General features: G+C 71.1%; 111 protein-coding genes and 1 tRNA gene (2 of these 112 cut by a window edge). 44 read left to right on the forward strand and 68 right to left on the reverse strand.

Translation table 11 applies throughout. The annotated features are described in order from the left end of the window. Both FHU35_RS29895 and FHU35_RS12705 read left to right on the forward strand, forming a co-directional pair. Window positions 1-167, forward strand: partial view of a hypothetical protein gene (locus tag FHU35_RS29895; RefSeq protein ID WP_246110269.1) — the 3' portion only. Its footprint begins 37 nt before the window's first position; only the last 167 of its 204 coding nucleotides appear in the window; its start codon lies off the left edge, out of view; it ends in the stop codon at window positions 165-167. Beyond that, window positions 140-1435, forward strand: a complete 1296-nt coding sequence (locus tag FHU35_RS12705; RefSeq protein WP_246110270.1) for an APC family permease — start codon at window positions 140-142, stop codon at window positions 1433-1435. Before FHU35_RS29895 ends, FHU35_RS12705 begins: the two co-directional genes overlap by 28 nt. A 52-nt stretch (window positions 1436-1487) precedes the next feature. Here the strand turns inward: FHU35_RS12705 and FHU35_RS12710 are convergent, their stop codons facing one another. Beyond that, the gene (locus FHU35_RS12710; RefSeq protein WP_145738868.1) at window positions 1488-1700 is read right to left on the reverse strand and encodes a hypothetical protein; all 213 of its coding nucleotides are present in this window, start codon (window positions 1698-1700) and stop codon (window positions 1488-1490) included. Between the two features lie 163 nt (window positions 1701-1863). Here FHU35_RS12710 and FHU35_RS12715 point away from each other — a divergent pair, with 163 nt between their 5' ends. Continuing rightward, window positions 1864-2895 carry a DUF3616 domain-containing protein gene (locus tag FHU35_RS12715; RefSeq protein WP_145738870.1) on the forward strand — a complete coding sequence of 344 codons (1032 nt, stop codon included), beginning with the start codon at window positions 1864-1866 and terminating at the stop codon, window positions 2893-2895. 9 nt (window positions 2896-2904) lie between these two features. On the opposite strand, the gene FHU35_RS12720 is transcribed toward FHU35_RS12715, so the two are convergent. From FHU35_RS12720 to FHU35_RS12780, 13 genes are all read right to left on the reverse strand, one after another. Further along, entirely contained in the window at window positions 2905-3540 is a 636-nt protein-coding gene (locus tag FHU35_RS12720; protein WP_145738872.1) for a LutC/YkgG family protein, read from the reverse strand. Beyond that, window positions 3537-4964: a LutB/LldF family L-lactate oxidation iron-sulfur protein gene (locus FHU35_RS12725; protein WP_145739988.1), complete on the reverse strand. Its 1428-nt coding sequence runs from the start codon at window positions 4962-4964 to the stop codon at window positions 3537-3539. Before FHU35_RS12725 ends, FHU35_RS12720 begins: the two co-directional genes overlap by 4 nt. Before the next feature lie 17 nt (window positions 4965-4981). Beyond that, entirely contained in the window at window positions 4982-5713 is a 732-nt protein-coding gene (locus tag FHU35_RS12730; RefSeq protein WP_145738874.1) for a (Fe-S)-binding protein, read from the reverse strand. A 174-nt stretch (window positions 5714-5887) separates the two neighbouring features. After that, the gene (locus FHU35_RS12735) at window positions 5888-6688 is read right to left on the reverse strand and encodes an IclR family transcriptional regulator (RefSeq protein ID WP_145738876.1); all 801 of its coding nucleotides are present in this window, start codon (window positions 6686-6688) and stop codon (window positions 5888-5890) included. Between the two features lie 126 nt (window positions 6689-6814). Further along, window positions 6815-7198, reverse strand: coding sequence for a 4-carboxymuconolactone decarboxylase (gene pcaC, locus FHU35_RS12740; protein ID WP_145738877.1), 384 nt, complete (start codon window positions 7196-7198; stop codon window positions 6815-6817). Further along, on the reverse strand, window positions 7195-7953 hold the full coding sequence (gene pcaD / locus FHU35_RS12745; RefSeq protein WP_145738879.1) for a 3-oxoadipate enol-lactonase: 759 nt from the start codon (window positions 7951-7953) through the stop codon (window positions 7195-7197). Before pcaD ends, pcaC begins: the two co-directional genes overlap by 4 nt. Continuing rightward, entirely contained in the window at window positions 7950-9266 is a 1317-nt protein-coding gene (pcaB, locus tag FHU35_RS12750; protein ID WP_145738881.1) for a 3-carboxy-cis,cis-muconate cycloisomerase, read from the reverse strand. The genes pcaD and pcaB overlap by 4 nt, the downstream gene beginning before the upstream one ends. A gap of 38 nt (window positions 9267-9304) precedes the next feature. Further along, the gene (gene pcaG, locus FHU35_RS12755; protein ID WP_145738883.1) at window positions 9305-9865 is read right to left on the reverse strand and encodes a protocatechuate 3,4-dioxygenase subunit alpha; all 561 of its coding nucleotides are present in this window, start codon (window positions 9863-9865) and stop codon (window positions 9305-9307) included. Further along, window positions 9865-10617: a protocatechuate 3,4-dioxygenase subunit beta gene (gene pcaH, locus FHU35_RS12760; protein WP_145738885.1), complete on the reverse strand. Its 753-nt coding sequence runs from the start codon at window positions 10615-10617 to the stop codon at window positions 9865-9867. The genes pcaG and pcaH overlap by 1 nt, the downstream gene beginning before the upstream one ends. Window positions 10618-10714: 97 nt before the next feature. Then, on the reverse strand, window positions 10715-11470 hold the full coding sequence (locus FHU35_RS12765; RefSeq protein ID WP_145738887.1) for a CoA-transferase subunit beta: 756 nt from the start codon (window positions 11468-11470) through the stop codon (window positions 10715-10717). Beyond that, entirely contained in the window at window positions 11467-12288 is an 822-nt protein-coding gene (locus FHU35_RS12770) for a CoA transferase subunit A (RefSeq protein ID WP_145738889.1), read from the reverse strand. Before FHU35_RS12770 ends, FHU35_RS12765 begins: the two co-directional genes overlap by 4 nt. A gap of 114 nt (window positions 12289-12402) precedes the next feature. Next, on the reverse strand, window positions 12403-12888 hold the full coding sequence (locus FHU35_RS12775) for an NUDIX domain-containing protein (RefSeq protein WP_145738891.1): 486 nt from the start codon (window positions 12886-12888) through the stop codon (window positions 12403-12405). A 253-nt stretch (window positions 12889-13141) separates the two neighbouring features. Further along, on the reverse strand, window positions 13142-14101 hold the full coding sequence (locus FHU35_RS12780; protein ID WP_145738893.1) for a DUF3048 domain-containing protein: 960 nt from the start codon (window positions 14099-14101) through the stop codon (window positions 13142-13144). A 119-nt stretch (window positions 14102-14220) separates the two neighbouring features. Here FHU35_RS12780 and FHU35_RS12785 point away from each other — a divergent pair, with 119 nt between their 5' ends. Beyond that, window positions 14221-14964 (forward strand): SDR family oxidoreductase, encoded by a 744-nt coding sequence (locus FHU35_RS12785; protein WP_145738895.1) that lies wholly within the window; start codon window positions 14221-14223, stop codon window positions 14962-14964. 12 nt (window positions 14965-14976) lie between these two features. Here FHU35_RS12785 and FHU35_RS12790 read toward each other — a convergent pair whose 3' ends face one another. From FHU35_RS12790 to FHU35_RS12820, 7 genes are all read right to left on the reverse strand, one after another. Then, on the reverse strand, window positions 14977-16101 hold the full coding sequence (locus FHU35_RS12790) for an MsnO8 family LLM class oxidoreductase (protein WP_145738897.1): 1125 nt from the start codon (window positions 16099-16101) through the stop codon (window positions 14977-14979). A 17-nt stretch (window positions 16102-16118) separates the two neighbouring features. Further along, complete coding sequence (locus FHU35_RS12795) at window positions 16119-17462, reverse strand: NtaA/DmoA family FMN-dependent monooxygenase (protein WP_145738900.1); 1344 nt, start codon at window positions 17460-17462, stop codon at window positions 16119-16121. Then, window positions 17459-18604 carry an LLM class flavin-dependent oxidoreductase gene (locus FHU35_RS12800; protein WP_145738903.1) on the reverse strand — a complete coding sequence of 382 codons (1146 nt, stop codon included), beginning with the start codon at window positions 18602-18604 and terminating at the stop codon, window positions 17459-17461. The genes FHU35_RS12795 and FHU35_RS12800 overlap by 4 nt, the downstream gene beginning before the upstream one ends. A 300-nt stretch (window positions 18605-18904) precedes the next feature. Continuing rightward, window positions 18905-19903, reverse strand: coding sequence for a selenide, water dikinase SelD (gene selD / locus FHU35_RS12805; RefSeq protein WP_145738905.1), 999 nt, complete (start codon window positions 19901-19903; stop codon window positions 18905-18907). Between the two features lie 30 nt (window positions 19904-19933). Further along, window positions 19934-20028: transfer RNA gene (locus tag FHU35_RS12810), tRNA-Sec, on the reverse strand. 37 nt (window positions 20029-20065) lie between these two features. Next, window positions 20066-21049, reverse strand: coding sequence for a sigma-70 family RNA polymerase sigma factor (locus tag FHU35_RS12815; protein WP_145738907.1), 984 nt, complete (start codon window positions 21047-21049; stop codon window positions 20066-20068). Between the two features lie 72 nt (window positions 21050-21121). Beyond that, complete coding sequence (locus FHU35_RS12820) at window positions 21122-22051, reverse strand: siderophore-interacting protein (protein ID WP_145738910.1); 930 nt, start codon at window positions 22049-22051, stop codon at window positions 21122-21124. 60 nt (window positions 22052-22111) lie between these two features. On the opposite strand from FHU35_RS12820, the gene FHU35_RS12825 reads away from it, so the two are divergent. Continuing rightward, the gene (locus FHU35_RS12825; protein WP_246110271.1) at window positions 22112-23119 is read left to right on the forward strand and encodes an ABC transporter substrate-binding protein; all 1008 of its coding nucleotides are present in this window, start codon (window positions 22112-22114) and stop codon (window positions 23117-23119) included. A gap of 130 nt (window positions 23120-23249) precedes the next feature. On the opposite strand, the gene FHU35_RS12830 is transcribed toward FHU35_RS12825, so the two are convergent. From FHU35_RS12830 to FHU35_RS12840, 3 genes are all read right to left on the reverse strand, one after another. Then, entirely contained in the window at window positions 23250-24236 is a 987-nt protein-coding gene (locus FHU35_RS12830; RefSeq protein ID WP_145738912.1) for an LLM class flavin-dependent oxidoreductase, read from the reverse strand. A gap of 118 nt (window positions 24237-24354) precedes the next feature. Continuing rightward, complete coding sequence (locus FHU35_RS12835; RefSeq protein ID WP_145738915.1) at window positions 24355-25371, reverse strand: LacI family DNA-binding transcriptional regulator; 1017 nt, start codon at window positions 25369-25371, stop codon at window positions 24355-24357. 59 nt (window positions 25372-25430) lie between these two features. Then, complete coding sequence (locus tag FHU35_RS12840; RefSeq protein WP_145738917.1) at window positions 25431-27743, reverse strand: beta-xylosidase/alpha-l-arabinosidase; 2313 nt, start codon at window positions 27741-27743, stop codon at window positions 25431-25433. A gap of 292 nt (window positions 27744-28035) precedes the next feature. On the opposite strand from FHU35_RS12840, the gene FHU35_RS12845 reads away from it, so the two are divergent. Genes FHU35_RS12845 through FHU35_RS12855 form a run of 3 tightly spaced genes read left to right on the forward strand, consistent with a single transcriptional unit; the run spans window position 28036 to window position 31081 of the window. Beyond that, the gene (locus tag FHU35_RS12845) at window positions 28036-29334 is read left to right on the forward strand and encodes an ABC transporter substrate-binding protein (protein ID WP_145738920.1); all 1299 of its coding nucleotides are present in this window, start codon (window positions 28036-28038) and stop codon (window positions 29332-29334) included. Then, the gene (locus tag FHU35_RS12850) at window positions 29331-30263 is read left to right on the forward strand and encodes a carbohydrate ABC transporter permease (protein ID WP_145738923.1); all 933 of its coding nucleotides are present in this window, start codon (window positions 29331-29333) and stop codon (window positions 30261-30263) included. The genes FHU35_RS12845 and FHU35_RS12850 overlap by 4 nt, the downstream gene beginning before the upstream one ends. Beyond that, window positions 30263-31081: a carbohydrate ABC transporter permease gene (locus tag FHU35_RS12855; protein ID WP_145738926.1), complete on the forward strand. Its 819-nt coding sequence runs from the start codon at window positions 30263-30265 to the stop codon at window positions 31079-31081. The genes FHU35_RS12850 and FHU35_RS12855 overlap by 1 nt, the downstream gene beginning before the upstream one ends. 7 nt (window positions 31082-31088) lie before the next feature. On the opposite strand, the gene FHU35_RS12860 is transcribed toward FHU35_RS12855, so the two are convergent. Together FHU35_RS12860 and FHU35_RS12865 are read right to left on the reverse strand one after the other, a co-directional pair. After that, window positions 31089-31745 (reverse strand): response regulator transcription factor, encoded by a 657-nt coding sequence (locus tag FHU35_RS12860; RefSeq protein ID WP_145738928.1) that lies wholly within the window; start codon window positions 31743-31745, stop codon window positions 31089-31091. Next, window positions 31733-32980 carry a sensor histidine kinase gene (locus FHU35_RS12865; RefSeq protein WP_145738930.1) on the reverse strand — a complete coding sequence of 416 codons (1248 nt, stop codon included), beginning with the start codon at window positions 32978-32980 and terminating at the stop codon, window positions 31733-31735. The genes FHU35_RS12860 and FHU35_RS12865 overlap by 13 nt, the downstream gene beginning before the upstream one ends. Window positions 32981-33127: 147 nt before the next feature. On the opposite strand from FHU35_RS12865, the gene FHU35_RS29270 reads away from it, so the two are divergent. Both FHU35_RS29270 and FHU35_RS12870 read left to right on the forward strand, forming a co-directional pair. After that, window positions 33128-33322 (forward strand): hypothetical protein, encoded by a 195-nt coding sequence (locus tag FHU35_RS29270; RefSeq protein WP_186459398.1) that lies wholly within the window; start codon window positions 33128-33130, stop codon window positions 33320-33322. Between the two features lie 26 nt (window positions 33323-33348). Next, entirely contained in the window at window positions 33349-34236 is an 888-nt protein-coding gene (locus FHU35_RS12870) for a CPBP family intramembrane glutamic endopeptidase (protein WP_145738932.1), read from the forward strand. Between the two features lie 102 nt (window positions 34237-34338). On the opposite strand, the gene FHU35_RS12875 is transcribed toward FHU35_RS12870, so the two are convergent. The 5 genes from FHU35_RS12875 to FHU35_RS12895 form a co-directional block, all read right to left on the reverse strand. Continuing rightward, window positions 34339-36273 (reverse strand): cellulase family glycosylhydrolase, encoded by a 1935-nt coding sequence (locus FHU35_RS12875; RefSeq protein WP_145738934.1) that lies wholly within the window; start codon window positions 36271-36273, stop codon window positions 34339-34341. A 95-nt stretch (window positions 36274-36368) separates the two neighbouring features. After that, a complete protein-coding gene (locus FHU35_RS12880; RefSeq protein ID WP_145738936.1) occupies window positions 36369-37208 on the reverse strand; it encodes a carbohydrate ABC transporter permease in 840 nt (279 codons plus the stop codon). Then, the gene (locus FHU35_RS12885; protein WP_145738938.1) at window positions 37201-38172 is read right to left on the reverse strand and encodes a carbohydrate ABC transporter permease; all 972 of its coding nucleotides are present in this window, start codon (window positions 38170-38172) and stop codon (window positions 37201-37203) included. The genes FHU35_RS12880 and FHU35_RS12885 overlap by 8 nt, the downstream gene beginning before the upstream one ends. Then, a complete protein-coding gene (locus FHU35_RS12890) occupies window positions 38169-39476 on the reverse strand; it encodes an ABC transporter substrate-binding protein (RefSeq protein ID WP_145738940.1) in 1308 nt (435 codons plus the stop codon). Before FHU35_RS12890 ends, FHU35_RS12885 begins: the two co-directional genes overlap by 4 nt. Before the next feature lie 146 nt (window positions 39477-39622). After that, complete coding sequence (locus tag FHU35_RS12895; protein ID WP_145738942.1) at window positions 39623-40639, reverse strand: LacI family DNA-binding transcriptional regulator; 1017 nt, start codon at window positions 40637-40639, stop codon at window positions 39623-39625. Between the two features lie 165 nt (window positions 40640-40804). Between FHU35_RS12895 and FHU35_RS29275 the strand changes: the two genes are divergently transcribed. The 3 genes from FHU35_RS29275 to FHU35_RS12905 are packed head-to-tail and all read left to right on the forward strand — an operon-like array spanning window position 40805 to window position 42710. Beyond that, a complete protein-coding gene (locus FHU35_RS29275) occupies window positions 40805-40966 on the forward strand; it encodes a hypothetical protein (protein WP_186459399.1) in 162 nt (53 codons plus the stop codon). Between the two features lie 38 nt (window positions 40967-41004). Beyond that, entirely contained in the window at window positions 41005-41757 is a 753-nt protein-coding gene (locus tag FHU35_RS12900; protein WP_222429359.1) for an SDR family NAD(P)-dependent oxidoreductase, read from the forward strand. Next, window positions 41754-42710, forward strand: coding sequence for an aldo/keto reductase (locus FHU35_RS12905; RefSeq protein WP_145738944.1), 957 nt, complete (start codon window positions 41754-41756; stop codon window positions 42708-42710). The genes FHU35_RS12900 and FHU35_RS12905 overlap by 4 nt, the downstream gene beginning before the upstream one ends. A gap of 4 nt (window positions 42711-42714) precedes the next feature. On the opposite strand, the gene FHU35_RS12910 is transcribed toward FHU35_RS12905, so the two are convergent. Further along, window positions 42715-43653: an NADP-dependent oxidoreductase gene (locus FHU35_RS12910; RefSeq protein ID WP_145738946.1), complete on the reverse strand. Its 939-nt coding sequence runs from the start codon at window positions 43651-43653 to the stop codon at window positions 42715-42717. Window positions 43654-43746: 93 nt separating this feature from the next. Here FHU35_RS12910 and FHU35_RS12915 point away from each other — a divergent pair, with 93 nt between their 5' ends. Together FHU35_RS12915 and FHU35_RS12920 are read left to right on the forward strand one after the other, a co-directional pair. Continuing rightward, the gene (locus FHU35_RS12915) at window positions 43747-44571 is read left to right on the forward strand and encodes a PhzF family phenazine biosynthesis protein (RefSeq protein WP_145738948.1); all 825 of its coding nucleotides are present in this window, start codon (window positions 43747-43749) and stop codon (window positions 44569-44571) included. Between the two features lie 208 nt (window positions 44572-44779). Further along, entirely contained in the window at window positions 44780-45385 is a 606-nt protein-coding gene (locus FHU35_RS12920) for a hypothetical protein (protein ID WP_145738950.1), read from the forward strand. Between the two features lie 83 nt (window positions 45386-45468). Here the strand turns inward: FHU35_RS12920 and FHU35_RS12925 are convergent, their stop codons facing one another. Beyond that, on the reverse strand, window positions 45469-46233 hold the full coding sequence (locus FHU35_RS12925; RefSeq protein ID WP_186459400.1) for a TetR/AcrR family transcriptional regulator C-terminal domain-containing protein: 765 nt from the start codon (window positions 46231-46233) through the stop codon (window positions 45469-45471). A 66-nt stretch (window positions 46234-46299) separates the two neighbouring features. Between FHU35_RS12925 and FHU35_RS12930 the strand changes: the two genes are divergently transcribed. After that, on the forward strand, window positions 46300-46677 hold the full coding sequence (locus FHU35_RS12930) for a VOC family protein (RefSeq protein ID WP_145738958.1): 378 nt from the start codon (window positions 46300-46302) through the stop codon (window positions 46675-46677). Between the two features lie 87 nt (window positions 46678-46764). Continuing rightward, the gene (locus FHU35_RS12935; protein ID WP_145738960.1) at window positions 46765-47559 is read left to right on the forward strand and encodes an SDR family NAD(P)-dependent oxidoreductase; all 795 of its coding nucleotides are present in this window, start codon (window positions 46765-46767) and stop codon (window positions 47557-47559) included. A gap of 15 nt (window positions 47560-47574) precedes the next feature. Here the strand turns inward: FHU35_RS12935 and FHU35_RS12940 are convergent, their stop codons facing one another. The 3 genes from FHU35_RS12940 to FHU35_RS12950 all read right to left on the reverse strand — a co-directional run bounded on the left by FHU35_RS12940 (window position 47575) and on the right by FHU35_RS12950 (window position 50194). Then, entirely contained in the window at window positions 47575-48342 is a 768-nt protein-coding gene (locus FHU35_RS12940; RefSeq protein ID WP_145738963.1) for an IclR family transcriptional regulator, read from the reverse strand. Next, a complete protein-coding gene (locus tag FHU35_RS12945; protein ID WP_145738965.1) occupies window positions 48342-49574 on the reverse strand; it encodes a D-arabinono-1,4-lactone oxidase in 1233 nt (410 codons plus the stop codon). Before FHU35_RS12945 ends, FHU35_RS12940 begins: the two co-directional genes overlap by 1 nt. Before the next feature lie 68 nt (window positions 49575-49642). After that, a complete protein-coding gene (locus tag FHU35_RS12950; protein WP_145738967.1) occupies window positions 49643-50194 on the reverse strand; it encodes an NADPH-dependent FMN reductase in 552 nt (183 codons plus the stop codon). Between the two features lie 117 nt (window positions 50195-50311). Between FHU35_RS12950 and FHU35_RS12955 the strand changes: the two genes are divergently transcribed. The 4 genes from FHU35_RS12955 (at window position 50312) to FHU35_RS12970 (ending at window position 53968) form a co-directional block, all read left to right on the forward strand. Then, window positions 50312-50971 (forward strand): TetR/AcrR family transcriptional regulator, encoded by a 660-nt coding sequence (locus FHU35_RS12955; protein ID WP_145738969.1) that lies wholly within the window; start codon window positions 50312-50314, stop codon window positions 50969-50971. A gap of 139 nt (window positions 50972-51110) precedes the next feature. Further along, window positions 51111-52118 (forward strand): TRAP transporter substrate-binding protein, encoded by a 1008-nt coding sequence (locus FHU35_RS12960; RefSeq protein WP_145738971.1) that lies wholly within the window; start codon window positions 51111-51113, stop codon window positions 52116-52118. A gap of 9 nt (window positions 52119-52127) precedes the next feature. Continuing rightward, window positions 52128-52661: a TRAP transporter small permease gene (locus FHU35_RS12965; protein ID WP_145738973.1), complete on the forward strand. Its 534-nt coding sequence runs from the start codon at window positions 52128-52130 to the stop codon at window positions 52659-52661. Further along, window positions 52658-53968 carry a TRAP transporter large permease gene (locus FHU35_RS12970; protein WP_222429360.1) on the forward strand — a complete coding sequence of 437 codons (1311 nt, stop codon included), beginning with the start codon at window positions 52658-52660 and terminating at the stop codon, window positions 53966-53968. Before FHU35_RS12965 ends, FHU35_RS12970 begins: the two co-directional genes overlap by 4 nt. Window positions 53969-54287: 319 nt before the next feature. On the opposite strand, the gene FHU35_RS12975 is transcribed toward FHU35_RS12970, so the two are convergent. Beyond that, window positions 54288-55754 carry a CoA transferase gene (locus tag FHU35_RS12975; protein ID WP_145738975.1) on the reverse strand — a complete coding sequence of 489 codons (1467 nt, stop codon included), beginning with the start codon at window positions 55752-55754 and terminating at the stop codon, window positions 54288-54290. Then, window positions 55751-56416 (reverse strand): TetR/AcrR family transcriptional regulator, encoded by a 666-nt coding sequence (locus FHU35_RS12980; RefSeq protein WP_145738977.1) that lies wholly within the window; start codon window positions 56414-56416, stop codon window positions 55751-55753. Before FHU35_RS12980 ends, FHU35_RS12975 begins: the two co-directional genes overlap by 4 nt. Before the next feature lie 94 nt (window positions 56417-56510). Here FHU35_RS12980 and FHU35_RS12985 point away from each other — a divergent pair, with 94 nt between their 5' ends. Next, on the forward strand, window positions 56511-57320 hold the full coding sequence (locus FHU35_RS12985; RefSeq protein WP_145738979.1) for an oxygenase MpaB family protein: 810 nt from the start codon (window positions 56511-56513) through the stop codon (window positions 57318-57320). 123 nt (window positions 57321-57443) lie between these two features. Then, window positions 57444-58802, forward strand: coding sequence for a serine hydrolase domain-containing protein (locus FHU35_RS12990; RefSeq protein WP_145738981.1), 1359 nt, complete (start codon window positions 57444-57446; stop codon window positions 58800-58802). 56 nt (window positions 58803-58858) lie between these two features. Here FHU35_RS12990 and FHU35_RS12995 read toward each other — a convergent pair whose 3' ends face one another. Further along, window positions 58859-59644, reverse strand: coding sequence for a DUF1932 domain-containing protein (locus FHU35_RS12995; protein ID WP_145738983.1), 786 nt, complete (start codon window positions 59642-59644; stop codon window positions 58859-58861). Between the two features lie 191 nt (window positions 59645-59835). Here FHU35_RS12995 and FHU35_RS13000 point away from each other — a divergent pair, with 191 nt between their 5' ends. Beyond that, window positions 59836-60135: a hypothetical protein gene (locus FHU35_RS13000; protein WP_145738986.1), complete on the forward strand. Its 300-nt coding sequence runs from the start codon at window positions 59836-59838 to the stop codon at window positions 60133-60135. Window positions 60136-60145: 10 nt separating this feature from the next. Here FHU35_RS13000 and FHU35_RS13005 read toward each other — a convergent pair whose 3' ends face one another. Next, a complete protein-coding gene (locus FHU35_RS13005) occupies window positions 60146-61399 on the reverse strand; it encodes an amidohydrolase (RefSeq protein ID WP_145738988.1) in 1254 nt (417 codons plus the stop codon). A 162-nt stretch (window positions 61400-61561) separates the two neighbouring features. Here FHU35_RS13005 and FHU35_RS13010 point away from each other — a divergent pair, with 162 nt between their 5' ends. Beyond that, window positions 61562-63481, forward strand: coding sequence for a primary-amine oxidase (locus FHU35_RS13010; protein WP_145738990.1), 1920 nt, complete (start codon window positions 61562-61564; stop codon window positions 63479-63481). Between the two features lies 1 nt (window position 63482). On the opposite strand, the gene FHU35_RS13015 is transcribed toward FHU35_RS13010, so the two are convergent. Continuing rightward, a complete protein-coding gene (locus FHU35_RS13015; RefSeq protein WP_145738992.1) occupies window positions 63483-63692 on the reverse strand; it encodes a DUF2277 domain-containing protein in 210 nt (69 codons plus the stop codon). Window positions 63693-63766: 74 nt separating this feature from the next. Here FHU35_RS13015 and FHU35_RS13020 point away from each other — a divergent pair, with 74 nt between their 5' ends. Beyond that, a complete protein-coding gene (locus tag FHU35_RS13020; protein WP_145738994.1) occupies window positions 63767-64555 on the forward strand; it encodes an MBL fold metallo-hydrolase in 789 nt (262 codons plus the stop codon). Window positions 64556-64564: 9 nt separating this feature from the next. Here FHU35_RS13020 and FHU35_RS13025 read toward each other — a convergent pair whose 3' ends face one another. The 7 genes from FHU35_RS13025 to FHU35_RS13055 all read right to left on the reverse strand — a co-directional run bounded on the left by FHU35_RS13025 (window position 64565) and on the right by FHU35_RS13055 (window position 72556). Next, window positions 64565-65656, reverse strand: coding sequence for a DUF418 domain-containing protein (locus FHU35_RS13025; protein ID WP_145738996.1), 1092 nt, complete (start codon window positions 65654-65656; stop codon window positions 64565-64567). Window positions 65657-65744: 88 nt separating this feature from the next. Further along, on the reverse strand, window positions 65745-66356 hold the full coding sequence (locus FHU35_RS13030; RefSeq protein ID WP_246110316.1) for a response regulator: 612 nt from the start codon (window positions 66354-66356) through the stop codon (window positions 65745-65747). A 62-nt stretch (window positions 66357-66418) separates the two neighbouring features. Next, window positions 66419-67621: a sensor histidine kinase gene (locus tag FHU35_RS13035; RefSeq protein WP_145739000.1), complete on the reverse strand. Its 1203-nt coding sequence runs from the start codon at window positions 67619-67621 to the stop codon at window positions 66419-66421. Window positions 67622-67725: 104 nt separating this feature from the next. Continuing rightward, entirely contained in the window at window positions 67726-69066 is a 1341-nt protein-coding gene (locus FHU35_RS13040) for an MFS transporter (RefSeq protein ID WP_145739002.1), read from the reverse strand. 29 nt (window positions 69067-69095) lie between these two features. After that, window positions 69096-70568, reverse strand: a complete 1473-nt coding sequence (locus FHU35_RS13045; protein ID WP_145739003.1) for a mannitol dehydrogenase family protein — start codon at window positions 70566-70568, stop codon at window positions 69096-69098. A gap of 23 nt (window positions 70569-70591) precedes the next feature. Beyond that, the gene (locus FHU35_RS13050; protein ID WP_145739006.1) at window positions 70592-71569 is read right to left on the reverse strand and encodes a LacI family DNA-binding transcriptional regulator; all 978 of its coding nucleotides are present in this window, start codon (window positions 71567-71569) and stop codon (window positions 70592-70594) included. A gap of 90 nt (window positions 71570-71659) precedes the next feature. Then, window positions 71660-72556 (reverse strand): alpha/beta hydrolase, encoded by an 897-nt coding sequence (locus FHU35_RS13055; protein ID WP_145739008.1) that lies wholly within the window; start codon window positions 72554-72556, stop codon window positions 71660-71662. A 94-nt stretch (window positions 72557-72650) separates the two neighbouring features. On the opposite strand from FHU35_RS13055, the gene FHU35_RS13060 reads away from it, so the two are divergent. Further along, window positions 72651-73685, forward strand: coding sequence for a helix-turn-helix domain-containing protein (locus FHU35_RS13060; RefSeq protein WP_145739010.1), 1035 nt, complete (start codon window positions 72651-72653; stop codon window positions 73683-73685). A gap of 26 nt (window positions 73686-73711) precedes the next feature. Here FHU35_RS13060 and FHU35_RS13065 read toward each other — a convergent pair whose 3' ends face one another. The 8 genes from FHU35_RS13065 to FHU35_RS13095 all read right to left on the reverse strand — a co-directional run bounded on the left by FHU35_RS13065 (window position 73712) and on the right by FHU35_RS13095 (window position 79770). Beyond that, window positions 73712-75007, reverse strand: a complete 1296-nt coding sequence (locus FHU35_RS13065) for a helix-turn-helix domain-containing protein (protein WP_145739012.1) — start codon at window positions 75005-75007, stop codon at window positions 73712-73714. A 77-nt stretch (window positions 75008-75084) separates the two neighbouring features. Continuing rightward, window positions 75085-75573 carry a winged helix-turn-helix domain-containing protein gene (locus FHU35_RS30175; protein WP_145739014.1) on the reverse strand — a complete coding sequence of 163 codons (489 nt, stop codon included), beginning with the start codon at window positions 75571-75573 and terminating at the stop codon, window positions 75085-75087. Window positions 75574-75623: 50 nt separating this feature from the next. Then, on the reverse strand, window positions 75624-75704 hold the full coding sequence (locus FHU35_RS30425) for a putative leader peptide (RefSeq protein WP_425474138.1): 81 nt from the start codon (window positions 75702-75704) through the stop codon (window positions 75624-75626). Between the two features lie 65 nt (window positions 75705-75769). Beyond that, on the reverse strand, window positions 75770-76252 hold the full coding sequence (locus tag FHU35_RS13075) for a DnaJ family domain-containing protein (protein ID WP_145739016.1): 483 nt from the start codon (window positions 76250-76252) through the stop codon (window positions 75770-75772). A 48-nt stretch (window positions 76253-76300) separates the two neighbouring features. After that, window positions 76301-76810: a mycothiol transferase gene (locus FHU35_RS13080; protein WP_145739018.1), complete on the reverse strand. Its 510-nt coding sequence runs from the start codon at window positions 76808-76810 to the stop codon at window positions 76301-76303. Window positions 76811-76907: 97 nt separating this feature from the next. After that, window positions 76908-77822 carry a ribonuclease Z gene (locus FHU35_RS13085; protein ID WP_145739020.1) on the reverse strand — a complete coding sequence of 305 codons (915 nt, stop codon included), beginning with the start codon at window positions 77820-77822 and terminating at the stop codon, window positions 76908-76910. A gap of 43 nt (window positions 77823-77865) precedes the next feature. Continuing rightward, on the reverse strand, window positions 77866-79503 hold the full coding sequence (qcrB, locus tag FHU35_RS13090) for a cytochrome bc1 complex cytochrome b subunit (protein WP_145739022.1): 1638 nt from the start codon (window positions 79501-79503) through the stop codon (window positions 77866-77868). Window positions 79504-79584: 81 nt separating this feature from the next. Then, window positions 79585-79770, reverse strand: coding sequence for a hypothetical protein (locus FHU35_RS13095; RefSeq protein ID WP_145739025.1), 186 nt, complete (start codon window positions 79768-79770; stop codon window positions 79585-79587). 207 nt (window positions 79771-79977) lie between these two features. Between FHU35_RS13095 and FHU35_RS13100 the strand changes: the two genes are divergently transcribed. From FHU35_RS13100 to FHU35_RS13120, 5 genes are all read left to right on the forward strand, one after another. Beyond that, window positions 79978-81087 (forward strand): VIT1/CCC1 transporter family protein, encoded by a 1110-nt coding sequence (locus tag FHU35_RS13100; protein ID WP_145739027.1) that lies wholly within the window; start codon window positions 79978-79980, stop codon window positions 81085-81087. 58 nt (window positions 81088-81145) lie between these two features. Then, complete coding sequence (locus FHU35_RS13105; protein ID WP_145739029.1) at window positions 81146-81931, forward strand: class I SAM-dependent methyltransferase; 786 nt, start codon at window positions 81146-81148, stop codon at window positions 81929-81931. Window positions 81932-82091: 160 nt separating this feature from the next. After that, on the forward strand, window positions 82092-84242 hold the full coding sequence (locus tag FHU35_RS13110) for an ATP-binding protein (RefSeq protein ID WP_145739032.1): 2151 nt from the start codon (window positions 82092-82094) through the stop codon (window positions 84240-84242). A gap of 59 nt (window positions 84243-84301) precedes the next feature. After that, window positions 84302-85087 (forward strand): class I SAM-dependent methyltransferase, encoded by a 786-nt coding sequence (locus FHU35_RS13115; RefSeq protein ID WP_145739034.1) that lies wholly within the window; start codon window positions 84302-84304, stop codon window positions 85085-85087. Window positions 85088-85184: 97 nt separating this feature from the next. Beyond that, a complete protein-coding gene (locus FHU35_RS13120; RefSeq protein ID WP_186459401.1) occupies window positions 85185-85967 on the forward strand; it encodes a methyltransferase domain-containing protein in 783 nt (260 codons plus the stop codon). Between the two features lie 37 nt (window positions 85968-86004). On the opposite strand, the gene FHU35_RS13125 is transcribed toward FHU35_RS13120, so the two are convergent. Both FHU35_RS13125 and FHU35_RS13130 read right to left on the reverse strand, forming a co-directional pair. Then, window positions 86005-86988: an aldo/keto reductase gene (locus FHU35_RS13125; RefSeq protein ID WP_425474128.1), complete on the reverse strand. Its 984-nt coding sequence runs from the start codon at window positions 86986-86988 to the stop codon at window positions 86005-86007. A 78-nt stretch (window positions 86989-87066) separates the two neighbouring features. Next, window positions 87067-87378, reverse strand: coding sequence for a GNAT family N-acetyltransferase (locus FHU35_RS13130; protein WP_145739040.1), 312 nt, complete (start codon window positions 87376-87378; stop codon window positions 87067-87069). A gap of 79 nt (window positions 87379-87457) precedes the next feature. Here FHU35_RS13130 and FHU35_RS13135 point away from each other — a divergent pair, with 79 nt between their 5' ends. Continuing rightward, window positions 87458-88450, forward strand: coding sequence for a pirin family protein (locus tag FHU35_RS13135; RefSeq protein WP_145739042.1), 993 nt, complete (start codon window positions 87458-87460; stop codon window positions 88448-88450). 73 nt (window positions 88451-88523) lie between these two features. Beyond that, window positions 88524-89528: an NADP-dependent oxidoreductase gene (locus tag FHU35_RS13140; protein ID WP_145739044.1), complete on the forward strand. Its 1005-nt coding sequence runs from the start codon at window positions 88524-88526 to the stop codon at window positions 89526-89528. Between the two features lie 6 nt (window positions 89529-89534). On the opposite strand, the gene FHU35_RS13145 is transcribed toward FHU35_RS13140, so the two are convergent. Both FHU35_RS13145 and FHU35_RS13150 read right to left on the reverse strand, forming a co-directional pair. Then, a complete protein-coding gene (locus FHU35_RS13145) occupies window positions 89535-90335 on the reverse strand; it encodes an SDR family oxidoreductase (RefSeq protein WP_145739046.1) in 801 nt (266 codons plus the stop codon). Between the two features lie 57 nt (window positions 90336-90392). Then, window positions 90393-90953, reverse strand: a complete 561-nt coding sequence (locus tag FHU35_RS13150; protein WP_145739048.1) for a hypothetical protein — start codon at window positions 90951-90953, stop codon at window positions 90393-90395. Window positions 90954-91253: 300 nt separating this feature from the next. Here FHU35_RS13150 and FHU35_RS13155 point away from each other — a divergent pair, with 300 nt between their 5' ends. After that, window positions 91254-92420 carry a fumarylacetoacetate hydrolase family protein gene (locus FHU35_RS13155; protein WP_145739051.1) on the forward strand — a complete coding sequence of 389 codons (1167 nt, stop codon included), beginning with the start codon at window positions 91254-91256 and terminating at the stop codon, window positions 92418-92420. Between the two features lie 48 nt (window positions 92421-92468). Here FHU35_RS13155 and FHU35_RS29280 read toward each other — a convergent pair whose 3' ends face one another. Beyond that, window positions 92469-92627, reverse strand: a complete 159-nt coding sequence (locus tag FHU35_RS29280) for a hypothetical protein (protein ID WP_186459403.1) — start codon at window positions 92625-92627, stop codon at window positions 92469-92471. Window positions 92628-92843: 216 nt separating this feature from the next. Between FHU35_RS29280 and FHU35_RS13160 the strand changes: the two genes are divergently transcribed. The 5 genes from FHU35_RS13160 to FHU35_RS13180 all read left to right on the forward strand — a co-directional run bounded on the left by FHU35_RS13160 (window position 92844) and on the right by FHU35_RS13180 (window position 98096). Beyond that, window positions 92844-93248, forward strand: a complete 405-nt coding sequence (locus FHU35_RS13160) for a DUF5313 family protein (protein ID WP_145739053.1) — start codon at window positions 92844-92846, stop codon at window positions 93246-93248. Window positions 93249-93388: 140 nt separating this feature from the next. Then, entirely contained in the window at window positions 93389-94231 is an 843-nt protein-coding gene (locus FHU35_RS13165) for a nitrilase-related carbon-nitrogen hydrolase (protein WP_145739055.1), read from the forward strand. Window positions 94232-94243: 12 nt separating this feature from the next. Then, the gene (gene hydA / locus FHU35_RS13170) at window positions 94244-95638 is read left to right on the forward strand and encodes a dihydropyrimidinase (protein ID WP_145739057.1); all 1395 of its coding nucleotides are present in this window, start codon (window positions 94244-94246) and stop codon (window positions 95636-95638) included. Between the two features lie 11 nt (window positions 95639-95649). Next, window positions 95650-96648, forward strand: coding sequence for a TIGR03842 family LLM class F420-dependent oxidoreductase (locus tag FHU35_RS13175; RefSeq protein WP_145739059.1), 999 nt, complete (start codon window positions 95650-95652; stop codon window positions 96646-96648). Window positions 96649-96755: 107 nt separating this feature from the next. Then, complete coding sequence (locus tag FHU35_RS13180; RefSeq protein WP_145739061.1) at window positions 96756-98096, forward strand: uracil-xanthine permease family protein; 1341 nt, start codon at window positions 96756-96758, stop codon at window positions 98094-98096. Between the two features lies 1 nt (window position 98097). On the opposite strand, the gene FHU35_RS13185 is transcribed toward FHU35_RS13180, so the two are convergent. Further along, the gene (locus tag FHU35_RS13185) at window positions 98098-98754 is read right to left on the reverse strand and encodes a TetR/AcrR family transcriptional regulator (protein WP_145739063.1); all 657 of its coding nucleotides are present in this window, start codon (window positions 98752-98754) and stop codon (window positions 98098-98100) included. A 335-nt stretch (window positions 98755-99089) separates the two neighbouring features. Here FHU35_RS13185 and FHU35_RS30180 point away from each other — a divergent pair, with 335 nt between their 5' ends. Together FHU35_RS30180 and FHU35_RS13190 are read left to right on the forward strand one after the other, a co-directional pair. Beyond that, window positions 99090-99224 carry a hypothetical protein gene (locus FHU35_RS30180; RefSeq protein ID WP_281290236.1) on the forward strand — a complete coding sequence of 45 codons (135 nt, stop codon included), beginning with the start codon at window positions 99090-99092 and terminating at the stop codon, window positions 99222-99224. A gap of 348 nt (window positions 99225-99572) precedes the next feature. Continuing rightward, the gene (locus tag FHU35_RS13190) at window positions 99573-100166 is read left to right on the forward strand and encodes a class I SAM-dependent methyltransferase (protein WP_246110272.1); all 594 of its coding nucleotides are present in this window, start codon (window positions 99573-99575) and stop codon (window positions 100164-100166) included. Window positions 100167-100192: 26 nt separating this feature from the next. On the opposite strand, the gene FHU35_RS13195 is transcribed toward FHU35_RS13190, so the two are convergent. Further along, the gene (locus tag FHU35_RS13195; RefSeq protein WP_186459404.1) at window positions 100193-100759 is read right to left on the reverse strand and encodes a TetR/AcrR family transcriptional regulator; all 567 of its coding nucleotides are present in this window, start codon (window positions 100757-100759) and stop codon (window positions 100193-100195) included. A 430-nt stretch (window positions 100760-101189) separates the two neighbouring features. Further along, entirely contained in the window at window positions 101190-104000 is a 2811-nt protein-coding gene (locus FHU35_RS13200; RefSeq protein WP_145739067.1) for an aconitate hydratase, read from the reverse strand. Window positions 104001-104337: 337 nt separating this feature from the next. Between FHU35_RS13200 and FHU35_RS13205 the strand changes: the two genes are divergently transcribed. Beyond that, entirely contained in the window at window positions 104338-105285 is a 948-nt protein-coding gene (locus FHU35_RS13205) for an EamA family transporter (RefSeq protein ID WP_246110273.1), read from the forward strand. A 160-nt stretch (window positions 105286-105445) separates the two neighbouring features. On the opposite strand, the gene FHU35_RS13210 is transcribed toward FHU35_RS13205, so the two are convergent. Further along, window positions 105446-109831 carry an HAD-IC family P-type ATPase gene (locus FHU35_RS13210; protein WP_145739069.1) on the reverse strand — a complete coding sequence of 1462 codons (4386 nt, stop codon included), beginning with the start codon at window positions 109829-109831 and terminating at the stop codon, window positions 105446-105448. Window positions 109832-109847: 16 nt separating this feature from the next. Next, window positions 109848-110105, reverse strand: coding sequence for a hypothetical protein (locus FHU35_RS13215; RefSeq protein ID WP_246110274.1), 258 nt, complete (start codon window positions 110103-110105; stop codon window positions 109848-109850). Window positions 110106-110142: 37 nt separating this feature from the next. Here FHU35_RS13215 and FHU35_RS13220 point away from each other — a divergent pair, with 37 nt between their 5' ends. Next, entirely contained in the window at window positions 110143-110385 is a 243-nt protein-coding gene (locus FHU35_RS13220; RefSeq protein ID WP_145739071.1) for a hypothetical protein, read from the forward strand. A 73-nt stretch (window positions 110386-110458) separates the two neighbouring features. On the opposite strand, the gene FHU35_RS13225 is transcribed toward FHU35_RS13220, so the two are convergent. Next, complete coding sequence (locus FHU35_RS13225) at window positions 110459-111148, reverse strand: sirohydrochlorin chelatase (RefSeq protein ID WP_145739073.1); 690 nt, start codon at window positions 111146-111148, stop codon at window positions 110459-110461. Next, window positions 111127-111755, reverse strand: the 3' portion of a protein-coding gene (locus FHU35_RS13230; protein WP_145739075.1) for a uroporphyrinogen-III synthase. Its footprint extends 514 nt past the window's final position; the window shows 629 of its 1143 coding nt (coding positions 515-1143); its start codon lies off the right edge, out of view — the gene reads right to left on this strand; its stop codon occupies window positions 111127-111129. Before FHU35_RS13230 ends, FHU35_RS13225 begins: the two co-directional genes overlap by 22 nt.

The following is a 111755-nucleotide window of genomic DNA, read 5'->3' on the forward strand; positions in this document are numbered from 1 at the left end:
CCAGGATGGGGGTGCTGTCGATCGTGTTCTTCACGGTGGCCGCCGGTGCCCCTGCCACGATCGTCGGTGGCGTGGCGGTGAGCGGGTTCGCGGTGGCCGCCACGGCCGGGGTGCCGCTCGGCTACGCCGGGCGCTGGTCGTGGGCGCGTTCTCGATCGGCTACCTGACCATGTCGCGGCACGTCGACAACGCCGGTGCCTTCTACGCCTACATCGCGAAAGGCCTCGGCGGCTCCGCCGGGACCGGCGCCGGAGCCGTGGCGGTCGTGTCCTACCTGCTGATCCTCAGCGGCCTGGTCGGTGGTTTCGGCGTCGGCGCAGCGGATTTCGCGGAGCGACTCATCGGTGCCGGCGTGGCCTGGTGGTGGTTCTCGGCCGCCGCGATCGTGCTCGTCGCGGTGCTCGGGCTGCAGCTCATCGACGTCAACGGCCGGGTCCTCGCGCTGCTCCTGCTGGCCGAGGTGAGCGTGCTGGTCGTCTACGACATCGCCTTCTTCGTGACACCGGCGCCGGGCGCGGGGGTCGGATCGCTGGATCCCGCCGTGCTGCTGACCGGCTCCTCCGGGGCGATCGTGCTGATCGCCTTCAGCGGCTTCATCGGCTTCGCCAACCTCACCGTGCTTGCCCAGCAGGCCCGCGATCTGCGCACCGTCCTGCACGCCGGGTACCTGTCGTTGCTGGTCCTGGGCGTGCTGTTCTCGGCATCCACCTGGGCGATCGTCGCGACGACCGGAACGGGCACCGTGGTGGCCGCTGCCGACCGGCACTCCACGAGGCTGCTGTTCGCACTAGCCGCGGAGAGGCTGCCGGTCGCCCTGGTGGACCTGGGCAACTGCCTCTACCTGACGTCGTTGTTCGCCGCGGCGCTCGCGTTCCACCACGTGTGCGCCCGGTACCTGTTCTCCCTCGGCCGCGAAGGGGTGGGCGCCTCCTGGTGGGCGCGAACCAGCACGCGCACCGCGGCGCCGGTTGCGGGCTCGCTGATGGCGACCGCGGTCGCGGCGATCGCCGTGCTGCTCACCGGAGGTCTGGAGCTGGACCCGGCCGTGCACCTGTTCTTCTGGAGCGTCATCACGGGTGCGCTGGGGGTCATGCTGCTGGTCCTGCTGACGTCGATCGCCGTGATCGGCTACTTCCGCGGCGTCGCGGGTCACGGGCACGGCGCGTGGCCGACCGCGGTCGCGCCCTCGGTCGCGGCGGTGCTGCTGGCGATCGCGCTGGTGCTGGCCGTCTCGTCCTACGGCTCCACGCTGGGCCTCCCGCCCGGGCACGTGCTGGGCTGGGTCGTGCCCTCGGGCCTGGCCGTGGTTTTCGCGACCGGGATGGCGTGGGGAGCGGTGCTCAAGCGGATCAGGCCGGAGGTCTACGCGCGCATCGGGATGGGCGCCCGGGCCACCGTCGTGCGCATGGGTCCGGAAGCGCTGGTCGGCCGTTGATCCAGGTCGCGGGAGGGCACCCGGCTCGGTGCCCTGCCGCGGCCACGAGGTGTCAGGTTTCGGCACCCACGTAGCGGAATACCCAGGTTCCATCACCGCTCTTGCCGGAGCGCTCGTAGATCAGCCGAGGGGGTACGGCTTCCGGGTTGCGAGCGCGTGCCGGCAGGGTGATGCGCGGGATCGGTTTGCCCGATGAGTCGGCCGAGACGGTCACTTCCTGACCGTCCTGCGGCCCTCCGCGGAGCCGGACCCGGATGTCTGGCACGGCGACCCCTTTCCTTCTCCCAAAGACGCGAGGACAACGACGTCGGCTAGGACCCGCGCGTCCTCCGCCCGGTTCCCGCGGTCACTTGATCGTGTGCGCGAGGAGATCATCACGTTCACCAGATCCAGCGGCTCACGCTGGAACATCCTGGTACAAACGACGGATGAACGTAGCACGAACGGTGCGATTGATCTTCACCGCCGGTGCGCTCGAATCCGGCACGCACACCAACCTCTCGGCGGTGCGCACCGACGGGGAGCACCTGTGGATCGCGGGCGACGAAACCGCCACGATCGAGCGTCTCACCTGCGACGACCCGGCCAAGCCCGCCGAGTACCGGGAGCACGTGACCTTCCCGCTGGCCGATGTGATCGACCTGCCCGGCGAAGCCGACGAGGAGGTCGACGTCGAGGGGATCTCCCGCAACGGACCGTTCCTGTGGGTGGTCGGATCGCACAGCGCCAAGCGCCGCAAGGTCAAGTCCCACCACTCCGACGCGAAGGCGGCCAAGCGGCTCGCCTCGGTGAGCGCCGAACCGAGCCGCCGCGTGCTCGCCCGCATCGCGCTCGCCGATGCCGTGCCCGCCGCGCGCACCGACGAAGGAGCGCCCAGCGCGGCGCTCGGCAGGGGAGGGCTGTTCGACCTCCTGGCCGACGACGAGCACCTGGCGCCGTTCCTGTCCATCCCGGGCAAGGACAACGGGCTCGACGTCGAAGGCATCGCCGTGCACGGCGAACCCGGTCACGAGCGCGTCTACCTCGGACTGCGCGGCCCGGTGCTGCGCGGCTGGGCGGTGGTGCTGCTGGTGGAACCCCGCGCGGACGACGGAGAGCTCGAGCTGCGCAAGCTCAACGGCCACCGCTACGCCAAGATCTTCCTCGACCTCGACGGGCTGGGCATCCGCGACATGTGCGTGCACGGAGACGACCTGCTGCTGCTCGCCGGTCCGTCGATGGACCTCGACGGACCGGTCCGCGTCTACCGCTGGCCGGGCGCGGCCACCCTCGACACGGCCGATGTCGTCCACCGCGCGGAGCTGCATCGCGAAATCGACCTGCCGCACGGCGAGGGCGACGACCACGCCGAAGGGCTCGCCCTGCTGCCCTCCGGCGAACTGCTCGTCGTCTACGACAGCCCCGCCGCCCGCCGCCTGGAAGAGGCGGGCACGGTCCTGGCCGACGTGGTCCCGCTCTGACCCGCCGGGTCAGGGCATCGGGGCGACCAGGACGTGCAGCGTTCGCGGCCCGTGGACGCCCTCGACCCGCTTGAGCTCGATGTCGCTGGTGGCCGACGGTCCGCTGATGAACGTCGTGGGCCGGACCGGGTCCAGCCGCGACATGGCGGCGGGGACGTCGTCGGCGACCTGGTTCTCGGCCACCACGCAGATGTGCACGTCCGGGACCAGGGTGACCGCGCGTCGGCCCTGTCCCGGACCGTGGTCGAGGACGATCGTGCCGGTCGAGGCGATGCCCACCGCAGCTGTGGTGATCACCGCGTCCACCTGCTCCAACGCCTCGGTGCCTGCTGCCGGGTCGACGAGCTCGAACTCCTCGCGCAGCGCCTCCGACCACGCCCGTGGTGCGCCGTCGGGGATCAGCAACCGCCGCGCCCCGGACGCGCGCGCCGTCGTGGCGATCGCCGAGGGGACGGCGTCGCCGGCCACCCTGTCCACAGTGGCCTTGTAGTCGGCGACCGCTTCGCAGAAAAGCCCCACCAGGTCGTCCGCCGGACGGGACGTGCGGTAGTCGCGGGGAACGGCCGACAGGGGCTGGCGCTCGGTGCCGCGCAGAGCCTCCCGCACGCGCCCCAGCACGGCCTCGCGAGCCGAATCCGCGCTCATTCCTTGCCTCCTCGGGTCCGCTCCCACCAGGACCGGAACGATTCCTGCGCCGGCGCCGGCGCATCGCGCGCGTCCGTCCACCGCGACAGCGGTGCCGGCAGGCGGCCGATCTTCCCCTTGCGGCCGATGACCTTCCGGCTCAGCGACGCCGCCTTCTGCGCCCACGCCAGGCGCTTCGCGTCACCCAAGACCCACGAGGCCACGCCCATCAGCGCGTCGAGCGGCTTGTCGCGAGCGCTCGAGTGCTCCTCGACGACGCGGGTGCGCAGGTGCACCAGCAGGTCCGGGATGTCGATGGCCACCGGGCACACGTCGTAGCACGCACCGCACAGCGAGGACGCGAAGGGAAGCGACTTGTCCACCTCGGACTCGGTCCCGCGCAGCTGCGGTGTCAGCACCGCGCCGATCGGACCCGGGTAGACCGAGCCGTAGGCGTGGCCACCGGTGCGCTCGTAGACCGGGCACACGTTCAAGCAGGCCGAGCAGCGGATGCAGCGCAGCGCCTGCCGCCCGACCTCGTCGGCCAGCGCGTTGGTGCGCCCGTTGTCCAGCAGCACCACGTGGAAGTTCTGCGGGCCGTCGCCCGCCGCGACGCCGGTCCAGGTCGAGGTGTAGGGGTTCATCCGCTCACCGGTGCTCGACCGGGGGAGCAGCTGCAGGAAGACCTCGAGGTCCTGCCATGTCGGCACGATCTTCTCGATGCCCACCACGCTGATCAGCGTCTCGGGCAGCGTCAGGCACATCCGGCCGTTGCCCTCCGACTCGACGACCACCAGGGTGCCGCTGTCGGCGACCGCGAAGTTGGCGCCCGAGACCGCCACCTTGGCGCGCAGGAACTTCTCCCGGAGGTGCTGGCGCGCGGCGTCGGCGAGCTGGGCCGGGTCGTCGGTCAGGTCCTCGGGGGCGGGGGTGCCGACCTTGCCCATCTCGTCGCGGAAGATCTCGCGGATCTCCGCGCGGTTGCGGTGGATCGCGGGCACCAGGATGTGGCTCGGGGTGTCGTCTCCCAGCTGGACGATCAACTCCGCCAGGTCGGTCTCCCAGGCGTCGATCCCGGCGTCCTCCAGAGCGCCGTTGAGGTCGATCTCCTGGGTGGCCATCGACTTGACCTTGACCACCTCGCGCTCGCCGGTCTCCCGGACCAGCTCGGTGACGATCCGGTTGGCCTCGTCGGCATCACGAGCCCAGTGCACCGTGCCGCCGGCGTTGGTCACCGCGGTCTCGAACTGCTCCAGGTAGGTGTCCAGGTGGGACAGCGCGTGCGCCTTGATCGCCGCGCCGGACTCGCGAAGCTGCGGCCAGTCGTCGAGCTCGTCGACGACCTCGGCTCGCTTGTGGCGGATCGTGGTGGTGGCGTTGGCGAGGTTGTGCCGCAGCTGCGCATTCGCGAGTTCGCGCTTGGCCGCGTGCGGGAACGACGGCATTCCCAGGTGCGTGGCACTCACAGCTCTCCTTCCGTCGAAGCCAGGATCTCGGCCAGGTGCAAGACCTTGACCCCGGACCGCTCGCGGGACAGCAGCCCGCCGATGTGCATCAGGCACGAGGCGTCCCCGGCGCACAGCACCTCCGCGCCGGTGTCGCGCACGTGCCGCGCCTTGTCGGAACCCATCGCCACCGACACGTCGGGGTTCTTCAGCGCGAACGTGCCGCCGAAGCCGCAGCACTGCTCGGCTTCGGGCAACTCCGCGAGTTCCAGCGATCGCACCGCGCGCAGCAGGCGCAGCGGCCGGTCGCCGACCCGCAGTAGCCGAGCCGAGTGGCAGGTCGGGTGGTAGGTGACCCGGTGCGGGAAGTAGGCGCCGACGTCGGTCACGCCCATGACGTCGACGAGGAACTCCGAGAGCTCGTGGACCTTCGGTGCGGTGTGATCCACAGCGCGGCTGAGGGCGCGGTCCCCTTCGGCGACCAGCGAGTGCTGGTGGCGGACCGAGGCGACGCACGAGCCCGACGGCGCCACGATCGCGTCGTAGCCGTCGAAGGCCTCCACGAAGGTGCGCACCGAGGACTTCGCCTGCTTCCGGTAGCCGGTGTTGGTGTGCATCTGCCCGCAGCACGTCTGAGCAGCGGGGAAGTCCACGTCGCAGCCGAGTCGTTCCAGGACCTGCAGGGTCGCCTTCGGGGCTTCGGGGAACATCGTGTCCCCCAGGCAGGTCGCGAACAGTGCCACCTTCATGAACGCATCACCGGTTCCTCCTCCGTTCGCGGCTCGCGAGCATCTTCGCGCACTGCGCGCCGCGACACCGGACGTTGCGGACCATTGTATGGTCGGACCATAACAGGGCGGAGGGGCGCACCCGAGGATCGGTTCGCCCGGCGGTGCGAGGGGCGGAGCCGCTCGCCGTCCGGTTCAGCGGACCACCGCGCGGGATTGGGGCGAGACCGCGAGGTCGGCGGCGATGCGTCGCGTGGTCTCCAGCAGCGGCGGCAGCAGGTCCTCGCGGGCGGCTTCGCCGGTGGTCCTGGTGGCGTGCGAGGAGATGTTGGCGGCCGCCACGACCCGGTCGTAGCGGTCGCGCACCGGTGCCGCGATCGAGCGAAGTCCCACCTCGAGCTCCTGATCGACCAGCGCCCAGCCCTGCTCCCGGACGCGGGCGAGCTCCTCGACCAGCTCGGCCCGCGAGGTGATGGTGTGCGGGCCCAGCGGTGCGAGGTCGATCTGGTCCAGGTGGGCGCTGAGCTTGTCCTCGGGCAGATCGGCCAGCATCACCCGGCCCATCGACGTCGCGTAGGCGGGGAAACGGGTGCCGATGTTGATCGAGACGGCCATGATCCGCGAGGTGGGAACGCGGGCGACGTAGACGATGTCGGTGCCGTCGAGCACCGACACCGACGCCGATTCGTGCACCTCGGAGACCAGCTTCTCCAGGTGGGGCTGCGCGATCTCCGGCAGCGACACGCTCGAGAGGTAGGCGAACCCGAGCTCCAGCACGCGCGGGGTCAGCGCGAACACCCGGCCGTCGGTCCACACGTAACCCAGGTGCACGAGCGTGTGCAGGAACCGGCGCGCCGCCGCGCGCGACAACTCGGTCGCGCGCGCGACTTCCGAGAGGGTCATCTCCGGGTTGGCCTCGTTGAACGCGCGGATCACCAGCAGCCCGCGCGCCAGCGACTGCACGTGGCCGGTGCCGTTGTCGGACTCGGAGTCCATCGATGATCCCCTCGTCGGCGGTGTCGCCCTGCGTCAGGAGCCGTTCCAGTATGCGGTGGTGGCCCCCGTTCCAGGTACAGCGCTCGGCTGGAACCGCGGTGCAGCACGATCGTTCGGGCGAGGAGCCTACTCCGTTCGCTCGTCGGCGAGGATCGCATTGGCGATCCCGAACGCCGTGTTGGCGCGGGGCACGCCCGCGTAGATCGCCACGTGCATCAGCACTTCCTTGATGCGTTCCGGTTCCAGTCCGTTGCGGCGGGCGGCGCGCACGTGCATCGCGAACTCGTCCTCGCACCCGGTGGCGGCCAAGATCGCCAGCGTCAGCATGCTGCGCGTCGGCCGGTCCACGCCGTCGCCGGTCCACACCTCGCCCCACGCGTAGCGGGTGATGAAGTCCTGGAAGTCCGCGGTGAACTCGGTCTTGCGCTCGTTGGCGCGGTCCACGTGGGCATCGCCGAGAACGGCGCGGCGCACCCGCATTCCCGCGTCGTGAGGGGTGTCGTCGCTCATGCGGCTCCTCCGAAGTGCTCCAGCAGGAGCTCGTTGACCGCGTCCGGCTGCTCCGCGTTGGCCAGGTGCGCGGCCGGGGAGAGGACCTCCACGCGCGCGCTTCTCACTCCCTCGGCGATGCGCTCCGCGTGCGACGGGGGCGTGGCGGGGTCCTCGGCACCGGCGATCACCAGGGTGGGAGCGGTGATCCCGGGAAGACCGCCGAGCACGTCCATCCCGGCGATCGCCTCGCAGCACGCCGCGTACCCCTCGGCGTCCGCCTTGACGATCATGTCCTCGAACTTCGCCCGGATGTCGGGGCGCTCCGCAGCGGCCGGGGTGAACCAGCGGGGCAGGGAGGGTTCGACCATCGCCGCCATCCCGTTGGCGCGCACCTTCGCCGCGCGCTCGAGCCAGGGGGTGCTGCCCAGGTCGGCGGAGGTGCAGATCAGCGCCAGCCGGTCGATGCGCTCCGGCGCGCGCTCCGCCAGCCACATCCCGGTCATGCCGCCCAGCGACACCCCGGCGAAGTGGGCCTTCTCGATGCCCAGCCGGTCCAGCAGCTCCAGCACGTCGCCGCCGAGCTGGTCCAGCGCGTACGGGCCGGGTTCGGTGCCGGTGCCGCCGTGCCCGCGCTGGTCGTAGCGCAGCACGCGGAACCTCTCGGACAGCGCGGGCACCTGCTCGTCCCACAGGCGCAGGTCGGTGCCCAGCGAGTTGGACAGCACCACGACCGGGGCCCCGTCGGGTCCGGTCAGTTCGTGGTCGACGTTCACCGCTTCTCCCATCTGGTGTGCGATTCCAGCGCTCGATCGATGAAAACCGATGCGGCGCCGAGGTAATCCGCGGGCGAGGTCGCCGCGATGATCTCGTCCTCGGTGAGCACGTCCCGGACCCTCGGTTCGGCGAGCAGCTCCGCGCGCAGCGAGCTACCGCGCTCGACGGTGCGGCGGCACAGCTCAGCGACCAGGTCCTGGGCCTCGGTCCGTCCGAGCGCGTCGGAGAGGTGGCCCGCGACGTTCTCGGCGAGCACCAGACCGCGGGTGAGCTCGAGGTTGGCGGCCATGCGGTCCGGGTGGACGCGGAGGTCCGCCAGCAGTTCCCGGGTGCGGTGGGCAGCGGCGGCGGTCAGCCGCAGCAGCTCGACGAGCGGTTCCCACTCCGACTGCCACGCGCCTGCCGCGCGCTCGTAGGCCTGCGGCATCGCCGAGAGCAGCGTCGCCACCAAGCCCGGCGCCCGCCGGGTCGCGGCGCTGATCAGCACCGATGTTGCGGGGTTCTGCTTGTGCGGCATGGCCGACGAGCCGCCGGGCTTGCCCTCGGAGAGCTCGCCGACCTCGGTCTGGGCGTGCAGCTCGACGTCCAGCGCGATCTTGCCCATCGCGCCGGAGGCCGTGCCCAGCGCGCCGGCGAGTTCGGCGATCCGGGTGCGATCGGTGTGCCAGGGGAGCACGGGTTCGGCGAGTCGCAGCCGCGCGGCGAGATCACCCAGCACCTCGGGCCCGCTCGGGCCCAGCGACGCGAGGGTGCCTGCCGCGCCGCCGAACTGCACGGCCAGCGGGACCCGGCGCAGCGTGGCGATCGCCTCGTCCAGCGCGGTCAGCCATCCCGCGCAGCGCAGGCCGAAGGTCGTCGGGAGCGCCTGCTGCAGCAGGGACCTGGCCACGAGCGGCGTGTCGCGGTGCTCGTCTGCCAGCCGCGCGCACTCGCCGGCCGCGGCCCGAAGATCGGCCAGGACCAGCTCCAGCACGTCGCGGGTGATCAGCGCGGCCGCTGTGTCGAGGACGTCCTGGCTGGTCGCGCCCCGGTGCACGTGTGGCCGCGAACCCGGGCCGACCGACGCGGTGAGGTCCTTGACCAGCGCGATCACCGGTGTCGCCGAGGCCACCGCCCGCTCACCGAGGAAAGCGGAGTCGAACTCCTCGGCCCGGCAGTGCGCGGCGATGTCCGCGGCGGCTTCGGCGGGCACGATCCCGGCGCTCGCCTGGGCGGCGGCCAGCGCCGACTCGAAGTCCAGCATCGCCTGCAACCACGCGTCGTCGCTGGTGCGCGCCGTGGCCTCCGGGGTGCTGAACATCGCGCGGAACAAGCCGGCCTCCCTCGATCCTGTGTGGACTCGCGGCACCATCAGACCGCGAAGAACACCGTTTCGCCATCGCCCTGCAGGCGGATGTCGAATCGCAGGCCCTCGGCATCGCGGGTGCCGAGCACGGTGTCCCGGCGCGCGGAGGGCACCCGGGAGAGGACGGGGTCGCCGGCGTTGGCCTGCTCGTCGGGGAAGTACACGCGGGTGACCACCCGGTTGAGCATGCCGCGCGCGAGCACGGTCACGTCGATGTGCGGTGCTTCGGTCTCGCCGGACGGGGTGGGCAGCGTTCCGGGTTTGACCGTGCGGAACCAGAACCGGCCTTCGGCGTCGGTGGGGCAGCGGCCGAATCCCTGCCAGCCGGAGGATTCCGGGCGCGGATCGGCGGAGTGGTCGAAGCGGCCCCGCTCGTCGGCCTGCCAGATCTCGATCACGCCGTCGGGCACGGGATCACCGGCGCCGTCGCGCAGAACGCCGTGCAGCACGAACGCGCCCTCGCGGCCGGCGGGAACGAGTTCGGGCCCGTCGTCCCACAGCATGCCGCCGGGCAGCGCGAAGAAGGGTCCGACCGTCTGGGACGGGGTGGTGGCGGGTTCGGCCATCAGTCGTCGTCCTCCTCTTCCTCGTCCTCGAACACGGTGGCCTGGGGGCCGCGCAGCACGATGTCCCACTTGAAGCTCAACGCCCACTCGGGAACGGTCGAGTCGAGGTCGAACCGCGAGACCATGCGGTCGCGGGCCTGCTCGTCGCGCACCGAGTTGAAGATCGGGTCCTGGTAGAACAGCGGATCGCCGGGGAAGTACATCTGGGTGATCAGCCGCTGGGTGAACGCCTGCCCGAACAGGGAGAAGTGGATGTGCGCGGGCCGCCACGCGTTGTCGTGGTTGCGCCACGGGTACGCGCCCGGCTTGATGGTGACGAACCCGTAGTTGCCCTCGGAGTCGGTCATGCAGCGGCCGGTCCCGGAGAAGTTCGGGTCCAGCGGGGCCGGATGCCGGTCGCCCTGGTGCAGGTAGCGCCCGGCCGCGTTGGCCTGCCAGATCTCCACCAGGGTGTTCGGGATCGGCGTCCCGCCCGAGTCCAGGACCTTGCCGCTCACGATGATCCGCTCGCCCAGCGGCTCGCCGTCGTGCTGGGCGGTGAGATCGTCGTCGTGCTCGCCGCACCGGTCCTCGCCCAGCAGCGGACCGGTCACCTCGGTCAGGTGCTGCGGCAGATACTGCAGCGGCTGCTTCGGGTGCCGCAGCGCCGACGAGCGGTATTCGGCGGAGTCCAGCGGCGGGTGCGAGGCGTTGTCGGGCGCGTAGTCCGGCAGGATGAGACCGGACTCGGACCGGGTCTCATGAACGGTCATGGGAGGGCTCCTCGGGCGGCTCTGCCAGTGGCTCGTGCGGTGTTCCGGTGTGGCGGAATCGGGACGGGGACGAGGTGTCCGCGACGCTCGCCACGCTTCAGACCGTAGCTTTCAGCGCCCGGAGGACTTCCAGCTCCTTCTCACTGGGCGGATCCTGCCTCCCGAGATCGTCGGCGATCTTGAGCTCCCAGCCGACGGCCTCGCGGGCCTGTTCGACGGTGGAGCCGGGGCTGAGCTCGGTGAGCGTCAGCTCGCAGGTCTCCGGATCCGGGCGCAGCACGCCGAGGTCGGTGATGACCTTGACCGGGCCGCGTCCGCGCAGGCCCAGCTCGTCGCGGTCGCCCTTGCCGGTGCCGTAACCCAGCGAGGTCACGAAGTCGACGCGGTCGACGAAGCTGCGGGGGCTCATCCGCATCACGATCAGCACCTCGCGGCACGAGGCCGCGATCTCCGGGGCACCGCCCGCTCCCGGCAGCCGGACCTTGGGGTTGCGGTAGTCGCCGCCGATGACGGTGGTGTTGATGTTGCCGAAGCGGTCGACCTGCGCCCCGCCGAGGAAACCGATGTCGATGCGGCCGGGCTGCAGCCAGTAGTTGAAGATCTCCGGGACGCTGACCACCGAGTCAGCGGTGTCGGCCAGCACGCCGTCGCCGATGGACAGCGGCAGCCGGTCCGGTTTGGCGCCGAGTGTTCCGGACTCGTAGATCAGCACCAGGTCCGGCGCGTGCGTCCGGCGGGCGAGGTTGGCCGCGGTGCTGGGCAGGCCGATGCCCACGAAGCACTTCGCCTCGTTCTCCAGCGACCGGGCGGCACCGACGGTCATCATCTCGTCGGAGGTGAACTCCTGGCTCATCGCGCGCTCCTCTCCGCACCGCGGACCTCGGTCTCCAACCACTGCTCGAAGCGCTCGCGATCGCGGCCGATCGGATCCCACTGCTGGTAGTAGTCGTTGTCCCGCTCGTAGTAGCCCTGCGCGTAGGAGGGGTGGGCGCCGCGCGGCACCTCGGCGACCGCGCTGACCGCCCACTGCGGCAGCACCACGGAACCGGGTACCGGGGTGAGCTCCTCGACGATCTCCTCGACGGTGACCAGCGACCGCGCGGAGGCCAGCACGGCCTCCTTCTGCACGCCCGTGATGCCCCACATCTGCACGTTGCCCGCCCGGTCGGCGCGCTGCGCGTGGATGATGCCCACGTCCGGGTTCACGGCGGGCACGGCGGTGAGCCGCTCGCCGGTGAAGGGGCACTCGATCGGCTTGATCGTCTCGGTCTGGCCGGGCAGGTCGGTCCCGGTGTAGCCGCGCAGCACGGCGAACGGCAGCCCGGAGGCCCCGGCGGCGTAGCGGTTCGCCATGCCGGCGTGGCTGTGCTCCTCGATCTCCAGCGGCACCGGCCAGGAGTTCTGGATGGCGTCGCGGAAGCGGTGCAGCGAGCCGACACCGGGGTTGCCGCCCCAGGAGAAGATCAGCTTGCGCGCGCAGCCCGCACCGATCATCTGGTCGTAGACGATGTCCGGCGTCATCCGGACCAGTGTGAGGTCCTTGCGGCCCTGCCGGATGATCTCGTGACCGGCGGCGACCGGGATGAGGTGCGTGAAGCCCTCCAGCGCCACCGTGTCACCGTCGCGGACCAGTTCGGCGACGGCCTCGCGAAGGTCCAGGATGCGTGCCACCCCGACCACCTCTCGTTGTGCGCATAGTGAACAGATGTGCTCTATGCGAACGATAGAGGCCGTGAAGGAGTCCGGTCAAGTCGATTTCGCCTGGTTGAAGCGCCCCGCGGGGGCTCAGAGCTCGCCGGTGGGCGGGAGTCCGCCGGCGGGAAGGCCGAGCACCTCGACGGCGGCCTCTGCTGCGGCGGTCGCCTGCAGGTACCCGGTCTCGCCCCAGGCGAGCAGGTCGCCGGCGCTGCTCGGGTTCACCAGCAGCCGCCGGTAGGTGCGCCCGCTGTCGGGGTCGGGAGCGGGCGGGTGCGCGCAGGAGATGAGCGCGGCCATCCGGACCTGGGCGTAGGGGGAGATGCTGTCGTTGACGCACTGGTAGCCGAGGTAGTGCGGGTCGTCGATGTCGACCGTGACCTCCTCCATGGCCTCGCGGCGCAGGATGTCGGCGTAGGCGACCTCGCCCGGCTCCGGCCGTCCGCCGGGCAGGGTGTGCTTGCTGCCGTCGAGGCGGATCAGCAGTCGCCCGTCCGGGACGAACAGGAACCCGTACACCTGCCGCACCGCCAGACCCGCCGGAACGGGGTCGGTGTGCCAGGAGAACTTGGGCATCGGTGCGGGTCCCTTCGACAAGCTGCCAGAAAAGATCACTTTACCCGAGACCGGTCGTCGGGCACTTGCGTTCGAAAGGGTGTTTCCACAGCGCACGGCACCCGTTTCGGACATTCGGGATGGGCTCGCGCGATGTGACGTGCTTCACGGATCGGTGAGGTCCGTTCGGCGCTGCCGACGCGGGAGATCCTCGGGCTGCCGACGGCGCCGCTCCGGAACCGTCCACAGTGGTCTGATGAGGTGAGCGGGCCGCTCAGCCCTCGGGGCTCAGCACGACCCAGACCTGGCCGGGAGCGACGGTCAGCGGTGCGCCCGACCGGTCGGTGTAGGTGGTGGGGGCCTCGGGGGAGGGGCGGTTCCAGGTGCCCTCGAAGCTCTTGCCGTCGCGCAGAACGACGGCCGGGCCGCTGCCGATGCTCTCGGCCACCGGTGACGGGTTGCCCGCGGCGTCGCGGACCACCGACTCGTGGGTGCGGACCTTCTGGATGATCACCGTGGACACGCCGACCCTGCCGCTGTGCACGGCCGCGTAGGGCTCACCGTCCATCGAGGTCATCCAGCGCCGCGACGGGTGGTTGTAGAAGAACCCGATGGTCGCGGAGGGGTAACGGACCTCGTAGCGCTCGGTGGGCGCGCCGCCCGGAGGCACGTCGCCGATCACCGGCCGGGTGGTACCGGGCCACGGCTGCGCGGGCGGGAGCCTGGTGGTGTCGACGAAGAGGTTGTGCGGGGTGGGTCGGGCGTCGTCCCGGGAGTAGGCGTCGGGGACGTGAGCGTCCGAGGCGTCGGTGAGCGGAGCCGCTTGGATCGTCGGCAGCACCTCGGGTGCCGCGCCGGAGTAGGCGAGGGTGGGCCTGCCGTACTGCGGCAGGATCTCGGCGTCGGTCTCGCGGGCGCTGCGCACCGGGCCGACGGACTCGGGCTTGTGGGTCGCGAAGATCGCCAGGATGCGGCTCAGACCGCCTTCGACGGGCTCGACGTAGACCACGTCCGCCGCGTCGATGCCCACCGGCGGACGCCCCTCCGGCGAGTTGTCGATCTTCACCGCGACCACCGGAGGCCCGTCCGGCGCCGCTTCGCCACCCTGCTGCTGCCCGGACGTCGTCCCGCCGCCCTGCGGTGGCGGCGGTGGTGGTGACGGCTGGCAGCCGGTGGCGCCCAGTAACGCGAGCGTGATCAGCACGGCCAGGAGCGTGCATGAGCGGGTGCGCATGGTGCAGGCGGACTCCTTCCCCCCGATGTCCGAGGCTACGGATCCGGAAAGAATTCGCATTTTGATCGAGGCCGGGGAGGTGACCTCCCGCGCGCCACCAGTGCGGTATCAATGTGGCCATGAGCAACGCGCAGGTCGCTGTGGTGACGGGTGCCGGTACCGGGATCGGGCAGGTGATCGCCCGGGCGCTGCTGGCCGCGGGATACCGGGTGGCGCTGGCCGGACGCCGTCCCGAACCCCTCGCCGACACCGCCGGGGATTCCGGCGAGGCCCTCGCGATCCCCACCGACGTCACCGATCCGGACTCCGTGGCTGCGCTGTTCGACGCCGTGCACGAGCGGTGGGGACGGCTGGACCTGCTGGTCAACAACGCCGGCACCTTCGGCCCCGCAGGCAACGTCGGTGAGCTCTCGGCCGCGGACTGGAACGGCGTGGTGCAGGCGAACCTCACCGGCTCGTTCCTGTGCGCCCACCACGCGTTCCGGATGATGGCCGATCAGGACCCGCGTGGTGGCCGCATCATCAACAACGGGTCGATCTCCGCGCACGCGCCCCGGCCGCGCAGCGTCGCCTACACGGCGACCAAGCACGCCATCACCGGACTGACGAAGTCCATCTCGCTGGACGGCCGGTCGCACGACGTCGCGTGCGGGCAGATCGACATCGGCAACGCGGCCACCGACATGACCTCCGGCATCGCCACCGGTGCCGCCCAGGCCGACGGCTCGGTGCGCCCCGAACCCACCTTCGATCCCCGGCACGTCGCCGACGCCGTGCTCTACATGGCCGGTCTGCCGCTCGACGCCAACGTGCAGTTCATGACCATCACCGCCACCGAGATGCCCTTCATCGGCCGCGGCTGAAGCTCCTGCGCCTCAGGTGCGGTTCCAGGCCTCGGCGAGCAGCTCGTAGGAGCGGACCCGGTCGGCGTGGTCGTGGGTGATGGTGGTGACGACGAGCTCGTCGGCCCCGGTCGCTTCCCGCAAGGTGACCAGCCTGCCGACCACCTCCTCGGGCGTGCCGACGAACTGGGTGGCCAGCCGATCGGCGACGATCTCCCGCGCCTCCTCGTCCCAGGGCAGGTCGGCGACCTCAGCGGGGGAGGGGTACGGGATCGCCCCCGCACCGGCCCGGATGCTGTGCACCCACGCCCCGTACGGCGACGCCAGCTCCCGCGCCCGCTCGCTGCTGTCGGCCACGACCACGTCCGCCGAGACCACCACGTAGGGCCGGTCCAACCGGTCGGACGCGACGAAGTTCTCCCGGTAGGACTCCACGGTCTCCAGCACCGTCGCGGGCGTGATGTGGTAGCTCGCCGCGAACGGGATGCCGAGCCGGCCTGCGGTGACCGCGCTTTCGCCTCCGCTGGAGCCCAGGATCCACAGCTCGAGGTCGGCTCCCTCGGCGGGGTTGGCGCGCACCGGCTCACCGTCGGGCCCGGGGAACCCGCCTTCGAGGAACTGCCGCACGCGGGAGACCTGATCCCGGTAGTCGAGCTCCTCGGCCGGGGCACCGACCAGCTCCGCCTGCTGGCGCAACCGCGCCGCGTAGCGCTCCGAACGGGCCACCGCACGAGGTTTTGCGGGCACGATCAGGCCGTCCACCGTGGAGCCCTCGTTCCGCGCGGGCGCGGTCAGCCTCTCGGCGAGCTCCTGCGCGCGCTTCTTGCCGGACCTGCCCACGCCCAGGTCCACTCGGCCCGGGTGGAGCTGGGCGAGGGTGCCGAACTGCTCGGCCACCGTCAGCGGCGAGTGCTGGCCCAGCAGCACCGCCGCCGAGCCGACGCGGATCGTGCTGGTCGCCCCGGCGATCGCGGTCAGCAGCACCGCCGGGGCCGCCGAGGCGACACCCGCGGTGAGGTGGTGCTCGGCCACCCAGTAGCGGCGGTAGCCGAACGCCTCGGTCCGGCGGGCCAGGTCGAGGGTGTTGTGCAGGGCCTCCTTCGCGGTCTGACCGGAGGCGATGGGCGAGAGGTCCAGGACCGACAGCGGGACCGGCATCGAATACCTCCGGGTTCCTAGGAAACGGGTGCGGGCGACAGGCCGAGGTTCTCGCGCAGCGTGGTGCCCGGGTACTCGGTCCGGTAGACGCCGCGCTCCTGGAGGATCGGCACGACCTCGTCGACGAAGTCGTCCAGGCCTCCGGGGGTCAGGTGCGGCACCAGGATGAAGCCGTCGGAGGCGTCCTCCTGCACGAAGCGGTTCATCTCGTCGGCCACCGTCGTGGGGCTGCCGATGAACGACTGCCGCGCGGTGACCTCGATGATCAGCTCGCGGATCGAGAGCCGCTTGGACTCGGCGAGCGCGCGCCAGCTGCGGGCCGTGGCGAGGCGATCGCCGAACATCCGCGTGCTGGCCCTGCCCTTGCTGATCGCTTCACCGTCGACGACCGGGTCGAATTCCGGCAGCGGGCCGTCCGGGTCGAGCTCGCTGAGGTCGGTGTTCCACAGCTGTTCCAGGAAGGAGATCGCCGTCGGCCCGCTGACCTGCTGCTTGCGGATGAGCGCGGCCTGTTCCTGCGCGTCGGCGTCGGTGTCGCCGACGACCACGGTCGTCGCCGGGAACACCAGCAGGTCCTCCGGCGAACGGCCGTGGGCGGCCAGCCGCGACTTGACGTCGGCGTAGAAGTCCTGTCCCGCCTGGAGGGTTCCGTGCCGGGTGAAGATCGCATCGGCCGCGGAGGCGGCGAACTCCCGTCCGGACTCCGAATCTCCGGCCTGGAAGATCACCGGCCGGCCCTGCGGGCTGCGGGGGACGTTGAACCGGCCGCGGATGTCGAAGTGGGCGTCGGAGTGCTCGAACGCGCCCGCCCGAGGGTCGGTCAGGAACCGCCCGGAGCCCTTGTCGGCCACGATCTCGTCCCCGCGCCAGGAGTCGAACAGCTCGGTGGCCGTGCGCAGGAACTGCCGAGCGCGCTCGTAGCGCTGGTCCTCGGGCAGGAACCCGCCGCGCCGGAAGTTCTCCCCGGTGAAGGCGTCCCACGAGGTCACCACGTTCCACGCCGCCCGTCCCTCCGAGAGGTGGTCGAGGCTGGCGAACTGCCGCGCCACCTCGTAGGGCTCGTTGAACGTCGAGTTGATGGTGCCCGCCAAGCCGAGCTTCTCGGTCACCCCTGCCAGCGCCGCGAGCACCGTGAAGGTGTCCGGGCGGCCCACCACGTCCAGGTCGTGGATCTTGCCCGCGTGCTCGCGCAACCGCAGCCCCTCGGCGAGGAACAGGAAGTCGAACTTGGCCCGCTCGGCGGTCTCGGCGAGGTGCGTGAACGAGGAGAACTCGATCTGGCTCAGCGACCGGGGATCGCTCCACACCGTGGTGTTGTTGACCCCGGGGAAGTGGGCGGCCAGGTGGATCTGCTTGGTCACGAGGTGCCTCCAGCGGTCGCGTAGCGGTTGACCGGGCGGGCCAGGCCGAGCCGGTCGCGCAGCGAGCCGGTCTCGTAGGCGGTGCGGAAGACCCCGCGACGCTGCAGCACCGGCACGAGCTCGTCGGTGATCGCCGCGAGGTCGTGCGGCAATTCCCCCGGAAGCAACCGGAACCCGGTCAGACCGCGTTCGGCGAGCGACTGCAGCAGGTCGGCGAGCTGCTCGGCCTCGCCGGTGAAGACCGGTGTGTCCGAAGTGGACGGGCGGTCGAGTTCGTCGAGCCGCGCCCGGCGATCGGCGGCGTCAGCGCCCAGGAACACCACCAGGTCACCGAAGACGTGCGGTGCTGCGGCCGAATCCTCGTGCGCCCGAACGTCGGCCACCGCTCGACGGGCTGAGTCCGGGTCGGCCGCGGGAGTGAACACGACGTCCGCTGACCGGGCGGCGAACCGGTGCTCGGCTGGGGTGCTGGCGGCCGCGGTCACCAGCGGCTGGCCTTGCGGAGGTCGGGGCGTGATCGAAGGTCCCTTGACGTCGAACCACTTGCCGCGGAAGTCGATGTAGTGCAGCTTGTTCCGGTCGATGAACCGGCCGGTGGCCACGTCGCGGATCTCCGCGTCGTCCTCCCAGGAGTCCCACAGCCGGCGGACGACCTCCACGTGGTCGGCGGCCTCCTCCAGCAGCTCCGCAGGCGCGATCGCGCGGCGGCCGAAGTGCGCGTTGTCGCCACCGCTCGCGCTGACCTGCGGCAGCCATCCGGCGCGGCCACCGGACACGTAGTCGAGGGTCGCGACGGACTTCGAGACGTGGAACGGCTCGGTGTGGGTGACCACGATTTCCGGCACCAACCCGATGTGCCGGGTCCGGGGAGCGATGCGCGCGGCGAGCAGTCCCGCGTCCAGCCGGCCGCGCACGCGGTCGGTGCGTTCGTCGGGCCCGTCCTGCGAACTCGACTGCGGGCCCAGCGAATCGGCGAGGGTGACGAAGTCCAGCAAGGCGGACTCGGCGCGCTGAACCAGGTCGAGCCAGTAGCCGGCGGTGAACAGCTCGGTGGGTTTGGCGAGTTGGGATCTCCAGGAGGCCGGATGCCAGCCGGTCCCGTCGAGTCCCACGGCCAAGTGCCACTGCGTTGGTCGAACCATCCTCGTGTCCTCCCTGCGCGACGGCGCGGGTCGAGGGGGTGGGTGCATCGCACCGATGCGGTGCGGTGTGGTGGTGCGGAGAACCGCTGCGCGCCAACGACGGTGAGTCGCGGCGTGGGGGAGAAGCGCGGAGGCGCGGCGAAGCCGATTACCGCGGACAGGCGGCGGCGATCACCCGGAGCAGGTCGATGTGGTCACGCGTGACCAATCGCAGCCGGAGAGCCATGTGCACCAAGTTAGAACCGCCGCACGCGGCCGTCAACGCGGTTCACGATGTGGGCGGACCGAGAGCGGTGCCGGTCAGCGCAGGACGATGCGCGTGCCGTCCTCGCGGCCAGGCAGCACCCTGCCGATGACCGGGAATCCGGGGACCTCGCCGACCACCAGCAGACCACCGGAGGTCTGCGCGTCGGCGAGGAGCAGCACGTCGTCCTCGCCGGTGCCGCCCGCGTCGAGGTGCGGCCGCACCCAGTCGAGGTTGCGCCGGGTGCCTCCGCTGACGAAACCGTCGCGGACCGACTCCCGCGCGCCCTCCAGGAGCGGCACGGCCGCGACGTCGACCTCGGCCGTCGTGCCGGAAGCCCGCATGGTCTTGAAGAGGTGCCCGAGGAGCCCGAAACCGGTCACGTCGGTGGCGCACGCGGTGCCGGCCTGCAGCGCGGCCCGGGAGGCGTCGCGGTTGAGCTCGGTCATCGTCGCCACGGCCTGCTCGAACCGCTGCCCGGTCTGCTTGTGCCGGGTGTTGAGCACCCCGATGCCCAGCGGCTTGGTCAGCGTCAGCGCCAGACCCGGTCGTGCCGCGTCGTTGCGCAGCATCCGGTCGGGATCCACCAGACCCGTGACCGCGAGTCCGTACTTGGGCTCCGGATCGTCCACGCTGTGCCCGCCGCCCAGATGACACCCGGCGGCGCCGGCCACCTCCGCGCCGCCGCGCAGCACCTCACCGGCCAGTTCGAACGGCAGCACGTCGCGCGGCCAGCCCAGCAGGTTCACGCCGAGGACCGGGGTCCCGCCCATCGCGTAGACGTCCGACAGCGCGTTGGCCGCCGCGATCCGGCCCCAGTCGCGGGCGTCGTCGACCACGGGCGTGAAGAAGTCGGTGGTGACCACGATCCCGCTGCCCGCGTCGGTGCGCACGACCGCCGCGTCATCGCCGGTGTCCAACCCGACCAGGAGTTCGGCGTTCGGCTCCGCCACCTCCGGCGCGAGCCCGGCGACCACGTTCTCCAACTCGCCCGGCGGGATCTTGCAGGCGCACCCGCCGCCGTGCGCGTACTGGGTCAACCGGTACCCGCCCATCAACGGTCCTCGCAGCCGGGGAAAGGAAGCTGGCGGAGACGGACGGGAATCGAACCCGCCGCACCGAGTTGCTCGGCGCCATCGGCTTTGAAGGCCGTGGAGGCCACCAGACCCCAAACGTCTCCGGCGCCCACTCTAGGAGAGATCGTCAACCGGCACAGATCAGCCGGTCACCGACTCCGGGAGCCCGAACTTGGCGAAGTCGACGTCGAAGAACGACACGACGTGTTCGATCCGGTGCTCGCCCAGTTCGAGGACGTGCAGCTGAAAGGGGCGAAAGAGGTCGTCATCACCGCGCAGGTAGACGCCGAAGGCGAGCTGCCCGTTGGCGCGGGTGGGACGCAGCCGCAGCCCGTCCGGGCCCGCCGGGCACTGCCGGGCGTTGAGCTGCCCGATCCGCTCGCCACCGCGCACCCACAGCCGGAAAGGCGGCATCTCCCAGACGGCCTCGGCGGTGAACAGCTCGACGATCGCCGGCACGTCCTTGGCCTGGAACGCGGCGACGTAGCGCTCCAGCAGTTGCTCCTGCTCGGCCGACAACGGCTGGGGGCGGTCGTCCTGCGAGGGGGCCACGTCGGCGAGCTGCGCGCGGGCGCGCTGCAGAACGCTGTTGACCGCGGCGGTGGAGATCGCCAGCGCGTCGGCGACCTCGGAGGCCCGCCACCTCAGCACGTCGCGCAGGATCAGCACGGCCCGTTGCCGCGCGGGCAGGTGCTGGAGCGCGGCGATGAACGCCAGCCGGGTGCTTTCCCGGAGACCGACGATCGCGGCGGGGTCGGTGGCGGTGTCAGCGATCATCCCGTCGGGGATCGGCTGCAGCCACGGGACCTCACCGGACTCGACGACCTTCTCGTGCGGCACGTCGTCGGCCGGGGCGCCCAGGCCGCTGGGCAGCGGACGTCGCTTCCGGCTCTCCAACGCCGTCAGGCAGGTCGTCGTGGCGATCTTGTACAGCCAGGTGCGCAGGGAACTCCGGCCTTCGAAGCGGTCGTAGGACCGCCAGGCCTTGATGTAGGTCTCCTGCACCAGATCCTCTGCGTCCTGCAGCGATCCGAGCATCCGGTAGCAGTGCGCGAGGAGCTCCCGGCGGTAGGAGTCGGCTTGCGCGACGAAGTCGTCGGTGGGTGCGGTCGAGGTGACTGGCATGGCGCTGGTCCTTCGGCGTGAGGTGGCCCTACCCGATGTCGACGACCGTAGCGCGGCGGTCCGACAAAAGGGTCAGCAACGACCCTCGCGCCAATAGCCCATGAACGCCACTGAGTGCTTGGGGATGCCGTGCTCGTTGACCAGCAATCGGCGCAGCCCCTTGATCACCGCCGCTTCGCCGGCCAGGAAGCCGTAGATCGAGCCCGACGAGCCCTCCGGCACCTCCCAGAGCGTCCGGGCGTCCACGTCGACGTCCTCCAGGTCGGCCGAGCTCGCGGCCTCGTCGCGCACCGGGCGCAGCTCGCGCAGCGCCTCGGCCACTCCCTCGCCGAGCAGCTTGCCGTGCGGCGCTCCGGCGCGGGAGTACCAGCGGACGTCGACTTCCGCGGGGCATCGCCACTGCTGCTCGTCGTCGCTGGAGGGAACTTCCACGCACACCACACCGCGCGCGTCGGAGGGCAGCGATTCCACGATCGCGGCGAGCGCGGGCACGGCGGTCTCGTCCCCGGCCAGCACGAGCCGGTCGGCGGAGGCCGGGGGAGACCACTCGCAGCCCCACATCCGGCCCGAGCCCGGGCGGTTCGGTGCGAACAGGCCGATGGCCTGCCCTGGGCTCGCGCCTGCGGCGAAGGTGGAGGCCGGACCGGCGTGGCCGTCGTCGAGCCCGTGCAGCACGAAGTCGACGTCGACCTCGCAGGCGTCCGGCCGGTAGTCGCGCACGGTGTAGGTCCGCAGGTCCGGGCGCACTTCCTCGGGGAGCTCCAGCCAGCGCGGGTACCAGTCGTCGCCCTCGGGGAAGTCGTCGAGCGAGCGGCCCTGCTTGGGCAGCACGATCTTGATGCGCTGGTCGTGGCCCCCGAACCCGAAGTCGGACAGGCACGCGCCGCTGAAGGTGATCCGGACGAAGCTCGGCCCCAGCCGGCGCACGCGGGCGACCTCCACGGGGAAGAGCCGGTACCCCGGTCGCACGTCAACATCTCGCCTGGCTCGCGTCACTGTCATCCGAAACCTCCTCTTCGCTCTGCTAGGTTAGCCTAGCCTTAGAACAACAGGAGGTCGACCTTGCGTCACTCGATCCGGGCCGCTGTCTTAGCCGCGGTCTCGCTCGCGGCCGTCGGAACGCTGTCCGCGTGCGGATCATCGCAGCCCGAACAGGCCGGCAACGGCTGGTCCTACACCGATGATCGCGGCGTCGTGGTGAACCGCCCGGAGCGCCCGCAGCAGATCGTCGCACAGGTTTCCGCCGCGGCCGCGCTGCAGGACTTCGGTGTCGCGATCGCCGGGACGTTCGGACCTCTCGTGCGCGACGACGGCTCCGTGGAACCGGAAGCGGGCACCCTCGATCCCCGGCAGGTCACCGACGTCACCGGTGCCGGTTATGGCGAGGTCAACCTGGAGCGGCTGGCCTCCCTGCATCCGGACGTGCTGGTCAGCGGCAAGTACGCCGAATACCCGGGTCTGTGGCACCTGGTCGAGGACCAGGAGCAGAAGGTCAAGCAGATCGTCCCGACGCTGGGCGTCGCGCAGTCCGGGATCGCGCTGCCCGCCGCCATCCGGAAGTACCAGGAACTGGCCAGGGCCCTGGGTGCGGACGTGGAGTCCCCGAAGGTCAAGTCCGACGAGCGGGCGTTCGAGGCCGCAGCCGGACGCCTGCGCGAGATCGGTGCGCGGATGAAGTCGCAGGGCAAGACGATCCTGCCGATCGGCGGCACGAAGGAGGAGTTCTTCGTCGTCGTGCCCGCCCGCAACCCCGACCTCGACTACTACGTCAAGGAACTCGGCCTGCCGATCACCGCGCCCCGCGATCCCGACCAAGCGAGCGGCAGCTACTACGAGCGGCTCTCCTGGGAGAAGGCCAACGCCTATCCCGGCGACATCATGCTCTGGGATGCGCGGTCGGCGTCGATGACGCCCGAGCAGATGAAGCAGAACCCGGTCTTCGCGGCCACCCCGGCCGCCCGCGCGAACCGGTTCGTCGAGTGGGACGCGGTCGCCCCGATGAGCCACGCCAGCTACGCCAAGATCATGAACAAGCTGGCCGACCAGATCGAATCCCACCTCAAGCCCTGAAGAACGTCACCAAGTCCCAGTTTTAGTCATAACTGAGCCGACATTTCGGGCACGAAGGGTCCTCGGTTTGGACTAAAACTGGGAGATGCCCTGGTGGGGACGTCGGGAGGGTCGGGGTGGTTGCGGGAGGTCAGCTGTTGAGGTCGCGGACTTCTGCTAGGAGTTCGAGGGAGCGCAGCCAGGCTGCGCGGTCCACCGCGGAGGAGACGACCATCAGCTCGTCCGCCTGGGCCTGCTTGGTGAACTTCTCCAGGTAGTCGTCCACCTCGGCCGGGGTGCCCACCGCCGAGTAGCGAGCCATCGACTCGACCTGGCGTCCCGCGGGGGAGGCCAGCAGAGCGTCGATCTCCTCGGTGCTGAGCTGGCGGCCCTGCGCGAGCATCCGGCTCGCCCGGTACCGCTTGGCCTCGAGGAACTGGTGCTCGGCGTCCTCGGTCGTGTCGGCGGCGATCACGTTGACCCCGGCGATCACGTGCGGCTCGGACAGCTGCGCCGAGGGCTGGAACTCGCGCCGGTAGTGCGCCGTGGCCGCCTCCAGGGCGTCCGGGGCGAAGTGCGACGCGAACGCGTAGGGCAGGCCCAGCAGGGCGGCGAGCTGCGCGCCGAACATCGACGAACCCAGCACGTACAGCGGCACGCGGGTGCCGTACCCCGGCGTGGCGTTGACCCCGGAGACGCGGGTCTCGCCGGCCAGGTAGCCCTGCAGCTCCAGCACGTCCTGCGGGAAGGAGTCGGCGGCGGTGGGGTCGCGGCGCAACGCCCGCATCGTGCGCTGGTCGCTGCCCGGCGCACGCCCCAGTCCGAGATCGATGCGTCCCGGGAACAGGGTCTCCAGCGTCCCGAACTGCTCGGCGATGGTCAGCGGGGCGTGGTTGGGCAACATGATGCCGCCCGCGCCGAGCCGGATTCGGCTGGTCTGGGCCGCGACGTGACCGATCAGCACGCTGGTCGCCGACGACGCGATGGTGGGCATGTTGTGGTGCTCGGCGTACCAGATCCGGTGGTAGCCCCACCGCTCGGCGCGCTGGGCCATGTCGACGCTGGCGGCGAAGCTGTCCGCAGCAGTCTCCCCCTCACCGATGTGAGCCAGGTCGAGAACGGAGAGATCCACGGTCACGGCAGCATCAGCCCTTTCACGCACGCACAACGGGCCGGGACCACGCGCCCGGCCACCCTGGGCAACGCCTCACCGACCGCTGATATTTCCGCCGCCCGCGTGAGCGGCGCCGCATCCGTCAGGCCCTGGGCCCGGTGCTCGCGCGGATGACGAGGTCGGTGGCCAGCTCGACCCGGTTGGTCTCGAAGCGGCCGGTTTCGGCGTGGCGCAGCAGGACCCTCGCCGCTTCGGCGGCCATCGTGGCGACGGGCTGGTCGACCGTCGTCAGCGCGGGCGAGATCCATTGCGCCATCGGCACGTTGTCGAACCCGACGACGCTGATGTCCTCGGGGATGCGCAGGCCGCGCTGGTCGACGGCGCGGTAGGCGCCCAGGGCCTGCAGGTCGTTGGCGGCGAAGAGCGCCGAGGGCGGGTCGGGGAGGCTGAGCAGGTCGGCCGCGGCCTGCTGACCCCGGTCGAGGGTGAAGTCCCCGTCGGCGATCAGCTCATCGGTGACCGCGATGCCCGCGCTCATCAGCGCCGAGCGGTAGCCGTCGAGCCGCGCGACGGAGCACTGCAACTGGGGTGGTCCGCCGATGAAACCGATCCGCTCGTGCCCCAGTTCGACGAGGTGCTCGACGGCGGAGCGGGCACCGCTCCAGTTCGTCGCGCCGACCGAGGCGACCCGCTGATCCGGTTGGCCCAGCGAATCGATGATGATCACCGGCACCCCGAGGCCGTGCAGCTGCTCGGCGTGGCGCGGACCGAGTTCGGTGACCGCCAGGATGATGCCGTCCGAGCGGCGGGCGGTGAGGTTGTCCAGCCACGCGCGTTCGGTCGTGCGGCCGTCGTGCACCGCCGAGACCACCATGCCCACCCCGGCGTCGTGGGTGACGCCCTCGACGCCGCGCACGATCTCCAGCGCCCACTCGTTGTCGAGCGTGTGGAAGACCAGGTCGATGAGACCGGCGCGACCGCTGCCGTGGTTGGCCCGGCGCGAGTAGTTGTGCCGGGTGATGAGCTTCTCGACGCGTTCGCGGGTGCGGGCGGCGACCTCCGGCCGGCCGTTGAGGACCTTCGAGACGGTCGGGACCGAGACGCCGGCCTCCCGCGCGATGTCGCTGATCGTCACGCGGTCCTTCTTGGCCTCTGCCACCGTGCCTCCTCGTTGGACGGCCGCCACCGTACCTGAAAGTTTCGGAGCCGCCGCTCTCGTCATTCCGCGACCGTCACCGGTGTGTCGAGCACGCGATCGGGCCCCACCTCGCGCACCTCGCCGATCAGGCGGAACTCGCCGGAAAGACGCGGTTTCGCGCTGTCCCCGCCGACGTGGACCTCGATGGTGCCGGGCTCGACGATGCGCCTCCCGCGCGCACCGGTGTAGGCGGCACGGTCGGCGTGCAGCCTGAACGACACCCTCCGGGAGGCGCCGGCGGGCACTGAAACCCGTCCGAAACCGGTGAGCTGGCGGACCGGGCGGGTCACCTGGGCGACCGGGTCGCGGAGGTAGAGCTGCACCACCTCGTCGCCGTCGCGGTTCCCGGTGTTGGTGATCGTGCAGGAGATGTCCACCGCCGCGTCCGTGGGGACCTCCTCGGCGCTGATCGCCAGGTCCGAGTAGGCGAAGGTGGTGTAGGACAGGCCGTGCCCGAAGGGGAACAGCGCGGTCGGGTCCAGCGAGCTGACCTCGCTGGCCGCGCCCAGGGGAGCGGTCAGGTAGGTGCCGGGGTTGCCACCCGGGGCCGCCGGGATGGACACTGGCAGCCTGCCCGAGGGGTTCACCTCGCCGGTGAGCACTCCCGCGAGCGCCGCCGCGCCGGCCTCGCCCGGGAAGAACACCTGCACCACGGCGGCGACCCGGTCGGCGAGCTCGCCCAGTGCGTAGGGCCTGCCGCTGGAAACCACCAGCACCACGGGTGTTCCGGTGTCCGCCAGCTGCTCCACCAGCGCCTGCTGGTCGCCGGGCAGTCGCAGGTCGGCCGCGTCGCAGCCTTCCCCGGAGGTGCCGCGGCCGAACAGGCCCGCGCGGTCGCCGACCACCGCGACGCACAGGTCGGCTGCGGCTGCTGCGGCCCGGGCCGCAGCGAAGTCGGTGCGGCCCTCGGGCAGCTCGCAGCCCTGGACGTGATCGACGTGCGCTGCGACGCAGGCGATCTCGTCGCGGAAGGTGGGCAGATCGATGCCGTGCGGCCAGTCCGGGTAGGACGCGCCGACGTGCGCCGGGAACGAGTAGCAACCCAGCAGTGCGAACGGGTCGTCGGCGAGCGGGCCCACCAGCGCCACGCTGCCCGGCTCGCGCACCGGGAGCGTGCCGTCGTTGGCGAGCAGCACGACCGACTCCTCGGCGAGACGCCGGGCCAGGTCCCGGTTCCGGGCTGAATCGAAATCGCGGGGCTGGGAGACCTCGGGTGACCAGTCGGGGTCGAGCAGGCCCAGTTCGACCTTCTGCCGGAGCACCCTGGTCAGCGCGCGGTCCACCAGCGCTTCGTCGACGTCTCCGGAGCGCACGAGCTGCGCCAGGGGCTCGGCGTAGCAGCGCGCGTTGGGCAGCTCGACGTCGACTCCGGCGCGCAGCGCGGCCGCGCCGGCGGTTCCGGGGTCCTCGGCCACGCCGTGCAGCTGGTGCAGGAACGACACGCCGAAGTAGTCGGCGACCACGGTCCCGGTGAATCCCAGCTCTCCGCGCAGCAGATCGGTCAGCAACGCCTCGTCGGCGGCCGAGGGCATGCCGTCCACGTCGGTGTAGGAGTGCATCACCGAGCGGGCGCCGCCGAGCCGCAGCGCCATCTCGAACGGCGGGAGGACGACGTCGGCGAACTCGCGCGGTCCCATGCTCACCGGCGCGAGGTTGCGGCCCGCGCGGGAGGCCGAGTAGCCGGCGAAGTGCTTGAGGGTGGCCACGATTCCGCTCGACTCCAGCCCGGCGACGTAGGCCGACCCGATGGTGCCGATCAGGTAGGGATCCTCGCCGATGGTCTCCTCGACCCGGCCCCAGCGCAGGTCCCGGGCCACGTCGAGAACCGGGGCGAGTCCTTGGTGCACGCCCGCCGAGCGCATGTCGGCGCCGATGCGGGAGGCCATCTCGCCCACCAGATCCGGGTCGAACGAGGCGCCCCAGGACAGCGGGACCGGGTAGGCGGTGGCGCCCCAGGCGGTGAACCCGGCGAGGCATTCCTCGTGGGCGAGCGCGGGGATCGCGAAGCGGCCGGCGCTGGTGATCTCGCGCTGCAGCCGGGTCAGCGCGGCGGTGCCGCGGGCCGGTTCGACGGGAGCGCTGCCGAACACGCGCGTGAGCTGCCCCAGTCCGTTCTTGATCATCTCGTCCCACGCCGGGGTGTCGTCGGCGAAGTCCGCCTGGTGCGGTGCGACTCGTTCTTCCGCGCCCGAGACGTAGATCCACATCCCGACGAGCTGGTTGAGCTTCTCCTCCAGCGTCAGGCGGGTCATCAGGTCGGCGGCCCGCTCCTCCGCCGGGAGCTCGGGATCGCGGTAGGGAGGGCGGTCCTCGGTCGGGCGCGACTGCGGCATGTGCGGCGACTCCCGTCGTGGTCAGGCGGACGACACCGTCCGAAAAAGTTTCGGCAACGGCGTGCTGGAACTGGGCTCCAGCGATCGCCAGGTTGCCACATCGTCCGTCGAAAAACGCGATTGCACAAGGATTGGTGGCGTCGAGAGCGGCCAGTGAAAGTTTCGAGAAAATAGGGTCTTGTCGACCTGCTCGCGGCTGCGGTACCGTCTCGCCGACCGGAATCCGGTGTGACCGCGAGCACACGGCGTCCGGCGCTCCGCGAGCTCCGCACCCCTGCGACGGGAGTTGACGATGCGTGGACTGCGACGTCTGTGCGCGGTGGCGATGGTGCTGGCGGTCGGGCTGACCTCCACCGGCTGCGCCGTGCTCCTGCCACCGAGCGAAGGTGGCGCCGGGCTGATCACCACGTGGGCGATCAGCGGCGGCGGCGAGGAGGAGCTGATGCCGAGCCAGGGCGACCGGTTCCAGGACCGGACCGGGCGGCGGATGCAGACCCAGTTCTTCCAGAACGACCCGTACAAGAACAAGCTCTGGGTCTCGATGGGATCGGGCACGCCCCCGGACGCGTTCTTCGGTTGGGGCGGCGGTGCGCTGGAAGCGTTCATCGAGGCCGGTCAGGTCGCCGACCTGGCACCGGCGATGCGCGAGCACCCCGAGTGGCGGCAGAACTTCCTGCCCAGCGTGATGAGCCCGGTCGACATCGGCGGCGGTACCTACGGCATTCCCGTCGGCGGCATCCAGCCGGTCCTGCTGTACTTCAACAAGGACGTCTACGCCGAGACCGGACTGCGACCGCCGCGTTCGTGGAACGAGCTGCTGGACCAGGTTCCCCGGCTCCAGGAGGCCGGTTATCTGCCGATCGCGTTGGGCGGCGCGGATTCCTGGACCTACCTGATGTGGGAGGAGGCCATCGTCGACCGGGTCGCCGGGCCGGAGGCCTTCAAGGCGGTGCTCGACGGAAAGCCCGGCGCGTGGCTCAACCCGGACATCATCAAGGCCAACACCATGCTGCAGGACCTCGTGCGCAGGGGAGCGTTCGGCAACGCCTTCCCCTCCACCAGCGCTGAACTCGGCCAGCAGCGCACCCTGGTGGCCAGCGGTCGTGCGGCGATGATGGTCCACCTCGGTTCGGGCTACTCCGACCTGCTGGGCGATGACGAGAAGTGGGTCCGCGAAGGACATCTCGGCTGGGCACCGTTCCCCGCGGTCGAGGGAGGCAAGGGCGACCCGGCCAACCTCGTCGGCAACCCCACCACCTTCATGTCGGTCACGGCCGGACCGGAAGCGCAGGAGGCCGTGGACTTCCTGCGCCAGGACCTCTCCAGCGACGCCTTCACCCGAGGCCGGGTGGCGCGCGGTGACGTGCCGCCGGTGACCGGCATCGAGGACGAGCTGCGCGCCTCCGAGGACGCCGACTACATGACCTTCGTCTACGACCTGGCCAAGAACGCGCCGCACTTCCAGCAGTCCTGGGACCAGGCGCTGCCACCGGGACCCGCGCAGAACGTGCTGATCAACCTGCAGAAGCTGTTCCTGGACCAGATCAGCCCAGAAGAGTTCTCCGAGCTGATGGAGGAATCCACGAGATGACCGCCACCGAGCTCCTGCGGCCGACCACGCCGAGCCCGGCCCCGCGACCGCGCCGCTCCGCGCGGCACTGGACCGAACCCTCCACCTGGTTCGCCGCCCCCGCGCTGGTGTTCTTCGCGGCGTTCGTCATCGCGCCGATCGTCGTGGTGGTGATCCTGTCCATGATGGACTGGAACGGCATCGTCGATCCGCGCTTCACCGCAGCGGAGAACTGGAGCGAGCTCGCCGCGGATTCCGGCATGTGGCACTCGGTGTGGGTGTCGCTGCAGGTGATGGTCCTGAGCTGGGTGGTGCAAACCCCGATCAGCATCCTGCTCGGCGTCTACGTCGCCGGGCAGCAGCGGTACCGGGCGGTGCTCGGCGCGCTGTTCTTCCTGCCGCTGGTGCTGTCCTCCACCGGCATCGGGATCGTGTGGCGCAACCTCGTCGACCCCGAGTTCGGAGTGCTGCCCGCCCTCGGACTGCCCGGCCTGAACCTGCTGGGCGACGCCGACCTCGCTCTGATCACCCTCATCTTCGTGGTGTCGTGGCAGTTCATCCCGTTCCACACGCTGCTCTACCAGGCCGGGGTGCGGCAGATCCCCGCCCAGCTGCACGAAGCCGCCGAACTCGACGGAGCGGGCCCCGTGCAGCGGTTCTTCCGGATCACCCTGCCGCAGCTGCGCAACACCATCGTCACCTCCAGCACCCTGATGCTGGTCGGGTCGCTGACCTACTTCGACCTGTTCTACGTGCTCAGCGAAGGCGGTCCCGGTGATGCCACCCGGATCCTGCCGGTGACCATGTACATCACCGGTTTCCAGCAGTACGAGCTCGGCTACGCCAGTGCGCTCGCGCTGCTGCTCGTGGCGCTGGGCACCGCGCTGTCGCTGGGGCTGACCAAGTACTCCGGTTTCGCCCGGATGCGCAGCGACCAGGAGGGCGCGTGATGCTGCGAATCAGAGGTCTGCTGCCGAACGCCGCGGCCCTGCTGTGGGCTCTGGTGGTGGCCGTGCCGCTGTACTACGTGGTGGTCACCAGCCTGCGGGCGCAGGAGGACACCACCGGCGCCAACCCGTTGTCGCTGCCCGGTTCTCCGACGCTGGAGAACTACGGGCTGGTGTTCTCCGACGGGTTCTTGAAGTTCCTGTTCAACAGCGTGCTGACCACGGGGCTCACCGTGGTGGTCGTGCTCGCCACCGCGCTGCCCGCCGCCTACGTGGTGGTGCGCGGCAAGCGGCGGCGCCACCAGTGGTTGTTCCGGATGTTCCTGGCGGGCCTCGCGATCCCGCTGCAGGCGACGATCATCCCGGTCTACGTGATGATCGTGGAAGCGGGCCTCTACGACAGCCTGCTGGCCATCGTCCTGCCCGCCATCGCCTTCGCGATGCCGCTGTCGGTGCTGATCCTCAGCAACTTCCTGCGCGACATCCCCGAGGAGCTCTACGAATCGATGTGCCTGGACGGAGCGGGGCAGTTCCGGGTGCTGGTGAACCTGGTCCTGCCGCTGTCCCGGCCGGCGCTGCTGGCGGTCGGCATCTACCAGGCGCTGCAGGTGTGGAACGGGCTGCTGTTCCCGCTGATCCTGACCCAGCGCGAGGAAACCGCGATGCTGCCGGTGATGCTGTGGCAGTTCCAAGGCCAGTACACCGTGAACGTGCCGGCGATCATGGCGGGCGTGGTGCTCTCGGCGATCCCGGTGCTGGTGCTCTACGTGCTCGGCAGGCGGTTCATGGTCGCCGGGCTGACCGCGGGCGCGGGGCGGTGATCCGACGTCATCGCGTCCGGGAGCGCTCCAGGTACCGCAGCACCGCGGTGACGCGCCGGTCCGCGCGGTCGTCCGGTGGCAGGTCGAGCTTCGCGAAGATGCTGCGGATGTGCTTGTGCACCGCGCCATCGGTCACCACCAGGCGTTCGGCGATCGCCGCGTTGCCCAGCCCCTCCGCCATCAGCGCGAGCACGTCGCGCTCGCGCGGGCTCAGCCGGTCCAGGCCGGGGCCGGGGTGCGTGCGCGTCAGCAGCTGGGCGATGACGTCGGGATCGATGGCCGTCCCGCCCCCGGCCACCCGGTGCAACGCCGACATGAACTCCTCGACGCGGCCCACCCGCTCCTTGAGCAGGTAGCCCAGCCGCGCGCTGCCCGAGGCCAGCAGCTCGGTGGCGAAGGCCTGCTCCACGTAGGCCGACAGCACCAGCACGGCCAGTTCCGGATGTTCGGCGCGCGCCTGCACCGCGGCCACGATGCCCTCGTCGGTGTGCGTAGGCGGCATCCGCACGTCGACCACCGCCACGTCCGGCCGGTGCTCGTCCACGGCCGCGAGGAACCCGGCCGCGTCACCTGCCGTGGCGACCACCTGCAGCCCCTCGGCGCGCAGCAGCAGCGCGACGCCTTCGCGCAGCAGCGGATCGTCCTCGGCGATCACAATCCGCAAGGCAGGCTCACCTCCACCGTGGTCGGCCCGCCCGCCGGGCTGGCCAGATCGAACGTTCCGTCGTGGGCCTCCACCCGGCGGCGGATCCCCGTCAACCCGGTCCCGCCGCGCGCATCCGCACCGCCGCGCCCGTCATCGGTGATGAGCACCCGCATCCGGTCGTCGTCGCAGCGGCGCAATCGCACCGAGGCCGTGCGCGCCCCGCTGTGCTTGGCGACGTTGCTCAGCGCCTCGGCGACCACGAAGTAGACCGAAGCCTCGACCGAAGCCGCGCAGCGGCCCGGCAGGTCGGCGTCGATGCTGCACTCGGCGGGGCAGTCGGCCGCCAGCGCGGTCAGCGCATCGGACAGGCTCCGGTCCTGCAGCACGGGCGGCATGATGCTGCGGACCACCGCGCGCAGCTCGCGCAGCGCTTCCTCGGCGGAGTCCTGCGCGCGCCCGAGCATCGCCTCCGCGTCGTGCGGGTCGCGCTCGACGGCCCGGCGCGCAGCACCGACCAGCACGGTCACCGCCACGATCCGGTTCTGGGCGCCGTCGTGCAAGGCGCGCTCGATGCGCCGCAGCTCCGCGGAGTGCGCGTCGAGCGCGGCGGCCCGGGTGGCGGTCAGGTGCGCGATCCGCGTCGCCAGGTCGGCCTCCGATCCCAGGTGCAGCAACCGGCGTCCCGGAAGGGCCTGCAACCGCGCCATTCCCGGCAGGAACAGCAGGCACGCCACCACCCAGCCCAGGCCCATCAGCGACACCAGCAACGCCCCCGAGAGGTCGCGCACCTGCCACAGTCCCAGCGATGCCGTGGAATCGGCCGGGGGGAGCAGGTGCCACCACAACGGGAAGGTGCCGTCCCGGACCGTGTTCAGCGCCAGCGTCAACCCCAGCACGCCGAGCACGAATCCCGTCACGCCGTGCACCGCGACCCAGGCGAGCTCGCGCCGCACCGCCGGCGTGCGCAACGCCTTCAGCAGGCCCGGGGGAACCGGGCCGGGGCTGATCACGTCCGGGCCCCAGCGGGAGAGCCGGGTGCGCTCCTGCTCGGCGACCACGTGGACCAGTCGCAGAGCGTGCGGGGCCAGCAGGATTCCCGCGCCCACCAGGCTCATCCCCGCGCACACGACGACCAGCAGCAACGCGATCAGCGCGAGCACCGAGGTGCCCAGCCCGGCGACCACGTGCTCGAGGGAGTCGAACGTGACGCGGGCGCGGCGAGCGAGCCTGCGCTGGGCCTCCTGCGATGACATGGCACCTCCTCGACGCGAAACACTATCGGCCGCAACCGCGTCCGCGCGGTAGTGCTGGCTGTACCACCGGAAGTCCCCTCAGCGGGATCGTTCGGGTGCTCGGCCGCGACTAGCTTTTCCGCCATGCAAGACGACGCACCTCGTATCGTGACGAGGGTTTCCGGCGGGCCGATGAGGATGTCCGGCAAGCTGAAGGCCCTGCTGTGGCTGACCTTCGCGGTCTGCGTGCTGACCAACGCGGTGACCTCGTTCGCCGCCCGGCCGCCGGTCGTGCCCCTGGGGCTCGGGCTGCTCACCACCGCCTGCGCGATCGCCCTGTTCGCCCAGCACCGGCGACGATGAATCCCCTTCGCACACCGAGGAGAACGATGCCCTCTCGACTGCGCTCGCACATCGCCGAGCGGCCGATCGCGTGGTTCTTCGCGCTGTCGTTCGGCCTCAGCTGGCTGGTGTGGACCCCCTACGTGCTCTCGCGCAACGGGATCGGGGTCCTCGCGATCGACTACCCCCGGATCGCGGGCACGACGCAGCTGCTCGGCGTGCTGCCCGGCGCCTACGCCGGACCGCTGCTGTCGGCGTTCGCGCTCACCGCGATCATCGGTGGCAGGCCGGGACTGCGCAGGTGGGTGGGACGCGTGGCCCGCTGGCGGGTGCACTGGTTCTGGTACGTCGGAGTCCTGGCCGGGGTTCCCGCAGCGCTCACCATCACCAGCCTGCCGATCATGGGGGACTGGCGGATGCCCGCTGCGGCGGTGCTCGTCGCGTTCGTCGTGGGGATGGTGTTCCAGCTGTCCACCACCGGCCTCGCCGAGGAACCCGGGTGGCGCGACTTCGCCCTGCCCTACCTGCAGCCGAAGTACGGCCCGCTGCGCGGGACGCTGCTGCTCGGGCCGCTGTGGGGCGCCTGGCACCTGCCGCTGTTCTTCACCGAGTGGGGCGGGTGGCCGGAGTTCAGCGTGGTGGAGGTGGTGGAGTTCTGCGGCCTGGCCACGGCCATCAGCGTCGTGATGACGTGGGTGTTCAATCGGACCGGCGAGAGCCTGCCGGTGGCCGCTCTGCTGCACATCAGCGTGAACAACTACTTCTCCACCACCTGGTCGGAGATCTTCCCGGGCGGTGACGGCGGTTCGGTCACGCGGATCACCCTCATCGCCTCGACCGTCGCCGCGGTGGTCACGATCATCGCCACCCGCGGCCGGCTCGGTTACGCCCCGGCGGAATCCGCCCCTCGAACCGAGGATCTCGCGGAGGCGTGACCACCGTGCGGGCCGGCCGTCGGCGCAGGCGGCCGGCCCGCACGATCACTCCGAGGCGGGCCGGCCTCGACCCCCCGAGCGGTCGAGGCCGACCCACGACTGTCAGGACTTCAGCTCGACCACCACGACGCCGTAGGGCGCCAGGGTCACCTCCGACACGGGCTCGCCTGCCAGGCTCCGCAGCGAGCCCGCGGTGCGCGGAGTCGCGGTCGCTTCGCCCGGGTGCTGGCTCACCAGCCACGCGAAGCGGCGTCCGTCCTGGTGCACGAGGACGTCGGCGAACACCCGGGGGTCGTCGACCACGACCTCCCTGGCCACACCGGCGATGTCGGCCAGCGCGGCGTAGAGCCGGTGCGAGTCGTCGGGGTTCACCCTGGTGCTGCGGGCCGCGAACAGCTCGACCGGGTAGGTGCACAACACGGCTTCGCCCTGGCCCGAGGAGCGGCGCAGCAGCGCGGGGTTGCCGTGCGCGTCGGTGGCGACGACCTTCGCGCCGTCCGGGACGACCGGCAGGAACGCGCGACTGTGCTCGTTGCCCGACACCCGGAACCGCAGCGTTTCGCCCTCCTCGATGCCGCCGAAGTCCTCGGCGAAGGTGAAGCGCACCTCGTCGTCGGCGACCTCGTCGACCACGCCGTAGGTGATCTGCTTGCGCACGCCGAAGGTCTCGTCGAAGTAGGGGATCCACGGCTGCCGGTGGTGGCCGACCTCGCCCGCCGTGTAGGACAGGTACAGCACGGCGCCCTCGTCGACCCGCTCGCGCAGCCGTTGCCAGGTCGGTCCCTGGATCTGCTTCACGCACGGCAGCAGGTAGAGGTCGCAGTCGTCGTCGATGCCATCGCGCTCCCGCACGAAACCCACCGGCAGGTCGGCTTCTCGCGCCGCCACGTACGCCTGGTGCAGCGTGTCGAAGATCAGCGGCCGGTCGTCATCCTGGGTGAAGGGATAACCGCGCTCGAGATACTCGGTGACCAGCAGCCCGGCGCGGGCAGCGCTGCGCTCGCAGCGGGCGAAGTCCACCTGCTCCAGCACCTCGGCGAACGCGGCCAGCTCCCGCAGCGGGGGTTTCGGCGCTCCGGTGCTGTCGGTGATGCCGAAGTGCATCTCGAACGGGTGGTGCGAGTAGGGCCCCTGGGCGATGAGGTCGTCGTAGTCGGTGTTGTTCCAGGCGACCCAGCCCGTCGAACCGGCCAGCAGCGAGTTGTGCAGCGTCTGCCGGTAGTAGTGCGCCGCGTTGTCCGGCGAGACCTGGTCGCTGGAGAGCCCGAACTCCTCCAGCACCACCGGTTTGCCCGCCACCGCGGACAACTCGCAGATGAACGCGGCGATCAGGTTCTGGCGCACGGGGTCGCTGTCGATCCGGTACACGTGCGGGCCCACGAAGTCCACCATCGCGCCCGTCTCGCGCACCGAGAACCCGTTGTCGACCCCGGTGACCTCAATGCCCCAGGCGCCGTCGCCCAGCGACACGGGCTGAGTCCCGCCACCGGCGCGCACGGCCTGCACCATGAGCCGGGACCACGCGCTGACGTGCTCGGTCGGCGCCTTCGGTTCGTGCCGCAACCGGCCGTAGATCGGCATCTCGTTGCTGAGCAACCAGCCGGCCACCGCAGGGTGGTCGGCGAACCGCTCGGTCATCCGCTGCACGAACCACGCCTGCTGGGACACCAGCCAGACGTCGGCGTAGAGGTCCCGGCCACCCCGCCACTGCGGGTCCCAGTTGTCGCCGGACATGTGGCCGACGATGAAGGTGGGGATCGACGTCATCCCGATCTCGGTGTGCGCGTCCAGGAAGTCCTGGTAGTGCGCCACCTTCTCCTCGTCCACCGTGTCCGGTTCGGGCATGAAGTCCGGCCAGTAGAAGAACGAGCGGGTCTGCCGCAGGCCGTGCGAGTGGAGCACGCGCAGCTCCTCGCGCACGACCTCGGGGGAGTAGTGGCGCCACATCAGCGGGCCACCGGTGCGCGACCAGAAGTTCGCGCCCAGCCACACCTGAGGCCGTCCGTCCACGGTCACCTTGGCGGAATTGCGTCGCATGGAGAACCTTTCGCAGTGGTGGAACCTGCACGGCGTGCGACACCGCGCGGTGCGTCGGAGACCGGTCGCGGATCAGCGCCCCGCGACCGGCTGCGTCACTTGACGGCGCCCGCTGTCAGCCCCTGCGCGAGGTAGCGCTGCAACGCCAGGAAACCGATGACCACCGGGATGCTGACCACCAAGGAGGCGGCCATCACCTCGTTCCAGTAGACCGAGGTCTCGGTGGAGTACTCGCGCAGCCCGACCGCCAGCGTCCGCGAGTCGGAGTCGGTCATGATCGACGCGAAGAGCGTTTCGCCCCAGGCCGTCATGAACGCGTAGATGCCGACCGCGGCGATGCCCGGACGCGCCGCGGGCAGCACGACCCGCCACAGCGCACCCAGCGGGCTGGCACCGTCGATCAGCGCGGCCTCGTCGAGATCGCGCGGAATGGTGTCGAAGTAGCCGACCATCATCCAGATCGCGAACGGCAGCGAGAAGGTGAGGTAGGTGACGATCAGCCCGAGGTGGCTGCCGTAGAGCTCGATCCCGGTGTAGCGCCCGATCGTCGCGTAGATCAGGTACAGCGGCAGCAGGAACAGGATGCCCGGGAACATCTGCGTGGACAGCACCACGATCCGGAAGCCGTCGCGGCCCCGGAACCGGTACCTGCTCACCGCGTAGGCCGCCAGGATCGCCAGCGCCAGCGATACCAGCGCGGCTCCCAGCGCCACGATCGCGCTGTTGATGAAGTAGTCCGCCAGGTCGATCGTCGACCACATGTCCACGAAGGGCTCGAAGGTGAGCTCGTCGGGGATCCACTGGAACCGGTCCCGCACGGACCCCAGCGGCTTCAGGGCCGAGGTCACCATCACGTACAGCGGCACCAGGGTGAACAACGTCAGCAGCGTCAGGCCCACGACCCGCAGGACGCGGAACCACCTCGGCTCAGGCATCCTTCATCCTCCGCGATGTGAAGGCCAGGTACCCGGCCGTGACGACCAGCAGGAACAGCAGCAGCAACGTCGACATCGCCGAGCCGAGACCGAAGTTCCAGGTGATGAACGAGTTGTTGTAGATGTGGATCGACAGCAGGTTCGCCGCGTTCGGCACGGACTTGTCGAACAGGATGTAGGGAACGTTGAAGTCGTTGAACGTCCACAGGAACAGCACCAGCACGAGCACCTGGTTCACCGGGCGCAGCATCGGCAGCGTGATCGAGCGGAACTGCTGCCACAGCCCCGCACCGTCCACGGTGGCCGATTCGTAGACGTCGTGCGGGATCGACTGCATCCCCGCCATCAGCACCAGGAACGCGAACGGCCACAACCGCCACGTCGCCGTCGCCACCGTCGCCAGGAACGCGTTGTCGCCCAGCAGCCAGAACGTCTGGCCGTCGGTGAGGCCCAGTCCGCCCAGCGTCGCGTTGACCATGCCGTCGTCCTGGTCCAGCAGGAACTTCCAGATCATCGCCGCGGTGTAGACCGGCAGCGCGTAGGGCACCAGGAACAGGGTGCGCAGCACCGCGCGGCCTCGGAACGACCGCTGCAAAAGGGTCGCCGCGAAGACCCCGAGCAGCCAGGAGAGCCCGACCGTGAGGATCGAGAAGCCGGCCGTCACCGCGAACGAGCGCAGCAGCGTGACGCCCACGGCGCTGTCGAAGTCCAGCGCGAACCGGAAGTTCGCGAGCCCGGCCAGCGGCGCGTTCAACCAGTCCCGCAGGTAGAACTGGGTCAGCTCCAGCACGCTCATGTACAGGCCGCCGAGCATCGGCAGCAGGTGGACCAGCAGCTCGAAGCACAGCGCCGGGGCGACCAGGAGGTAGGGCAGGAGCTTCCGGCTCGGCGTCCACCTGCGCCGCGGTGGTGTCGGAGGTGGTGCCGTCGGCCGGGCGGGGGAGGGGGCAGCGGTACTGGTCATCCTCCGGTACCTCGCATCTTCTGCTCGGCGTCGGCCAGCGCCGCCCGCACGTCATCGGTGGTGACCTGGCGGCCCGTGGCGATCTCGGCGAACAGGTCGCGCATCGCCGAACCCACCGTGGTCTCGAAGTGCGCCTCGGTCGGGATCATCGGCGCGGGCTCGGAGTAGTGGGCCAGCACGTCGGAGAAGACCTCGTCGCGCTCGGTGTGGAACGCGGGGTCGTCGTAGGCGTCGGTGACCACCGGCAGCGTCCCGTACTTCTTGTTCAGGGAGGCTTGGATGTCCTTGCTGGTCAGGAACTCCACGAGCTCCAGCGCCTGTTCGCGCTTGGGGCTGTCGGCGAACACCGCGACGTTCGAGCCCGCCACGTGGCTCAGCGCGGGCGTCCCGCCCGGTGGCAGCGGGTCGGGTGCGGGAAGTCGCACCACGCCGTAGGCGTCGGAGGACATCCCGTTGTCCTCCAGCGTGGGGATCACGCTGTTCTGCGCGATGAGCATCGCGGCCTCGCCGTCGGTGAAGTCCTCGGCGGCGCTGGAGGTGTTGCCCTCCTCGGCGTCGCTGGGACTGACCACCTTCTGCGTCGACATCAGGTCCAGGTAGCGCTTGACCGCGGAAACCGCGCCGGGGGAGTCGAACTCCGGCCCGTTCTCGGTGATCAGGTCGACGCCCTCCCAGCGCGCGAACATGAAGGCGAAGTGGGAGTTCTCGGTGTAGCTGGCGCCCGGCAGGGTCAGTCCCCAGCGGTTGCGTGCGGGATCGGTGAGCCGCTTGGCCACGTCGGTGAACTCGTCCCAGGTGCGGGGTGGCGCCAGCCCGGCTTCGGCGAAGAGCTTCTTGTTGTAGAACACGCCGTAGCTCAGCCCGTACAGCGGCAGCGAGGTCGGGACCTGACCTGCCATGCCCGTCGAGGACATGCTGCTGTCCAGGAACCGCTCGCGGCCGCCGAAGCGCTGCATCATGGTGTCGTCGAACGGCACGAACGCGCCGGTGGCCTGCAGCGACGCGGCCCAGGTGTTGCCCAGGTTCACCACGTCGGGGCCGACTCCGGAAGTCGCCGCGCCCAGGATCCGGTTGAGCAGATCGGACCAGCCGATGACCTCGAGGTTCACCTGGATGCCCGTCTGAGCGGTGAACTGCGCCAGTTCGTCGTGCAGGATCTCCATGTCCTGCTCGGCGCTCTTGCCCTGGTTGCTGGCCCAGTAGGTGATCGTGTTCGGGTCGTCGGCCGAGCCCGCGCATCCCGTCAGCGTCCCGGCGAGCAGGGCCGCGATCAGCGACACCGCCGCGAGTGAGCGTTTGATCACGAAACGACTCCTCGGCCTCGTCGGACCCGTCGTTGGGTCCGCCGCTCAAACTAGGGACTTAACCGGTTAAGCAGAAGAGTCGGGCGTTTCGGCGTGACCGATTCGTTACTCGGGGTGTTCGCGGGCTGCTCCGGTCGGCGCAGCGGTCACCCGGAGGCCGCAGCCGTGCTCGCGCGGGCGATCAGCTTCCTGGGCTGCAGGCGCGAATCGTCGGCGACGCCCGTCTCGATGAGTTCCAGCAGCATCAGCGCCGCGCTCGCCGCCGCCGCGCCCACGTCGTGCGAGAACGCGGTGATGGCAGGGCGAACCACCCGGCACAGCATGGAGTCGTCCCACGCCAGAACCGAGAGCTCGGCAGGCACCCGCACTCCGAGCTCCTCGGCCCTGGCCACCGAGGCGACCGCCATCACGTCGTTGTCGAAGATGATGGCCGTCGGCGGCTCGGGCGCGTCCAGCAGCCGCGCGGTGGCGGCCACGCCTCCGCTCTCGGTGTAGTCACCGCGGTCGGGCACCAGCGTCACCCCGGAGAACTCCGCCGCCGCCCGGCGCAGTTCGCGCTTCCGGCGAGCCGTGTGCCGCAGCTCCTCCGGGCCTTGCACGTGGCCGATCCGGCGGTGGCCCAGGGCGGCCAGGTGCCCGATGGCGCTGTCGGCGATGTCGTGCTCGTCGACCCACAGCACCGGAATCCCGGCCATCGGCCGCTCGGTCCCGAAGAACACCGCCGGAACCCGCAACTCCCGCAGCAGCGCGGGTCTCGGATCCTGCACGCGCAGGTCCGTCAGCAGCACCCCGTCCACCCGGCGCTCCGCCCACCACCGGCGGTAGGTCTCCAGCTCCGTGGCCGGATCGGAGGCCAGCGCCAGCTGCAGCGAGAACCCGTGCGCTGACAGGGTCTGTTCCAGCCCGGCGACCACCTGCATGAAGAACGGCTCGGTGCGCAGCACCTCCGGCGATCGCGCGAGCACCACTCCCACGGTGGCGGCCCGGTCGCTCGACAACGCCCGGGCCGCACTGCTCGCGCGCCAGCCGAGGTCCGCGGCCACGTCCAGGATCCGGTCCCGCGTCTCCGGCGACACCCCGCCGCGACCGTTCAACGCGTAGGAGACGGCGGCCTTGGACACGCCCACCTCGCGCGCGATGTCGATGATCGTCGGTCGCTTCACGCGTCACACCTCCGTTCGCGGGCCCTCGCCTGATCCGGCGAACACCCGCGAAGTATGCAGGTCCGCACGCGCGGGACGCGAAAACGGGCTCCGCGCCCGCTGATCCGGAGAGACGCAGCGGTAGCATCCGGTCAACCCGATCGCCGACGCTTCCGACGGGACGACATGACCGATCCCGACACGCCGCCCGCGGAGCCCGCCTCCGCGGACTTCCCGTGGTTCGAGCGCACCAGGGTCTTCGTGGTCGAAGGCGAGGTGCTGGCTTCCGCCCACCAACCGGCGGAGCCCGACGACGATCGCTTGGTGCCGCGCCGTTCGACCTGCTAGAGCTCGAAGCAGGATCGGGCGAGCGGAGGGATTGACCGGTGAGCGCAGGGGATTTCGAGGGCTTGGCGGCCGTGGTCACCGGGGGAGGCTCCGGGATCGGCTTGGCCGTGGCGCGGACGCTGGCGGGCCGCGGTGCGAAGGTCGCGGCGCTGGACCTGGACCCGGCCGCGGTCCCCGACGGGATCCTCGGACTCAAGTGCGACGTCAGCGACGAGGACGCGGTGCGCGAGGCGGTGGAGCGGGCCGTCGAGCAGTGCGGCGGCCTGGACGTGCTGGTCAACAACGCGGGCATCGGCGCGCAGGGCACGGTGGAAACCAACTCCTACGACGAGTGGCGACGGGTCTTCGACGTCAACGTCCTCGGCATCGTGCGCACGACCCGGGCCGCCTTGCCACACCTGCGGAGGTCGAGGTCGGCCTCGATCGTCAACACCTGCTCCATCGCGGCGACCGCGGGCCTGCCCGACCGCGCGGCCTACAGCGCGAGCAAAGGCGCCGTGCTGTCGTTGACGCAGGCGATGGCCGCCGATCACCTGGCCGAGGGGATCCGGGTCAACTGCGTGAACCCGGGAACCGCCGACACGCCGTGGGTTCGCCGGCTGCTGTCGTCCGCGTCCGATCCGGACGCGGAGTTGAGCGCGCTCAACGCACGCCAGCCCTCGGGCCGGCTGGTCTCCGCTGATGAGGTGGCCGCCGCGGTGGCCTACCTGGCGAGTTCCGCCGCGGGCGCCACCACCGGAACGTCGCTGGCGGTGGACGGCGGCATGCAGGGCCTCCGGTTGCGGAGGTGAACGCGCTGGGCGGCTCCGGTGTGCGGGTGAGCGCACTGGGATTCGGCGGGGCGGTGATCGGGAACCTCTACCGCGCGGTGCCGGAAGACGTGGCGTCGCAGGCGGTGGCGGCGGCCTGGGACGCCGGGATCCGCTACTTCGACACCGCACCCCACTACGGGCTCGGGCTGGCGGAACGACGGCTCGGCCGGGTGCTCGCCGGACGTCCCAGGCACGAGTTCTCGGTGTCGACGAAGGTCGGCAGGATGCTGGAACCGGTCGCGAATCCCAGCGGGAAGCGCGACGTGGCGGGCGGTTTCGACGTTCCGGCGGACTTCGCGCGGCGGTGGGACTTCAGCGCTGACGGCGTCCGGCGCTCCCTGGAGTCCAGTGCGGACAGGATGGGGCTCGACCGGATCGATCTCGTGCTGCTGCACGACCCGGACGAGCACTGGGAGCAGGTCCTCGACGAGGCGTACCCGGCTCTGCACGCGCTGCGCGCGCAGGGCGTGATCGGTGCGATCGGCGTGGGCATGAACCAGTGGCCGATGCTGCGCCGCTTCGTGACCGACACCGACGTCGACGCCGTGATGCTGGCCGGGCGCTACACGCTGCTGGACGACTCCGGCGAGCCGCTGCTGGCGGAGTGCGAGCGGCGCGGTGTGTCGGTGCTGGCGGCCGGGGTGTTCAACGGCGGGTTGCTGGCGACCGACGACCCGGAGGGCAACGCGGTCTACGACTACCGTCCGGCCTCGACGGAGCTGGTGGCCAGAGCCCAGCGGTTGGTGGAGATCTGCCACCGCCACGGCGTTGCGCTGCCGCAGGCCGCGATCGCCCACGCCGCGCGGCACCCGGCCGTGGCCTCGGTGGTGCTCGGAGCCCGCACACCGGAGGAGGTCCGCCGCAACGCCGAGCTGTTCCGCGCACCGGTGCCGGACGCCCTGTGGGCCGACCTGGCGTCGGCCGGGAGCTGACCGATCAGAATTCGATGACCAGCCGGCCGCGGGTGCCACCGGCTTCGAGCCGCCGGTGGGTCTCGGCACCCCGCTCGGCCGGGTAGGTGTCCGCGACCCGCAAGGTCAGCGCGCCTGCCTCGACCTGCTGCCGCAGGCGGTCGAGCTCGCCGCGCTCCTGCCAGTAGTCGGCGACGAGCACCGGGTGGTACCGGATTCCGCGCGGGGCCTCCGCGGTGAAGAACCTGACGGTGGCGATGCCGCCGCCGTCGCGCACGGCGGGTTCGACCTGGTCGTTGAGGACCGCCGCGTCCACGACGGCGTCGACTCCGTCCGGCGCGATCTCGCGGATGCGGGTGACGACGTCCTCGCCCCGCTCGACGACCTCGTCGGCGCCGAGCGAGGTCACCAGATCGCGATCGTCGGCCTTGGCGTCGGCGATCACCCGGAGGCCGTCGGCCTTGGCGAGTTGGATGACGTAGCCGCCGAGAGCTCCGGCGGCACCGGTCACGGCGAGGAGGCTTCCGGGTGGGAGGGCCAGCTGGTCGAGCGCCAGCCGTGCCGTGAGCCCGTTCATCGGCAGCGTCGCCGCTGCGGCGTGCCCGGCGCCGGCCGGGGCGCGGGCGACCGACGCCGCGGGCAGCACCAGGCTCTCCGAGTAGGCGCCGTGCCGACCGGACGGGATGACGATGGCCATCACGTCGTCGCCCACCCGCAGGTCGGTGTCGGTTCCCTCGCCGATCTCGTCGAGGACGCCGGCGGCGTCCATGCCCGGCACGTAGGGCGGTGCGTGCTCGCGGTACCGATCGGGGAACCAGCCCGCGCGACCGGCGGTGTCGGTCGGGTTGACCGCCGCCGCCCGCACCCGGACCCGCACCTCGCCGGGACCGGCGTGCTGCTCCGGCACCTCGTGGACGCTCAGGACTTCCGGACCGCCGAACTCGGCGAAACCCACCACGCGCATGGTGATCACAACCTGGCCCGGCCGCTCGTTATTCCGGGGCGTCAGCTCGGTCGCGTCGACGTGAGCGGCGCGGGCCCGGTTAAGGTCGTGCCCATGCGCAAGTTCCAGCAGGTCGACGTCTTCACCGACACCCCTTACTACGGCAACCCGGTCGCGGTGGTGCTCGACGCGGAGGGTCTCTCGGACGAGCAGATGCAGCGCTTCGCCGCGTGGACGAACCTGTCGGAGACGACCTTCGTGCTTCCTCCGGTCTCGGCGGGTGCCGACTACCAGGTGCGGATCTTCACCCCGTCCTCCGAGCTCCCGTTCGCCGGGCACCCGACGCTGGGCACCTGTCACGCGTGGCAAGCGATGCACGGGCAGCGCGAGACGACGGTCCAGGAGTGCGCAGCCGGGCTGGTCACGGTGCGGCGCACGGCCGAGGGGCTGGCCTTCGCGGCTCCGCCGCTGCTGCGCTCCGGACCGGTGGAACCGGACCTGCTGGAGCGCATCGCCACGGCGTTGGGGGTCGCGGTCGACGAGATCGTGGACGCGCAGTGGGCGGACAACGGCCCGGGCTGGGTCGCCGTGCTGCTCGCCGACGCCGACGCGGTGCTCGCGCTGGACCCGGGGTTCCGGGACGCGCTGCACATCGGCGTCGCCGGCCCGCACCCGGAGGGCGGTCCGGCCCGCTACGAGGTCCGCGCGTTCGCGCCGCTGGGAGGGGGTGGCTGCGTCGAGGACCCGGTCACCGGCAGCCTCAACGCCTCCCTCGCCCAATGGCTGCTGAGCTCCGGCCGGACGACGGCCCCCTACACCGCGCGGCAGGGGACCGCGCTCGGCCGCTCCGGTCAGGTCCGCATCGACACCGACGAGCAGGACCGGATCTGGGTCGGAGGCAGCACCGTCACCTGCGTCGACGGCACCGTGGCGATCTGAAGTGCCGCTGCGGGTGACTGCGCTGTACGGGTGACGCGACGCTTTTCGACTGAGGCCCCGGAACTGCCCTGCGATGCTGCGTGCCATCGGGGGCAACACCATCGTGGGGGAGATCGAGAATGGCGGAGAAGTTTGCGGACGGGCCGGGCGCCGGGCGAGGAACCGGACGTCCGGACAGCTCGACGACGTGACACCGAACCTGTCGCAGGTGGGGAAGTCGACCACCGTGATGCGCCGATCGTTGCTGGGCGCCGGTGTGCTCGCGGCCGTGCTGGTCGCGGGCGCCCTGGTGTGGTGGTGGCTGGCGCAGCCCGGCGAGCAGCGGCGGGAGGTGTCGTCGGCCGAGCTCGTCGACGTCCCACCGCCTGCCGTTGCGGGTCTCCGGGCCTCGGGAGCGGTGGATCCGGGTCCGCTGCCCTCGGACTGGGGCGCGCAGCAGCAGGCGACCGCCACGTGGCAGCGCGGTGACGGGGTCGAGATCGACCACACCGTCCGCCGTTACGCCTCGGCGCGGTGGGCGGGCTGGGCGTTCGGGCGGGTCGACCCCCGTGGTGGTGAGGGGTTCGACGAGACCCCGCAGCGCTTCCCGCAGCGGCCACCGGCCGGTGCTGACGAGGTGCGGTACGTGTGCGGTGAGATCACGGGCAGGCCGGGGACCTGCGACAGCTGGTGGGTCGACCTGCGGTACGGCCAGTACCTGGTGCAGGTGCAGGGCACGGACGTGCCCGGCCCGGACCAGGAGATCCCGCCCTGGATCGACCAGCAGGTCGCGGTGATCGACGAGGAGTTCACCGCCGCGGCTCCCCGCCCCTGAAGCTGGTGGGGGAGTGGCTGCGGGTGGCGAACTCTGAGCGCCTCCGCGCGCGGCTCCTGATGTGTGCCCGCCGTCCCTCGCGCTCAGCGGCCTTCGATCAGGACGGCGAGGCCGTCGATGATGCGCTGGAGCCCGAACTCGTAGGCGTGCTCGGGGTTGTGCGCGGCTTGGAGCTCGGTGCCCGCGGCCGAACCGATGCGGGCGGCGTGGGGGTACTCGCCAGGATCGAAGACCTCCGCCAGCAGTGGTTCGTGGGCGCGCCACCACTGCTCGTCGGTGGTGGCGCTGTCGCGCTGCGCCGCCTCGGCCTGGGCGCGGGCGAGCTCGGCGGAGTGGACGAAGTCGAGCACCAGCGTGAGCGCCGAGTCGATGCGCAGGTCTTCCAGCCCGACGTCGAGGAACGCTCCCAGCTCGTGCTCGTACTTGGCCATCAGGCCCGGCCCCAGGGGAGGACGGCTCGTGGAGACCCGCAACGTCCACGGGTGCCGCCGGTAGAGCGCGCGGTTCTGCGCCGCGACCGCCGCGACGCGCTCCCGCCACGGCAGGCCTTCCAGCGGTTCTCGCGGCATCCGCTGGTAGATGCCGTCGAGCATGAGGTCCAGGAGCTCGGCCTTGCCGGGCACGTAGGTGTACATCGACATCGTGGACACCTCGAGCCGCTCGGCGACCCGGCGCATCGTCACCGCTGCCAGGCCGTCGGCGTCGGCCAGCGCGATCGCGGCGTCCACGACCTGGTCGATGCTCAGACCCTTGCGCGGGCCGCGCTGCGGTGCCCGTTCGCCGAGCTTGTGCCGCCACAGCAGGGCAAGCGTCTTGCCGGGGTCTCCGGCGCTGCTCCGCTCAACCATCACGAACCACCTCCGTACTGTGTACACTGTACCTCGTACGGAAAAATTCGCAGAAGGGGGTTCGGGATGCGGATCAATGCTGCGGCGGTGTCGCTCAACGTCGAGGACGTGGCGGCCTCCAGCCGGTTCCTGGTGGAGCACTTCGGTTTCGACGAGGCGATGGCCGCCGACGGCTTCGCCTCGCTGACCCGGGAGGACTCCGGGACCAGCGTGGTGTTCCTGCGGCGGGGCCTGGCCTCGCTGCCCGAGGACCAGCGCGACGACCACGCCGCCGGGGTGATCCTGGCGTTCGAGGTCGACGATCTGGAGGGCGAGCTCGCGCGTCTCCGGGCGGAAGGGGTCGCGATCACCATGCCGCTCACGTCCGAGGAGTGGGGCGAGCGCGCCTTCCAGGTTCGCGACCCCAACGGCGTGATCGTCCAGCTCGTCGACTGGAACGGCTGAGGGGTCCTCCGCTCCCGCTCCGGCCTCGACGTGCGCGGGTCCGGAGCGGGAGGGCGTGGAGGGTGGCGGCGGCATATCCTCGCGGGCATGCAGCTAGATCTTTCGGGACGCACCGCGCTGATCACCGGTTCCACCCAGGGGATCGGGTACTCCATCGCTCAGGGGCTGGCCCGAGCCGGAGCTCGGGTCGCCCTCAACGGGCGCACTCCGGAGCGGGTCGACGAGGCCGTGCGCCAGCTCCAGCAGGACGTTCCCGGCGCGGACGCCGTCGCGGCGGCGGCCGACGTCACCAGCGAGTCCGGCACCGCGGACCTGGTCCGGGCACTGCCGCAGGTGGACGTGCTGATCAACAACCTCGGCATCTTCGGCGCCCAGCCGGCGATGGAGATCACCGACGACGACTGGCGCCGCTACTTCGAGGTCAACGTCCTCTCCGCGCTGCGCCTCACCCGCTCCTACCTGCCGGGGATGACGAGCGCGGGGTGGGGCCGCGTCCAATACATCGCCAGCGACTCGGCGGTGGTCATCCCGGCCGAGATGATCCACTACGGGATGTCGAAGACCGCGCTGCTGGCGGCCTCGCGCGGGTTCGCCAAGGAGGCCGCCGGAACCGGGGTGACCGTGAACTCGGTGATCGCCGGCCCGACCCACACCGGTGGTGTGGAGAAGTTCGTCTACGAGCTCGTCGACCCGTCGCTGCCGTGGGACCAGGCGCAGCGCCAGTTCATGCTCGAACACCGGCCGCAGTCGCTGCTGCAGCGGCTGATCGAGCCGGAGGAGATCGCGAACATGGTGGTCTACCTGAGTTCGCCGCTGGCCTCCGCCACCACGGGCGCCGCGGTGCGCGTCGACGGCGGGTACGTGGACTCCATCCTGCCCTGATCGCGCCGGCCGGGATCAGGGTTCGGCGAGCGCTCGTGAGATGGCGCGCCCACCGGCGCGCACGAGCGCGCTGAGCGAGCTCGGGGTGGCGCTGCCGTGTCGGACGACCAGCGAGACCGCGGCGACGACCTCGCCGCGGTGGTCGTGCACCGGCGCCGCCACCGAGAGCGCGTCGTCGGTGACCTGCCGGTCGCTGACCGAGTACCCGCACGCCCGGGTCTCGGCCAGCATTCGCCGCAGTGCCGCCGGATCGGTCACGGTCAGGTCGGTGAACCGCGGGATCTCCTCGCCCAGCACGTCGTCCTGGACCGCGCTGGGCGCGTGCGCCAGCAGCACCAGCCCGACTCCCGTCGCGGTCATCGCGAACCGCCCGCCCACGCGAGTGCGCACCGGAACGGCCCCGGTGCCCGCGATCCGTTCGACGAAGACCGCCTCGGTGCCCTCGCGGATCGCCAGCTGCACGTTCTCCCTGGTCACCGCCGAGAGGTCTTCCATGGTGGGCAGTGCGCGCTCGCGCAGCCCGAGACCCCGCGGTGCCAGCGCGGCCAGTTCCCACAGCCGCAGGCCGACCCGGTAGGCGCCGTCCTCGCCGCGCTCCAGCGCGCCCCAGGCCACGAGGTCGCCGAGCATCCGGTAGGCGGTCGATGTCGGAAGCCCCGCTTTGCGGGCGAGTTCGCTGAGCGACAGCGCCGTGCGCTCCGGCGAGAAGGCGTCGAGCAGGTGCAGCGTGCGGCGCACCACCGGGCCGGTCGCGCCGACCGGCCGTCCTCGCCGCTCGGCCATCACAGTCCGATCGTGCGTCGGAGGAATTCGTTGCCGAACTTCCCCGAGGGGTCGAAACGGCGTGCGAGAGAGCGGAAATCGGCCAGCTTCGGATACAGCAGGTCCAGGTCGGCCGGTTCGGTGGTGAACAGCTTGCCCCAGTGCGGGCGGCCGCCGAACGGCTCCAGCGCCGCTTCGATGTCCGGCAGCAGGCGCTGCACCGATTGCTGCTGCGGTCGCCAGGTGAAGTGGAAGGCCACCGAGTCGGAGGCGTGCGCGGGGCTCAGCCACAGGTCGTCGGCGGCGATGGTGCGCACCTCGCCGATGTGCAGCAGCGGCGCCATCTTGTCGGCGAGCGGTTGCAGCGCCGCCAATGCCGAGGCACCGTGCTCGGCGGGCACGAAGTACTCGCTCTGCAGCTCGTCGCCGTGGCTCGGCGTGAAGCCGGGCTTGAAGTGCGGCAGCCGCTCGTGCGACGCGCCTGCGACGCCCAGCTGCTCGGTGAGGTTGTCGATCGCGCTGCCGCGCAGCATGTGCGTGGGCACGTCGGCCGGGTGCGTGCCGTGCGGTGCGACCGGATCGTCCACGCCCACGCGGGCTTTCGCCCAGACCTGCACGACCTCGTCGAAATCGGTGAACACGCTGACGCTGTAGGCCGAGGAGGTGATCGCCTCGAACTCGCCCAGCAGCGAGTCCCAGCTCAGACCGAGGTGCACGGTCGTGGCGACGTCGAACGCCGGCTGGATCCGCAGTCCGATGCGGGTCACGATGCCCAATGCGCCGAGATGCACCACGGCACCGGCGAATTCGGGGTCCTCAGGACGCAGCCGGACGAGCTCGCCGTCGGCGCGGACGATGTCCAGCCCGGCCACCGCAGCGCTCAGCGAGCCGTTGCGCACCCCGGAACCGTGCGTGCCCGTGGCGGTCGCCCCGGCGATGGTGATGTGCGGCAGCGAAGCCAAGTTGTGCAACGCGTGACCGGAAGCGGCGAGCCGGGCGGCGAGTTCGCCGTAGCGCATGCCCGCCGGAACCCACGCGATGTCGCCGTCGATGTCGACGTCGCAGGGCAGCGAGTCCAACGAGAGGTGGTCCGCCGTGGTGTCGGCGATGTCGTTGAAGCAGTGGCGCGAGCCCAGCGCCTTGATCCCGTCGCTGTCGGAAACGATCCGCCGGAGCTCGTCGACGCTCGAAGGTCGGTGCGTCCGCTGCGCCCGGTAGGTGAGGTTCTTCGCCCAGTTCGTCGTGCCTGCCACCCGAAGACGTTAACCCGCGATGGCCCGGCAGCGGTACGGCCTTCCCGCCGCACCGCCGCCGGAGGTGCTCAGGCCGAGATGTTCGCGGTGAGCTTGGCGATCGCGGTCGTCAGCTGCTCGACGACCTCCGGGTCGTCGGCCGGGTGGGTCTCGGCGAAGCGGGTCATGGAGCCGGGAATGCTGAGCTTGATCTCGTCGACGATCGAAGCCCCGGCGATGCCCGCGGACTTGCGGGTCTCGTCCTGCGCCCAAACCCCGCCGTACTGGCCGAAGGCGGTGCCGATGACGGCGGTGGGCTTGCCGGACAGCGCGCTCGCGCCGAACGGACGGGACAACCAGTCGATCGCGTTCTTCAGCACGGCCGGGATGGTGCCGTTGTACTCGGGCGAGAACAGCAGGAACGCGTCGGACGAACCGGCGACCTCGCGCAGCCGGGTGGCGGCTGCGGGCACGTCGGCCTCGGTGTCGATGTCCTCGTTGTAGAAGGGCAGGTCGCCGAGACCGTCGAAGATCACGATCTCGGCATCGCTGGGGGCGAGGCTGCGCGCGGCCTCGGCGAGCTGACGGTTGTGCGAACCGGAGCGGAGGCTGCCGACGAGCGCGAGGATCTTGACGGACATTGGTATCTCTCCAGTTGAGGAGTACGGTGAAGGACAAGCGGACCGTGGTCCGGATGCATTTCTACCACGCAAGCGGACTGCGGTCCAGATAGCGGTGGGAGGCGTTACGCTGTGCGCATGGGTGCTGGCATGCCGCCGATCGAGCCGACCGGAGACGTCCTGAGCGGACCGGTCGAGCTGGAGGTGACGGCCTCGGACGGAAGCCGTCGACCGCGCGCCGATGCCGTCCGCAACCGGGCCAAGCTGCTCGACGCCGCGGCCCGGCTGATGAACGGCGGCTGCGGTGCGGCGAACCTGACCATGGACGCCGTCGCCGCCGAAGCCGAAGTCGGCAAGGGAACGGTCTTCCGCCGCTTCGGCGACCGCAACGGTCTGCTGCTGGCCCTGCTCGACCACGTAGAGCGGCGGCTGCAGGAAGCGTTCCTGTCCGGACCGCCACCGCTGGGTCCCGGCGCTCCGGCCATCGAGCGGCTGCGCGCGTTCGGGCCCGCCGTGATGCGCCACGAGCTCGACAACATGGAGCTCTACCTGGCCGCCCAGCCTCCGGTCGAGCGGCGCTACCAGGTGCCCGCGCGCGCCCTGCGCCGCAGTCACCTGACCATCCTGCTCCGCCAGACCGAGGCGACCACCGACATCGAGCTCGCCGCCGAGACGCTGCTGGCCTCGATCGACACCACCTTGCTGCACCACCTGGTGGAGCAGCGCGGGTTCGGCCGGTCCCGGCTCGACGCCGGCTGGCAGGACCTGGTGACCAGGCTCGCGACACCCCTGGCATGAGCTTCCGCTGAGCGGGAAGCGCGATTTGGCGAATCGGCGTTCGCGGTGCGAACCTCCGGCGGCTCATGCGTGAAGGGAGTCCGCCGGTGCACGACGCGCGATTCGAGTTGCCGCCCCCGGGGTTTCGCGGGAGTCCGCGATGAGCGCACTGCCCAGGCGCGGCTTCCTCGCCGCGGCCGGGCTGGGCGCGCTCGCCGGGATCGCGGGGTGCGCGCCCGGCGCGCACCGGCCGGTCGCCGCCACCTACCTGACCACGTCCTACGACGACCTGTACCCGGGCGTGGAGATGTTCCTGGGGAAGGCGCGCGAACTCGGCGGGTTCGACTTCGACGTGTTCCCCTCCGGGCAGCTTCTCGGCGCTGAGGAACTGGTCCCCGGCATGCTGCACGGCGTCGCCGACGTGGTCGTGCAGACCAGCTCCTACGTGTCCTCCAGCTTCCCGATCCTCGGCGCGCTCGAACTTCCCTTCACCGCGCACGACTTCGCGCGCTACCTGCGCGCGTGCGACCCCGCCAGCGGTGCGTCGCGGCTGATCAACGAGGAGCTCGGCAGGCAGAACATGCGCGTGCTCGGTGGCATGGCCACCGGGTTCGAATACCTCTGGACCATCGACAAGCCGATCCGCACTCCTGAGGACGTGCGGGGGCTGCGGATGCGCGTCGCGGGTGAGATCGAAGGCGAGACCGTCAAAGCGCTGGGCGGCGCACCGGTGTTCCTCGGATCGGCCGAGCTCTACCAGGCGTTGGAGCGCGGCACGATCGACGGGATGATGAGCTACCTGGGCACCGTGGTCTCGCGGGACCTGCAAGAGATCCTGCGCTACGGCACCGCCGCTCATTTCGGTGCGTACACCGTGGACGCCTACTGCCGCAGCGACTGGTACGACTCGCTGCCCGGGCAGCAGCGCGACGCCCTCGACGAAGCCGGCCGGGTGCTCTTCCGCGACGGGACGGCGAAGCTCATCGACGTGCACGAGCACGAATACCTGCCCGCCGTGCGGAAAGCCGGGGTCGAGCTGATCGAGCTCGACGAGGCGCGGCTGAGGCCGTTCCAGGACGCGGCGTCGTCCGTGCACCAGCGGTGGCGCGACCTGCTGGGCGACCCGGTCGCCGCGCAGCGGGCGCTCGATCTGATCCGCGAAGCCTGAGGAGCGCCGATGCTCGACCACCTCCGCCGCCTCGTGCTGATCGGAACCCGGTCCCTGGCCGTGCTCGCCATGGTCACCACCGGTCTGATGATGCTGTCCATCAGCTACGACGTCATCGCCCGCTACGCCTTCCGCGCGCCGACGGACTGGGCCTACCCGCTCAACTCCAGCGCCGTGCTGGCCGTGACGGTGCTGGCGATCCCGCACCTGTACGCCACCGGGCACCACATCTCGATGGACCTGGTGCACCGGTCGCTGCCGCCGAAGCTGCGGCGGGTCGCCGACGCGGTGACCGCGCTGGCCGCCGCGCTGCTCGGACTGGTGCTGGCGGTGACCGGCTTCCAGACCGTGCTGGTGTCCTACGGCCACGGACTCACCGGCTCCGGGACCTTCAGCGTTCCACTGTGGATACCGGATCTGATCCTCTGCGCCTCCGGCGCGTTCCTGCTGCTCGTCGCGGTGCTCTTCCCGCCGCACGCGGAGCCGGAGCTCGCCGCGACCGCTGCGGGCGCCGACCCCGCGCAGGACGGAGCGAACGCGTGATCCTCTCCCACGGACTGGTCGTCGCGCTGGCGGTCCTCCTGCTGCTGGTGCTCATCGCGATGCGCACGCCGATCTTCATCGCCCTGTCGGTGTCGGGCATCGCCGGTCTGCTGTGCCTCTCGGGGCCGGACGGCCTCAAGCTCGTCCCGCTGGCCATGGGTGCTCAGCTGCAGGAGTACGCGCTGGTGGCCGCGCCGCTCTACATCCTGCTCGGCGAAGCGCTGGCCGTGACCGGGCTCGGGCGCGACCTCTTCGGCGCTGCGCACCGCTGGTTCACCCGGGTTCCCGGCGGGCTCGGGGCCTCGGCGATCGCGTCCTCCACGCTGTTCGGCGCGATGTCGGGGGTCAGCATCTCCTCGGTGGCGCTGATCGGGAAGATGGCCGTGCCCGAGATGCTCTCGCGCGGGTACCGACCCGGCTTCGCGGCCGGCTCGGTGGCCGCTTCCGGGGCGCTGGCCATGCTCATCCCGCCGAGCCTGATGTTCATCCTCTACGCCTCGGTCACCGGTGAGAGCGTCGCCTCGCTGTTCGCCGGTGGCATCGTGCCGGGTCTGCTGCTGGCGACCCTGATGATCGGGTACGTCGTGGTGCGCGCCAAGCTCAACCCCGACAGCGCGCCGCGCGACGGCGAGCGCTTCAGCTGGCGGGAGCGGTGGGCGGCCATCGGCAAGATCACCCCGGCGCTGGTGCTCATCGTGCTGGTGCTCGGCTCGATCTACACCGGCTTCGCCACGCCCACCGAGGCGGCGGCGATCGGTGCGCTGCTGGCGTTCGCGATGACCGGGCTGGTGTACCGGAAGCTGGGCTGGCAGAACCTCAAGCTCATCTTCGCCTCCACCGCGACCGTCTCGGCGGCGATGCTGGCGATCGTCGGGTCGGCGTTCGTGTTCACCCAGATGCTCGTCGTGGCGCGGGTTCCCGAGTCGCTCACCGACTTCGTGGTGGGTCTGGACGTGCACCCCTACGTCGTGCTGATCGGGATCATGCTGGTGCTGATCCTGCTCGGATGCCTGGTGGACGCGGCGTCCCTGCTGCTGGTGGTGACGCCGATCCTGGTCCCGGCCATCGAGGAGCTCGGCTTCGACCCGCTGTGGTTCGGCGTGCTGCTGGTGGTGAACCTGGAGATGGCGGTGATCACGCCGCCGGTCGGTCTCAACCTCTACACGATGAAGTCGGTGGTCCCGGAGCTCGACCTCGGCGACATCTTCAGGGGGATCGCCCCCTACCTCGCGATCGAGTTCGCCCTGATCCTCCTCATGATCGCCGTACCGGGCACGGCCACCTACCTCCCCAGCCTCATCACCTGACCCGGCCAGTTCCGTCCTCTCGTCCCGACTTCCCAGTTTTAGTCCAAACCGAGCCATGATCATGTCCGAAATGTCGGCTCAGTTATGACTAAAACTGGGACCTGGTGCGTCGGTGCCGTTGCTTCAGGTGTGGGACTCAACCTGCACCGCCGCGGGTTCTCACACGCTGTCTGGCGAGTACGCCGCGACGCCGTGTATTGGCATACATCAGGAGTGGCGCACGGAGTCCAGACGGCGTGTGAGGTTCCGCCACCCGCACCGCCACGCAAAGTGATTCTGCAATGATCCCTAAAACTGGGAAATGCCGGGGACGTCTCGGTCAGAGCCAGGTTGGGCGGGCTGCTCCTCGGGGGAGGAGGACGTGGCGGTAGTGGCCCGGGGTGGCCGTCATGCGGACCTGGTCGGTGACGCCCTGGTAGTGCCCGAGAGGTGTGTCGGCGGTGAAGGTCTCGGGGTCCACGTAGCGGTGCTGCTCGCCGTGCCCGGCGGTGGCGGCCGCGTACTCGCGGTCGAAGACGCCCAGGCTGAGGATCCAGAGGGCGGCGCGGGTCAGCGAGACGTGGACTCGCCAGCTGCCGCCTTCGGTGGCGCGGCGGGCCAGCGCGCTGCTGATGCCCGCGGTCAGCAGCCACGACACGATGTAGTCGTTGACCACCAGGATCGGTGAGAGCCTGGGCTTGGTGCCGTCGCCCTCCAGGTGCATCATGCCGACGAGGCTGCCCGCCGTCTGGTCGAAACCGACGCGGTCGGCCCACGGTCCGGTCTCGCCGTTGAGCGTGGTGGTCGCGTGCACGATCCCGGGTCGCAGCTCCGCGGCCTCGGCCGGTGAGAGCCCGAGCTCGCCGAGGTAGCCGGGACGCCGGTTGGCGTAGAAGACGTCGGCGCCCGCCAGCAGGTCGGCGACGGTCTGCCGGTGCGTCCGGGGATCCACCGTCGCCGAGCGCACGCCCACGTTGGCGCTCATGTAGGCGCTCTCGTGCTCGAACTCGCCGGGACGCCAGAGGTTGAGCACGTCGGCACCGTGCAGCGCGAGCGCGCGACCGGTCCCGGCCCCGGCGATGACGTGCCCCATCCCCAGCGCGCGGAGGCCCGACAGCGGTTGCTCGGCGCCGGGTGCGAGCGGTTCGGGTTCGGCGTCGCCGATGCGCTCGATCTCCACCAGCGGCATCCCGGCGAAGTGCTCGGTGTACTGCTGTTCGGTGAGGATCTCCTCGGCGGTGCGCAGCATCGGCATCACCACGCCCGCCTCGACGCCGGCGTCCTCGAGGTCCCGGGCCTTCCACCGGCCGATGGCCGCCGCGACGGCCGCGGAGTCCTCCGGTGCGTTGAGCAGCCGCTGCGCACCGGCCTTGATCTTCGGGTACGGGTTGAGCGGCATCACCCAGCGGTCGTCGGCGGTGGGGTAGAAGCGGAAACCCAAGGCCTGGTTGGATTCCCCGCCGCCGGGGTAGCCGTTGAGCAGTTCCCACCTGCGGTCGTAGAACGGGCACAACCGGTGCGGCGCGGAACGCAGGTCGACCTCGATGTCCTGGCCCTCGCCTCCGCGCATCCGCCAGAGGTGCGCGAGGGCAGCGGACTTGGCGGCGAGGGTGATCGCGGCCGCGCCGCCCAGCCGCAGCGTGCTCGGCACGACCGGATCGGCGCCCAGGAAGCGGACCTGCCCGCCGGTGTCCGAGGGGCTCATCCCGATTCCGGCCAGGACGTCGGTGAACTCGGCGTGCGCGTCGAAGTCGTCGTCGGTTCGGGGTGTGGCCACCGCTGTGGTGATCCGGTCGGTCAGCGTCACGGTTCGCTCCCGTCGGGGACGTGGATGGACGTTCGGCCCGGTTGCTGCGGAAACTCGGAGGTGGCGAGGAAGATCTCGGCGCACCACTCGACGACCTCGGGTTCGGTGGCGTCCAGCTCGCCGTCGAGCCAGGTGGTCAGCGTCTGGGCGAGCCCGCCGACCAGGAACCCCGACAGCAGCTCCAGCCGGGTGCTGCCCTGCATGCCGTAGACCTGACGCGCCTGCGTCCCGAGCAGCTGGGTGAACAGCCGCGTCGACTCGGTCCGCCGGTGCACGAGCGGGGTGCCGGACAGGAAAGGCGAGAACAGCAGCCTGCCGCGTCGCGGATCGTCGGCGATCAGCCGCACGATCCTGGCCAGCCCGGTGCGCACCTTCCGCTCGGGTTCCTGCACCACGGCCACGGCGTCGAGCGCGGTGGTGGCGATTTCGTTGACCACGTGGTCGTAGACGGCGGTCGCCAGTTCGTCCCTGTCGGTGAAGCTCTCGTAGAAGTAGCGGTTGGCCAGTCCGGCCTGGCGGCAGACGCCGCGCACGGTCAGCGCCGCCTCGCCGTCGGGGGAGCCGAGCAGTTCCAGCCCGGACTCGATGAACAGGGCGCGACGCTCGGCCTGGCGGTCCGAGCCCGTCACGCCGCCGTAGACGCGCAGGGGAGTGGTGGCCACCGACCCATCTTGACATCTCGCGCGGCTACTCGTCTCATGTATGTGAGAACGATCGTTTCCAAAAAGTGCGCCGGGTGGTCGCGGAGGTCGTGCGATGCAGCGAAGCAGCAGCGTGGACGATTCGGTGCTGGGGGCCGGGCTGCTGGCCGGTGCCGCGAACGTGATCATGCAGCTCAGCCACCCCGGGGTCGGGCACGGCGTGGTGGAGAGCCGGGTCGACAGCGGGAACCTGTTCAAGCACCCGGTCAAGCGCACCCGCACCACGATCACCTACATCGCCGTGGCCACGCTGGGCTCCGACGAGGAGCGCAAGGCTTACCGGCGCGCGGTCGACAAGCAGCACGCGCAGGTCCGCTCCACCGAGGACAGCCCGGTGTCCTACAACGCCTTCGACCCCGAGCTGCAGTTGTGGGTCGCCGCTTGCCTGTACCGGGGGATCGAGGACATCTACCGGCTCTTCGGCGACGTCGCCGAACCCGACCTCGACGAGGTGTACCGGTCCTCCTCCGCGCTCGGCACGACGTTGCAGGTGCGCGAGGAGAACTGGCCGGCCGATCGCGCCGAGTTCGAGCGGTACTGGGACGAGCAGCTGGACGAGGTGCACATCGACGACACCGTGCGCGGGTTCCTGCACGACGTGGCGGCGCTGAAGTTCCTGCCCGCACCGCTGAGCGCCGTGTTCGGGCCGTTCAACGTGTTCATGACCACCGGGTTCCTGCCGCCGAGGTTCCGCGAGGAGATGCGCCTGCAGTGGACGAGCCGCGATCAGGAGCGGTTCGACCGCATCGTCTCGGTCGTCTCCGCTGCGCTCGGCGTGACTCCTCGGCCGCTGCGCCGGTTCCCGTTCAACCTCGCGCTGTGGGACCTGCGGATGCGCATGCGCCGCGGGAAGCCGCTGGCCTGAGCGAGCCCCCGCGACGGCACCGCCCGGAACTTCCCCTCATCCCGACCGAACCTGCCGGGCTCGACGCCCGTTGGGTTAGGTGGCACGTGATCGACGATGGTGTTGACGGAGGGGGATCCTGCGATGCCGGTGCGGGTGAAGAGGCTCGTGGTCATGGCGGCGGTCCTGGCCGTCACGGCAGGTGGCGCCACCGCTGCGGCCGAGCCCGGACGGCCCGGTGCCCAGTGCGCCGTTCCGGATGGCGCCGGCTCGGCCACCAGGGTCGATCCCGCGGATGTCGACCTCGATCCGGCGGCGGTCCGCGACGCGCTCGACTACGCCAACACGCACATGCGCACCTCGGTGCAGGTCTTCCGGCACGACTGCCTGGTCGGTACCGGTGCCCTCAACCCCGTCACCCAGGACGCCCCGGTCAACGTGTGGAGCTCGACCAAGTCGGTCGTCTCCCTGCTCACCGGAATCGCCAGGGACCGGGGGCAGCTCCAGCTCGACGACCCCATCGACCGGTACCTGCCGCAGGGGGCCGGCTGGGGCGACGCCGCGCACCGGGCGATCACCGTCCGGCAGCTGCTCACCCAGACCAGCGGGATCCGGCAGGCGATCGCCAGCGAAGCCGCCACCACCGGCACCGATGTCAACATCGCCAGGGAAGCGCTCGCGCAACCGCTGGTGCGCGAGCCGGGCAGCGCGTTCGAGTACAGCCAGCGCGGCGTGGACCTGCTCGCCTTCGTCGTCCAGCGCGCCGTCGGGCGCGACCTCCAGGAGTTCGCGCAGGAGGCGCTGTTCGCGCCGCTCGGGATCAACGCGCACGACTACTTCTGGCTGCGCGACCGCTCCGGCAACACCTACGGCTACGGACACCTGTTCATCCCGCCGGAGCGGTTCGCCCGGCTCGGGCTGCTGATGGCGCACGACGGGGAGTGGAACGGGACCAGGGTCGTCTCCGCCGATTACGTCGCCCAGCTCCGGCAACCCAGCGCCACCAACGGCTGCTACGGCTTCCTGTTCTGGACCAACGCGGGCAAGCCGTGCACGAGCGCGAACGTGCCGCACGCCCAGACCGTGGACCGTCAGATGATCACCAGCGCTCCCGCGGACCTCTACGCCATGGTGGGCGCCTTCCACCAGAACAACTTCGTCATCCCCAGCCTGGGCATCGTGGTGACGTGGACCGGGGTGCTCGGCGACACCGCGCCGAACGCCGCCGGCATCGCCAGCTCGTTGCCCGCCGACCTGTACCACAACTTCTTCCGGATCCTGCTGCGCGGGGTCCGCGACCAGCACGTCCCGGACCCCGGCCCGTACCAGAACCCCCCGTTCGACTTCGACTTCAACCCGATCAACTACGCCGATCCGAGGGTGCTGCTCACCGACCTGGTGCCGCATCCGCAGTGCACCGTGCTCGTCTGCGACGGGACCGTCCCGCTGCGAGGTCTGACCCAGAACGGCGAGGCGATCCTGGGCACCGTCCTGGATCGCTGATCTCGCTCGCTCCGGCGGCTCCGCACCGGTCGCCGGCCGGTGCGGAGGGCGATGCCTCAGCTGGGGTGCGCGCCGAAGCGGGCGTGCAGGTCTCGGCTGGCGGCGGCCATGGTGGGGGTGATGCCGAGGTCGGCGAGCATCTCGGTGGCCGCGGCCATCTCGTCGGTGCGACGCACCGCGTGCTGGTAGGTCCCGGAGACGATGCGCTCCACGGTGGACTCACCTGCCGCGGCGAAGTCGGCGATGATGTTCTCCCGCAGCAGGTCCTCGAAACCGGCGGCCCTGGCGGCCTCCAGAGCCTCGACGATCGAGGCGGCCATGCCCTTGAAGTAGACGCTGCGCAACAACTTCCGGGTCGCCGCCAGCCCCGCCGGCCCGTCGAGCACCTCGACGTTCGCGCCGAAGCCGCGCAGCAGCTCGGCCGCGCGCTGCCCGCCGGATCCGCTGATCAGCAGCGGGACCTGGAGCCGCGGTCCGGGGACCGGCGCCATGATGGCCACGTCGGCGAACCGCGCTCCGTGCCGCTCGGCGATGTCGGCCAGCCGCCGCTTCTTCTCCGGGGACGCCGTGTTGAGGTCGGCCCACACCGAACCCGGCGGGAACGAGCCGATCCCGGCCTCCAGCGCCTCCACCGCGACCGCCGAGCGGTTCACGCTGAGCACGAGGTCCGCGCCGCCGGCCGCATCGGACTCGCTGGTGGCCGCGATGAGGTCCGCCCCGGCCGCCACCTCGGGGTCGTAGCCGCGCACCACCGCGCCCGCCGCCGCCAGGTCGGCGCTCAGCGCGCCACCCGCTTCGCCCAGGCCCAGCACGCCGATCACGGTCCGCTCCGACTGCTCCATCCGGTGCCTCCTCCGGTCGCTCCACCGTCGCCTCCACCCCGAAGGTAGTTCGTCGGCCGCGGTCTGGACGTCGAGAACCGCCCCACACCCAGTTGATCATCGGCTACCGTGGATGCTGGAGAACGTCAGCCGGATCTGGAGGCGGTACCTTGTCGGCGGAGATCACACGCCCTCTCGCACGAGCTGCGGGTGTGCTGGTGCTGATGGCGGCGTTCCTGGTCGTCGTGTGGTTCGACGATCCGACGGTCGGCGGTTTCCTCACCGGTGGCATCCTCGCCGGTCTCGCCGGTCTCTGGTTGCCGACGCGGCTCGGCATCGCCGTCACCCTGCCCTACCTGGCCGGCCTGTTCTTCGTGCAGCACGTGGGGCACGGCCACGCGCCGGGCGCGGTGATGCTCATCCTCGGCGGTGCGATCGTCTGCTTCGCGATCGGCGTGTTCGTGCGTTCCCGGCACGGCAGCGCCACCGAGCCGGCCGAACCGGAGGCGTGATCGAGCCGGGTCAGCCGAGCCAGAGCGCGGCCGCGGTGAGCAGCGCGGACGAAGCCCGCAGCAGGGTGGGTTCCAGGCCGGTCGGCACGAACTCGGGCGAGTGGTTGCCGGGTGCCTTCCCGGCCGCCACCGCGGTGTTCGGATTCTCCGGATCCGCGTAGAGCGCGGGGTCGAAACCGCCGAAGTTCCAGAACACCGACGGGACCCCGGCCGCCGTGCCGAACGCGCCGAAGTCCTCGCTGCCGGCCTTCGCCCGCGGCGTGTGCACGAACCCGGCGCCGAACTCCCCGGCGAAGGCCTCGGAAACCCGGCGCGCGGCGTCGACGTCGTTGACCAGCAGCGGGAACCGGTTGATCGGCTCGATACCGGGTTCGCGGGGAGCGCCCGCCGCCGCGGCCTCGTGGCGGACGATGCGGCCGATGGCGGCCAGCACGGTCTCCCGCACCTCCGGGTCGAAGGTGCGCACGTTGAGCTTGAGCTCGGCCGTGGTGGGGATGACGTTCTCCTTGCCGCCCGCGTGCACCGCGGCCACGGTCACCACCGCGACGTCCTCCGGGGAGATCTCCCGCGCCACCACGGTCTGCAGCCGCAGCACGATCGACGAGGCGATGACGATCGGATCGACCGTGGCCTGCGGCTGCGCGCCGTGGCCTCCCCGGCCGTGGACGGTGACCCGCAGGCTGTCGGCGGCGGCCATGAACACGCCGGGCCGCACGTAGAGGTGTTCGCTGGGCGCGGACGCGATGTGCTGGCCCAGCGCGACGTCGAACGCGGGGAAGCGCTCCAGGAGGCCGTCGTCGATCATGGCCTGCGCTCCGCCGCCGCCCTCCTCGGCGGGCTGGCAGACCACCAGGAGGGTCCCCGACCAGTCGTCAGGTCGCGCCGCCAGCTGCTCCGCGGCTCCGATCAGCGCTGCCATGTGGGTGTCGTGGCCGCACGCGTGCATCACCGGCGACTCGGCGCCGTCGGCGTCCCTCGCGGTGACCGTGCTGCGGTAGTCGACCTGCTCGATCTCCCTGACCGGCAGCGCGTCCATGTCGGCGCGCAACAGCACCCCAGGCCCGTCGCCGTTGCGCAGCACGCCGACGACACCGGTGCCGCCGACGCCGGTGGTCACCTCGTACCCAGCTTCCCTCAGCCGCTCCGCCAGCACCCCGGCGGTGCGGACCTCCTGGAACGACAGCTCCGGATTCCGGTGCAGGTCCTCGTAGAGCTCGCGGACACCCGCGATCCGGTCGGCCAACCCCGCCAGCAGCCCCGACATCGGTTCTCCTCCCCTCGGCGAGGGTCCAGCCTCGCAGCTCGCACGCCGCGGGGCGAAGCGCGCGGACTCTCTTCGGGGGATCGTCCTCGCTCGCGGCTGCCATCGGCGGCATGCTGGGGAGGGCCTTCGCCGCCGCACCGGCGGCCGTTCTGGGGAGGACGCATGACCATCGCCGAGCAGCCCGCCACCACGACGATCCACCCGCTGGACCCGATGACCGCGCAGGAGGTGACCCGGGTCCGCGAGGTGCTGGAGGAGGCCGGGCTTCTCGGCGAGAGCGTCCGGTTCACCTTCGTCGCGCTGGAAGAACCGGACAGGACCGCCGTGCTCGAGCACCGGCCGGGCCAGGAGGTGGACCGCCGCTTCCGGGCGGTGCTGCTGGACCTGGCCACCGGCGTCTCGCACGACACCGTCGTCTCCACCTCGCGGTCCACTGTGGATCGCGTTCGGCGGCTCGACCCCGCGGTCGACGGCCAGCCGCCGATCATCGACTCCGAGTTCGAGCTCGTCGAGGAGATCGTCAACGCCGACGAGCGCTGGACCTCCGCGCTGCGCAAGCGGGGGATCGACCCGGCGACGGTGCGCGCCGCACCGCTGTCGGCCGGGGTGTACGACGAGCCGGGGGAGCGGGGCGAGCGGATCATCCGGTCGCTGGGGTTCCAGCAGTTCCACGCGGCCGACCACCCGTGGGCGCACCCGGTCGACGGCCTGTGCGCCTACATCGACCTCACCCACCGCGAGGTCACCCGTGTCATCGACCACCGCGAGTTCCCGGTCCCGCAGGAGTCCGGCAACTTCGACGACCCGGAGGTCACGGGCCCGCCCCGCACGAGCCTCAAGCCCATCGAGATCACCCAGCCCGAAGGACCCAGCTTCGCCGTCGAGGGCAACCGGGTGCGCTGGGAGAACTGGGACGTGCGCCTCGGTTTCAACGAGCGCGAAGGCCTCACGCTGCACCAGCTGTCGTTCCACGAGCGGCCGGTGCTGCACCGCGCGTCGATCGCCGAGATGGTGGTGCCCTACGCCGACCCGTCACCGGTGCGGTTCTGGCAGAACTACTTCGACTGCGGCGAGTACATGTTCGCCCGCTACACCAACTCGCTGGAACTGGGCTGCGACTGCCTGGGCGAGATCCACTACTTCGACGCCGTGATCGCCGACGACTTCGGCGTCCCGCGCACCATTCGCAACGGGATCTGCCTGCACGAGGAGGACTTCGGGGTGCTGTGGAAGCACACCGACCTGTTCACCGGATCGCAGGAGACGCGGCGGCAGCGCAGGCTGGTGATCTCGTTCTTCACCACCGTCGGCAACTACGACTACGGGTTCTACTGGTACCTCTACCTGGACGGGACCATCGAGATGGAGTGCAAGGCCACCGGGATCACCTTCACCTCGGCCTACCCCGAGGAGGGCCACGACCACGCGAGCCAGATCGGGCCAGGTCTGGGCGCCCCGTTCCACCAGCACCTGTTCTGCGCCCGGCTCGACGTGGCCGTGGACGGCCAGCGCAACGCGGTGGAGGAGGTCGAGGCCGAACACCTCCCGGTCAGCGGGTCCAATCCGCGCGGAAACGCGTTCCGCGCCAAGCGAACCCGGCTGAGCACCGAGGGCGAGGCCGCTCGGCTCGCCGACAACTCCCGGGCCCGGACCTGGCACATCGTCAACCCGAGCAGTCGGAACCGCTACGGCGACAACGTCTCCTACGTCCTGCACCCCGAAGGCCAGCCGGTCATGCTGGCCGACGAGTCGGCCTCGGTGCACGCCCGGGGAACCTTCGCGACCAAGCACCTGTGGGTCACCCGCTACGACCCCGAGCAGCGCTACCCGGCCGGAGATCTGGTCAACCAGAACCCCGGCGGGGCAGGTCTACCGGCCTGGGCGGCGCAGGACCGCGACATCGACGGCCAGGACATCGTCGTCTGGCACACCTTCGGGCTCACCCACTTCCCGCGGCCCGAGGACTGGCCGATCATGCCCGTCGACCGCGCGGGTTTCACGCTCACGCCGGTCGGGTTCTTCGATCGCAACCCCACCCTCGACGTCCCGCGCTCGACCGGCTCCGGCTGCCACGGGGAGTGATCTACCGGCCTCTGACCTCGAGCGACCCGAGGAGCTTCGCGGTGGCGCGCTCGATCTCGTCCACCGCCTGTTCGAAGCTCTCGGCGTTGTGGGCGGCTGGAGCCCGGAACCCGGAGATCTTCCGGACGTACTGCAGGGCGGCCGCACGGACGTCGGCGTCGGTGACCTGCTCGGCGTAGGGCGGGCGGAGGGTCTTGATGCTGCGGCACATGCCCGCATTGTCCGCCTCACCTCCGACAGCGACCAGCGGTAGTTTGGTCCGGGCGCCGACACCGGGGAGGGACGATGGGGCTGCCGATCTGCGCGAACTGCGGGATGCAGTACGCCGAGGCTCGCGAGGACTGCCCGATCTGCGAGGACGAACGCCAGTGGGTCCCGCGCGACGGCCAGCAGTGGACCGACCTGGAGGCGCTGCGGGCAGAGCACAGCGCCGTGCTGCGCGACGAGGGCGGCGTGCTCGGCATCGGCTGCGCGCCGAAGTTCGCCATCGGCCAGCGCGCGCTGCTGGTGCGCACCGACGCGGGCAACGTCCTCTGGGACTGCACGGCCTACCTGGACGACGAGATCGTCAGCGCCATCAACGATCTGGGCGGTCTGATCGGCATCGCGATCAGCCACCCGCACTACTACACGACGATGATCGAGTGGGCCCGCGCCTTCGACGCGCCCCTGCACCTGCACGAAGCCGACCGGCAGTGGGTCGGCCGCCCGGACCCGGCGATCCGCTTCTGGAGCGGCACGACCCACGAGATCGTCCCCGGCCTGACGCTGATCAACCTCGGCGTCCACTTCGCGGGCGGCACGGTCCTGCACCGCGCCACCGGGAGCGGGTCGCTGTTCAGCGGCGACATCGTCCAGGTCATCCCGGACCGCACGCACGTCGGCTTCATGTACAGCTACCCCAACCTGATCCCGGAACGGCCCGGCGTCGTCCAGCGCGCCGCCGAGCTCCTCGACGAGCTCACCTTCGACTCCCTCCACGGGGCCTGGTGGGACACCGTGATCCCCACCGGCGCCCACGAGATCGTCCAGCGCTCGGCGGCCCGCTACCTGCGCTTCGTGCGCGAGGAGTGAGGCGCGCGGCTACGCGGGCGCGCGGCGCAGCGGCACCAACCTCCACCAGGTCGCGCTGCGCAGCGCCCACTCCGCGGGCCCGTACCGGAACGTCCCGAGCCACCAGTGGCTGAAGCCGGCCTGGACGGCGAGCACGATCAGCGCCAGCACCAGCGCGGTGGACCAGTCGGTGGATTCGCGCAGGCCCAGCGGACCGGCCGCGGCGACGACTAGGAGCGTGGCCGTGAGGTAGTTCGTCAGCGCCATCCTGCCGAGCGGTTCCACCAGGGCCGCCACCGGCCGGCCGATCCTCGTGCGGATCAGGAGCAGGAAGGCCGAGGCGTAGGCGACGGCGCCGAGAACACCGGCCGCCGCGGCGATCCGGGTCGCCAGCGGACCGTCCGGCGGGTACACCAGCTGCGCCCAGACGGCCGGCACGCTCAGCAGCACCGCGACGGCCAGCACCGCGGCGAGTTGCCCGGGACGGCGGTCGATCGTGCGCGCGATCCCGGTCCGGGCGCACGCCAGCCCCAGCAGGAACAGCCCCGGGATGCTGAACATCCCGCCCGAGACCGCGGCGAACCCGGCGATGGCGACGAGAGCGCTCGCGGGCAGCAGAACCCGGTTCGGCAACCACGACGCGGGCAGCAGGACCAGCAGGCCGAAGATCGCGTAGGGCAGCAGCGCTTCACCGGGCTGCAGCACGTGGTGTGCGGCGCCGATGAGCCCGAGGACGAGCAACCTGCGCGCCAGCATCAGGCGCGGGCGGCGGGCGCGCTGCTGGGCGCCCTCCAGGAACAGCGAGAAGCTCAGCCCGAACAGGAACGCGAAGATCGGGTAGAAGTGCTGCTCCACCAGCATCCCGAGGCCGGTCGAGATGAGGTGCGACGCGCCGCTCTCGGAGCCGTGGAGCATGCTGGTGATCTGCGGGACGTTGACGAGCAGGATGCCGCAGAGCGCGAAACCCCGGAGGGCGTCCCACTCTGTGATCCGGCGCGGCGCGGTCCCGCCGGTGCTGGTGGAAGCCGGGCCGTTCCGGCTCGGACCGGGCGGGCGGGGAGGTCGTGGATCGGCGGTCCGGGGCGCGCCCGCCCGGGAGGATTCGCTTGCTGAGGTGCTCATGACGACCACGGTGCCCCGCGGGTGCCGCTGCGCGCCTCGGCCCGCGGGACGATCTCGATCAGCCGAAAGTCCGGAATCCGCCCGACCGTCAGCCGGTGTGGTCGGCGGTGACGGCGCCCGTCGACCACGCCCACGCCGCGATCTCCACCCGGTTGCGCGTCCCCAGCTTGGACTGGACGTTGGTCAGGTGGGTCTTGACCGTTCCGAGCGAGAGGTACAGCTCGGCGCAGATCTCCTGGTTGGTGCGGCCCACCGCGACCAGCCGCGCCACGTCCAGTTCGCGCTCGGACAGAACCGCGGGCGGCGCCTGCGCCGGGCCCGGCGCCTCCTGGGGTTCCAGCCGGTGCAGCAGCCGGACCGTGACCGCCGGGGAGATCAGCGCGTCCCCGCGGTGCGCGGCCTCCACGGCTTCGACCAGCAGCGCCGGGCTGGCGTCCTTGAGCAGGAACCCGCAGGCGCCGTTGCGCAACGCCTGGTGCACGTAGTCGTCCTGGTCGAAGGTGGTCACGACCACCACGCGCATCGGTTCGGCGGTGGCAGGGCCGGCCAGGTGCCGGGTCACTTCCAGGCCGTCGAGCTCCGGCATCCGGATGTCGACCAGGCAGACGTCCGGGCGGAGCCGCTTGGCCAGCTCGACGCACTCGGCGCCGTCGGCGGCCTCGCCGACCACCTCGATGTCCGGGCGGGCGTCGAGGATCATCCGGAAACCGCTGCGCACCAACCGCTGGTCGTCGGCGATGAGCACGCGTGTCGGGGTGTCGCTCACGCCGACGAGTCTGGCACGCCCAGCACGGGGAAGTCGGCGGCGATGCGCCATCCGCCGTCGGGCGTGGTGCCCGCCTCCATCGTGCCGTCCACGGCGGACACCCGTTCGCGCAGGCCGACGACGCCGAACCCGCCGTGGCCGCCCACGGGTGGAGCGGTCCGCTCGGCGGATGCCGTGTTGGCGACCTCCACCCGCAGCCGGTCGTCGGCCAGGTCGATCCGCACGGACACCACCGCGCCGGGGGCGTGCCGCCGCGCGTTGGTCAACGACTCCTGCACCAGCCGGTGCACGGAGGTATCCACCTCGGGAGCGAGCCGCGCGCCGCGAGCGGCCGCGGCGATCGACAGCGTCGCGCGCTGGTCATCGCCGCTGCTGAAATCGCTGACCAGGGCGGCGATCTCGCTGAACAGCTCGCCGTGGCGGCGGGGCGGTCCGTCGACCTCGCGCAGCACCCGGACCAACCGCCGCATCGAGTCGAGCGTCTCGGTCCCCGCGTCGTGGATGTCGGTCAGGATCGCGTCGATCTTCTCGGGCGCCGTCTCGCGGATCGCGCGCGCCGCGTTGGCCTGCACCACGATCCCGGTGACGTGGTGGGCGACGAAGTCGTGCAGGTCGCGCGCCAGTTCCAGGCGTTCGCCCTGCCGCACCGACTCCACCGCGCGGGCCCGGCGGGAGTCGAGCAGGCGCAGGTAGCAGCCGAGGCCGATCACGCCGCCGGCGGCGAAGGTGAGCAGGAACGAGAAGCTGAGCACGGAGGTGAACTCCTCCCGGTCCCAGCTGAAGATGCGCGCCGGTCCGGTGATGACGGCCAGCCCGAGCGGCAGCGCGACCAGCGGCACCGGGATGCCGCGGCACGCCCGGCCGAGCAGGATCAGCAGGCAGAGCGACTCCGCCACGCCCCAGGTGCCTTGAACCCCGGTCGTCAGCAGCATCGTCGTGGTCAGCGCCAGTGAGCCGACCGCGGCGATCCAGGAACGCCGGTTCAGCGAGAGGGAGCGGTCGGGGATGAGCAGCAGCAGCGCGGCGACGACTCCGGCGACCAGCGGCGGGACCCAGTTGTTGTGCGCGTCGCGGATGCCGTCGGAGGACTCCAGGTCGAGCAACCACACGAACAGCAGCGCCCCGCACAACCCGGCGGTGAGCGCGTGCCGTGCGGGGCGGGGGAGGGCAGCGCCCTCGGCGGGAACCTCGTTGTGCACGTCGAGAGGCTATGACATGCGGATTCCCCGCCGGATCAGCCGCGCGGACGAGGTGGCGCGGCGGGCATCGGCCACGCGGCCGATGCCCGCTCCGGGCGCCGAGCTCAGGCGGCGTCCTGGGCGACGTTGAGGTCGCGGTCCTTGGTCTCCGGGGCGAGGAGCGACGCGGCGAAGCTGATCGCCATCATCACCATCATGTAGATCGCGACCGGGACCCACGATCCGCCGAACGCGGCCATCAGGCCCGCGCAGATCAGCGGCGCGACGCCGCCGCCCAGGACCGCTGAGAACTCGCGGCCCAGCGCCACGCCCGCGTAGCGGTAGCGGTTGCCGAACAGCTCCGGGAAGTAGCTCATCTGCACCCCGACCGAACCGTGGCAGGCCAGGACGAAGCCGAGCACGATCGCCACCGTGATGGCCACCGGTGATCCGGTGTTGAGCGCGACGAAGGTCGGCACGGGCAGCAGCACCAGGGCGCCCATGATGGTGGCGTAGACGTTCTTGCGGCCGACCACATCGGACAGCGCGCCGAAGCCGAATGCCGCGATCCCACCGCAGATGGCGCCCAGCAGCAGCACCTTCGGCACGAACTCCTCGTCCACGCCCACGGTCGAGACCAGGTAGGAGGCCATGAACACCTGGTAGGTGTAGGACTGGGCGTTGGAACCGACGTTGAGGAAGAACGCCAGCAGCAGGGGTTTGCGGCCCTTGCGGAACGTGTCGGAGATCGGGGCGCGGGTTTCGCCGACCTGCTCCTTGAGCTCCTGGAACACCGGGCTCTCGTTGAGCTTCCGGCGGATGATCAGCGCGGCGATCGTCACCAGCAGGCTGCTGCCGAACACCAGCCGCCATCCCCAGGTCATCAGCGCTTCCTCGGGAAGCGACTGGGCCAGGATCCAGGCGACGGCCCCGAGCGCGGTGCCCAGCGCGGCACCGGTCATCACCAGCGAGGCCAGCGCACCGCGCTTGCCCCTGCCCGCCGTCTCGGTGAGCAGCGTCGCACCGCCGGCCTGCTCGGCCCCGGCACCCATGCCCTGGAAGAACCGGCACGCCACCAGCAGGACCGGGGCCAGCAGCCCCACCTGCGAGTAGGTCGGCAGCAGTCCGATGGCCAGTGTGGACCCGCCCATCAGCAGCAGCGTGGCCACCAGCACCCACTTGCGACCGAGCCGGTCACCGAAGCGGGAGAAGATCAGTCCGCCGAGCGGCCGCGCGGCGAAACCCACCGCGTAGGCGCTGAAGGAGGCCAGGATTCCCGCGACCGGGGAGATGTTCGGGAAGAACAGCTTGCTGAAGATCAGCGCCGACGCGGTGCCGTAGATGACGAAGTCGTACTGCTCCAGCGTCGTGCCGATCAGTCCGGCCCACGCCGCGCGCCGGACGGCCTTGCGGTCCGGGGGTGCTTCGGGGTTCGTGTCCGCTGTGGAACTTCTTTGTTCGCTCATTCGGGTCCACGCAATCTGGTCGTGCGGCCTCAGTTCTGGGATTGGACGGCTTCCTCGGTCGCCGCGGCGACCCCGTGGGCGGCGAGCACGTCGACGTACTCCGCGACCCGCGCCTGGAACTCCTGGTGCGCGGCGAGCACGTCGCCGAGCAGGCCGTCGCGCAGGGCGGCGGCGACGAAATCGCGCGTGCCCGAGGCGCTCGCGTGAGCGCCTCGGATCCGATCGGCGGCCGGATCGACGAGGGCCGCGGTGTGCTCGGTGGTTTTCGGTGCGGTCGTGCAGCGCAGGTAGGCGGCCACGCACAGCGCGAGGTGCTGCGGCATCCGCCCGGCGTCGAGGTGCAGCGCCGCCGGTTCGGGTACGCGCTGGGCGAGCTTCGTGGAGCCGTCGGAGCCGACCTGGCGGGTGCGGTGGCCCAGGGCGCTGTTGCTCCAGCGCGTGAACAACTGCGCGGAGTAGTCCTCGAACTCGATGCCGGAGGGCATCGTCAGCGTCGGCAGGTAGTCCTCGCGCATCAGCCGGTCGGCCGCTCCGGCGATGTGCGGGCGCGCGGTCGACTCGGCGATCAGGTCGCAGCCGTCGAGCGCGCCCAGGTAGGCGATCAGCGAGTGGGTGCCGTTGAGCAGCCGCAGCTTCATCAGCTCGAAGGGCTCGACGTCGTCGGTGAAGGTGGCTCCGCCGTGCTCCCACGCCGGGCGTCCCGCGGCGAAGCGGTCCTCGAGCACCCACATGCTGAACGGTTCGGCGGGCACGGGGACCTCGTCGCGCAACCCGAGCCGATCGGCGACGGCCTCGCGGTAGGCGTCGGTGGTGGCGGGCACGATCCGGTCGACCATCCCGTTCGGGAAGGACACCGAGGTGCGCAGGTAGGCGAGCAGGTCCTCGCGCTCGGCGGCGGGCAGGGCCTCGGCGAACTCGCGCACCAGCTTCCCGGTGAGGTCACCGTTGCCGGTGAGGTTGTCGCAGCTGAGGATCGACACCGGCGCGGCGTGCGTGGCGGCGCGGCGCTGCAACGCGCGGGCGAGCCGGCCGATGGTGGTGCTCGGTGCCCCTCCCGCCAGGTCGGCGCGGACGTCGCGGTCGTCGAGGTCGAGGCCCTGGGTGCGCGGCGAGCAGGTGTAGCCCTTCTCGGTGATCGTGAGGGTGACGATGCGGGTCTCGCGCGCCGCCAGCGCGTCCAGCACCGCGTCCGGGTGGTGCGCTGCGACCAGGACGTCGCTGTGCACGGCGGGCACGCCGACCTCGGTGCGTTCCGGCGAGATTTCCACGACCCCGTAGCGCATGTCCTGCTCGCGCATCGCTTCGGCGACGGTGACCGAGGAGTTCGCGACGCCGACGATCGCCCACGGACCCTCGGTGTGCTCCAGCGCGCGGGCGGTGTGGACGGCCTGGTGGGCGCGGTGGAAGTTGCCGAGTCCGAGGTGGACGATGCCGGGCGCGCCCAGCGCGCGGTGGTGCTGCAGCGCGGAGACGGGTGTGGTGGACGCGGTGAGTCGGTGCATGGCGGACCAATCGACGGACGTGTTCAGCGGGCGGCGGGGGCCGTGGAGTCGCGCACCACGAGCTGCGCGGGCAGCTGGTGCTGGCGCGGAGGCGGTCGGTGCCCGCCCAGGATCGGGCCGAGGAGTTCCACGCTGAGCGCGCCTGCCTTGGACCACGGGATCGAGATGCTGGTCAGCGACGGACGCGAAACGTCGGTGAGCGCCACGTCGTCGATGCCGATGACGCTGAGCCCGTCGGGCACCTGCACCCCCAGTGCGCGAGCTCCCTTGATCACGCCGAACGCGACGAGGTCGTTGTGGGTGATCACCGCGGTCGCGCCGGTGGCCAGCACGCTGGCGGCCACGGCGGTCCCGGACGCGACGGTTTCGGCCTGCCAGCCGAGGACTTCCAGGGCGATTCCCGCCTCGGCGGCCAGGGTTTCGACCAGCTGCACGCGTCGGGGACTGGACCAGGAGTGCGGCGAGCCGGAGACGAACGCGATGCGCTCGTGGCCCAGCGCGGCGAGGTAGTCGATGGCCTGGCGCAGGCCCTCTCCGGCGTCGGCGAGCACGCAGTCGACGCCGGTGTGCTCCTGGTTGATGAGCACGGCCGGCGTCGATCCGCACAGCTCGACCAGCTCGTCGGCGGGCAGCCGCGACGAGCACACCACGATGGCCGCGACCTGGCTGCGCAGGTGGACGATCGCCTCGCGCTCGCGATCCGGCTCGCGGTCGGTGTCGTGCAGCACGAGGGTCTGCTTGCGGCGGCGCCCCTCGCCCTGCGCCGCCTTGACCAGCGTGCCGTAGACGGGGTTGGCGATGTCCGGCACGACCATCGCGACGGTGGATCCGGCGACCTGGGCCTCAACGGACTTGGCCGCCTGATAGCCCAGGTCTTGGGCGGCGTCGAGGACCTTGCGCAAGGTGTCCGGTCCGAGCCGCTGCGGATCGCTGAACGCGCGCGACGCGGTGGACAGGGCGACGTCGGCCCGCTTGGCCACGTCGGTCAAGGTCGGCGCCATCGCCCCTCCGCTCCGTCACGCCCCGGCGGTGCACCGGGCAGAGCAGATATTGACCAACATTGCGCAAACTTGTCAACTGCCTTGCCGAGCTCAGCCGGCCAGTGCGCGGCGCAGCACCTGCCCGACCTCGGAGATCTGCCGCTGCGAGACCGCGGCGGACAGGATCGCCTGCGATCCGTGGAACGTGCCCGCCCACTGGTGCAGCTCGACCCCGACGCCCGCCTGCAGCAGGCGCTGGGCGTAGTCGAGGGCCTCGTCGCGCAGCGGGTCGAACTCCGCGGTGGCCACGTAGGCCGGGGGCAGGCCCGACAGATCGGTGGCGCGGGCCGGTGCCGCGTAGGCCGTGGGCGTGGCCGAGCCGAGGTAGTGCCGCCACGTGGTGGCCTGCTTCGCGGAGGTCATCCAGGGCGTGTCGGTGAAGTTGCGGGCCGACCAGGTCTGCATCCGGTCGTCGAGTTCGGGCTGGTTGAGTAGCTGGAAGCACAGCGGTGGCCCGTCCTGGTCGCGGGCGCGCAACGCGACGGCCGCGGCCAGGCAGGCTCCCGCGCTGTGCCCGCCGACGGCGATGCGCGCCCGGTCGACGCCGAACTCCGCGGCGTGCTCGGCGGTCCACAGCAACGCCGCGTAGGAATCGTCGAGGCCGGCCGGGTACGGGTTCTCGGGGGCCAGCCGGTAGCCGACGGAGATCACGGTGGTGCCCGCCAGTTCGGCGATGCGTCCGGCCCACGGGTGCTCGGTGTCGAGGTCGCCCATGACGAAACCGCCACCGTGCAACCACACCAGCGCGCCCTGGGCCCGTCGCGGCCGGTAGATCCGCACCGGCACGTCGGTTTCGCCGGGAACCAGCCGGTCGGTGACGTCCATCTGGGAGGTGTCCGGTGGCGCGGCCGCGGAGGCGAGCTCGGCGAGCCCCTTGCGGGCGGCTGCCGGATCGCTCAGGTCGGCCTGCGGGAACAGCGGGATGAATGCTTCGAGTTCGGGATCCATACCGGTAGCCTTCCCCGCCTCGCGCCCCGGGGCAGCCGCCACGCGTCGCGCTTTCCCGCTGACCCGCGCACCAGGTGTCGCTTAGTCTGCGAACATGGAAGCACTGGCCGCGCGGCTCTCGCACCTGGACGCGGAAGCCGGCGGAGCCGTCCGCGTCGTGATGTTCTACGACACGCTGATGCGCAGGAGGGTCGACCTGCCCGCGCTCGTGCGCGCCTCGGCGAACCTCGCCGAGTGCGTCGCCGCCGTCCGCCTCGACGGCAGCGCCCGCACCGTCCGCATGGCGCCCGACGGCAGACCCGCGCCGGAGCCGTCTTCGCCGCCGTCGGTGACTGTGCCGATCACCCTGGACGACGAGCGCATCGGATGCGTCTGGCTGGAGCGCGCCGGTACCCCGGCGAAGCTCGACGACCTGCTGCTGGACCGGCTCGCCATCGCGGCGGCAGCGGTGGTCGAACGCCACGGACCGGCGCCCACGACCATGGCCGACCCCGCGCTGGTGGAGCTCGTGATCAGCCCGGGCACCGACGAGCCCACCCGCACCCGCGCGCTCAAGCTGCTGGGCCTGGCCACCGACCGACCGCTGCGGGTGGCCGCGATCCGCAGCACGCGTCCCCTAGACCAGGTCGCCGCTGCGCTCTGCCCGGCGCGACCGGTGAAAGCCGCCCCGCTGGGCGACATCGGCGTCATCCTCGCGACCACGGTGGACGCGGAACGACTCCCGCCGGAGGTGCGGGCGGGCATCGGAGCGGCTGAGAGCGCCGAGCGGTCCTGGTGCCAGGCGCGCACCGCGCTGCGCTTCGCGGCGCCGCATCGTCCCGTCGTGCACCACCGGGACCTGGGCGCGGCAGCACTTCTCGAGCACGCGCCGCCAGAAGCGTTGCGGGCCAACGGAGATGTCGCCGCGATCGAGCGGATCGCCGCCGACCCCGACGATCTGGCCACGCTCGACGCCTACTGCGCGACCGGTTCCCGCCGCCGTGCTGCGGAACTGCTGCACCTGCACCACAGCAGCGTCGCCAGGCGGATCGACCGTCTCGGCACCGAGCTCGGCATGGAGCTCACCGAGTCCTCCGGGCTCGTCCGGGCCACCCTCGCCCTGACCGCCTGGCGACTGACCTCGGGGTGAGCGGTCGGCCAGTTTCGCGGCAGGTCCTAGTCGAGGACCGAGCCCGGTTGGCCGAGCGCTTCGCCGAGTCGGAGGCGGTAGAGGCGGGTCGGGCGGCCGCGCCGGGTGGGCTGCGCGCTGCCCTCGGAGGTGACCAGTTCAGCGGTGCCGAGCTTGCGGATCAGCCTTCTCCCGCTCGGATCGGTGATGCCCAGGAGGGTGGCGAGCTCGCTGGGGGAGACCGCGCGTCCGCGCAGCTCGCGCTCCAGCGCCACCAGCCGGGACAGCGTGGTGGCGCTCAGCCCGACCTCCCGCGCGAGGCTTTCCAGCTCCGCGCTGTGGTCGCGGTAGGCGAATTCGGCGCGACGGCCGGATCCGCCGATCGGGCCGATGATCACCCCGCTGTCCTGGATGACGAATCCGCACGAGTTCGGCTCGGCCTCGGCGCGCACCGCGGCGCGTTCCGCGAGCGCGATGCCGGCCCGCACCGAGGTGCCGAGCCCGAAACCGGCGGCGACGCGCACGTCCATGGTCCGCTCGACCTGCTGCAAGGCCGGTACCACCTGCCAGTCCGCGGTCGCGCGTTCCAGCAGCGCTTTGTGGGCGAACAGGACCAGCCCGCGCCTGCCGCGGTTCTCCAACCAGGACCCGGCCAATTGCGGGTCCTGCAGCAGGATTTCGCGTAACCCGGCCCGGGCGCGGTCGACGTCGTCACCGTCGCGGACGTGGAACACGCCTGCGGCGAAACGCGCACCGTCGGCTTGGCCGGAGCGCACGTGGAGCAGCAGTTCCTGCAATTCGCCGCGCACCGAATCCGCCGTGAGATCGCTGTCGACCACCGGTGCCTCGGCGCGCAGCGCTTCGGCGATCTCCTCGCGCGGGGTGATCACCACTCCGCCGTTGCGCAGCGCCGTGCGGTGGTGCGCCAGGATCTCCTCGACCGGCTGACCCGACGCGTAGGGGAGGGCGGAGTGCCGGACGCCGAGGGTGCCTGCGACCTCCTGGATGACGTCGGGTTCGAACGTGTCGATGCTGGCCCGGCGGTGCTCGGGGAAGTCGTTGCGCATCCTGGCCACCGCCAGCGCGAGCTCGAGCGCGCCAGGCCGGGTCACCGCCACCGGCAGCCCGTCCGGGACCTGCCCGCGCACGGCCTCGTAGGAGCCCGGGCCCACCAGCAGGCCGTTCATCCCCTGCGTGGCCAGCAGCTCCTGCAGCCGGTCGATGGCCTGGCCGGTTTCACGGCACACGCCCCAGCGCAGGGTTGCGCCGGTGACGGTGCTCGCGGCCTGGCGGAAGACGTCTTGGTGCCGCGCGTGCACCAACACGCCGATCACCACGCTCATGTCGCCACCTGGATTCAGTTCGCTGACGAAACTTCACCAGGATTGCGCGATCAGTGTTCGCGGTCAACGCGATCGCGCTAGTCGGTGATGATTCGGATGCGGTCGGCGTGATCGAGACGATAGCCGACTCCGCGAACCGTCGTGATGAGATCCAGCTCAGGGCCCAGCTTGGTGCGGATCCGCCGGACGTGGACGTCGACCGTGCGAGTCCTGGGCTCGCTGGAGAAGTCCCACACGGCCGCGAGCAGCGTGTTGCGGTGGTGCACCCGACCGGGATTTCGGGCCAGGAACACCAGCAGGTCGTACTCCAGCCTGGTGAATCCGATTCGGGTGCCGTCCTGGCGGATGATTTGCCTGGCGGCCACGAGGATTCGCAGCTTCGGCTGATCGGCCGGCCTGGAGTCCACCGTGGACTGCGCCGGGATCACCTCACGCAGCTCGGCGTTGCGGGTCAGGATGCTCTCCAGAAGGCCCAGGTCTTCGCGGGTGACCACGAATCGGGCGGTGACTTCGACGAGATCGGCGTCCTCCGGGACGAAGTCCGCTGGTGTCGGGTCCAGCTTCATGGCGCGTTTCTCCAGTGCTGCGGGGTGTGAACGGGCGGGAGTGGCGGTGCTCAACCGCGCGGACACGCAGCGGAGGCGACCCGCAGCAGGTCGATGTGCGCACGCTGCACCAGCAGCGGTCCCGATGCCATGCCACAAGATGGAAGCAGCTCCCACAGATGAGGTCAAAGCGTTCCGAGTGGTGAGACCGAACAGGTCAGCGGCGCAACCAGCGCCGCACGCGCGACTTCGCCCTGGCCGGGGCGGGCGGCTGCGGGGTTTCGGCCTGCCGGGGATCGGTGCGCTGGGCACGCCAGCTCTCGACGAGGGCCTCCACATCGACGGGTGCCACGGCCACCTGCGGCCCCTCCGGAGCGCGCAGGTGCTCCACGATGCGCCGGTTGAGCTCGGTCGCGACATCGCGCACCGCCTGCTCGGTGGTCAGGTCCGCGACGGTCCCGGGCAGTTCGGCGACCTCGCGCCGCAGGCGCAGGGGAGTGGGCAGCAGCGCGCTGCCGGAGAGGCCCTCGCGGCGGAGCTGCTCCTTGATCCACCACTGCTCCTCCAGCGGAGCACCGGCACCGGGCAGCGGCTTGCCCGCCCCGGGCAGGTCGTCGAACTCGCCCCGCTCCTGGGCGGTGCGGATCTGACGGTCCACCCACGACTCGAAGGTGACCCCGGGAGGCTTGCGCTCGGCCATGTCTCGATTGTCCAGGCCGACGCGGTCAGTCGCTACCCTCGGTGGCCGTCACCGGCTGCGGCGGAGGAAACCGTTGAGCAGCGCCGCCTGCCCGGCGTGCTGCAGGTCGTCGGCGATCACGCTCACCAGGCGAACGCCGAGGGTGACCGGCGGCGACCAGCTGGCGTCGATGACCTCGTCCAGGTCGGCGTCGCTGAGCCCGGTGACGTACCGCAGGGTCTGCTCGTGCACGGCGTCGTAGTAGCCGGTCAGCAGCTCAGCGGAGGCGCGCACCGACTCCACCTGGTCGGGGTCGTGGCCGTAGCCGGTGTCCTCCTCGTCCAGCGGGAGCTCGAACCTCGTCGCCCAGTTCTGCACCAGCCACACCTGCTCGGTCTCGGCGACGTCGGCGATGTGGTCGTCTTGCACCCGCGCGAGGTGCCACAGCAACCAGGCGATCGAGTTGCTCTCGGGGTCGATGCGGTGCGCCAGGGCCTCCTCGTCGAGGCCCTCGACCGCGTCGTGGACGGCCCCCTGAATCCGGCTGAACGCATCGACGAGCACATCGGCGCTGGTCATCCGGTTCCGCTCCTCACGTACGGCGGCACGAGCTTGCGCACACGGTACGACCCATCACCTCGTTCGGCAGCGGATTCGGCCACGGCGTGTTCGGTTTTCAGCGGCGCCGCGGGACCGGGATGCGATCCAGGTCCGAGGCCACCACGATCGTGCCGTCGAAGACCTCCGCGGCCTCGTCGTGGAACCGGCGAGGATCGGTGTAGCGCTGGGAGAAGTGGGTCAGCACCAGGCACCGGACGCCGCTCTCGGCCGCGACCCGCGCCGCCTGCTTCGCGGTGAGGTGCCGGTACCGCTCGGCGAGCTCGGCGTCCTGGTCGAGGAAGGTCGATTCGATCACCAGCATGTCGGCGTTCTCGGCGAGCGCGAACACGCCGTCGCAGAGACGGGTGTCCATCACGAACGCGAACCGCTGCCCGGGCCGCACCTCGCTGACCTCCTGCGGATCCACCGTCCGTTCGCCGACTCGGACCGCTTCGCCGCGCTGCACCCGCCCGATGTCGGATCCTCGAACGCCCGACCGCGCCAGCACCTCCGGGAGCATCCGGCGGCCCTCCGGTTCCTCCAGCCGGTAGCCGAACGCCTCGATGCGGTGATCCAGCCGGACCGCGCGCAGGATGCCGAACTGGTCCCGCGCGATCTCCCCGTCGCCGGTGATCGGGTGCTCGTCGAGGTGGACCGCGTTGTCGTGGGCGGAGGCGTGGCGCAGGTGGTGGAAGTACTCGGCGCCGGAAGCCGGGTAGTGCGCGTGCACCGCGCCGCGAACCCGATCGGCCGCCATCCGGTGCACCACCCCGGGCACGCCCAGGCAGTGGTCGCCGTGGAAGTGCGTGAGGCACAGGTGATCGACGTCGTTGGCGCTGACACCGGCGAAGGTCATCTGCCGCTGCGTGCCCTCGCCGGGGTCGAACAGCAGACCCCGCCCGTCCCAACGCAGCAGGTAGCCGTTGTGGTTGCGGGTTCGGGTCGGCGTCTGGCTGGCCGTGCCGAGCACGACGAGTTCCCGGTTGGACACGCCCGGCACCCTATGCGCCGGACTGCCTTCCGCGGAGCCGAACTCACTCTTCGGGCGGCTGTGGACGACCGGACTTCACCTGCGATTCGTCATCGCTTTCCGCCGCGTGCTCCAGCGCGCGGGTCTCCTCGGGCGGGTCGGGACGCAGCAGGCTGCCGGGCACGGAATGGCCGGCGGCGCCGAGCTGGTTCATCTTCTTCGGCACCGGAGCGCCCTGGTAGTCGAGCGGTTCCGGGTGGCCGTGCGCGTCGGTCGGACCGAGCGGCTGGTGGATCTCGATGAACTCGCCGTGCGGCAGCCGCTTGATGATGCCGGTCTCCACACCGTGGTCGAGCACTTCCAGATCGCCGCGCTCCAGACCGAGGCAGATCCGGTAGGTCACGTAGTAGGCCAGCGGGGGCGCCACCAGCACCGCGATGCGCCCGGCCCAGGTCATCATGTTCAGCGACAACCCGAACTGGAAGGCCACCACATCGTTCATCCCGGAGATGAGCACGACGATGAAGAACGCGATCGCCATCGCGCCCAGCGAGGTGCGCACGGGGTTGTCGCGGGGCCGCTGGAGCAGGTTGTGGTGGGCGTCGTCGCCGCTCAGCTTGCGCTCGAGCATGGGGTAGATCGCGGCGATGGTGAACACCAGTCCCATGCCCAGGATCAGGGGGAAGAACGGCGCCGGGATCGTGAACGGACCCAGGTAGACCTCCCACGGCGGCCACAGGCGTCCCATCCCGTCGGTCCACATCATGTACCAGTCGGGCTGGGAGGCCGCCGACACCTGCGAGGCGACGTAGGGGCCGAAGTTCCAGATCGCGTTGATCTGGAAGATGCCGCTCATGACGGCCAGCACGCCGGTGACGATCAGGAAGAACCCGGTGGCCTTGACCGCGAACGCCGGCATGATCCGCACGCCGACGACGTTGGACTCGGTCCGCTGCGGACCGGGGTACTGGGTGTGCTTCTGGTACCAGACGATCGCCAGGTGCACCGCCACCAGCGCGAGGATGATCCCGGGCAGCAGGAAGACGTGGAAGAGGTAGAAGCGCGGGATGATCTCGGTCCCGGGGAACTCCGCGCCGAACAGCAGCCAGTGCAGCCAGGTGCCGATCACCGGGATGGACAGCAGGATGCCGGAGGCGATCCGCAGGCCCGTGCCGGAGAGCAGGTCGTCGGGCAGCGAGTAGCCGATGAACCCCTCGAACATCCCCAGCACGAACAGGCTGACGCCGATGAGCCAGTTGGTCTCGCGTGGTCGTCGGAACGCACCGGTGAAGAAGATCCGGAACATGTGCGCCACGATCGCGGCCATGAAGATCAGCGCGCCCCAGTGGTGCAGCTGACGCGCGAACAACCCGCCTCGCACCTCGAAGGAGATGTCCAGCGTGCTCTCGAACGCGCGGGACATCTCGACGCCGCGCAGATTGGTGAACCGGCCGTCGTAGGTGACCTCCGCCATCGACGGGTCGAAGAAGAAGGCCAGGTAGGTGCCGGTGAGCAGCAGGACGATGAAGCTGTACAGCGCGATCTCGCCGAGCAGGAAACCCCAGTTGGTGGGGAACACCTTGTTCAGCTGCCGTCGTATCCCCGGTGCGGCGCGGAAGCGCTGGTCGAGCCCGTCGGCGCTATCGGCCACCGAACGGGACAGCCTGCTCTCCGGCCGCGTCGGCTGGGTCAGCTTGCTCATGTCGACTCCAGGCATCGCCGGAATTCAGACATTGCCAACCCAGGTTACTGCTCCCCGCGCTGCGCAGCAGGCGTCAGAGTGCTACTTGGCGTGGAACAACGCCTCGAAGAACGTGGTCAGGGACGTCACGACCGTGGTGAGGGCGCCGAAGACGGTGGTGACCGCGTTGCGTACCGCTTCAGCGGCTGAGACGGGGTCGCGCACCAGCAGTGAGCCGCAGACCAGCACCACGAGAATCACGATCACGGTCACGGCTTTGCGGTTCATGCGATCAGCCTCCGTCGGTCCGCCCGGCGCGCCGCAGGAACCCTACCTCGCCCATCCGCCACTCCCGTCACACAACCGGGTCACGCGTGTCACGTCTGGGACACGCTTGCCGGGGCGGTCGGCCTGAGCGGTGTGACCTGCTGCGAGCTGCAGGGGTGGGCGGCGAGTCGCGTGGTGACCGGAGGTCGTCGCTGAGAGGCTTCGCGCGTGCACGACAAGATCGCTGACGGACGCTCCATCCGTCGCTGGCGCCGGCGACTCGCCGACGAGCGCGAGGAAGCCCGCGTCTACCGGAGCCTGGCGGATCGCCGCACCGGCGAGGAGCGCGACATCCTCCTGGGACTGGCCGAGGCGGAGGAGCGGCACGCCCGCTACTGGGAAGACCTGCTCGGCGATGAGATCGGTCCGCGCAGGCGCGGTCATTTCCGGATGCGGCTCCTGGTCGCGCTGGCCCGCCGCTTCGGGTCGGTGTTCGTGCTGGCCCTGGCCCAGCGCGCGGAGAGCCGTTCGCCGTACCACTACGACCAGGACGTCCCTCCGTCCATGGCCGCCGATGAGCGCATCCACGAGGAGGTCGTGCGCGCCTTGGCGGCGCGCGGGCGGGCCCGGGTCTCCGGTTCGTTCCGCGCGGCGGTCTTCGGCGCCAATGACGGCCTGGTCAGCAACCTCGCTCTCGTTCTGGGCGTGATCGGCGGGAACCTGCCGACCAGCGTCGTCCTGCTGACCGGACTGTCCGGCCTGCTGGCGGGCGCCCTGTCGATGGGGGCGGGCGAGTACATCTCGGTCCGCTCCCAGCGGGAGCTCCTCGCGGCGGCGACGCCGGATCCCGAGGCGCGCGCGGTCGTCCCGCACCTGGACGTCGACGCCAACGAGCTGGCCCTGGTCTACCGGGCCAGGGGCATGGACGAGGACGAGGCCCAGCACCGCGCTGACGCATTGCTGCGGCGGTTCCAGCTGAACCCGCCTCCCGCGAAGGCCGATCCCGAGGTCGAGTCCGGGAGCCCGCGCGAGACGGAGGACCCCGGTGAGCACGAGGTCGTGGGGTCGGGGTTGAACGCTGCGGTGTCGAGCTTCGTGTTCTTCGCCTCCGGCGCGCTGGTCCCGGTGCTGCCCTTCCTGGTCGGACTCAGCGGGCTCCCCGCGGTCGTGCTCGCCGTGGTGCTCGTCGGTCTGGCGCTGATGCTCACCGGCGCCACCGTGGGCGTGCTGTCCGGAGCGGCGCCGCTGCCGCGCGCGCTGCGTCAACTCGCGATCGGCCTGGGGGCCGCCGGGGTGACCTACCTGCTGGGAGTTCTGTTCGGCGCGACCGCCGGTTGACGCCGCTGCCTCGCCCGTTCCGGCCCTGCGGCGAGGTGCGGGCGGTGATACTTCCGGCGTGACGACTCAGAAGTACATGTTCAACACGGCCGACGACGGCGAGCACGCGCGCCTGCTCGGACAGGCGCAGCTGTGGGACCGGTTGACCTTCCGCAGGCTCGAGGGCCTGGGCGTCGGCGAGGGCTCTCGCTGCCTGGAGGTCGGTGGCGGGACCGGCACGGTGGTGCGCTGGCTCGCCGACCGCGTCGGCCCGACGGGAGGTGTGGTGGCCACCGATCTCGAACCGAAGTGGCTGCGCACCGTCGAGGCTTCGAACGTCGAGACCTTCGAGCACGACATCAGCACCGAACCGCTGAGTTCGGAGGCCTACGACGTGATCAACCTCCGGCTCGTGCTCATGCACCAGGCCGACGAGCAGGCGGTGCTGCGCAAGCTCATCGACGCGCTCGTGCCGGGCGGCCGGCTGCTGGTGGAGGAGTACGACATGCGCAGCCTGCCGGTCTGCCACCCGCCGGACGACACCTGGCACACCGTCGCCGGAGCCTCGGTCGAGCTCGTCAACGCGGCAGGTGCGGACGTGCGGCTGGGCGTCAAGCTGCAGGGCATGCTGGAGGGCGCGGGCCTGCTCGACGTCGACGCCGAGGCGGTGGCGTTCCCCCGGCGCGTCCCCGACATCCAGGCCTGGCGCCAGCAGTTCGTCGAGGTCGGCCCCCGCCTCGTCCAGGGTGGCTGGGTGACCGCCGAGCAGGTCGACAGCGTGATCGCCCGCTTCGACGACCCGAACTGCGACCTCGTCGTCTACGGCCCCACCCTCGTCTCGGTCACCGGCCGCAAGCCGGAGTGACGGCGTGGCCGTGAACGCGCCGTGAAAGGCGCTGCGTTGACGCTGGAGCGGTGACGGCTCGGCGACGCAGGTTCACCGCACGCCAGCGGCTGTTCGAGAAGCGCCGGTGAGCACCGTCCCTGGGGGTGATCGCTTGAGATCGCAGCGAGCTCCAGCGCGGATGACCAGGTGCTTCGGGCGTTCAGCTGATGCCGAGCGACTCACCGGGCTGCTCGGTGAGTCCCGGCTGGTCACGCTCGTGGGCGCGCCGGGGGTTGGCAAGACCCGGCTCGCGCTCGAACTCGGCGGTCACAGCGGCTTCGTCGCCCTGGAGGCCGTCAGTGGTTCCGGAGCGGTGCCGACCGCGTTCGCTTCGGCACTCGGTTTCGCGCAGGAGACCGGATCGACGACGACCGACATGATCACCGCGCGGTTGGCCGAGGCCGAGGCGCTGCTCATCGTCGACAACTGCGAGCACCTCGCCGACGCAGTCGCGGAATTCGCCCATCGCCTGCTGCTGGATTGCCCGAGGACGCGGATCCTGGCCACGAGTCGAGTCGGCCTGGGCGTCAGCGGCGAGCAGTTGTTCCGGGTGCCGTCTCTGGACGGTGACTCCGCGGCCCTCCTGTTCGCCGACCGCGCTCGTCTGGTCCGGCCGGACTTCGTCGCCGACGCGGCCGTGGCGCAGATCTGCGGGCGCCTGGACGGGCTGCCCCTGGCGATCGAGCTCGCAGCCGCCTGGACCCGCGTGCTCACACCCGTGCAGATCCTGCACCGGCTCGACACCGTTCTGCCGATGCTCGCCCAGGCCGAGACCTTCGCGGGCGGGGATCGCCACAGCACGATGGAAGCGACGGTCGCCTGGAGCTACCGGTTGCTCAGCCCGGAGCAGAAGCGGCTCTTCGGTCAGCTCTCGGTCTTCGTCGGCGGATTCGACCTCGCAGCGGCGGCGGCCGTGGCCGGTGTCGACGTGCTCGACGAGCTCACCGCGCTCGTCGACCACTCGCTGGTGGTGGCCCAGACCGCGGGCGGAGGGATGCGCTACCGGCTCCTGGAACCGATTCGGGAGTACGCAGCAGCTGTTCTCGGGACCGATGAGGAGCGAGCGCGCGCACGCCACGCCGAGCACTACCGAGCCGTGGCCCGGCGTGGAGACCTCGGCCTGCGCCGGGGGGACCGAGGACGCCACCTGGCCGCGATGTCCGAGGAGGAGGGAAACCTCCACTCCGCGTTGCGCTGGGCACGTGCGAACGACCAGGCGCGAGGCCTGCTCATGGCCACCTCGTTGGCGTACTTCTGGGAGCTGCGGGGACGCATCAACGACGGCCGCGCGTGGCTGGCGGAGTTCCTGGACGCCGGGACCGCGGAGGAACGCGCGAGGGTCGAGGCTCTCACCCGGCTCGGCAGGCTGGCCTGGCGCCAGTGGGACCACGAGGAAGCCCGGCGTTGCTTCACCGAATGCCTCGACGTGGCGCGCCGCCTGGACGACCACCAGGGAATCGCCCGCGGTATGCGCAACCTCGCTCTGGCCGAATGCCCGGCGGGCGATCTCCAGCGGGCCGCTGACCTCTGCGAGCAGAGCATCCGGCTGCACTCCGCCCAGGGGGACGAGATCGGATGCGGATGGGCGTGGACGGTGCTCGGCATGGTCAGAGCCGCCGAGAGGCGGTGGCAGGACTGCGATCGGGCGTGCCGGGAGGCCTTGGACATGAGCCGCGAGCAGCGCAGCACCGCGCTGGAGGCCACCGCGCACTTGGGGATCGCGTTCGCCGCAGCCAACCTGGGCGACACCTCGACGCACCGCCGCCACGTGGCGGCGGTGCTGGCCGGGTTCAGCGACGGCGGTCCCTTCATGGACGACCCGGACTGGCTGTGGGCGGCCAGCGGCCTGGCAGCGAACGAGGGGCGGAATCGCGCGGCGCTCCGCCTGGCCGGTGCGGCGAGGGCCGTCGGGCGCCGCGGCAGCAGGATGCCGTCCACGATGATGACCTTCAGCGATGAGGCGGTCGAACGCGTCACGCGCCAGGTCGGCTCCCGCACAGCGGCCCGACTGATGTCGCAGGGCGCGGCGATGACGGTCGAGCAGCTCGCGGCAGCCGCGCTCGAACATCCGGACGCGGCCGATCGCCCGCTGTCCGCACGCGAGCGCGAGGTGGCGGTCCTGGTCGGCGACGGGTTGAGCAACGAGCGGATCGCCGCCGAGCTCGTTCTGTCCCGTCGAACGGTGGAGACCCACGTCGAACACCTCAAGCAGAAGCTCGACCTGTCCGGGAGGAACGAGCTCATGGCGTGGGAGCTGTCCCGCCGCGTGGAAACCGACGAGGTGGGCTGAACCCGATTCCGCGTTCTTACGGATGTCCCGTGCACCCCGCGGACGCGACTCTCGAGGACATGACAGAGCAGAACTACATGTTCAACACCGCAGAGACCGGGGAGCACCAGCGCCTGCTGGCGCACGCCCAGGTGTGGGATCCCGTCACCTTCCGCAGGCTCAAGAGCACAGGTCTGGGGGAGGGGTGGCGGTGCCTGGAGGTCGGGGCGGGCAGCGGAACGGTCACCGAGTGGCTCGCGGAGCAGGTCGGGCACACCGGGCACGTCGTGGCCACGGACCTCGAGACCAAGTGGATCCGAGGGCTGGGTTCGCCGAACGTCGACGTCGTCGAGCACGACATCAGAACGGATCAGATCGGCGAATCGGTCTACGACCTGATCACCCTCCGCCTGGTGATGACCCACCTGCCGGACAAGCTCGCCGTGCTCGGCAAGCTCGGTCGAGCGCTGGTACCGGGTGGCTGGTTGCTCGTCGAGGACTACGACATGCGAGTGCTCCCGGTGTTCGAGCCGCCCGACGCCACCTGCTCCAAGGTGGCAGGGGCGTCAGCGGAGGCGATCCGCGCGGGCGGCGGCGATCCGTATCTCGGCGCGAAGCTCCCCGGCCTCCTGAGCGCCGCCGGTCTGACCGGGGTGGAGACCGAGGCGGTGGCGTTCCCACGACGCATGCCCGCGATCCGGAGTTGGCGAACGCAGGTCGCCGAGATGCGCGATCGGCTCGTCGGGGCGGGACTCGTCAGCGCCGACGAAGTCGACCTCGTTCTCGCGCGTTTCGATGACGAGTACTGCGAGCTGGTCGTGTACGGGCCGCTGCTGGTCTCCGCGCGAGGGCGGAGACCAGCATGACCGCAGGTCTCACGTGCGCGGGCTCGCTGGGGGTGAGCCCGCGCGCGTCGGCTTCCGCGAAAGCGCTGTGGAAGGGGTCGCGAGGAGCCTGCGCTCCATGACGGACGGGTACATCTTCAACACGGCCGAGGACGGTGAGCACGAGCGGCTGCGGGTCCAGGCGGAGATGTGCGACCGGCTGACGCGCCGCCGGATTCAGGAGACCGGGATCGGCGAAGGGTGGTCCTGCCTGGAGGTGGGTGGCGGGATCGGGACCGTGACGAGGTGGCTCACCGGTCAGGTCGGGAGCACCGGCCGCGTCGTGACCACGGACCTCGAACCCGAGTGGCTGAGGGAGTTGGACGCGGACAACCTCGAGGTCCTCCGCCACGACGTGTCGGCAGATCCGCTCGGGGAGGCCGAGTTCGACCTGATCACCGTCCGGCTGGTGCTCGTGCACCTGCACGATCCCCGCGCGGTCCTCGACAAGCTCGTCACGGCTCTCAAACCCGGTGGCACTTTGCTGGTGGAGGAGTGCGACCTGAGCACGATGCCGCTGTCCGACCCGCCGGACGAGACCTGGCACGAGGTCATCAGCGCGCTGATCTCCCTGTTGGCGAGCATGGGTCCAGACCCGTACCTGGGGCGGAGGCTCACGCGCATGATGCTCGATGCGGGCCTTCACGACGTGGACTCCGAAGTGGTGGCCTATCCGAAACTCATGCCCGAAAGCCCCAGCCTTCAGGTGCAGGTCGTGAAGATGCGGGACCCGCTGATCGAATCTGGGCGGGTGAGCCAGGACGCCATCGACGAGGTTCTCGCCCGGTTCGGCGACCCCACCTGCGATCTCGTGCTCCACAACAGCACGATCCACTCGGTCTGCGGGCGCAGACCCGGCTGACGGGCGTCCACCGGCGGCCGGTGGACGCCGTCGGTGGTCAGCGGTCCAGTCTGGACATGGCGTCCGGGTGGTAGCGCTCGCCCGCTGCGGCGCCGGGTGGGAACCGGGCCGAGAGCTCCGCGACGAGTTCCGGGGCGAGGTCGACGTCTGCTGCCTGGACGTTGGCGCGGACGCGGTCGAGGTTGCGGCTGCCGGGGATCGGCAGGACCTCCGGCCCCTGGGCCAGCAGCCACGCCAGCGCGAGCTGCGCAGGCGTGACGCCCAGGGCGTCGGCGTGGTCCCGCAGCGGCCGGGTGAGCTCGATGTTGCGCTGCAGGCTCCCCTCCTGGAACCGCGGGTAGCGCTGGCTGCGGACCTCCAGGTTCTCCACGTCGGCGACGCTGGTGAAGGCGCCGGTGAGCACGCCGCGTCCCAGCGGGGAGTAGGCCACCAGGCTCGCGCCCAGCTCGCGCACCGCCGGCAGCACCTCGGCTTCGAGGTCCCGGGTGAACAGCGAGTACTCCTGCTGCACCGCGGTGATCGGGTGGACCGCGTGCGCGCGGCGCAGGGTCGCGGCGCTGATCTCCGAGAGGCCCACGTAGCGGATCTTGCCTTCGGCGACCAGCTCGCCCATGGCGCCCACGGTGTCCTCGATGGGCGTGGTGCGGTCGAGCCGGTGCAGGTAGTAGAGGTCGATGTGATCGGTGCCGAGCCGGGACAGGCTGGCCTCCACGGCCTGGCGGACGTATTCGGGCCTGCCGCCGCCGGTCTCCTTGTTCGCGCCGAACTTCGTGGCCAGCACGACCTCGTCGCGCCGGCCGGCCAGCAGGGTGCTGATCAGCTTCTCGTTGTGGCCGTCGCCGTAGACGTCGGCGGTGTCGAGGAAGTTCACCCCGAGATCGAGCAGGTCGTTCAGCAGTTGCTGTGACGTGGCGTCGTCGGCGCTTCCGTAGACGCCGGAGAGGCCCATCGCGCCGTAACCGATGGCGCTGACCTCGGGACCGCCTCGGCCGAGTCGGCGACGCGGGGGAATCGTGGGCACGGATCGACTCCTGATCGGATCGGTGTTGATCGCGGCCAGCCTAATCGGGGCGGCCGCGGGCGCTCGTGGCTCGGGAGCTCACAGTTCGAAACCCGCTCGGCGCTCGGCGGGCACCAGGTCGAGGTAGTCGGAGTGCTTGGCGATCCAGCCGCGCACGTAGGGGCAGAACGGCAGCACGCGCAGCTCGCGGCTCCTGACTTCGTCCAAGGCGGCGCGGACCAGCTTGCCGGCCAGGCCCTGGCCGCTGAAGTTGTCGTCGATCTCGGTGTGGGTGAACGAGATCTGGCCGGTCTTGAGCCGGTACTCGGCGAAACCCGCGAGTTCGCCGTCCACGAGGATCTCGAACCGGTTGGCGTCGGGGTTGTCCTTGATCTCGGGTTCGGTGCTCACTGATGTGCTCCCGTCGACGAGTAGATGATGCTTCAACCATCATTGTGCACGCGTGCGGCTGATGGAGGAGGCTGAGGACGTGAGCAACGTCGAGAAACAACCCGACGAACTGGCCTGCGGAGGCGTGGCGACCGCGGCTCCGGAACCTGAGCTGCTGCGGCCCCGGGAGGTGCCGCTGGGCGGGCCGAGGGCGATGCTCGTCGGCCGTACGCTGCCGAATCGCGATCGACGGATGGTCGGGGCCTGGTGCTTCGCCGACTTCTTCGGGCCGGCCGACATCGCCGGGCAGGCCGGGATGCAGGTCCCGCCGCACCCGCACACGGGTCTGCAGACCGTCAGCTGGCTGCTCGAAGGCCAGGTGCTGCACCGCGACAGCCTCGCCAACACCCAGCTCATCGAGCCGGGGCAGCTGAACCTGATGACCGCCGGGGTCGGGATCTCGCACTCCGAGGAATCGCCCGCGGACCACGCGCCGATCCTGCACGGGGTGCAGCTGTGGGTGGCGCTGCCCGAGGCCCGGCGCGGAGTCGACCCGCACTTCGAGCACCACGGCGACCTGCCGGTGATCTCGACGCCGGAGGGCTCGGCGACCGTGCTGATGGGCTCGCTGCTCGGTGGCACTTCTCCGGCCAAGACCTACACGCCGTTGCTCGGTGCGGAGCTGACCACCGAGCCGGGTGCGAGCATGCGGATCCCGGTCGAGGAGGACTTCGAGCACGCGGTGCTCGCGCTCTCGGACCTGACGGTCAACGGGGAGCAGGTGAGCACCGGCGACATGCTCTACGTGGGCAGGGGTCGCGAGGACGTGACGATCGGTGCCGCGGGAGCGGGACGGGCGATGCTGCTCGGCGGGGTGCCCTTCGAGGAGGAGATCGTCATGTGGTGGAACTTCGTCGGCACTACCCACGACGAGGTCGCTCAGGCGCGGGCGGAGTGGGAGCGGGGTCGCGAGGATTCCGACGCGCAGGGCCGTTTCGGGGTCGTGCGCGGGTACGCGGCGCCGGCGCTGGCCGCTCCGGCGCTGCCCAACGCGGCGCTGCGGGCGCGGGGGCGCGTCCGGAACCGGTCGTGATCAAGGCGCCGTCGCTGCCGGCGGACCACCGTCGTAGAGTCCGGGGAAAGTGTTCTGATGAAAGGATCAGTTGATGAGCAAGGGTCTGGAGATCCGCCTCGCGTCCCGTCCGCAGGGGCTGCCGACGATGGAGAACTTCGACTTCGTCGAGGCGGAGGCTCCGCAGCCGGGTGAGGGCGAAGTCCTGGTGCGCAACCTCGTCATGAGCGTCGACCCGTACATGCGCGGCCGGATGAACGAGGGCAAGTCCTACGTGCCGCCCTTCGAGGTCGGCAAAGCGCTCCAGGGCGGCGCCGTCGGCGAGGTCGTGACCAGCAACGCCGAGGGCTACGAGCCCGGCGACCTCGTGCTGCACATGCTGGGCTGGCGCGACTACGCGGTGGTGCCCACCAAGCACGCCACCAAGGTCGACGCGAACGTCGCACCGCCGAGCGCCTACCTCTACGTGCTCGGCATGCCCGGCATGACCGCATACGCCGGCCTGGTCGACGTCGCCGAGCAGAAGGAGGGCGACGTCGTGTTCGTCTCCGGCGCTGCGGGTGCGGTCGGCTCGCTGGTCGGCCAGATCGCCAAGCTGCGCGGCGCCAAGAAGGTGATCGGCAGCGCCGGTTCGCCGGAGAAGGTCAAGTACCTGCTCGACGAGGCCGGCTTCGACGCGGCGTTCAACTACCACGACGGCCCGGTCCGCAAGCAGCTCGCCGAGGCCGCGCCCGAGGGCATCGACGTCTACTTCGACAACGTCGGCGGTGAGCACCTCGAGGCCGCGATCTTCGCCTTCAACGACTTCGGCCGCGCCGCCGAGTGCGGGATGATCTCGCAGTACAACAACGAAAGCCCGCAGCCCGGCCCGCGGAACCTGATGATGATCGTGCAGAAGCGCCTGAAGGTGCAGGGCTTCATCGTGGGCGATCACGCGCACGTCAAGGACGCGTTCTTCAGCGAGGTCGGGACCTGGCTGGCCGAAGGCAAGATCAACTATCGCGAGACGGTCGTCGAGGGCCTCCGCAACGCGCCGGACGCGTTCCTCGGCCTGATGCGCGGTGACAACACCGGCAAGATGCTGGTCAAGATCGCCTGATCACCCTCACTGGGCGGGGTGGTCGCGCAGCCACTCCGCCCAGGTGGTCCGGCCGTGCCGATCGTTCGGGCAGGTCAAGTCGGACGCGATGCGCCGCAGGCGTTTCGGCGCAGGGACGCCGAAGGTGCGCAGGTTCGCGCCGCGCGCCTCGCGCCAGCTGCGCACCACCTGGTCCAGCGTGAGCACCTCGGGCCCGCCGAAGTCAGGACGCCGCCCCGCGGGGCCCTCGGCCACGCATCGGGCGAGGTGGCCGGCGAAATCGCGGTCGTCGACCGGTTGAGCGGGCAGCGACCGGGGCAGCGGGACGGCGGGAAGCCGGGCCGCGCGCCCGAGCATCCGGTCCAGCAGCCAGTGGAACTGGGTGGCGCGCGTGATCGACCACGGCACGTCGGCGACGCTGACCAGCTCCTCGGCCGTGTGCTTGAGCCGCAGGTAGGGCAGGGCGGGGCGGTCGATGCCGACGATCGAGACGTAGAGGAAGTGCCCGGCACCGTTCGACGTCGCGGCCTCGATCAGCCGTGAGGTGCCGTCGACGTCGACCTCCGGAGGACTGCGCCAGAAGTCGGCGGGGTGGAGGAATCCGCGCTGGGCGGACGGCGACGAGGTCGCCGCGTGCACCACGGTTCCCGCTCCGGCGACGAGCTCCTCGACGCCCGCGCCCGTGGCGAGATCTCCAGGGACCCACTGGACTTCGGGGTCCGTGCCCGGGTGCCGGGTGAGCACCCGAACCCGGTGCGTGGGCTTGAGCAGGCGCACCAGCTGACGCCCCAGGTGGCCGGTGCCACCGGTGATCGCGACCGTTTCCATGGGCCGGCACCTCCTGGGATCGACGATCCCACCGGTGGGCCGCGCCCGCGAGCGGCGTCAGCGTCCGAGCAGCGGGTCCGTCAGGCCGTCCACCACGCCGCCGACCAGCGGCAGCAGTCCCGGCTGCGAGGGCGTGCTCGGTTCGGTCGTCTCGTCCGGTTCCGAGGGCTGCGTGGGTTCCGAGGTCGGTGGTTCGGTCGTCTCGCTCGGCTCGGAAGGTTGGGTCGTCTCCGAGGGCTGCGTGGGTTGCGGGCTCGGCTCGCTCGGGACCGGCGTGCTGGTCGACGGCGTCGAGCTCGGGTGTTCGGACGTCGTCGACGGCGCGGGTTCGCGCGTGGCCGACGGCTCGGTCGACGTGGTGACGGCCACCGGCTCGGGCTCGGCGATCGCCTGCGTGGTCGGCGCGGGGTGCGGCGCGCTCGGCACCGAAGGGGGAGTGCCGGGACTGTGCTCCGGAAGCGTCAGCTGCGGCAGGTACTGCCTGGCCGGAGCCGCGCCCTGGGCGCGGGCGGCGTTGGCCGTCCCCGGCGTCGCCACCTCGTCCGCGCGCGTCTGCGAGTAGTGCGCGCTGGTGATCGCGATGACCGCGAGCACCGCTGCGGTCGTGTACCCGAGCACCGGTGCGGTGTACCGCGCGACGGCACCGCGGCGGTGGCGCCCACGCCTGGATCGCGCCAACGACGACCTGCCCACTGCAACTCACCCCACTGTCGGATGATCCGTTCTGACCAAGAGCGCTCACCCGAAAGAGTGAGGCCGCTCGAACCCTACGTCACACGACCGACCACCCGCCAGCACCGCCCCGCCACTCGGCCGCAGCCTCGTTCGCCCGGTCGCGGGCCCGCGTTCCGCTCGCGAACGCGGGGCGTGCCGTGTTCGGAGCGCTATGTTGCCGTCGAGGCGAACGAGAGGTGCGACGTGAATCTGCTCGACGACCCCAGCGACGTCCTGCCCACCGATCGCGACGCGGCGACCCTCGTCGGTCGGCTGCACGATCCGCAGGAGGCGGGCCCGGCGGTCGTCGCCCTCCGCGGCGACGAACTCATCGACCTCACCGGCGTGACGCCCACGCTGACCGATCTGCTCGAACACCGCGATCCCGCCGAGCTCGCCCGCACCGCCCCCGGTCGCAAGAGCTGGTCGTGGGAAGGCGTGCTGGCCGAGACCTTCAGCGGCGGACCGGGACCGAGGCTGCTGGCGCCGGCAGACCTGCAGGTGCTCAAGGCGGCGGGCGTCACCTTCGTCAAGAGCATGCTGGAGCGGGTCATCGAGGAGCGCGCGGCCGGTGACGTGACTCGGTCGGCGGAGATCCGCGACCAGGTCGAATCAGCGATCGGCGGCGCTCTCGCGGCCGTGCGACCCGGCTCGGACGAGGCCCGCGCGGTGAAGGAAGTGCTGGTGCGCGACGGCCTGTGGTCGCAGTACCTGGAGGTCGGGCTCGGTCCGGACCCGGAGATCTTCACGAAGGCGCCGCTGCTGTCGGCGGTGGGAGCCGGTGCCGACATCGGCATCGCGGAGGGCTCGGAGTGGAACAACCCCGAGCCCGAGGTGGCGCTGGCGATCCGCAGCGACGGCGCGATCGTGGGCGCGACCCTCGGCAACGACGTGAACCTGCGCGACGTCGAAGGCCGCAGCGCCCTGCTGCTGCCGAAGGCCAAGGACAACAACGCCTCGGCTGCTCTCGGACCGTTCCTGCGGCTCTTCGACGACGGTTTCGGACTGGACGACGTGCGGGGTCTGGACGTTCGGCTGGAGGTCCGCGGTGAGGACGGGTTCGTCCTCGACGGGCACAGCTCCATGCGGGAGATCAGCCGAGATCCCGAGGACCTGGCCGCTGCCGCGCTCGGTCGGCACCACCAGTACCCGGACGGCTTGATCCTCTACACCGGGACCCTCTTCGCTCCCACGGAGGATCGCGGCGCTCCCGGAAAGGGCTTCACCCACCAGGTCGGCGATGTGGTGCGGATTTCCACCCCGAAGCTGGGCACCCTCGCCAACCGGGTCGACCGCAGCGAGCGGTGTCCGCAGTGGACCTTCGGCGTGCGCTCCCTGCTCGCCAACCTGGTCCACCGCGGACTCCTCTGACCCCCTGGGATCACCGCGGGCCGCACGCCCGCGGTGACGCGACCGCGCTCAGTGGTGGTCGGACAGGCGAGCGTTGCGCTTCACCTGCACGGCCAGATCCTTGAGCCCCCGCCGGGTGCTCATCGACCCGGTGCCGTCCAGCGCGTCGGTGAACATCACGAACCCCAGAACCAGAACCAGCAGCATTGCCACGACGACGACGAACACTTTTCCTCCCCTTCTCGATTGCGCTATCGAGCTCTCGCAATCCCTCGTTACTACTGGGACGCGCTTCACCCGCGAAGGTGGTGCAAGATCGCCCAAATGTGATGCACAACACTGAGCGTGGTCGCGTCATGTCGCGTGGCAACGGGTGCATAGGATCGGCCGCGGAGGCCCGAACGGAGGGCTCCTGAGCACTGCGACGAGGACTAACCTGGAGATATGGCGACCACACCGCCCGCGCCGACCTCGCGACCCAACGCGGCGCAATGGGTCTGGTACGCCTTCGGTGGGAAGCTCCCGGACCGGTGCGCCGAGTGGGTGCTGCACGACGTCACCTGCCGCACCTGGGTCCTGCGCCACCTCGCTCGCGCGCTGACCCAGCTCGCCCCGTTCTGCGCCGTGCTGATGCTGCTGCCCGGTCCGATGTGGATCCGGTTGAGCTCGCTGGCCCTCGGTCTGCTGGTGGGGCTGTTCTACTCGGTCTGCTACATGGGCGAGACCGGCGAGCACCGCGCCATCAAGCACGGCTTCCCGCCCGGCGTGGCTCGCGACACCCGGACCATGCGCCGGGACGTGGATCGCGCCAACAAGCACGGCGTCGGGTACCGCCCTTGGTGGGAATGAGCCCCGCGCGCCGCTTTCGCGAGAACTCGCTGTAGCGCCGCGTGATCTCCCGATCATGCGGGTGCTCACCGGTGGGCCTACGTTCGGTTCAACTCGCGCCGGAACCGGCGGGAGGAGTCGGAGCGAGGAGGGCCGCACCGATGTCACACGTCGTTCGCGCAGCGCTCGTGCAGGCCAAGTGGACCGGTGACACCGGGAGCATGGTCGACGTCCACGAGCAGCACGCCCGGCGCGCAGCAGCGCAGGGCGCCCGGATCATCGGATTCCAGGAGATGTTCAACGCGCCCTACTTCTGCCAGGTCCAGGACGACGAGCACCACCGCTGGGCAGAGCCGGTGCCGGACGGCCCGACCGTGCAGCGGATGCGCGCGCTCGCACGCGAGCTGTCGATGGTCGTCGTCGTGCCGATCTTCGAGCTCGACGGACCCGGCTTCTACTACAACACCGCCGCGGTGATCGACGCCGACGGCAGCTATCTCGGCAAGTACCGCAAGCACCACCTGCCGCACCTGCCCGGGTTCTGGGAGAAGTACTACTTCCGCCCCGGCAACCTGGGATGGCCGGTCTTCGACACCGCCGTGGGCCGCGTCGGCGTCTACATCTGCTACGACCGGCACTTCCCGGAGGGCTGGCGGGCGCTCGGCCTGGCAGGGGCGCAGATCGTCTACAACCCCTCGGCGACCAGCCGCGGGCTGTCGTCCTACCTGTGGAAGCTCGAACAACCCGCCGCTGCGGTGGCCAACGAGTACTTCGTCGCGGCCATCAACCGCGTCGGAGTCGAGGAGTACGGCGACAACGACTTCTACGGCAGCAGCTACTTCGTCGACCCCTACGGCCAGTTCGTCGGCGACCCGGCCGGCGATGCCGACGAGGAGCTGCTGGTCCGCGACCTGGACCTGGAGGTCATCGACGAGGTCCGCCGCAAGTGGGCCTTCTACCGGGACCGCCGTCCCGACGCCTACGGCCCGCTGACCCGGCCCTGAGGGAGTGCCGCGATGAGCAGAACAGTGATCCGCGGGGGACTGGTGATCACCGCGACCGAGGAGGTCCGGGCCGACGTCCTCATCGAGGACGAGACGATCGCCGCCGTCGCCACGCCCAATGTGGCGCAGGAGTGGACCGCTGACACGGTTCTCGACGCCACCGACCGCTACGTGATCCCCGGCGGGGTGGACGCCCACACCCACATGGAGATGCCCTTCGGCGGCACGTTCGCCGCCGACACCTTCGAAACCGGCACCCGCGCGGCGGTCTTCGGCGGGACCACCACGATCATCGATTTCGCGATCCAGCCCGTCGGCGGCACGCTGCGCGAGGGCGTCGAGGCCTGGCACGCCAAGGCCGACGACCAGTGCGCCATCGACTACGGCTTCCACGGAATCCTCTCCGACGTCGGCGACGGCGTGCTCAAGGAGATGGACGCGCTCGTGGGCGAGGGCATCACCAGCTTCAAGATGTTCATGGCCTACCCGGGCGTGTTCTACAGCGACGACGGGCAGATCCTGCGCGCCATGCAGCAGGCGGGTGACAACGGCGCGCTGATCATGATGCACGCCGAGAACGGCATCGCGATCGACGTGCTGGTCCGCCAGGCGCTGGAAGCCGGCCGGACCGGCCCCGAGCAGCACGGCCGCGTCCGGCACCCGCTGCTGGAGGCCGAGGCGACCCACCGCGCGATCAAGCTGTCCACAGTGGCCGGTTCGCCGCTGTACGTGGTGCACGTGTCGGCAACCGAGTCGGTCGCCGAGATCACCCGCGCCCGCCACGACGGCTTGAACGTCTTCGGCGAGACCTGCCCGCAGTACCTGTTCCTGAGCGTCGACGAGCTCGACGCCCCGGAGTTCGAAGGCGCGAAGTACGTCTGCTCCACACCCCTGCGCCCAGCCGAGCACCAGGAATCGCTGTGGCGGGCGCTGCGCACCGACGACCTGTCGGTGGTCTCCACCGACCACTGCCCGTTCTGCTTCGCCGGGCAGAAGGAGCTGGGGCGCGAGGACTTCTCCAAGATCCCCAACGGCATCCCCGGCGTGGAAAACCGCCTGGACCTGCTGCACGACGCCGTCGTCGCGGGCCGGATCAGCCGCCGCCGCTGGGTGGAGCTGGCCAGCACGGCACCGGCCCGGATGTTCGGGCTGCACCCGCGCAAGGGCACCATCGCGCCCGGCGCGGACGCCGACATCGTGCTCTACGACCCGTCCGCCCAGCAGATCCTCTCGGCCGAGACGCACCACATGAACGTCGACTACAACGCCTACGAGGGCAGGTGGGTCACCGGCCGGGCCCGCACGGTGCTCTCGCGCGGCGAAGTCGTCGTGGACGACGGCGACTACCGGGGACGTCCGGGCAGAGGGCGGTTCCTGCGGCGCGAGACCTGCGGGTACCTGACCTAGGAGGAGCGGCCATGGACTTCGGAGTCGTCCTGCAGACCGACCCGCCCGCGTCCGAGGTGGTGCGGCGGATGCAGCAGGCCGAAGAGCTGGGCTTCACCCACGGCTGGACGTTCGACTCGTGCGTGCTCTGGCAGGAACCGTTCGTGATCTACAGCCGGATCCTGGCCTCCACCGAGCGGCTGCGGGTCGGCACGATGGTCACCAACCCCAGCACCCGCGACTGGACGGTCACCGCGTCGCTGTTCGCCACCCTCAACGACATGTACGGCCCGCGGACCGTCTGCGGCATCGGCCGCGGTGACTCGGCCGTGCGCGTGACCGGCGGGGACCCGGCCACGCTCGCCACGCTGGGCGAGGCCATGTCGGTGATCAAGGACCTCGCCGAGGGGCGCGAGGCGTCGCCGGGCGGCACGCCCGTCCGGCTCCCGTGGGTCCGCGACGGGCACCTGCCGGTGTGGATGGGCGCCTACGGGCCGAAGGCCCTGGAGCTGGCCGGACGTCAGGCCGACGGGTTCATCCTGCAACTCGCCGACCCGGACCTGACGCGGTGGATGGTCGAGCACGTCCGCGACGCCGCGCGACGAGCCGGGCGCGACCCGAGCGAGATCACCGTCTGCGTGGCGGCGCCGGCCTACGTCGGTGACGACCTCGCGCACGCCCGCGACCAGTGCCGCTGGTTCGGCGGCATGGTCGGCAACCACGTCGCCGACCTGGTGTCCCGCTACGGCGACACCGGCAAGTCCGTGCCCGCCGCGCTCACCGACTACATCAAGGAGCGCGACGGCTACGACTACTCGCACCACGGCCGGGCCGGCAACGCCAGCACCGACTTCGTGCCGGACGAGATCGTGGACCGGTTCTGCCTGATCGGGCCCGCGGCCGCGCACCGGGACCGGCTCGCCGAACTCCGCGAGGCCGGTGTCGACCAGTTCGCCGTCTACGCCATGCACGACGCGATCGACGAGACCCTCCGCGCCTACGGGCACGAGGTGATCCCCTCCCGTCCGTGATCGCCGCCGCGACCGGTGGGCGCGGCGGCGATCACACCGCAGCCGGTTTGTAGAGTTCCGCTCGGTTCAGCGGTCCCGCGGCGCGGGTGGAACGAGGAAGGTGTGCCATGCGGCAGGGACTGGGCGCCAAGCTGGGCATCGGCTGGCGATTGCACGGCGACGGCGGAACGCCTCGCCCCGGCGACGCCGTCGCGCCCGACGAACGGCTCTCCTGGGGCCGGACCATCGGCCTCGGCGCGCAGCACGTGGTGGCGATGTTCGGGGCGACGTTCGTCTTCCCGGTCCTGATGGGGCTGGACCCGAACCTGGCGATCATGGTCTCCGGCGTCGCCACGATCCTGTTCCTGCTCATCGTGCAGGGCAAGATCCCCAGCTACCTCGGTTCCAGCGCGTCGTTCGTCGGCGCGGTGACCGTCATCCGCGCCGGCGGCGGGGACAGCTCCGCGGTCACCGGCGCCATCCTGGTCTGCGCGTTCGTGCTGGGCGCCGTCGGGCTGCTCGTGCACTTCCTCGGCACCCGGGCGATCCACCGGATCCTGCCCCCGGCGGTGTCCGGTGCCGTGGTGATGCTGATCGGCTTCAACCTCGCGCCCGTGGTCGCCGAGACCTACTGGCCGCAGGACCAGTGGGTCGCGCTGTTCACCATGATGATCGTGCTGGCGGCCAGCGTGCTGCTGCGCGGCTTCTGGGGGCGCATCGCCGTGTTCCTCGGCCTGGCGTCCGGGTACGCGCTGTCGTGGGCGTTCGACGCGGCCTTCGGGCCGATCACCGCGCCGGACGCCGACGGCAACGTCAGCACCCACCTGCGGCTGGACCTCAGCGGCGTCGGCGACGCGCCGTGGTTCGGGCTGCCGCAGTTCCACGCGCCCTCGTTCGACCTGGCGGCCATCGTCGTCGTGCTCCCGGCCGTGATCGCGCTGATCGCGGAGAACACCGGGCACGTCAAGGCGGTCGAGCAGATGACCGGCAGCCGGCTCGACGGCAGCCTCGGCCGCGCGATCTTCGCCGACGGCTTCGCCAGCGCCCTCTCCAGCGCCGTCGGCGGGCCGCCGACGACCACCTACGCCGAGAACATCGGTGTCATGGCCGCGACCAGGGTCTACTCCACCGCGGCCTACTGGGTGGCGGCGATCGTGGCCATCGCCTTCGGGCTTTGCCCCAAGTTCGGGGCGGTCATCGCCGCCACGCCAGGCGGAGTCCTCGGCGGCATCACCGTGGTGCTCTACGGGATGATCGGCCTGCTCGGCGCCAAGATCTGGGTCGAGAGCCAGGTCGACTTCGCCGACCCGGTCAACCTGCTGCCGCTGGCAGCCGGGCTCGTCGCCGGCATCGGCGGGGTGTCCCTGCAGATCACCCCGTCGTTCGAGTTCAGCGGCATCGCCCTGGGCACGCTGGTCACGCTGATCGGCTACCACGTCCTGCGCGCGGCCCGCGCGCGCAGGACCTGACTCAGTCCTCCCGCTCGGGGGTGCGGACCACGACCTCCTGGGCGGTGATCGGCCTGCCGGGCAGCGGGCGGCTGTTCTGGGCGCGCAGCCCGTCGAGCAGCACCGCGATGTAGCGGGCGGGGGCGAGGTTGCGCAGCTCCTCGGGCAGCGACTGCACGCCCTGCAGCGCCAGCGAGCTCAGCACCGCGATGTCGCCGGTGCTGATGTCGTCGCGCAGGGCACCATCCGCCTGAGCGCGCCGGACCAGGCCGTCGACCAGCAGCAGGAACTCGTTGTTCACCGCTTCGGTGTTGGGATCTGAGTTGATGATCGACCGGGCCCTGGTGGACAGCACGGTCAGCCGGACCACGGTGCGCAGCGCCATGCCGCGGTGCATGATCTGGCTCAGCGCGCGCCACGCGTCGGGCTCCTGCTCGATGGTGGCGCGGGTGTCCTGCAACACCGTGTCGAACGCGTCGTGCGCGACGGCACGGATCAGCGAGTCGCGGTCGGGGAAGCGCCGGTAGAGCGTGCCGACCCCGACACCGGCGGTGCGAGCGACCTCCTCCATGGGCACCTCGGTCCCGCGTTCGGTGAACACGGCTTGAGCGGCGGTGATGATCCGGTCCCGGTTCCGGCGTGCGTCTGCGCGCAGTCGGGGCGTCGTTTCGGTGGTCATGATCCTCGATTCGGCCCTGGTGTGCTTCCGGCGGATTGTCGCACGCCGGGTACTCCGTTAAGGGGATGGAAGCGATCCATTTTCCCCGGCGGCAGGAAGTTTCGTCCTACCTGCGGCGTTGAGGTCACCAGCGGTCGCGAGACGGCCGCCGTGATCGACTGTTCGAGTGTCACGCAGATTACAACTGCCCGGTTTGGGAAGAAGCGAAACGCGGACGTAGTATTGGTTCGTACCGGGTTATTACCCAAACCTCCTTCCGATCGACCTGCCTCGGCGGGTATCTGTGCGTGCGCGCGTTCGGAAGGCGGGGCGGACAGTGGAGAGGAGGCAAGTAAGTGGCAACGGTGTGGGTGGCCCTGGCGGCCGAAGCGATCGTTCTCATGGGTGCGGCCGGAGCGCTGGCCAGCTGGGCTCGGCGTTCCAACGACGCTCCGGACCCGATCATCGAGCCCGCCGGGCAGGTCGCCTGAGGTAAGCGCGCGCACGGGCTTGCTCCCGCTCGGGAACAAGCCCGTGAAGCTTTTCCATCGTTCTCGCGAACTCATTCGTTACGCGTTCTCGGCGCAATTTCGCGCCGCTTCTCCGCAATCGGTCTTCGACCCCCCGATGAATTGCGGAAGAATTGATCTCGACTTCGCGCCCGTGGCGTGGCGCACTGCTGTGCGCCCGGGTCGCTGATCGCCCGATAGGCTGGTGACCACCAACGACCGGCTCCACCGATCGGGAAGGCATCCGTGACCTCACCCAGCACGCCCAGCAGCCCTGACCCCTCGACGACGCGTCCTGCCGGGCGGGGGAGCGGGCGAGGAGGCGGATCGGTGCTGCACAACTACCGGACCTTCCTGCAGCGCGCGGCGAGCAAGCCCGGTCAGGTCGGTGCGGTCGCCCCCAGTTCGCCGCACCTGGCCCGCGAGATGGGGTCGGTGATCCCGCGCACCGGCAGTCCCGTGGTCGTGGAGCTCGGGCCCGGAACCGGGGCCCTGAGCGCGGCCATCGCCGACCGGTTGCCCTCGGGCGGCCGCCACGTGGCGATCGAGCTGGACTCGGGCATGGTCGAGCACCTCAACCGGGAGCTGCCGTGGCTCGAGGTCGTCCAGGGCGACGCCTCGCACCTGGGATCGCTGCTGCCGGAGATCGGCATCGACCGTGTCGACGCGGTGGTCTGCGGGCTGCCGTGGTCGATCTTCCCGGCGCAGCTGCAGCACGACATCCTGCAGCAGGTCGGCTCGGTCCTGACGCCCGGCGGCGCGTTCACGACCTTCGCCTACCTGCACGCGCTCGGCATGTCCGGCGCCCGCCAGTTCCGCCGCCGCCTCGACGTCAGCTTCGACGAGGTCATCACCACCCGCACGATCTGGCGCAACGTGCCCCCGGCGCGCACCTACGTCTGCCGCAGGCCGAACCTGCCCTGACGCGGTCGCGCGGGAACTCCGGTCGATCAGCGGAAGAGGAGTTCAGCGGCGGTCGTGATGTGGCGCCTGGCCCGTTCGACGTCGGCGCGCCCCGAGGTGAGGTCGAGCAGGCAGGACACCAGGACGTGCCCCAGGGTCATCGCCTGACCGCGCGCGTCGTCCCAGGTCTCGTCGCCGAGCGCGGCGCGCACGAGGGCGAGGAACAGCGCGTGCCAGGTGGCCATCCCGGCACCGGCGGCATCGCTGGAGTGGAACGACCGCATTCCGGCGGCCAGCAGGTCCGCGTCGTCGGCGGCCCAGCGGACCACGTCGCCGAAAGCGGCCGCGACCCGCTCGGCGCTGCTGCCGGTGTAGCGCCTGGCCCGGAGGTCGTCGTGGGTCCGCAACGCCCAGTCGACCATGACGTGGTGCAGCAAGCCGTCCTTCGAGCCGAAGTGGTGGTACACCGTCGCGGGTGTGGTGCCCGCGCGGGCCGCCACCTCGCGGAGGGTGGTCGCGGTGTAGCCGCGTTCGGCGGCCAGCTCGCGCGCCGCTTCGGCGATCCGAGCGCGGTGAGGCTGCTCCGCGCGTCCGGAGGAGCGGGTCGTGGTCACCGCCGATCGCTGCCGGTGGACGTCGGGCAGACTCGGCCCTGCAGGACCGGCTTCGCCACGCACCGGCGCTGATCGACTCCTTCGTCGAGGAAGCGTTGAGGCTGGAGAGCCCGTTCCGCGGGCACTTCCGCATCACCACGCGGTCAGCGGACGCGCCTGGAGGCGAGCCGCGCGATCACCGGGCTGCTCGCCGGCACGGACCGCGTGGACCTGGCCCCGGGAAGCGAGCCGCGGCACCTGTCGAGCATGTTCGTCCGCCGTCTGGCGCGACTCCCGCTCGCCGTCACCCCGAGAACGCCTGGACCGCAGGCGCCGCCGGAGTCGTGATCCGCGGGGTCGAAGGGCCCCGCGAATGCGGAACGGGACCGGCGGGAGCTTGTGGCTCCCACCGGTCCCGTTCTCGAAGGTCCTGCCGGGGTGTCGGCAGGAATCAGGAGCGGATCATCTTGCGCAGCACGTACTGCAGGATGCCGCCGTTGCGGTAGTAGTCCGCCTCACCGGGGGTGTCGATGCGGACCTTGGCGTCGAACTCCACCTGGGAGCCGTCGGCCTTGGCGGCGGTGACCTTCACGGTCTCCGGGGTCTCACCATCGTTGAGCTTGGTGATGCCCGAGAAGTCGAAGGTCTCGGTGCCGTCGAGGCCCAACGACTTGGCCGTGGAGCCCTCCGGGAACTGCAGCGGGATGACGCCCATGCCGATGAGGTTCGAGCGGTGGATGCGCTCGAAGGACTCGGCGATGACGGCGCGCACGCCCAGCAGGCGGGTGCCCTTGGCGGCCCAGTCGCGGGACGAACCGGAGCCGTACTCCTTGCCGCCCAGCACGACCAGCGGGGTGTCCTGCGCGGCGTAGTTCTGCGCGGCGTCGTAGATGAACGCCTGCGGAGCGCCTTCCTGGGTGAAGTCCCGGGTGTAGCCGCCCTGCACGTCGTCCAGCAGCAGGTTGCGCAGCCGGATGTTGGCGAAGGTCCCGCGGATCATGACCTCGTGGTTACCGCGGCGGGAACCGTAGGAGTTGAAGTCCTTGCGGTCGATGCCGTGGTCGGAGAGGTACTTGCCCGCGGGGGAGTCGGCCTTGATGGCGCCGGCCGGGGAGATGTGGTCGGTGGTGACCGAGTCGCCCAGCAGCGCCAGCACGCGGGCACCGGAGATGTCGGTGACCGGCGCGGGCTCCATCGCCATGCCGTCGAAGTACGGGGGCTTGCGCACGTAGGTGCTCTCGGAGTCCCACTCGAAGGTCTCGCCCTCCGGGGTGGGCAGGGAGCGCCAGCGCTCGTCGCCCTTGAAGACGTCCGCGTAGTCCTTGGTGAACATCTCCTGGGTGATCGCCGAGTCGATGGTCTCCTGGACCTCTTGCGGCGTCGGCCAGATCTCCTTGAGGAACACCGGCTTGCCGTCGGTGTCGTAACCCAGCGGGTCGGTCTCGAAGTCGAAGTCCATCGAGCCGGCGAGGGCGTAGGCGATGACCAGCGGCGGCGAGGCCAGGTAGTTCATCTTGACGTCGGGGTTGATCCGGCCTTCGAAGTTCCGGTTGCCCGACAGCACCGAGGTGACCGACAGGTCGTTCTCCTGCACCGCGGCGGAGATCTCCTCCGGCAGCGGGCCGGAGTTGCCGATGCAGGTGGTGCAGCCGTAGCCGACCAGGTGGAAGCCCAGCTTCTCCAGGTACGGCCAGAGACCGGCCTTCTCGTAGTAGTCGGTGACGACCTGCGATCCCGGGGCCATCGAGGTCTTGACCCAGGGCTTGCGGGTCAGGCCCTTGTCGACGGCGTTGCGGGCGAGCAGCGCCGCACCGAGCATCACCGACGGGTTCGAGGTGTTGGTGCAGGAGGTGATCGAGGCGATCACCACGGCACCGTGGTCGAGCTCGAACTCGCCCAGCTCGTCCGAGGACACCGTGATCGGGTTCGTCGAGCGGCCGGATGCGCCGTCGGCGGCCGAGACCAGGCGCGGCTTGTCACCCTCGCCGTGGTGGGTCACCGAAACCGGGTCGCTGGCGGGGAAGGACTCCTCGCCGGCCTCGTCCAGCGCCGCGTCGTCGGCGTTCTGCGCCTGGACGTAGTCGGTGAGCGACTTGCGGAACGACGGCTTGGCGTCGGAGACCTCGATGCGGTCCTGCGGGCGCTTCGGGCCGGCGATGGACGGCACGACCGTGGACAGGTCCAGCTCGAGGTACTCGGAGTACTCCGGCTCGTGGTCGGCGTCGTGCCAGAGACCCTGCTCCTTGGCGTAGGCCTCGACCAGGGCGACCTGGTCGGCCGGACGGCCGGTGAGCTTGAGGTAGCGGACGGTCTCGTCGTCGATCGGGAAGATCGCGGCGGTGGAACCGAACTCCGGGCTCATGTTGCCGATGGTGGCGCGGTTGGCCAGCGGCACCGAGGCCACACCCGAGCCGTAGAACTCGACGAACTTGCCGACGACGCCGTGCTTGCGCAGCATCTCGGTGATCGTGAGCACCACGTCGGTGGCGGTGGCACCGGCCGGGATCTCGCCGGTGAGCTTGAAGCCGACCACGCGCGGGATGAGCATCGACACGGGCTGGCCGAGCATCGCGGCCTCGGCCTCGATGCCGCCGACGCCCCAGCCCAGCACGCCCAGGCCGTTGACCATGGTGGTGTGGGAGTCGGTGCCGACGCAGGAGTCGGGGTAGGCCTGGCCGTTGCGCGACATGACGGTGCGGGCCAGGTGCTCGATGTTGACCTGGTGCACGATGCCGGTGCCCGGGGGGACGACCTTGAACTCGTCGAAGGCGCCCTGGCCCCAGCGCAGGAACTGGTAGCGCTCCTTGTTGCGGCCGTACTCGAACTCGACGTTGCGCTCGAAGGCGTCGGGCTTGCCGAACACGTCGATGATCACCGAGTGGTCGATGACCAGCTCTGCCGGGGCCAGCGGGTTGACCTTGGAGGTGTCGCCGCCGAGGTCGGCGACGGCCTCACGCATGGTGGCGAGGTCAACGACGCAGGGCACGCCGGTGAAGTCCTGCATGATCACCCGGGCGGGGGTGAACTGGATTTCGGTGGCGGGTTCCGCCTTGGAGTCCCAGCCGGCCAGCGCGCGCACGTGGTCGGCCGTGATGTTGGCACCGTCTTCGGTGCGCAGCAGGTTCTCCAGGAGGATCTTGAGGCTGTAGGGCAGCCGCTCGGCACCTTCGACGGCGCTGAGCCGGAACACCTCGTAAGAGGCGTCGCCGACGTTCAGCGTGCCGCGTGCGCCGAAGCTGTCCTTGCTCGCAGGTGCAGTCACGTTCAACTCCATCTCGCGACGGGCGCAAGTTCGGGAACGATTGCGAGTCTCGCGCACGTCAGCTGAGCGTGCGCGGGGACTCGCGCTCTTCTCGGCTAACAGTACGCGCGTCCTATAAAGGCGTTCAACAAAGGGTCGCCTGAGTGTCGGGCGCTTCTGCCGGTTTCGTTAAAAACCTCGAGTGTTTCCGGTCTGGAACACCGAGTTTCCGAACCGGATCAAGCTCCGGGGGGCGATTCTTCGCCCGAACGGCAAACTCCGCGCCGCGCGGGCGGTCCATCGGCCTGGTGTGGCACGTGCGTACCGGAGTGATCGGCGGGCGTGCTTCGATGTGCCGGTGCGCTTGCTGTCCCGTGATCCCCGTGCCGCCGGTGTGGCGGTCGCCGTGGCCTCCGCGATCTTCTTCGGCGGATCGGGCCCGTTCGCCAAACCGCTCATCAACGCAGGGCTGAGCCCGCTGCACGTGGCTTGGCTGCGGTTGGCCGGCGGCGCGCTGGTGATGCTGCCGATCGCTTTGCGGCACGCCTCGGCGCTGCGCCGCGCCCCGGGCCTGATCATCGGCTACGGGCTGTTCGCCGTCGCCGGCGTGCAGGTCTCCTACTTCGCCGCGATCGCCACCGTGCCGGTCGGCGTGGCGCTGCTGATCGAGTTCCTGGGCCCGGTGCTGGTGCTGGGCTGGATCCGGTTCGTCCGCCGCGCTCCGGTGAGCCGGTCCGCGGTCACCGGGGTGCTGCTGGCGGTGGTCGGGCTCGCCTTCGTGGTCGAGCTGTTCTCCGGGCTGAGCTTCAACCCGCTCGGCCTGCTGCTGAGCCTGGGCGCGGCCGCCTGCCAGGCGACCTACTTCCTGCTCTCGGACTCCACCGAGGACGTGAACCCCTTCGCGCTGGCAGGGTTCGGCCTGCTGGTGGGCGCTGCGGCGGTCACCGCGCTCGCCCGCCCCTGGGAGATCGACCTCGCGCTGCTCGCCGGTTCGGTCGAGCTCGCGGGCCACCACGTGCCTGCGATCGGCGCGGTGGCCTGGGTCGTCCTGGGGAGCACGGTGCTGGCCTACCTCACCGGGATCGTCGCCGTGCGCAGGCTGTCCCCGCAGATCGCCGGCGCGGTCGCCTTCCTCGAGCCGGTGGTCGCCACAGTGCTGGCGTGGGTGCTGCTGTCGGAAGAACTGGGCCCTGCGCAGCTGGTCGGCGGTGCGTTGATCCTTGTCGGCGCCTACGTCGCGCAACGCGCCGCTCCCGCCGACCGCGCGACCGGAACCGCTGGAGCCCTCGAGACGCCTGCGGGCTGAGGGCTCAGGCCGTTCGCGTCGCGGACTTGACGAGGTGCACGACCAACCGCTCGAGCAGGGCGATCGCGACGCCGGTGATGATCGTGGTCAGGAACGTGGGCATCGGAGGCTCGCATCCTCTTCGGTGGTGCAGGACGTCTCCGACTGTGGGGCTACCGGGTTAGGCCTGTTTCGAACCGAGGTGACCAAGGGGTGAACCCGCGCCCAAATCTGCAGGTCGAGGTGCGTTGTTCCGTCCCTCCCGCCACATCTGCCACACCCGCACCGCCAACGCCACCGCGGCCGAGACGCTCAGCGCGACGGCCCACTGGTGGGGGAGCAGGGGACTGCTGCCGAAGAAGTGGCTGACCCCGGGAACCTGCACCAGTGCGAGCAGCACCAGGACCGAACCGGCCGCCGCGAGCACGACCAGCGGTGTGCGCCCGCGCGAGGTCACCGTCTGCGCCAGCTGCGCCGAGACCAGTGCGACGAGGCCGGCGGTGCGCGCCTGCGAGGCCGTGGCCATCGGACGGGTGAACAACCAGGCCAGCCCGGCCGCGGTCGCGGTGGCCACCGCCCGCGCGCCGACCTCGCGTGCCAGCGCCGCGCCCAGCGAGGCTTCCGGACCTTCGGCCAGCAGCCGTTCCGGCGTGCGGTCGGCCGGTGGGCGCACGGCGATCGCGATGGTGGGCAGCACGTCGGTGAGCATGTTGACCACCAGCAGCTGCCGGGCGTTGAGCGCGGCGGAAGGACTCAGCAGTCCGGTTCCCAGGGCGTAGCCGATCTCCCCGAGGTTGCCGCCCAGCAGCACCGCCAGGGCTTCGCGCACCGAGGTCCACATGCCGCGGCCTTCGACGATGCCGTCGGTCAGCGTCTCGATGCGGTCGTCGGCGACCACGAGATCCGCTGCGTCGCGCGCGGCGGGCGTCGCTCGCGAGCCGAACGCGATGCCGACGTGCGCCAGGTTGATCGCCGGGACGTCGTTGGCACCGTCGCCGGTCATGGCCACCACGCGGCCCGCATCGCGCAGGCAGCGCACGATCCGCGCCTTCTGCGCGGGGCTGACGCGGGCGAACACCGAGACCTTCGGGGCTTCCCCCGCCAGCTGCTCGTCGTCGAGTTCGTCGAGCTCGGCACCGGTGAGAACCCGCTTGCCGCCCAGCATCCCGAGCTCCGAGGCGATGGCCTCGGCGGTGCTCGGGTGGTCCCCGGTGATCATGATGACGTCCACGCCCGCGCGGTCGAGCTGCTCGACCGCGTCCGCAGCGCTGGCGTGCACCGGGTCGGCGAGTCCGAGCAGCCCGACCAGTTCCAGCTCGTCCACCTCGGTCTCGACCATCGCGAAGTCGTCCGGGACGGGGCGTTCGGCGACAGCGAGCAGCCGGAAACCGCGCAGCGCCAGCCGTTCCACCTCCGCGTCCAGGTCGGCGCGGGCTTCGTCGTCGAACGCCACGGCGGATCCGTTGCGCCGCCAACTGGTGCAGCGGTCCAGCACCACCTCGGGCGCGCCTTTGACCGACAGCAGCCGGGGCGAGAGCACCGCGTGGAACCCGCGCGAGGGTTCGAAGGGCAGCTCTGCCAGCACTTCTCCGTCGGCGTCCAGGCCGAGCTCCCGCGCGCCGTCGAGCACCGCGCGGTCGGTCGGGTGCGGCAGCGGTTGGTCGTCCTGCGGCCGCGGGTTCGCCCGGAGGGCGGCGGCCACGACTTCCCGGTGCGGGCGCTGCAGCTCCTCGACGTTGCGCGAGCCGCGTCCGTCGGAGACCTCGCCGAGCGCGATCCGGCCCTGGGTCAGGGTGCCGGTCTTATCGAAGCACAGCGCGTCGACGCGGCCGAGCGCCTCGATGGTCGCGGGACTGCGGACGAGCACTCCGCGCCGGGACATCCGCCGGGCGGCCGCGAGCTCGGCGAGCGTCGCGACGAACGGCAGGCCTTCGGGCACCGCGGCCACCGCGAGCCCGACCGAACGCGCCACCGTCCTGCCGACCGGAACGCCCCGCAGCAGGTCGGCGGCGAACAGCAGCGCGCCCGCTCCGACCGAGACCGGCAGCACCTTCTTGGTCAGCTCCGCCAGCCGGGCCTCCACCCCGGTCGCCGTATCGGCGCCGGTGGCCTGCGCCGTGGTCCGCCCGAGCTCGGTGTGGGTGCCGACGGCCACCGCCACGGCGACGCCGGTGCCGCTGGCGACGACCGTGCCCTGGTAGAGCATGCAGGTGCGGTCGGCGACCGCCGGAGCGGTGGCCGCCGCGACGTCCTTGGCCACCAGCTGCGATTCGCCCGTCAAACCTGACTCGTCGATCTCCAGCGATTCCACCGACAGCACGCGGCAGTCGGCGGGCACCCCGTCGCCCGCCCGCAGCTCGATGACGTCACCCGGCACCAGCTGGTCGGCCGGGACGACCTCGGTGCGCCCCTCGCGGCGCAAGCGCGCGGGGGTGCGGCCCTCGGCCAGCAGCCTGCCGAGCTCGCGGTCGGTGGCCGCTCGTTGCACGCCGTCGATCAGCGCGCTGATCAGCAGCACACCGCAGATCAGCACCGCGTCGATGACCGACCCCAGGCCCGCCGAGATGACGGCACCGGCGCCGAGCACCGGTGTGATCGGGGTGATCAGGCCTTCGGTCGTCGCCCCGAGCACCCCCACCGGAGCGCGCCCGTCGTCCTGCGGCCGGTGCCGCTCGGCAGCTGCGGATTCCGACAACCCGCGCTCCGAACTGTCCAACGTGGACAGCACCGCCGAGGCCGGCATCGCGTGCCACGGGGTGCGCTCGCGCGGCAGGGGTGGTGGCCGGTTGGCGGCGCGCATCGCCGACCAGGACCCGGTCGCGTAGGCGAACAGCGTCGCCGCGTGCACGGGCATCGACGCCCGCGCAGGAGCTCCTGCGGCCGGGCCGAAGGCGGCGAACAGGGCTCCGAGGAGCGCGCCTGCCGCCGAGATCGACGCGGCGTACCTGCTCGCGGTGCGCGCGTGCTCGGCAGAGCCGACCAGCACGTGGAGAGCCGTGGGATGCGGGCAGATCACGTCCGCCGCCCAGCCGGCGGGATCCGTTGTGGACAGGCCGATGCCGAGGTCGGCGGCGGCCAGTCCGGTTCCGCAGTCGTGCGAGAGGACCGCGACTACCGCGCCGTCCTGCTGCAGTGCGCGCACCGGGCCGTCCAGCTCGCGACCGCCCGGGAGCGCGCCGTCCAGCGGCAGCCTGCGGTCGAGGTTCGCGCCGTCCCCGCCGACCAGGACCCGTTCGGCGATGCCGCGCGCGGCGTCGACCAGTGCTTCGGCCAGCGGGTCGAGCTCGTCGGCGACCATCACCAGAGCGACCGTCCGTCCATCGTGGACGAGCGCGAGAACCGTTGCCCCACGCTTGCTCTCAGCCTCCGCTCTCCGGCGCACCCGGCTCGGGTGAGACCCGGTGAGCGGCGCGACCGACCAGCTCCCGCTGCTGTGCCGGGCCGTGAGATCCGCGGGATCGACGAGTTCGCCCGCCCGCGCGAACAGCGCCGCGGAATCCTCGCCGTCCTCCAGCGCGGCCACCGAGTCGACCACTCGGCGGCCGGTCAGCAAGGTCGGCGCGTCGAAGACGATGGTGTCGATCCGGTCCAGCAGCCGCAGCGAGTCCGGTTCCAGCACGAGCGCGCCGCGGGAGGCCAGCGTCGTGCTCAGCGAGGTCGCGAAGGCCTCGCGCCCGGCCGAGGCGGGCTTGGGAACCGCCGCGAGCAGGTTGGCCATCGCTCGCTGCGGCGCGCGGGACAGCGCGTAAACGGCGGCCGCTCCGCCGAGCGCCGCGCCGCCGGAGGCGTTGGCGACGCGCTCCACCGGACCGTCGGGAACCGGGCACGGCCGCGGATGGTGCGCGAGAGCCGGGCAGCCGTGCGGCAGTGCGCCCTCCCAGTGCTGCCACGCCTGGTGGCGGGCGAGGGTTTCGCGCGCGGCGAGGAACCGTCCGCCCAGGTCGGTCAGCGCTCCCAGCGGTCGCCCCGCCAGGCCTTGGCCCGTGGCACCGCCGATCGCCAGCGCCACGTCCAGCGGCGCGCGGCCGACGAGCCGCTGCGCGTTGCCGCGCAGCCACGGCACCACGTCCACCAGCGACACCGCGGCGGGCACCAGCGGGGAGATCACCCGCGCGGGGATCAGCGCTCCCAGGCTCGCGTAGCCGAGGCCGAGGACGCCGAGCGCGACCGCACCGGCATCGCGCACGACGGCCTCGGAGTTGCCCGGGTGCCGCTCGCTGCGGCCGGCGATCCCGTGGTCGCCCATCCCGTAGCCGGACTCGACCTCGCCGATGACCCTGATCGGCTCGTCGAGACCGGGGAGGTCGGGATCGTGCTCGATCACCACCCGGCCGAGCACACCGTTGACCTGGGCGCTGCGGACACCGGCGAGCTCGCCCAGCCGCCGCTCCACCTCGCGCGCGGCCGCCGCGTTGTCGGGCAGGTGCACGCCGCGCATCTCGAGGTGGCTGCGCTCCCGACCCCGCCAGACGCGGCGGTCGACGGGGGAGGAGGTGATGGTGCGGGCAGCTCGCAGCACCGGTGCGGCGACTTCGGCGGATCGGGCCAGCAGCCAGCGCAGCGGCATCAACGCTCCTCGGCGGTCAGGCCTGCTCGTGGTCCTGGTTCGCGCTGCGCCGCACCACGGCGGCGCCGATGCCGATCGCGGCCGCGACGGGCCACTCGATCACGCTCAGCGCCGCGGCGGCGGTCAGCCCGCTGTAGAACAGCAGCTGATCGCGGGAGGGCAGCGCGGAGCGCACGGCGGTGACCGTCGAGGTGAGGTTCTCCCGACCCGGCAGCTCGGGAAGCTCGGGAAGTCCGGGAAGTGAGATCTGGGTTGTGCGCAGCTGCGCCGTCACGTAGGGGACGGGGATCGATGCGCCGGACGACTTCGCCGTGGCGTCGGCGGTCTTGGCCGCCGGCTTGGCCGTGGACCTGGTGGCGGAAGCAGCGGTCGTCGAGGATGTGGCGGCCGAGGACCGGTTCGACGAGGACCGGTTCGACGAAGACCTGGAGGCTGAAGCCTTGGTCGTCGATGTCGTGGTGGAGCCGCTTCGCCGCTGGCCCGACCCCTTGCGACCGCGTTGCGCGCTCCCAGAACTGGTGGTGGGCATGGCGATGGCCTCCTCCGCTGCGTGACGACCAGCCCAGGTTACGACGAACGGAGCAGTCGCGTTCGGTGAGCGAGGTCGGCGGCCGACCGAGGGTCCGGTCAGGCCGCGAAGACGTCGTCGCGCACCGCACGGAGGTAGCGCCGCGCGATCAGGTCCACGACCGCCGGGTGCGTCCCGATCGGATCGGCGACCCCGGCGACCGGCAGCTGCGCGAGCGTGCGGTGGAAGAGACCGGGCGCCAGCAAGTACGGCGAGAGGAACGCGTCCGCGCGACACACCTGCGCGGTCCTGGGGCTCGCCGTGGTGATGTAGCTGGGGTTGAGCCACTGCCCGCAGCGGCGTCCCAGGTCCCGCGCCGCGGCGCGCACGTCGCCGAGCGCGCGCTCGTCGGAGGACCCGGCGGCCGAGAGTAGGACCTGGCGGCCGGGGCGCCACCCCGCTTCGCGCAGCCGGTCGAGAAGCGCGTCGGTGATCTCGGGAGCGGGACCGAGCGGTCCGGTGACGACGACGTCGGCACGACCGGTGGAGAGGATCTGCTCGGGCAGATCGGTGCGCACGTGGTAGCCGGCGGCCAGGAACGCGGGCACCGCCACGACAGGGCCGGGGATCCGGGCCAGCGCCTCGGCCACCGTCGGGCCGATGACGTCGACGTAGCCGACGTGCACGGGTGCTCCCACGCGCGTCGCGGCGGCTGCCGCCAGCGCCTCGATCACCCGCGGCCCTTCGGGGGCGCGCGTTCCGTGGGCGACCAGCAGCAGCGACGGGTTCACGGCAGCGGATCGGCGCATCTCGGAGAATCCCCCATCGGTTCCAGCGGAAGTCGGTACCCGCGCTTGATCACGGTCTGCACCACCCGCGGTGCGCCCAGCGCCGAACGCAATCGCGCCACCGCCTGCTCGACGACGTGCACGTCGGCGGACCCCCCGGCGCAGTGGAGCGCATCCGCCAACGCGACACGCGACACGACGCGCCCGGGTCGCTCGGCCAGCGCCCGCAGCAACGTCCGTCCCTGCGGGGAGAGCTGCTTGAGCTCGCCGTCGAGGACGGCCGCGTGTCCGCGCAGCTGGAGGCGGTGCCCGGCGACCGGCAGCGTCGGCGAGCGCATCGGCAGGGCCTCGCACAGCGACCGCACCAGGGCGCCGATCCGGAAGCGCTCCGGCACCACCGCCGGAACGCCGTGGTCGGCCAGCGGGCCGTGCGTCACCGGACCCACGCACGCCGCGAGCACGGGACCGCGCAGCGCCGCCAGCAGCCGGTCCCGGCACCCGCGCTCGCCCGCCAGGGACAGCAGGCTCGCCGCCGCAGGCGCGCTGGTGAAGGTCACCGCGTCGATCTGCTGCGCGCACACCGAGGTCAGCAGGTCGTCCAGGGCGGTGAGGTCGGCCGGTGCCGTCC

It is taken from the genome of Saccharopolyspora dendranthemae (assembly GCF_007829955.1).
Classification (GTDB): domain Bacteria; phylum Actinomycetota; class Actinomycetes; order Mycobacteriales; family Pseudonocardiaceae; genus Saccharopolyspora; species Saccharopolyspora dendranthemae.

What these genes read in the sequence shown, in the direction of transcription:
- FHU35_RS12715 (WP_145738870.1), top strand. Translation starts at nt 1,864, where the DNA reads ATGAACGTAGCACGAACGGTGCGATTGATCTTCACCGCCGGTGCGCTC.
- FHU35_RS12720 (WP_145738872.1), bottom strand. Translation starts at nt 3,540, where the DNA reads ATGAGCGCGGATTCGGCTCGCGAGGCCGTGCTGGGGCGCGTGCGGGAG.
- FHU35_RS12725 (WP_145739988.1), bottom strand. Translation starts at nt 4,964, where the DNA reads ATGCCGTCGTTCCCGCACGCGGCCAAGCGCGAACTCGCGAATGCGCAG.
- FHU35_RS12730 (WP_145738874.1), bottom strand. Translation starts at nt 5,713, where the DNA reads ATGAAGGTGGCACTGTTCGCGACCTGCCTGGGGGACACGATGTTCCCC.
- FHU35_RS12735 (WP_145738876.1), bottom strand. Translation starts at nt 6,688, where the DNA reads ATGGACTCCGAGTCCGACAACGGCACCGGCCACGTGCAGTCGCTGGCG.
- pcaC (WP_145738877.1), bottom strand. Translation starts at nt 7,198, where the DNA reads ATGAGCGACGACACCCCTCACGACGCGGGAATGCGGGTGCGCCGCGCC.
- pcaG (WP_145738883.1), bottom strand. Translation starts at nt 9,865, where the DNA reads ATGGCCGAACCCGCCACCACCCCGTCCCAGACGGTCGGACCCTTCTTC.
- pcaH (WP_145738885.1), bottom strand. Translation starts at nt 10,617, where the DNA reads ATGACCGTTCATGAGACCCGGTCCGAGTCCGGTCTCATCCTGCCGGAC.
- FHU35_RS12765 (WP_145738887.1), bottom strand. Translation starts at nt 11,470, where the DNA reads ATGAGCCAGGAGTTCACCTCCGACGAGATGATGACCGTCGGTGCCGCC.
- FHU35_RS12775 (WP_145738891.1), bottom strand. Translation starts at nt 12,888, where the DNA reads ATGCCCAAGTTCTCCTGGCACACCGACCCCGTTCCGGCGGGTCTGGCG.
- FHU35_RS12780 (WP_145738893.1), bottom strand. Translation starts at nt 14,101, where the DNA reads ATGCGCACCCGCTCATGCACGCTCCTGGCCGTGCTGATCACGCTCGCG.
- FHU35_RS12785 (WP_145738895.1), top strand. Translation starts at nt 14,221, where the DNA reads ATGAGCAACGCGCAGGTCGCTGTGGTGACGGGTGCCGGTACCGGGATC.
- FHU35_RS12790 (WP_145738897.1), bottom strand. Translation starts at nt 16,101, where the DNA reads ATGCCGGTCCCGCTGTCGGTCCTGGACCTCTCGCCCATCGCCTCCGGT.
- FHU35_RS12800 (WP_145738903.1), bottom strand. Translation starts at nt 18,604, where the DNA reads ATGGTTCGACCAACGCAGTGGCACTTGGCCGTGGGACTCGACGGGACC.
- selD (WP_145738905.1), bottom strand. Translation starts at nt 19,903, where the DNA reads ATGGGCGGGTACCGGTTGACCCAGTACGCGCACGGCGGCGGGTGCGCC.
- FHU35_RS12815 (WP_145738907.1), bottom strand. Translation starts at nt 21,049, where the DNA reads ATGCCAGTCACCTCGACCGCACCCACCGACGACTTCGTCGCGCAAGCC.
- FHU35_RS12820 (WP_145738910.1), bottom strand. Translation starts at nt 22,051, where the DNA reads ATGACAGTGACGCGAGCCAGGCGAGATGTTGACGTGCGACCGGGGTAC.
- FHU35_RS12840 (WP_145738917.1), bottom strand. Translation starts at nt 27,743, where the DNA reads ATGCCGCAGTCGCGCCCGACCGAGGACCGCCCTCCCTACCGCGATCCC.
- FHU35_RS12845 (WP_145738920.1), top strand. Translation starts at nt 28,036, where the DNA reads ATGCGTGGACTGCGACGTCTGTGCGCGGTGGCGATGGTGCTGGCGGTC.
- FHU35_RS12850 (WP_145738923.1), top strand. Translation starts at nt 29,331, where the DNA reads ATGACCGCCACCGAGCTCCTGCGGCCGACCACGCCGAGCCCGGCCCCG.
- FHU35_RS12855 (WP_145738926.1), top strand. Translation starts at nt 30,263, where the DNA reads ATGCTGCGAATCAGAGGTCTGCTGCCGAACGCCGCGGCCCTGCTGTGG.
- FHU35_RS12865 (WP_145738930.1), bottom strand. Translation starts at nt 32,980, where the DNA reads ATGTCATCGCAGGAGGCCCAGCGCAGGCTCGCTCGCCGCGCCCGCGTC.
- FHU35_RS12870 (WP_145738932.1), top strand. Translation starts at nt 33,349, where the DNA reads ATGCCCTCTCGACTGCGCTCGCACATCGCCGAGCGGCCGATCGCGTGG.
- FHU35_RS12875 (WP_145738934.1), bottom strand. Translation starts at nt 36,273, where the DNA reads ATGCGACGCAATTCCGCCAAGGTGACCGTGGACGGACGGCCTCAGGTG.
- FHU35_RS12880 (WP_145738936.1), bottom strand. Translation starts at nt 37,208, where the DNA reads ATGCCTGAGCCGAGGTGGTTCCGCGTCCTGCGGGTCGTGGGCCTGACG.
- FHU35_RS12885 (WP_145738938.1), bottom strand. Translation starts at nt 38,172, where the DNA reads ATGACCAGTACCGCTGCCCCCTCCCCCGCCCGGCCGACGGCACCACCT.
- FHU35_RS29275 (WP_186459399.1), top strand. Translation starts at nt 40,805, where the DNA reads ATGACCGATCCCGACACGCCGCCCGCGGAGCCCGCCTCCGCGGACTTC.
- FHU35_RS12910 (WP_145738946.1), bottom strand. Translation starts at nt 43,653, where the DNA reads ATGCGCGTGGTGGGTTTCGCCGAGTTCGGCGGTCCGGAAGTCCTGAGC.
- FHU35_RS12915 (WP_145738948.1), top strand. Translation starts at nt 43,747, where the DNA reads ATGCGCAAGTTCCAGCAGGTCGACGTCTTCACCGACACCCCTTACTAC.
- FHU35_RS12925 (WP_186459400.1), bottom strand. Translation starts at nt 46,233, where the DNA reads ATGGTTGAGCGGAGCAGCGCCGGAGACCCCGGCAAGACGCTTGCCCTG.
- FHU35_RS12930 (WP_145738958.1), top strand. Translation starts at nt 46,300, where the DNA reads ATGCGGATCAATGCTGCGGCGGTGTCGCTCAACGTCGAGGACGTGGCG.
- FHU35_RS12935 (WP_145738960.1), top strand. Translation starts at nt 46,765, where the DNA reads ATGCAGCTAGATCTTTCGGGACGCACCGCGCTGATCACCGGTTCCACC.
- FHU35_RS12940 (WP_145738963.1), bottom strand. Translation starts at nt 48,342, where the DNA reads ATGGCCGAGCGGCGAGGACGGCCGGTCGGCGCGACCGGCCCGGTGGTG.
- FHU35_RS12950 (WP_145738967.1), bottom strand. Translation starts at nt 50,194, where the DNA reads ATGTCCGTCAAGATCCTCGCGCTCGTCGGCAGCCTCCGCTCCGGTTCG.
- FHU35_RS12955 (WP_145738969.1), top strand. Translation starts at nt 50,312, where the DNA reads ATGGGTGCTGGCATGCCGCCGATCGAGCCGACCGGAGACGTCCTGAGC.
- FHU35_RS12960 (WP_145738971.1), top strand. Translation starts at nt 51,111, where the DNA reads ATGAGCGCACTGCCCAGGCGCGGCTTCCTCGCCGCGGCCGGGCTGGGC.
- FHU35_RS12965 (WP_145738973.1), top strand. Translation starts at nt 52,128, where the DNA reads ATGCTCGACCACCTCCGCCGCCTCGTGCTGATCGGAACCCGGTCCCTG.
- FHU35_RS12985 (WP_145738979.1), top strand. Translation starts at nt 56,511, where the DNA reads ATGCAGCGAAGCAGCAGCGTGGACGATTCGGTGCTGGGGGCCGGGCTG.
- FHU35_RS12990 (WP_145738981.1), top strand. Translation starts at nt 57,444, where the DNA reads ATGCCGGTGCGGGTGAAGAGGCTCGTGGTCATGGCGGCGGTCCTGGCC.
- FHU35_RS12995 (WP_145738983.1), bottom strand. Translation starts at nt 59,644, where the DNA reads ATGGAGCAGTCGGAGCGGACCGTGATCGGCGTGCTGGGCCTGGGCGAA.
- FHU35_RS13005 (WP_145738988.1), bottom strand. Translation starts at nt 61,399, where the DNA reads ATGTCGGGGCTGCTGGCGGGGTTGGCCGACCGGATCGCGGGTGTCCGC.
- FHU35_RS13010 (WP_145738990.1), top strand. Translation starts at nt 61,562, where the DNA reads ATGACCATCGCCGAGCAGCCCGCCACCACGACGATCCACCCGCTGGAC.
- FHU35_RS13015 (WP_145738992.1), bottom strand. Translation starts at nt 63,692, where the DNA reads ATGTGCCGCAGCATCAAGACCCTCCGCCCGCCCTACGCCGAGCAGGTC.
- FHU35_RS13020 (WP_145738994.1), top strand. Translation starts at nt 63,767, where the DNA reads ATGGGGCTGCCGATCTGCGCGAACTGCGGGATGCAGTACGCCGAGGCT.
- FHU35_RS13025 (WP_145738996.1), bottom strand. Translation starts at nt 65,656, where the DNA reads ATGAGCACCTCAGCAAGCGAATCCTCCCGGGCGGGCGCGCCCCGGACC.
- FHU35_RS13030 (WP_246110316.1), bottom strand. Translation starts at nt 66,356, where the DNA reads ATGATCCTCGACGCCCGCCCGGACATCGAGGTGGTCGGCGAGGCCGCC.
- FHU35_RS13040 (WP_145739002.1), bottom strand. Translation starts at nt 69,066, where the DNA reads ATGAGCGAACAAAGAAGTTCCACAGCGGACACGAACCCCGAAGCACCC.
- FHU35_RS13045 (WP_145739003.1), bottom strand. Translation starts at nt 70,568, where the DNA reads ATGCACCGACTCACCGCGTCCACCACACCCGTCTCCGCGCTGCAGCAC.
- FHU35_RS13050 (WP_145739006.1), bottom strand. Translation starts at nt 71,569, where the DNA reads ATGGCGCCGACCTTGACCGACGTGGCCAAGCGGGCCGACGTCGCCCTG.
- FHU35_RS13055 (WP_145739008.1), bottom strand. Translation starts at nt 72,556, where the DNA reads ATGGATCCCGAACTCGAAGCATTCATCCCGCTGTTCCCGCAGGCCGAC.
- FHU35_RS13060 (WP_145739010.1), top strand. Translation starts at nt 72,651, where the DNA reads ATGGAAGCACTGGCCGCGCGGCTCTCGCACCTGGACGCGGAAGCCGGC.
- FHU35_RS13065 (WP_145739012.1), bottom strand. Translation starts at nt 75,007, where the DNA reads ATGAGCGTGGTGATCGGCGTGTTGGTGCACGCGCGGCACCAAGACGTC.
- FHU35_RS30175 (WP_145739014.1), bottom strand. Translation starts at nt 75,573, where the DNA reads ATGAAGCTGGACCCGACACCAGCGGACTTCGTCCCGGAGGACGCCGAT.
- FHU35_RS30425 (WP_425474138.1), bottom strand. Translation starts at nt 75,704, where the DNA reads ATGGCATCGGGACCGCTGCTGGTGCAGCGTGCGCACATCGACCTGCTG.
- FHU35_RS13075 (WP_145739016.1), bottom strand. Translation starts at nt 76,252, where the DNA reads ATGGCCGAGCGCAAGCCTCCCGGGGTCACCTTCGAGTCGTGGGTGGAC.
- FHU35_RS13080 (WP_145739018.1), bottom strand. Translation starts at nt 76,810, where the DNA reads ATGACCAGCGCCGATGTGCTCGTCGATGCGTTCAGCCGGATTCAGGGG.
- qcrB (WP_145739022.1), bottom strand. Translation starts at nt 79,503, where the DNA reads ATGAGCAAGCTGACCCAGCCGACGCGGCCGGAGAGCAGGCTGTCCCGT.
- FHU35_RS13095 (WP_145739025.1), bottom strand. Translation starts at nt 79,770, where the DNA reads ATGAACCGCAAAGCCGTGACCGTGATCGTGATTCTCGTGGTGCTGGTC.
- FHU35_RS13110 (WP_145739032.1), top strand. Translation starts at nt 82,092, where the DNA reads ATGACCAGGTGCTTCGGGCGTTCAGCTGATGCCGAGCGACTCACCGGG.
- FHU35_RS13115 (WP_145739034.1), top strand. Translation starts at nt 84,302, where the DNA reads ATGACAGAGCAGAACTACATGTTCAACACCGCAGAGACCGGGGAGCAC.
- FHU35_RS13120 (WP_186459401.1), top strand. Translation starts at nt 85,185, where the DNA reads ATGACGGACGGGTACATCTTCAACACGGCCGAGGACGGTGAGCACGAG.
- FHU35_RS13140 (WP_145739044.1), top strand. Translation starts at nt 88,524, where the DNA reads ATGAGCAAGGGTCTGGAGATCCGCCTCGCGTCCCGTCCGCAGGGGCTG.
- FHU35_RS13145 (WP_145739046.1), bottom strand. Translation starts at nt 90,335, where the DNA reads ATGGAAACGGTCGCGATCACCGGTGGCACCGGCCACCTGGGGCGTCAG.
- FHU35_RS13160 (WP_145739053.1), top strand. Translation starts at nt 92,844, where the DNA reads ATGGCGACCACACCGCCCGCGCCGACCTCGCGACCCAACGCGGCGCAA.
- FHU35_RS13165 (WP_145739055.1), top strand. Translation starts at nt 93,389, where the DNA reads ATGTCACACGTCGTTCGCGCAGCGCTCGTGCAGGCCAAGTGGACCGGT.
- hydA (WP_145739057.1), top strand. Translation starts at nt 94,244, where the DNA reads ATGAGCAGAACAGTGATCCGCGGGGGACTGGTGATCACCGCGACCGAG.
- FHU35_RS13175 (WP_145739059.1), top strand. Translation starts at nt 95,650, where the DNA reads ATGGACTTCGGAGTCGTCCTGCAGACCGACCCGCCCGCGTCCGAGGTG.
- FHU35_RS13180 (WP_145739061.1), top strand. Translation starts at nt 96,756, where the DNA reads ATGCGGCAGGGACTGGGCGCCAAGCTGGGCATCGGCTGGCGATTGCAC.
- FHU35_RS13185 (WP_145739063.1), bottom strand. Translation starts at nt 98,754, where the DNA reads ATGACCACCGAAACGACGCCCCGACTGCGCGCAGACGCACGCCGGAAC.
- FHU35_RS13210 (WP_145739069.1), bottom strand. Translation starts at nt 109,831, where the DNA reads ATGCCGCTGCGCTGGCTGCTGGCCCGATCCGCCGAAGTCGCCGCACCG.
- FHU35_RS13225 (WP_145739073.1), bottom strand. Translation starts at nt 111,148, where the DNA reads ATGCGCCGATCCGCTGCCGTGAACCCGTCGCTGCTGCTGGTCGCCCAC.